The organism is Pseudoalteromonas maris, from assembly GCF_049257235.1.
Classification (GTDB): Bacteria; Pseudomonadota; Gammaproteobacteria; order Enterobacterales; family Alteromonadaceae; genus Pseudoalteromonas.
In genome coordinates, this window is sequence record NZ_JBMMUF010000010.1 from 1 (window position 1) to 115,343 (window position 115,343).

At 45.4% G+C, this 115,343-nt stretch carries 100 protein-coding genes and 1 riboswitch (1 of these 101 running past the window's edge); of the genes, 58 read left to right on the plus strand and 42 right to left on the minus strand.

The window, feature by feature from the left end; all coding sequences use genetic code 11:
- Positions 1-113 precede the first annotated feature (113 nt).
- The 3 genes from AAEU32_RS13055 to AAEU32_RS13065 form a co-directional block, all read right to left on the minus strand.
- Complete coding sequence (locus AAEU32_RS13055) at positions 114-431, minus strand: hypothetical protein (protein ID WP_421970975.1); 318 nt, start codon at positions 429-431, stop codon at positions 114-116.
- 86 nt (positions 432-517) lie between these two features.
- Positions 518-1,444, minus strand: coding sequence for an electron transfer flavoprotein subunit alpha/FixB family protein (locus tag AAEU32_RS13060; protein WP_421970976.1), 927 nt, complete (start codon positions 1,442-1,444; stop codon positions 518-520).
- Positions 1,441-2,193 (minus strand): electron transfer flavoprotein subunit beta/FixA family protein, encoded by a 753-nt coding sequence (locus AAEU32_RS13065; protein ID WP_421970977.1) that lies wholly within the window; start codon positions 2,191-2,193, stop codon positions 1,441-1,443. Before AAEU32_RS13065 ends, AAEU32_RS13060 begins: the two co-directional genes overlap by 4 nt.
- A gap of 231 nt (positions 2,194-2,424) precedes the next feature.
- Here AAEU32_RS13065 and AAEU32_RS13070 point away from each other — a divergent pair, with 231 nt between their 5' ends.
- From AAEU32_RS13070 to AAEU32_RS13085, 4 genes are all read left to right on the plus strand, one after another.
- A complete protein-coding gene (locus tag AAEU32_RS13070) occupies positions 2,425-4,071 on the plus strand; it encodes an electron transfer flavoprotein-ubiquinone oxidoreductase (protein WP_421970978.1) in 1,647 nt (548 codons plus the stop codon).
- Positions 4,072-4,186: 115 nt separating this feature from the next.
- The gene (locus tag AAEU32_RS13075) at positions 4,187-4,663 is read left to right on the plus strand and encodes an acyl-CoA thioesterase (protein ID WP_421970979.1); all 477 of its coding nucleotides are present in this window, start codon (positions 4,187-4,189) and stop codon (positions 4,661-4,663) included.
- Positions 4,664-4,760: 97 nt separating this feature from the next.
- The gene (tsaA, locus tag AAEU32_RS13080; protein ID WP_421970980.1) at positions 4,761-5,468 is read left to right on the plus strand and encodes a tRNA (N6-threonylcarbamoyladenosine(37)-N6)-methyltransferase TrmO; all 708 of its coding nucleotides are present in this window, start codon (positions 4,761-4,763) and stop codon (positions 5,466-5,468) included.
- Between the two features lie 76 nt (positions 5,469-5,544).
- Positions 5,545-7,272: a proline--tRNA ligase gene (locus tag AAEU32_RS13085; protein WP_421970981.1), complete on the plus strand. Its 1,728-nt coding sequence runs from the start codon at positions 5,545-5,547 to the stop codon at positions 7,270-7,272.
- A gap of 151 nt (positions 7,273-7,423) precedes the next feature.
- Here the strand turns inward: AAEU32_RS13085 and AAEU32_RS13090 are convergent, their stop codons facing one another.
- Positions 7,424-7,654, minus strand: a complete 231-nt coding sequence (locus AAEU32_RS13090; protein ID WP_421970982.1) for a putative hemolysin — start codon at positions 7,652-7,654, stop codon at positions 7,424-7,426.
- Between the two features lie 85 nt (positions 7,655-7,739).
- A complete protein-coding gene (locus tag AAEU32_RS13095) occupies positions 7,740-8,150 on the minus strand; it encodes a hypothetical protein (protein WP_421970983.1) in 411 nt (136 codons plus the stop codon).
- A 521-nt stretch (positions 8,151-8,671) separates the two neighbouring features.
- Here AAEU32_RS13095 and AAEU32_RS13100 point away from each other — a divergent pair.
- Complete coding sequence (locus tag AAEU32_RS13100; protein WP_421970984.1) at positions 8,672-10,255, plus strand: peptide MFS transporter; 1,584 nt, start codon at positions 8,672-8,674, stop codon at positions 10,253-10,255.
- Between the two features lie 94 nt (positions 10,256-10,349).
- Here AAEU32_RS13100 and AAEU32_RS13105 read toward each other — a convergent pair whose 3' ends face one another.
- Genes AAEU32_RS13105 through AAEU32_RS13115 form a run of 3 tightly spaced genes read right to left on the minus strand, consistent with a single transcriptional unit; the run spans position 10,350 to position 13,162 of the window.
- Complete coding sequence (locus tag AAEU32_RS13105) at positions 10,350-11,558, minus strand: ABC transporter permease (protein ID WP_421970985.1); 1,209 nt, start codon at positions 11,556-11,558, stop codon at positions 10,350-10,352.
- On the minus strand, positions 11,551-12,387 hold the full coding sequence (locus AAEU32_RS13110; protein ID WP_421970986.1) for an ABC transporter ATP-binding protein: 837 nt from the start codon (positions 12,385-12,387) through the stop codon (positions 11,551-11,553). Before AAEU32_RS13110 ends, AAEU32_RS13105 begins: the two co-directional genes overlap by 8 nt.
- On the minus strand, positions 12,320-13,162 hold the full coding sequence (locus tag AAEU32_RS13115; RefSeq protein WP_421970987.1) for a DUF3025 domain-containing protein: 843 nt from the start codon (positions 13,160-13,162) through the stop codon (positions 12,320-12,322). Before AAEU32_RS13115 ends, AAEU32_RS13110 begins: the two co-directional genes overlap by 68 nt.
- Positions 13,163-13,271: 109 nt before the next feature.
- Here AAEU32_RS13115 and AAEU32_RS13120 point away from each other — a divergent pair, with 109 nt between their 5' ends.
- Positions 13,272-14,897 (plus strand): M28 family metallopeptidase, encoded by a 1,626-nt coding sequence (locus AAEU32_RS13120; RefSeq protein ID WP_421970988.1) that lies wholly within the window; start codon positions 13,272-13,274, stop codon positions 14,895-14,897.
- 52 nt (positions 14,898-14,949) lie between these two features.
- Here the strand turns inward: AAEU32_RS13120 and AAEU32_RS13125 are convergent, their stop codons facing one another.
- The 7 genes from AAEU32_RS13125 to seqA all read right to left on the minus strand — a co-directional run bounded on the left by AAEU32_RS13125 (position 14,950) and on the right by seqA (position 22,863).
- Positions 14,950-15,318 carry a DUF805 domain-containing protein gene (locus AAEU32_RS13125; protein ID WP_421970989.1) on the minus strand — a complete coding sequence of 123 codons (369 nt, stop codon included), beginning with the start codon at positions 15,316-15,318 and terminating at the stop codon, positions 14,950-14,952.
- Between the two features lie 156 nt (positions 15,319-15,474).
- Entirely contained in the window at positions 15,475-17,034 is a 1,560-nt protein-coding gene (locus AAEU32_RS13130; protein WP_421970990.1) for a dihydrolipoyllysine-residue acetyltransferase, read from the minus strand.
- 11 nt (positions 17,035-17,045) lie between these two features.
- Entirely contained in the window at positions 17,046-18,023 is a 978-nt protein-coding gene (locus AAEU32_RS13135) for an alpha-ketoacid dehydrogenase subunit beta (protein WP_421970991.1), read from the minus strand.
- A complete protein-coding gene (locus AAEU32_RS13140; protein ID WP_421970992.1) occupies positions 18,023-19,240 on the minus strand; it encodes a thiamine pyrophosphate-dependent dehydrogenase E1 component subunit alpha in 1,218 nt (405 codons plus the stop codon). Before AAEU32_RS13140 ends, AAEU32_RS13135 begins: the two co-directional genes overlap by 1 nt.
- A 290-nt stretch (positions 19,241-19,530) precedes the next feature.
- The gene (gene astE / locus AAEU32_RS13145; protein ID WP_421970993.1) at positions 19,531-20,565 is read right to left on the minus strand and encodes a succinylglutamate desuccinylase; all 1,035 of its coding nucleotides are present in this window, start codon (positions 20,563-20,565) and stop codon (positions 19,531-19,533) included.
- Between the two features lie 94 nt (positions 20,566-20,659).
- Complete coding sequence (gene pgm, locus AAEU32_RS13150; protein ID WP_421970994.1) at positions 20,660-22,297, minus strand: phosphoglucomutase (alpha-D-glucose-1,6-bisphosphate-dependent); 1,638 nt, start codon at positions 22,295-22,297, stop codon at positions 20,660-20,662.
- A gap of 17 nt (positions 22,298-22,314) precedes the next feature.
- Positions 22,315-22,863, minus strand: coding sequence for a replication initiation negative regulator SeqA (gene seqA / locus AAEU32_RS13155; protein ID WP_421970995.1), 549 nt, complete (start codon positions 22,861-22,863; stop codon positions 22,315-22,317).
- Between the two features lie 454 nt (positions 22,864-23,317).
- Between seqA and AAEU32_RS13160 the strand changes: the two genes are divergently transcribed.
- From AAEU32_RS13160 to AAEU32_RS13185, 6 genes are all read left to right on the plus strand, one after another.
- Entirely contained in the window at positions 23,318-24,094 is a 777-nt protein-coding gene (locus AAEU32_RS13160; protein ID WP_421970996.1) for an alpha/beta fold hydrolase, read from the plus strand.
- Between the two features lie 125 nt (positions 24,095-24,219).
- Positions 24,220-24,441, plus strand: a complete 222-nt coding sequence (locus AAEU32_RS13165) for a DUF2788 domain-containing protein (protein ID WP_421970997.1) — start codon at positions 24,220-24,222, stop codon at positions 24,439-24,441.
- A gap of 2 nt (positions 24,442-24,443) precedes the next feature.
- Complete coding sequence (gene ybfE, locus AAEU32_RS13170; protein ID WP_022946544.1) at positions 24,444-24,722, plus strand: LexA regulated protein; 279 nt, start codon at positions 24,444-24,446, stop codon at positions 24,720-24,722.
- A gap of 14 nt (positions 24,723-24,736) precedes the next feature.
- Positions 24,737-25,264, plus strand: a complete 528-nt coding sequence (gene fldA / locus AAEU32_RS13175) for a flavodoxin FldA (protein ID WP_421970998.1) — start codon at positions 24,737-24,739, stop codon at positions 25,262-25,264.
- Positions 25,265-25,398: 134 nt separating this feature from the next.
- Positions 25,399-25,842, plus strand: coding sequence for a ferric iron uptake transcriptional regulator (gene fur / locus AAEU32_RS13180; protein WP_421970999.1), 444 nt, complete (start codon positions 25,399-25,401; stop codon positions 25,840-25,842).
- 168 nt (positions 25,843-26,010) lie between these two features.
- Positions 26,011-27,048 (plus strand): GGDEF domain-containing protein, encoded by a 1,038-nt coding sequence (locus AAEU32_RS13185; RefSeq protein ID WP_421971000.1) that lies wholly within the window; start codon positions 26,011-26,013, stop codon positions 27,046-27,048.
- Positions 27,049-27,054: 6 nt separating this feature from the next.
- Here the strand turns inward: AAEU32_RS13185 and AAEU32_RS13190 are convergent, their stop codons facing one another.
- From AAEU32_RS13190 to AAEU32_RS13220, 7 genes are read right to left on the minus strand one after another with little or no spacing between them, the layout of a single operon-like run.
- On the minus strand, positions 27,055-28,593 hold the full coding sequence (locus AAEU32_RS13190) for a glycogen synthase (RefSeq protein WP_421971001.1): 1,539 nt from the start codon (positions 28,591-28,593) through the stop codon (positions 27,055-27,057).
- Positions 28,594-28,623: 30 nt separating this feature from the next.
- Complete coding sequence (gene glgC / locus AAEU32_RS13195; protein WP_421971002.1) at positions 28,624-29,910, minus strand: glucose-1-phosphate adenylyltransferase; 1,287 nt, start codon at positions 29,908-29,910, stop codon at positions 28,624-28,626.
- Between the two features lies 1 nt (position 29,911).
- Complete coding sequence (locus AAEU32_RS13200; protein ID WP_421971003.1) at positions 29,912-32,401, minus strand: glycogen/starch/alpha-glucan phosphorylase; 2,490 nt, start codon at positions 32,399-32,401, stop codon at positions 29,912-29,914.
- A 5-nt stretch (positions 32,402-32,406) separates the two neighbouring features.
- On the minus strand, positions 32,407-34,482 hold the full coding sequence (glgX, locus tag AAEU32_RS13205; RefSeq protein WP_421971004.1) for a glycogen debranching protein GlgX: 2,076 nt from the start codon (positions 34,480-34,482) through the stop codon (positions 32,407-32,409).
- Entirely contained in the window at positions 34,475-36,694 is a 2,220-nt protein-coding gene (glgB, locus tag AAEU32_RS13210; protein ID WP_421971005.1) for a 1,4-alpha-glucan branching protein GlgB, read from the minus strand. Before glgB ends, glgX begins: the two co-directional genes overlap by 8 nt.
- The gene (gene malQ / locus AAEU32_RS13215; RefSeq protein ID WP_421971006.1) at positions 36,687-38,678 is read right to left on the minus strand and encodes a 4-alpha-glucanotransferase; all 1,992 of its coding nucleotides are present in this window, start codon (positions 38,676-38,678) and stop codon (positions 36,687-36,689) included. Before malQ ends, glgB begins: the two co-directional genes overlap by 8 nt.
- Positions 38,679-38,686: 8 nt before the next feature.
- Entirely contained in the window at positions 38,687-38,986 is a 300-nt protein-coding gene (locus AAEU32_RS13220; RefSeq protein WP_421971007.1) for an isoamylase early set domain-containing protein, read from the minus strand.
- A 664-nt stretch (positions 38,987-39,650) separates the two neighbouring features.
- Here AAEU32_RS13220 and astB point away from each other — a divergent pair.
- The 3 genes from astB to AAEU32_RS13235 all read left to right on the plus strand — a co-directional run bounded on the left by astB (position 39,651) and on the right by AAEU32_RS13235 (position 42,375).
- Positions 39,651-41,000, plus strand: a complete 1,350-nt coding sequence (astB, locus tag AAEU32_RS13225; protein ID WP_421971008.1) for an N-succinylarginine dihydrolase — start codon at positions 39,651-39,653, stop codon at positions 40,998-41,000.
- Positions 41,001-41,119: 119 nt separating this feature from the next.
- Positions 41,120-41,818: a lytic transglycosylase domain-containing protein gene (locus tag AAEU32_RS13230; RefSeq protein ID WP_421971009.1), complete on the plus strand. Its 699-nt coding sequence runs from the start codon at positions 41,120-41,122 to the stop codon at positions 41,816-41,818.
- 8 nt (positions 41,819-41,826) lie between these two features.
- Positions 41,827-42,375 (plus strand): DUF2937 family protein, encoded by a 549-nt coding sequence (locus tag AAEU32_RS13235; protein ID WP_421971010.1) that lies wholly within the window; start codon positions 41,827-41,829, stop codon positions 42,373-42,375.
- A gap of 5 nt (positions 42,376-42,380) precedes the next feature.
- Here the strand turns inward: AAEU32_RS13235 and AAEU32_RS13240 are convergent, their stop codons facing one another.
- Positions 42,381-42,941, minus strand: coding sequence for a DUF922 domain-containing protein (locus AAEU32_RS13240; RefSeq protein ID WP_421971011.1), 561 nt, complete (start codon positions 42,939-42,941; stop codon positions 42,381-42,383).
- A gap of 248 nt (positions 42,942-43,189) precedes the next feature.
- Between AAEU32_RS13240 and sbcB the strand changes: the two genes are divergently transcribed.
- Positions 43,190-44,635, plus strand: coding sequence for an exodeoxyribonuclease I (gene sbcB, locus AAEU32_RS13245; RefSeq protein ID WP_421971012.1), 1,446 nt, complete (start codon positions 43,190-43,192; stop codon positions 44,633-44,635).
- A gap of 38 nt (positions 44,636-44,673) precedes the next feature.
- On the opposite strand, the gene AAEU32_RS13250 is transcribed toward sbcB, so the two are convergent.
- Positions 44,674-45,558, minus strand: a complete 885-nt coding sequence (locus AAEU32_RS13250) for an NAD(P)-dependent oxidoreductase (protein WP_421971013.1) — start codon at positions 45,556-45,558, stop codon at positions 44,674-44,676.
- 306 nt (positions 45,559-45,864) lie between these two features.
- On the opposite strand from AAEU32_RS13250, the gene AAEU32_RS13255 reads away from it, so the two are divergent.
- Positions 45,865-46,842, plus strand: a complete 978-nt coding sequence (locus tag AAEU32_RS13255; protein WP_421971014.1) for a 2-hydroxyacid dehydrogenase — start codon at positions 45,865-45,867, stop codon at positions 46,840-46,842.
- A 113-nt stretch (positions 46,843-46,955) separates the two neighbouring features.
- The gene (locus AAEU32_RS13260) at positions 46,956-47,783 is read left to right on the plus strand and encodes a MipA/OmpV family protein (protein ID WP_421971015.1); all 828 of its coding nucleotides are present in this window, start codon (positions 46,956-46,958) and stop codon (positions 47,781-47,783) included.
- A gap of 70 nt (positions 47,784-47,853) precedes the next feature.
- Here AAEU32_RS13260 and AAEU32_RS13265 read toward each other — a convergent pair whose 3' ends face one another.
- A complete protein-coding gene (locus tag AAEU32_RS13265) occupies positions 47,854-49,176 on the minus strand; it encodes a sodium-dependent transporter (protein ID WP_421971016.1) in 1,323 nt (440 codons plus the stop codon).
- A gap of 92 nt (positions 49,177-49,268) precedes the next feature.
- On the opposite strand from AAEU32_RS13265, the gene AAEU32_RS13270 reads away from it, so the two are divergent.
- Positions 49,269-49,976 carry a 4'-phosphopantetheinyl transferase family protein gene (locus tag AAEU32_RS13270; protein ID WP_421971017.1) on the plus strand — a complete coding sequence of 236 codons (708 nt, stop codon included), beginning with the start codon at positions 49,269-49,271 and terminating at the stop codon, positions 49,974-49,976.
- Here AAEU32_RS13270 and lysC read toward each other — a convergent pair.
- The 3 genes from lysC to nhaD all read right to left on the minus strand — a co-directional run bounded on the left by lysC (position 49,936) and on the right by nhaD (position 54,045).
- Entirely contained in the window at positions 49,936-51,291 is a 1,356-nt protein-coding gene (gene lysC / locus AAEU32_RS13275; RefSeq protein ID WP_421971018.1) for a lysine-sensitive aspartokinase 3, read from the minus strand. The genes AAEU32_RS13270 and lysC overlap by 41 nt on opposite strands.
- Positions 51,292-51,370: 79 nt before the next feature.
- Positions 51,371-51,543: riboswitch (Lysine riboswitch) on the minus strand.
- Positions 51,544-51,629: 86 nt separating this feature from the next.
- The gene (locus tag AAEU32_RS13280; RefSeq protein ID WP_421971019.1) at positions 51,630-52,631 is read right to left on the minus strand and encodes a 2-dehydropantoate 2-reductase; all 1,002 of its coding nucleotides are present in this window, start codon (positions 52,629-52,631) and stop codon (positions 51,630-51,632) included.
- Positions 52,632-52,797: 166 nt separating this feature from the next.
- The gene (gene nhaD / locus AAEU32_RS13285) at positions 52,798-54,045 is read right to left on the minus strand and encodes a sodium:proton antiporter NhaD (protein WP_421971020.1); all 1,248 of its coding nucleotides are present in this window, start codon (positions 54,043-54,045) and stop codon (positions 52,798-52,800) included.
- Between the two features lie 304 nt (positions 54,046-54,349).
- Here nhaD and AAEU32_RS13290 point away from each other — a divergent pair, with 304 nt between their 5' ends.
- The 4 genes from AAEU32_RS13290 to AAEU32_RS13305 all read left to right on the plus strand — a co-directional run bounded on the left by AAEU32_RS13290 (position 54,350) and on the right by AAEU32_RS13305 (position 60,463).
- On the plus strand, positions 54,350-55,630 hold the full coding sequence (locus AAEU32_RS13290) for an MksB family condensin complex protein (protein WP_421971021.1): 1,281 nt from the start codon (positions 54,350-54,352) through the stop codon (positions 55,628-55,630).
- Complete coding sequence (locus tag AAEU32_RS13295) at positions 55,627-56,181, plus strand: condensin complex protein MksE (RefSeq protein WP_421971022.1); 555 nt, start codon at positions 55,627-55,629, stop codon at positions 56,179-56,181. The genes AAEU32_RS13290 and AAEU32_RS13295 overlap by 4 nt, the downstream gene beginning before the upstream one ends.
- Complete coding sequence (locus AAEU32_RS13300; RefSeq protein ID WP_421971023.1) at positions 56,182-58,968, plus strand: Mks condensin complex protein MksF; 2,787 nt, start codon at positions 56,182-56,184, stop codon at positions 58,966-58,968.
- A 208-nt stretch (positions 58,969-59,176) separates the two neighbouring features.
- A complete protein-coding gene (locus tag AAEU32_RS13305) occupies positions 59,177-60,463 on the plus strand; it encodes a Glu/Leu/Phe/Val family dehydrogenase (RefSeq protein ID WP_421971024.1) in 1,287 nt (428 codons plus the stop codon).
- Here AAEU32_RS13305 and AAEU32_RS13310 read toward each other — a convergent pair.
- Positions 60,445-61,035: a TetR/AcrR family transcriptional regulator gene (locus tag AAEU32_RS13310; RefSeq protein ID WP_421971025.1), complete on the minus strand. Its 591-nt coding sequence runs from the start codon at positions 61,033-61,035 to the stop codon at positions 60,445-60,447. The two genes, AAEU32_RS13305 and AAEU32_RS13310, sit on opposite strands and share 19 nt — an antisense overlap.
- A gap of 258 nt (positions 61,036-61,293) precedes the next feature.
- On the opposite strand from AAEU32_RS13310, the gene AAEU32_RS13315 reads away from it, so the two are divergent.
- The 8 genes from AAEU32_RS13315 to bamE all read left to right on the plus strand — a co-directional run bounded on the left by AAEU32_RS13315 (position 61,294) and on the right by bamE (position 73,067).
- Entirely contained in the window at positions 61,294-62,481 is a 1,188-nt protein-coding gene (locus AAEU32_RS13315) for an efflux RND transporter periplasmic adaptor subunit (protein ID WP_421971026.1), read from the plus strand.
- 7 nt (positions 62,482-62,488) lie between these two features.
- Positions 62,489-65,662, plus strand: a complete 3,174-nt coding sequence (locus AAEU32_RS13320; RefSeq protein WP_421971027.1) for an efflux RND transporter permease subunit — start codon at positions 62,489-62,491, stop codon at positions 65,660-65,662.
- Between the two features lie 131 nt (positions 65,663-65,793).
- Positions 65,794-66,402, plus strand: coding sequence for a PilZ domain-containing protein (locus AAEU32_RS13325; RefSeq protein WP_421971028.1), 609 nt, complete (start codon positions 65,794-65,796; stop codon positions 66,400-66,402).
- 135 nt (positions 66,403-66,537) lie between these two features.
- Positions 66,538-67,578: an agmatine deiminase family protein gene (locus tag AAEU32_RS13330; RefSeq protein WP_421971029.1), complete on the plus strand. Its 1,041-nt coding sequence runs from the start codon at positions 66,538-66,540 to the stop codon at positions 67,576-67,578.
- Positions 67,578-68,474 carry a carbon-nitrogen hydrolase gene (locus AAEU32_RS13335; RefSeq protein WP_421971030.1) on the plus strand — a complete coding sequence of 299 codons (897 nt, stop codon included), beginning with the start codon at positions 67,578-67,580 and terminating at the stop codon, positions 68,472-68,474. Before AAEU32_RS13330 ends, AAEU32_RS13335 begins: the two co-directional genes overlap by 1 nt.
- 13 nt (positions 68,475-68,487) lie before the next feature.
- Positions 68,488-71,961 (plus strand): transcription-repair coupling factor, encoded by a 3,474-nt coding sequence (gene mfd / locus AAEU32_RS13340; RefSeq protein ID WP_421971031.1) that lies wholly within the window; start codon positions 68,488-68,490, stop codon positions 71,959-71,961.
- A gap of 5 nt (positions 71,962-71,966) precedes the next feature.
- Positions 71,967-72,794 (plus strand): CsiV family protein, encoded by an 828-nt coding sequence (locus AAEU32_RS13345; RefSeq protein ID WP_421971032.1) that lies wholly within the window; start codon positions 71,967-71,969, stop codon positions 72,792-72,794.
- Between the two features lie 21 nt (positions 72,795-72,815).
- A complete protein-coding gene (bamE, locus tag AAEU32_RS13350) occupies positions 72,816-73,067 on the plus strand; it encodes an outer membrane protein assembly factor BamE domain-containing protein (protein WP_421971033.1) in 252 nt (83 codons plus the stop codon).
- 37 nt (positions 73,068-73,104) lie between these two features.
- On the opposite strand, the gene AAEU32_RS13355 is transcribed toward bamE, so the two are convergent.
- From AAEU32_RS13355 to AAEU32_RS13365, 3 genes are all read right to left on the minus strand, one after another.
- Positions 73,105-74,472 (minus strand): hypothetical protein, encoded by a 1,368-nt coding sequence (locus AAEU32_RS13355; RefSeq protein WP_421971034.1) that lies wholly within the window; start codon positions 74,470-74,472, stop codon positions 73,105-73,107.
- Between the two features lie 114 nt (positions 74,473-74,586).
- Positions 74,587-77,280, minus strand: coding sequence for a TonB-dependent receptor (locus AAEU32_RS13360; RefSeq protein ID WP_421971035.1), 2,694 nt, complete (start codon positions 77,278-77,280; stop codon positions 74,587-74,589).
- Between the two features lie 539 nt (positions 77,281-77,819).
- The gene (locus AAEU32_RS13365; RefSeq protein WP_421971036.1) at positions 77,820-78,173 is read right to left on the minus strand and encodes a hypothetical protein; all 354 of its coding nucleotides are present in this window, start codon (positions 78,171-78,173) and stop codon (positions 77,820-77,822) included.
- A gap of 405 nt (positions 78,174-78,578) precedes the next feature.
- Between AAEU32_RS13365 and ccoN the strand changes: the two genes are divergently transcribed.
- The 11 genes from ccoN to ttcA all read left to right on the plus strand — a co-directional run bounded on the left by ccoN (position 78,579) and on the right by ttcA (position 88,456).
- Positions 78,579-80,012 carry a cytochrome-c oxidase, cbb3-type subunit I gene (gene ccoN / locus AAEU32_RS13370; protein WP_421971037.1) on the plus strand — a complete coding sequence of 478 codons (1,434 nt, stop codon included), beginning with the start codon at positions 78,579-78,581 and terminating at the stop codon, positions 80,010-80,012.
- An 11-nt stretch (positions 80,013-80,023) separates the two neighbouring features.
- Entirely contained in the window at positions 80,024-80,644 is a 621-nt protein-coding gene (gene ccoO / locus AAEU32_RS13375; RefSeq protein WP_421971038.1) for a cytochrome-c oxidase, cbb3-type subunit II, read from the plus strand.
- A gap of 5 nt (positions 80,645-80,649) precedes the next feature.
- Complete coding sequence (locus tag AAEU32_RS13380; RefSeq protein WP_421971039.1) at positions 80,650-80,835, plus strand: cbb3-type cytochrome oxidase subunit 3; 186 nt, start codon at positions 80,650-80,652, stop codon at positions 80,833-80,835.
- On the plus strand, positions 80,832-81,800 hold the full coding sequence (ccoP, locus tag AAEU32_RS13385) for a cytochrome-c oxidase, cbb3-type subunit III (protein WP_421971040.1): 969 nt from the start codon (positions 80,832-80,834) through the stop codon (positions 81,798-81,800). The genes AAEU32_RS13380 and ccoP overlap by 4 nt, the downstream gene beginning before the upstream one ends.
- Before the next feature lie 113 nt (positions 81,801-81,913).
- The gene (locus AAEU32_RS13390; RefSeq protein ID WP_421971041.1) at positions 81,914-82,408 is read left to right on the plus strand and encodes a FixH family protein; all 495 of its coding nucleotides are present in this window, start codon (positions 81,914-81,916) and stop codon (positions 82,406-82,408) included.
- Positions 82,409-84,787 (plus strand): heavy metal translocating P-type ATPase, encoded by a 2,379-nt coding sequence (locus tag AAEU32_RS13395; protein WP_421971042.1) that lies wholly within the window; start codon positions 82,409-82,411, stop codon positions 84,785-84,787. It abuts the gene before it with no gap.
- Complete coding sequence (gene ccoS / locus AAEU32_RS13400) at positions 84,784-84,957, plus strand: cbb3-type cytochrome oxidase assembly protein CcoS (protein WP_421971043.1); 174 nt, start codon at positions 84,784-84,786, stop codon at positions 84,955-84,957. The genes AAEU32_RS13395 and ccoS overlap by 4 nt, the downstream gene beginning before the upstream one ends.
- Entirely contained in the window at positions 84,944-85,615 is a 672-nt protein-coding gene (locus AAEU32_RS13405; protein ID WP_421971044.1) for a sulfite exporter TauE/SafE family protein, read from the plus strand. The genes ccoS and AAEU32_RS13405 overlap by 14 nt, the downstream gene beginning before the upstream one ends.
- Positions 85,616-85,649: 34 nt before the next feature.
- Positions 85,650-86,405, plus strand: coding sequence for an FNR family transcription factor (locus AAEU32_RS13410; RefSeq protein ID WP_421971045.1), 756 nt, complete (start codon positions 85,650-85,652; stop codon positions 86,403-86,405).
- Positions 86,406-86,510: 105 nt separating this feature from the next.
- Complete coding sequence (gene uspE / locus AAEU32_RS13415; RefSeq protein WP_421971046.1) at positions 86,511-87,434, plus strand: universal stress protein UspE; 924 nt, start codon at positions 86,511-86,513, stop codon at positions 87,432-87,434.
- Between the two features lie 110 nt (positions 87,435-87,544).
- Positions 87,545-88,456, plus strand: a complete 912-nt coding sequence (gene ttcA, locus AAEU32_RS13420) for a tRNA 2-thiocytidine(32) synthetase TtcA (protein WP_421971047.1) — start codon at positions 87,545-87,547, stop codon at positions 88,454-88,456.
- Between the two features lie 54 nt (positions 88,457-88,510).
- Here ttcA and AAEU32_RS13425 read toward each other — a convergent pair whose 3' ends face one another.
- Positions 88,511-89,155 carry a DUF2987 domain-containing protein gene (locus tag AAEU32_RS13425; RefSeq protein ID WP_421971048.1) on the minus strand — a complete coding sequence of 215 codons (645 nt, stop codon included), beginning with the start codon at positions 89,153-89,155 and terminating at the stop codon, positions 88,511-88,513.
- Positions 89,148-89,963, minus strand: coding sequence for a glucosaminidase domain-containing protein (locus tag AAEU32_RS13430; RefSeq protein ID WP_421971049.1), 816 nt, complete (start codon positions 89,961-89,963; stop codon positions 89,148-89,150). The genes AAEU32_RS13425 and AAEU32_RS13430 overlap by 8 nt, the downstream gene beginning before the upstream one ends.
- Positions 89,964-90,227: 264 nt before the next feature.
- On the opposite strand from AAEU32_RS13430, the gene AAEU32_RS13435 reads away from it, so the two are divergent.
- Positions 90,228-91,520 (plus strand): anti-phage deoxyguanosine triphosphatase, encoded by a 1,293-nt coding sequence (locus AAEU32_RS13435; protein ID WP_421971050.1) that lies wholly within the window; start codon positions 90,228-90,230, stop codon positions 91,518-91,520.
- 86 nt (positions 91,521-91,606) lie between these two features.
- On the opposite strand, the gene AAEU32_RS13440 is transcribed toward AAEU32_RS13435, so the two are convergent.
- Positions 91,607-92,044, minus strand: coding sequence for a hypothetical protein (locus AAEU32_RS13440; protein ID WP_421971051.1), 438 nt, complete (start codon positions 92,042-92,044; stop codon positions 91,607-91,609).
- A 327-nt stretch (positions 92,045-92,371) separates the two neighbouring features.
- On the opposite strand from AAEU32_RS13440, the gene xthA reads away from it, so the two are divergent.
- From xthA to rlmA, 3 genes are read left to right on the plus strand one after another with little or no spacing between them, the layout of a single operon-like run.
- A complete protein-coding gene (gene xthA, locus AAEU32_RS13445) occupies positions 92,372-93,181 on the plus strand; it encodes an exodeoxyribonuclease III (protein WP_421971052.1) in 810 nt (269 codons plus the stop codon).
- Positions 93,160-93,816, plus strand: coding sequence for an energy-coupling factor ABC transporter permease (locus tag AAEU32_RS13450; RefSeq protein WP_421971053.1), 657 nt, complete (start codon positions 93,160-93,162; stop codon positions 93,814-93,816). The genes xthA and AAEU32_RS13450 overlap by 22 nt, the downstream gene beginning before the upstream one ends.
- Positions 93,813-94,622 (plus strand): 23S rRNA (guanine(745)-N(1))-methyltransferase, encoded by an 810-nt coding sequence (gene rlmA / locus AAEU32_RS13455; protein ID WP_421971054.1) that lies wholly within the window; start codon positions 93,813-93,815, stop codon positions 94,620-94,622. The genes AAEU32_RS13450 and rlmA overlap by 4 nt, the downstream gene beginning before the upstream one ends.
- Here rlmA and yfbV read toward each other — a convergent pair.
- Positions 94,607-95,053: a terminus macrodomain insulation protein YfbV gene (gene yfbV / locus AAEU32_RS13460; protein WP_421971055.1), complete on the minus strand. Its 447-nt coding sequence runs from the start codon at positions 95,051-95,053 to the stop codon at positions 94,607-94,609. The two genes, rlmA and yfbV, sit on opposite strands and share 16 nt — an antisense overlap.
- A 179-nt stretch (positions 95,054-95,232) precedes the next feature.
- Here yfbV and AAEU32_RS13465 point away from each other — a divergent pair, with 179 nt between their 5' ends.
- The 7 genes from AAEU32_RS13465 (at position 95,233) to AAEU32_RS13495 (ending at position 101,844) form a co-directional block, all read left to right on the plus strand.
- Positions 95,233-96,429: an acetate kinase gene (locus AAEU32_RS13465; protein WP_421971056.1), complete on the plus strand. Its 1,197-nt coding sequence runs from the start codon at positions 95,233-95,235 to the stop codon at positions 96,427-96,429.
- Position 96,430: 1 nt separating this feature from the next.
- Positions 96,431-98,584, plus strand: a complete 2,154-nt coding sequence (gene pta, locus AAEU32_RS13470; protein ID WP_421971057.1) for a phosphate acetyltransferase — start codon at positions 96,431-96,433, stop codon at positions 98,582-98,584.
- A 228-nt stretch (positions 98,585-98,812) separates the two neighbouring features.
- Positions 98,813-99,196: an ACT domain-containing protein gene (locus tag AAEU32_RS13475; protein WP_421971058.1), complete on the plus strand. Its 384-nt coding sequence runs from the start codon at positions 98,813-98,815 to the stop codon at positions 99,194-99,196.
- The gene (locus AAEU32_RS13480; RefSeq protein WP_421971059.1) at positions 99,193-99,672 is read left to right on the plus strand and encodes a PTS glucose transporter subunit IIA; all 480 of its coding nucleotides are present in this window, start codon (positions 99,193-99,195) and stop codon (positions 99,670-99,672) included. Before AAEU32_RS13475 ends, AAEU32_RS13480 begins: the two co-directional genes overlap by 4 nt.
- Positions 99,673-99,689: 17 nt before the next feature.
- Positions 99,690-100,037 carry an ArsC family reductase gene (locus AAEU32_RS13485; RefSeq protein ID WP_421971060.1) on the plus strand — a complete coding sequence of 116 codons (348 nt, stop codon included), beginning with the start codon at positions 99,690-99,692 and terminating at the stop codon, positions 100,035-100,037.
- A gap of 8 nt (positions 100,038-100,045) precedes the next feature.
- Entirely contained in the window at positions 100,046-101,173 is a 1,128-nt protein-coding gene (gene dapE / locus AAEU32_RS13490) for a succinyl-diaminopimelate desuccinylase (RefSeq protein WP_421971061.1), read from the plus strand.
- Positions 101,170-101,844 carry a M15 family metallopeptidase gene (locus AAEU32_RS13495; protein WP_421971062.1) on the plus strand — a complete coding sequence of 225 codons (675 nt, stop codon included), beginning with the start codon at positions 101,170-101,172 and terminating at the stop codon, positions 101,842-101,844. Before dapE ends, AAEU32_RS13495 begins: the two co-directional genes overlap by 4 nt.
- Here AAEU32_RS13495 and AAEU32_RS13500 read toward each other — a convergent pair.
- The 3 genes from AAEU32_RS13500 to AAEU32_RS13510 all read right to left on the minus strand — a co-directional run bounded on the left by AAEU32_RS13500 (position 101,841) and on the right by AAEU32_RS13510 (position 104,379).
- On the minus strand, positions 101,841-102,710 hold the full coding sequence (locus tag AAEU32_RS13500; RefSeq protein ID WP_421971063.1) for a DMT family transporter: 870 nt from the start codon (positions 102,708-102,710) through the stop codon (positions 101,841-101,843). The two genes, AAEU32_RS13495 and AAEU32_RS13500, sit on opposite strands and share 4 nt — an antisense overlap.
- 23 nt (positions 102,711-102,733) lie before the next feature.
- Positions 102,734-103,951, minus strand: a complete 1,218-nt coding sequence (locus AAEU32_RS13505; protein ID WP_421971064.1) for a pyridoxal phosphate-dependent aminotransferase — start codon at positions 103,949-103,951, stop codon at positions 102,734-102,736.
- A gap of 89 nt (positions 103,952-104,040) precedes the next feature.
- The gene (locus AAEU32_RS13510) at positions 104,041-104,379 is read right to left on the minus strand and encodes an Hpt domain-containing protein (protein ID WP_421971065.1); all 339 of its coding nucleotides are present in this window, start codon (positions 104,377-104,379) and stop codon (positions 104,041-104,043) included.
- Positions 104,380-104,501: 122 nt separating this feature from the next.
- Between AAEU32_RS13510 and AAEU32_RS13515 the strand changes: the two genes are divergently transcribed.
- A complete protein-coding gene (locus AAEU32_RS13515; protein ID WP_421971066.1) occupies positions 104,502-105,095 on the plus strand; it encodes a tRNA-uridine aminocarboxypropyltransferase in 594 nt (197 codons plus the stop codon).
- The gene (locus AAEU32_RS13520; RefSeq protein WP_421971067.1) at positions 105,092-105,880 is read left to right on the plus strand and encodes a CLCA_X family protein; all 789 of its coding nucleotides are present in this window, start codon (positions 105,092-105,094) and stop codon (positions 105,878-105,880) included. Before AAEU32_RS13515 ends, AAEU32_RS13520 begins: the two co-directional genes overlap by 4 nt.
- 20 nt (positions 105,881-105,900) lie before the next feature.
- On the opposite strand, the gene dcd is transcribed toward AAEU32_RS13520, so the two are convergent.
- Both dcd and apbC read right to left on the minus strand, forming a co-directional pair.
- The gene (gene dcd, locus AAEU32_RS13525; protein ID WP_421971068.1) at positions 105,901-106,491 is read right to left on the minus strand and encodes a dCTP deaminase; all 591 of its coding nucleotides are present in this window, start codon (positions 106,489-106,491) and stop codon (positions 105,901-105,903) included.
- Between the two features lie 2 nt (positions 106,492-106,493).
- A complete protein-coding gene (gene apbC / locus AAEU32_RS13530) occupies positions 106,494-107,579 on the minus strand; it encodes an iron-sulfur cluster carrier protein ApbC (protein ID WP_421971069.1) in 1,086 nt (361 codons plus the stop codon).
- A 171-nt stretch (positions 107,580-107,750) separates the two neighbouring features.
- On the opposite strand from apbC, the gene metG reads away from it, so the two are divergent.
- On the plus strand, positions 107,751-109,784 hold the full coding sequence (gene metG / locus AAEU32_RS13535; protein WP_421971070.1) for a methionine--tRNA ligase: 2,034 nt from the start codon (positions 107,751-107,753) through the stop codon (positions 109,782-109,784).
- Between the two features lie 68 nt (positions 109,785-109,852).
- Here metG and AAEU32_RS13540 read toward each other — a convergent pair whose 3' ends face one another.
- Positions 109,853-110,821 carry an NAD(P)H-quinone oxidoreductase gene (locus AAEU32_RS13540; RefSeq protein ID WP_421971071.1) on the minus strand — a complete coding sequence of 323 codons (969 nt, stop codon included), beginning with the start codon at positions 110,819-110,821 and terminating at the stop codon, positions 109,853-109,855.
- A 174-nt stretch (positions 110,822-110,995) separates the two neighbouring features.
- On the opposite strand from AAEU32_RS13540, the gene AAEU32_RS13545 reads away from it, so the two are divergent.
- Positions 110,996-114,835 (plus strand): coiled-coil domain-containing protein, encoded by a 3,840-nt coding sequence (locus AAEU32_RS13545; protein WP_421971072.1) that lies wholly within the window; start codon positions 110,996-110,998, stop codon positions 114,833-114,835.
- A 339-nt stretch (positions 114,836-115,174) separates the two neighbouring features.
- Positions 115,175-115,343 carry the 5' portion of a GNAT family N-acetyltransferase gene (locus tag AAEU32_RS13550; RefSeq protein ID WP_421971073.1) on the plus strand. Its footprint extends 314 nt past the window's final position, so only the first 169 of its 483 coding nucleotides appear in the window; it begins with the start codon at positions 115,175-115,177; its stop codon lies off the right edge, out of view.

The window sequence follows — 115,343 nt, forward strand, 5'->3', positions numbered from 1 at the left end:
AGAGTCAGTAGCAACCTATAATAAGAGGAGGCCACACATGGCCCTAAAATACAAAACGCCCGATGAAGTACATCAGGCGTTTTAATCAAAATAAGTGTCAACTTATTTCAGGACTAGTCATATCTATTTCTTTGAATCGAGTTGATGCTTGTAGCTTTATCGCCTTTGAAAGTGACCGTTACGAGATATTCACCACCAATTGAACCATCTAAACGGTATGACCACGACTCAACCTTCTTGCCCTTGAGCCCTTCTCCTTGGTCAACACCGACAGTTTCTACATCCATAATCAATGGTTGTCCCAACTTATCAAGGACTTCAATTTTTGTCATACCTGTATGAACCAAATCACCATCTAACAAACGAAAACTTTGCCCAGCGTTTACTACGGAAGAGCTCAGAAGCCCCGCCAACAAAATCACTTTTTTCATACCCTATCCTTGCTGTGATTTCATAAAAAAAGCTTGCGTCAAAATGAATTAACGCAAGCTTAATGTTTGTTTGAGTTACCGAGGTTTTACAGAGCAGCTTCGAGCTCAGGCAACACTTCAAATAAATCAGCTACCAAGCCGTAATCAGCGACTTGGAAGATAGGTGCATCAGGGTCTTTGTTGATAGCAACGATGACTTTAGAATCTTTCATACCAGCTAAGTGTTGAATTGCACCGCTGATACCAACAGCGATGTACAAATTTGGCGCGACGATTTTACCTGTTTGACCTACCTGCATGTCGTTTGGTACAAAGCCCGCATCAACAGCTGCACGTGATGCACCAATGGCAGCACCTAGCTTATCTGCAATACCTTCAAGCAGTTTAAAGTTTTCGCCGTTTTGCATACCACGACCACCAGAAATAATCACATCTGCAGCGGTTAGCTCTGGACGCTCTGATTCTGTTTGCTCATTGGCTACAAATGAGCTGATCTGTGAAGCAACAACATGGTCAACCGTCTCGATAGGTGCACTGTTGCCCTGCTGTGCAACATCAAACGCACTTGAGCGAACAGTCACAACGTGCACTGATTCAAGTGATTTTACAGTCGCGATTGCGTTACCTGCGTAGATAGGACGTTTGAATGTATCCGCGTCTACTACATCGATAATGTCGGAGATTTGTGCTTTATCCAACAGCGCTGCCACACGTGGCATCATATTTTTACCCGTGGTCGTCGCACTGGCGAAAATGTGAGTGTAACCTTCGCTCATTGCCACAACTAAATCAGCACAATTTTCAGCAAGCTGGTGAGCGTATACCGCATTGTCGGCAACAAGCACGCGGCTAACGCCATCAATGCTGCTTGCAGCATTAGCGGCATCACTAAGGTTTTCACCCATGATTAAAACATCAATATCACCGCCAACTTTTGTTGCAGCGGTAATCGTTTTAGCTGTTTCTGGCTTTAATTGACCGTATTCGTGCTCAGCAATAACTAATGTTTTCATGACACCACCTTCGCTTCAGTTTTTAGCTTGTTAACAAGCGTTGCTACATCTTCAACAATCTCACCTGCTTGACGTTGGCTTGGCTCTTCAACTGTTACCAATTGAACGCGCGCTGCCAGGTCAACACCCATATCAGCCGCTGCTTTCACATCTAGAGGCTTACGCTTCGCTTTCATGATGTTTGGCAATGACGCATAGCGCGGCTCGTTAAGGCGCAAGTCTGTTGTCACGATTGCAGGAAGATTTAGAGCGACCGTTTGTAAACCACCATCTACTTCACGAGTGACATTTACTTTGCCATCGTTTAGCTCAACTTTTGATGCGAATGTACCTTGTGGCCAACCACGCAATGCGCCTAGCATTTGCCCTGTTTGGTTGTTGTCTGAATCGATACTTTGTTTACCTAGGATCACTAAGTCAGGTTGTTGCTCATCGATGAGCTTGTCTAGAAGCTTAGCAACATGAAGAGAATCAAGCTTTTCGTCTGTTTCAATATGGATAGCACTATCAGCGCCCAGCGCTAATGCAGTGCGAAGTTGCTCTTGTGACGATTTATCACCAATAGTTACCGCAACTACTTCAGTTGCTTTACCCGCTTCTTTAAGACGAATCGCTTCTTCAATGGCGATTTCACAAAATGGATTCATCGCCATTTTAACATTTGCGAGATCAACATCTGTTTTATCTGCCTTTACGCGCACCTTTACGTTGTAATCGATAACGCGCTTAATGGGCACTAATACTTTCATATTTGCTCCTACTAGAGTCTCAGGAAATCGTGGCAAATTGGCCTAAGCCTGCGTAATCACTCTGCTACGGCCACAACCTGACGTAAACGTAAACTTAATTATTTTGATGAAATCAGCGTACTTCCTGTTGACGTAAACGTCAACCTAAAATAACCTTGTCACACTATCTTTTGTGTAACGATTAATTTGCATTTCGTAACACTTTACCGTCATCAATAGCAGGGGATTATTATGGTAGAACGTGAGACCATGGAATTTGACGTGGTGATCGTAGGTGCAGGACCTAGCGGTCTTGCCAGCGCCATTAAACTTGCGCAGCTTGCACAAGAAGAACAAAAAGAACTAATGATATGTGTGGTAGAAAAAGGCTCAGAAGTGGGCGCACATATCTTGTCAGGTGCTGTATTTGAGACCAAAGCACTCGATGAACTACTACCGAACTGGAAGGAATTAGGTGCTCCAGTAACAACAGCGGTAACAGAAGACCAAATATTATGGTTCGGTGATGAAAAAAGCGCCAAGACCATTCCACACGTAATGGCGCCTAAAACCTTTAGAAACGATGGTAACTATATTGTTTCTATGGGAAATGTATGTCGCTTTCTAGCAGAACAAGCTGAACAGCTTGGTGTGGAAATTTTCCCAGGCTTTAGCGCTCATTCTGTGATTATCGAAGATGATGTGGTTAAAGGCGTAGTAACAGGTGATATGGGCCTCGATAAAGATGGCAACGAAAAACCTGGTTATATGCCCGGCATGGAATTGCGAGCCAAGTACACAGTATTTGCTGAAGGCTGTCGCGGACACTTGGGTAAACAGTTGATCAACCAGTTTGCACTAGACAAAGACAGCTCTGTACAACATTACGGGATTGGCTTTAAAGAAATTTGGGAAGTCGAGGGAAACAAACATCAACAAGGCAAAGTCGTTCATGGTACCGGTTGGCCTCTAAGTGGTGACACTACAGGTGGTGCATTTATGTATCACAGTGAAAATAACCAAGTCGTTGTCGGACTCATTGTCGATTTGAACTACTCTAACCCGCATTTAAGTCCGTTTGATGAATTCCAGCGCATGAAACATCACCCAGTGTTTGCAGATGTTCTCAATGGCGGCAAACGCTTAGCCTATGGCGCACGCGCTATTGCAAAAGGTGGCCTGCACTCTTTACCTAAGATGCACTTCCCTGGGGGCCTGTTGGTTGGCTGTGATGCTGGAACGTTAAACTTTGCCAAGATTAAAGGTAACCACACTGCCATGAAATCTGGCATGTTAGCCGCCGAGAGTATTTTTGAAGCACTTAAAGACAGTCAAGCAAACACTGATTTAGTCGAGTTTGCAACGCGCTTTAAAGCTTCTTGGGTATACGACGAGTTACATAGCTCACGTAATTTCGGCCCAGCAATGCACAAGTTAGGTAAGTTCCTAGGTGGGGCTTATAACACCTTAGATCAGAATATTTTCGGTGGTAAACTGCCGTTCACTTTTGAAGATAACACGCCAGATTACGCTACCTTGTTACCAGCTGATCAAGCGGCAAAAATTGACTACCCTAAGCCAGATGGAACGCTGAGCTTTGACAAGCTTTCATCGGTATTTTTATCAAACACTAACCACGAAGAATCGCAACCTTGTCATTTACAGTTAAAAGACTCGTCTATTCCGATCGCGGTTAATTTAGCGCGCTTCGATGAACCTGCTCAACGTTACTGTCCAGCGGGTGTCTATGAGGTTGATAACACTGAAGGTGAGCCGAAGTTTGTCATCAACGCGCAGAACTGCGTGCACTGTAAGACCTGTGATATCAAAGACCCCAGCCAGAATATCACGTGGGTTACACCTGAAGGTGCTGGTGGACCAAATTATCCAAACATGTAATGTGCTAACAAGCACATCCTAAATTGCAACTGGGGCGTAAGCCCCTTTTTTGTGCGTAAATTCAGCTGTTTACTATACTCATGTTAGGAATCAATAATGTAAGCAGGAAACGCATATGCCACAAGAAACGGTCACTTTTAGATTTTTAGCCGAACCAACAGATGTCAATTTTGGCGGTAAGGTGCACGGCGGTGTGGTAATGAAATGGATAGACCAAGCAGGCTACGCCTGTGCTGCTGGTTGGAGTGGTCACTATTGTGTCACTGTCTCAGTAGCTGGGGTCAAGTTTCGCCGTCCGGTATTAGTTGGGCAACTCGTTGAAGTACAGGCATCCATTGCGCATACAGGACGCACCAGTATGCAGATTTTTATTCAAGTGCGCTGTGGTGACCCAAAAACCCAGCATATGGTCGAAACAAATCACTGTGTGATCAGCTTTGTGGCCATGGACCAAGCGGGCTACCCAATCGACGTCCCGCCGTTTAAAGCAAAAACAGATGAACAAAAGCGGCTAGAAAAATATGCGATAAGAATGAAGGAAATCGCCATCGAAACAGAAAACTTGCTGCAAGAAACCGCAGACAAAACCTAAGCTCCACTTGTGGCTCCCGTCAATAAAGGCGCTTGTATTTGCCCATAAGCGCCGATACACTTTCGCGCAATTGCAACGTACATCGGCATACAGCACCTTGAATAATCCTATTGAAATAACACCCATTGGTCATATCCGCTCACCTTATAAGCAAAAGTTCGCTATACCGCGTCAACCTCGATTGGTAGATAGTGCTAAAGCGCAATTAATCCTCGATGAGCCGTTCAACAACGAGGAGTTTGTACGCGGCATTGAAGAATTTTCTCATATTTGGGTTTTGTTTAGGTTTCATGAAACCGCCGATAAAGGATATTCAGCGCTGGTGCGCCCACCTCGATTAGGCGGTAATGCTCGCAAAGGGGTTTTCGCCACAAGAGCAACATTTAGACCTAATGCCATTGGTATGAGTGCGGTCGAACTGTTAAAAGTCGAATGTAAAGGCGCCAAGGTGGTATTGCACTTGGGCGGTGTGGACTTGTTAGATGGCACACCAGTTATCGACATTAAGCCGTATTTGCCTTATTCCGATGCCATGCTTGATGCCAGTGCTGGCTTTGCTGATACACGCCCACACACGCAAATGACCGTAGATTTTTCTGAGCAGGCGCTGCAGTTTATTGCTGCCACAGATGCACAGTTAGAGCTTAAAAAGTTTATCACTCAGGTATTACAGCAAGACCCCCGCCCAGCCTATAAAAAGAACAAAGCTGGAATGCAGTCGTATGGCATGACCCTGTACAACTATAATATTCGTTGGCATGTAGACGGCCAGCATAACCATGTTGAGCAAATTACTGCGCTTTAGCGCTTTGCCCTTGCCTTTTGCGCTGCTAAACTAGCAGCCCATATTTATATTTAAACTAATAACAAACGGAACCTTCATGCGTACCAGTCAGTATTTACTTGCGACCCTGAAAGAAACCCCTTCAGATGCCGAGGTAGTGAGCCACCAGCTTATGCTGCGTGCCGGTATGATCCGCAAATTGGCTTCAGGCCTATACACCTGGCTTCCAACCGGTGTAAAAGTACTTAAAAAAGTAGAAAATATTGTTCGCGAAGAGATGAACAAAGCCGGTGCGATTGAAATGTTGATGCCCATCATTCAGCCCGCGGAGCTTTGGCAAGAATCTGGTCGTTGGGAACAATACGGCCCTGAACTTCTGCGCATCGAAGACAGACACAAGCGTCCGTTTGCACTAGGCCCTACTCATGAGGAAGTAATCACAGATTGCATTCGTCGTGAGATCAGCAGTTACAAACAGCTACCGATCACGCTATACCAAATCCAAACCAAGGTGCGTGATGAGATCCGCCCTCGCTTTGGTATCATGCGCTCACGTGAGTTCATGATGAAAGATGCGTATTCATTCCACTTAAACGATGAGTGCTTAGCGCAGACCTATGAAAAGTTGCATCAAGCGTATTGCAATATCTTCGACCGACTCGGCCTAGACTACCGCCCTGTTTTAGCAGACACAGGGTCAATTGGTGGTAGTTTCTCGCACGAATTCCACGTACTTGCTGAATCAGGTGAAGATGCTATTGCATTTAGCGACGGCAGTGACTACGCCGCGAACATTGAAAAAGCTGAAGCTTTAGCCCCCACTGAAGCGCGCCCTGCTCCGAGCAAAGAGCTACAAAAATTCGATACACCGAACGCGAAGACCATTGCTGAGCTAAAAGAGCATTACGGTGTTAAAGCGCACCGCGGTGTTAAAACGCTATTTGTTTATGGCCAAGAGAATGAACAAGGTGAGCGTGGCCTTGTAGCACTCGTTGTGCGCGGAGATCATGAGCTAAATGAACTAAAAGCAGAAAAGCTTGAAGGCGTATTTTCACCACTGGAAATGGCCAAAGAAGAAGACATCGTGGCCACTGTTGGTGCGCGTCCGGGCTCACTAGGTCCTGTTGGACTCAATGTACCAATTATCGTTGATAGAAGCGCAGCGGTGATGGCTGACTTTGTAGCTGGAGCGAATACTGATGATGTTCACTACAGCGGTATTAACTGGGATCGCGACGTAACTAACTATCGTGTTGAAGATATCCGTAACGTTGTAGAAGGTGATCCTAGCCCATGTGGTAAAGGCACTCTAAGCATCAAGCGTGGTATCGAAGTTGGTCATATTTTCCAACTGGGTACCAAGTACTCACAAGCAATGAATGCGGGTGTACTCGGTGAAGATGGTAAAAACCAAACCATGACTATGGGCTGTTACGGTATCGGTGTATCACGCGTTGTTGCTGCCGCTATTGAGCAAAACAATGATAAATACGGCATTATCTGGCCTAAAAACATTGCCCCATTTGAGTTAGCGATTGTGCCTATGAACATGCACAAGTCACATCGTATTCCTGACATCGCTGAGCGCTTTTATAGCGAGTTACAGCAAGCAGGCGTAGATGTGCTCTTTGATGACCGTAAAGAGCGCCCAGGTGTCATGTTTAACGATATGGAACTACTAGGTGTGCCGTTTACGCTGGTCATTGGTGAGCGTAACCTCGATAACAACCAAGTTGAACTTAAAAACCGCCGTACTGGCGAGAAATTTATGCTTGATATTGACCAAGCAGTCAGCTTCATTGTCGAGCAACTCAGTGCAGCGTAATTGCCGCTAACCGATAAAAGCAAAAAGCCAGTCAAAAACGACTGGCTTTTTAGTATCTGTAAATCGTTGTATTGTAACAATTAAATTAAATAAATAACCTTCCTCGCGGGCTAGATAGCATGCTCACTTTGTCTAATACACTTGCTACTAGTTATTGATAATCACGATAGAATTCCCATGCTTCCACTTTGGAACCATTATCAAGTTTGCAAAAGTACATATCCTGCATTTGTTCGTCGACTAACACCTGACCACCTTGATTCACACAAAATGCTAAGGCAGGGTTGGTCATATCAATATCCGATTTAAGTAACACACTTTCATCTTGCTCTTGGCATGCGCTTAACCCAAGTACACACACCAATATAATAATCATACGCATATGCACCTCCTACATATTATTTCGATTACCACTACAAACGGTGACCTGAGGTGTATGCTCGTCACTGCTGTATGCGAAAATGATGCTAATGAGCATTATGTTTCACCACCGATACATCGGGCTTATTATCAGTTATACGAATATAAACCCGATATGGGTGCGTTGTCGATACAGGCGCATCAACATGAAACTCATGAGTCACAAATTGATGGCCGTACTTATAACTTAATTGTATGGGTTGACCATGATAATCGTGGCTGGGAAAGAGCGTTCCGCACGCTGTGTTGGCCTCGATGTGTGTACAACTCACCTGTCCTCCCGACTCCACATCGCGCAGTTTAACATCTTCAACTGCTTGTTCTGTCACGTTTAATAACTCAACACCAACAAAATGATGTGCAGATCCTTGTGTACTTTTGCAAGCGCAAAGAAAATACAACATCGCCATCATGCTTAGCGTCTTCGTCACTTCTATAAACCGCGTTGTTAATATCACTATCACTCCTTCGTTTGGCAAAACACGTTAGGCATCATTTATTAGCGCGTTACTCGCATCTGTTCCCTTTAGCTGCCCACTTTTAAATTTGATATCCAAGTCAGATACAAAGAATGTAACACACCCAAATATTTAGACTCCTAAAACGGCACAAAGTGCAACACGCTAATTTTTAAGGTGGCATTACTTATGAGCACACAGTGACATAGCGCTTCGATGCTTATCGACTGGTGTTTTAATAGTCTTGAACAAATTAAGTCAGCACTCATCACGGTACATACAAAAATATCATTAATCTATAGAGTGAGAAGTCGTAATAAATAAGAGGCAAGCTAAATAATGTGCCGATTGCTAGGTGTACTTAGACATGTATTACGCGCGCACTCAAAGCACCACGGACAGCATGAATACTTCTGTCGGCCATCGACAAATATGCACACTTTACCCCGCAGCGGTTGCAACTAAACAGTAAATCACGTACTAATAATTGTTCACTATAACGACAATAATGGAAGTGAACTATGTCTGACGAGCAAACGTCTTCCAACGCGCAGCCTAGCGCGGCTGGAAAATCTAATTTGGATACCGCATTTTTTGGTCATCCCAAGGGACTATCTACCCTATTCTTTACGGAAATGTGGGAACGTATGAGCTACTATGGCATGCGTGCCATGTTAGTGTTGTTTATGACCGCATCGCTACAAGAGCAAGGTCTCGCTTTCACCGTAGTCTCAGCGGCAGCGATCTATGGCTTATATACGGGTGCCGTATATTTCCTAGGCCTTCCTGGTGGCTGGCTATCAGATCGCCTCTTTGGTGGGCAAAAAACGGTATGGTACGGCGGTATCATTATCATGTGTGGTCACATCATTCTGGCCATTCCTCATCCTAGTTCCTTTTTTATAGGCCTAATTTTTGTAGCTACCGGTACTGGCTTACTCAAGCCAAATATCAGTGCTCTGGTTGGCCAACTATACAGCTCTGAAGATGAGCGCCGTGACAGTGGCTATGCCATTTACTACATGGGCATTAATATCGGCTCTGTAATAGGCTACATGGTGTGTGGCTATTTCATGGAAAATGTGGGTTGGCATTGGGCTTTTGGTGCTGCTGCAGTCGGTATGGCCATAGGTTTGGTGCAATACCGTATGACCCAAAGCAACATCGCGGGCATTAACGACGCACCAGCAAATCCTCTATCAGCAAAAGGTAAGTCAATTACCTGGACGCTCATTGCTGCGTTCATTGCGGGTGTTACCTTAACCGTTATTGGTGCATATCAAGGCTGGTTTGTGATTAACCCAGTGGCACTGGCAGGTTCTGTTGCAGTGGTATTTACCATTACCTTCTTTGTTTATTTTGGCTACATCTATTTCATGGGTGAGCTAAATGATGCAGAGAAAAAACGTATGTGGGCACTATTTTTAGTCTGTGTTGCTTCTGCATGTTTTTGGTCTGGTTTTGAACAAGCAGGCTCATCATTAAACCTATTTGCCCGTGATTATACGGACCGCCTCATTGGAACGTTTGAGATACCCACTGCTTGGTTCCAATCAGCTAACGCATTTTTCATTATCATCCTGTCACCATTTTTTGCGGCGCTGTGGATTAACCTCGCAAAACGTATGATCACGCCATCGTATAGCGTTAAGTGTGCCGTTGGCTTGATCATCATGGCAACAGGCTTTTTGGTCATGTTCTTTGCCGCACAATACGCTGCTGACGGTCTAAAAGTTGCGCCTTACTGGCTCATCACTACCTACTTCTTACATACTGTTGGTGAGCTCTGCCTAAGCCCAGTTGCATTGAGCGCAGTCAGTCGCTTATCGCCAGCACGTTACGTGGGACAAATGATGGGTGTATTCGTATTGACCTACTCTATCGGCAACATCATCTCTGGTTTACTTGCTGGTAGCTTTGATCCTGAGAACGTTCAAGAAATCCCAGGTCTATACATGCAAATTGCCCTATTTAGCATTGGTGTAGGTATTGTGTTGGTGTTGTTTAACTTCAAAGCGAAGTATTGGGAGCGCGAAGGTCGTAAAGACGAAGGCACCGATCATGAAGCAACGCTAAGCGAACAACCAGCAGAACAAAAAGTGTAAGTGTTAATCGCACATAAAAAGGCCGCACATCTGTGCGGCCTTTTTTAGTCCCAAATAGCGTTAGCAGCCATTTCAGGACTAGTTATTACAGTGTTTAACGGAACAATACATCCTCACGATTAAACCAGTAAGTACAAAATGCCAGTAATGCGCCCGCAAGAACCGCTGTGGCAACAAAAATCAACCCAACAAGTCCCAAGTCAACCGTACCCTTGATGATCTCTTTAATCGCCAAACATATGTTCGTGATTGGGATTAACGCCGTTCTCGCGTTCAGTTCCATGTTAGGCATAATCGCCACAATGATAGGAATAAACATCAAAAAGGATAGCGGCGACATGTAGTTCTGCGCTTCTTTAAAGCTACGTGCGTAAATTGAGATGGTCAGTGCAAGCGAGCCAAAAATCGCCGCGACTGGAATAAGTAACAACAGAATTAAGAGTAAATCCGTCGCCATCACAGACCCAAACGCTTCTTTGAGCATATCCAGCTCGATAAACGTGCCGGCTAGGGTTATCCATAAGCCAAAACTCAATACAGTGACCAGCGCACTGGTGATACCACTGCAAAATACCGTTAAAAATTTACCTAACACCACTTGCGTACGTGATAACGGCGTTAACAACAAGGTCTCAAGTGTACCTCGCTCTTTCTCGCCCGCCCCTAAGTCAATCGCAGGATACATAGCACCCGTGAGTACTAGCGGCAGTAACAAATACGGAATATACGCACCGATTTTCTCACCTATATTCTCGCGCTGATCAGCGGTGTTGACCTTCTCAAGGACAATAGGTTGCAACAGCGCCTTTTGCGCCTCAGCGCTCACCCCGAGTTCTACTAACTTTGCGCTTTGGAGCTTTTTAGCATACTTGTCAGCCACTTCCTTTAAGTTAGTGAACAAGAAGTTGATAGCTTGCGCGTCGTTAAAGATGATTTGCCATTGGCTCTGTTCACCTTGATACAGAGCGGATTGTGCGTCACTGGGAATATAGATACCTACATCAATGTCGCCCGCTTCCACAGCCGCTTTTAGATCGTCAACACTTGTGTAGTTATGTTCTTTATCTAACGCCTTGAAACTTTTGTGATAAAACACTTCATCACTAAAAGGCTGTGCATAGTGCGCATTAACGATGGCATAAGTATGCACCTCTTGCTCTGCCTCAATCGCCGCTTTAGATGCTAAAAAGCCAACTAACGCGAAAATGACAGGAAAGATTAACAACGGCAATGCGACGACAAACATCAATGTCTTTCTGTCACGAAGTAGCTCTTTAATTTCCTTTAAAAAAACCTCAAACATTACGATGTCCCTCAAGAATATTCATAAACGCGCGATTTAACTCATCGCTTTGTCCTGTTGCCTTAAACGCATCTAAAGTGCCATCAAAACAGGTGATCCCCTGATCGATAACCGAGACTCGGTCACACAGCAGTGCAACTTCATCTAAATGGTGAGTCGAAAACACCACGGGTGTGCCCTGCTCTTTAAGGCTTTTTATAAAGTTAATTACTGTCTGAGTGGTCATGATGTCCAAACCTGTGGTCGGTTCATCGAGGATCACCACTTTAGGTTGATGTACGACCGCGCGCGCGATATTTGTTTTTTGCTTCATCCCTGTAGACAGATTATCAGCACGCTTATCTAAGAAACTATGCATATCTAGCATGGTAAACAGTTCGTCACAACGCGCCTTTAATGCTGCGCCCTTTAAGCCATGGAGTTTGGCAAAGTATTCAACATTTTCTTTTGCGGTTAAACGGCCATACAGCCCAGTTGAGCCAGATAAAAAGCCAATGGCTTTGCGACCAGCAAGCGGCTTTTTAACAAGGTCTACGCCACCGACTTCAATGCTGCCCTCGTCGGGTTTTAAAGCTGTCGAAAGCATTCGTAACGTGGTCGTTTTACCTGCGCCATTCGGTCCTAATAGCCCGAGCACTTCACCTTGTTCGCAGTGGAAGTGCACATCGCGCACCGAGTGAAAATATTCCTTGTCTTCGCGGGGATCTTGCTGGGCTTGTGACACCTCTTTTTTATGATCCTTAGTGAGCTTGAACTTCTTCTTAAGCCCGTTCACCTTTATCATTATTCTTGTTCCTTCGTTTTGGTCTAAAGTAGTCCGTGTTTGCATAAAACGTTGGGTCTATGTTGGCTTGGTGCCAATATGGCACACCAAGTAATGGTAGCGGTGATAAAGCACGGTTATCAGCTAACACATTATCGGTCGCTATCATCTCATACAGGCGTTCATCTAGGTAGGCATATTGGGCACTTAAATCTTTACAAAATATATCTGCGGCTACCTTAACAAACAACGCTTTACCCGTGAGACCGATAAATGGCTGCGTGAGCATTTCATAATTAGCGTGGCCAAAGGTATAAGCTCGTATTGAACCTTGGGTACCGTCATACCAATCACCACGGCGCTCAACGAACACCTCCTGCCATTGATGATTACGAAATGCATCAGCCCAACTATCATCTGTGACAGCCAGTATTACCGCGCACTCATCGAACAGTGTTAAGGCGTTACGCTTTTTACTGCGCTGAGCACACGGTTGCACTGCCATTTCTTCGATGTGCAGCCTATTAAGTAAGGCTTTCGTCTTTGGAAACAGCCGCCAAATATACGCACCAAATAGGTCGTGCCAGTTTTGCAAGCGCGTCGGAACCTTGCCTGTTTCGTAAATAAAAGTTTCGTAGTAGCGACCATCTTGTTCAAACTCTTCATTAGCAATGAATTCAAGAGGCTTGCCTTGGCTATTCTTTACACTGTGTTGGTTGAGTGACACCAAGGATGGCCACTGTGGGTGCTCACACAAAGCAAACATCACATTCAAATCTGCAAACGCTCCAGATCGTAAACAATCAGTCTGCCAGTGTTCGAAAGGGGTAAAACGTTTCATTATTGTCTGTACTAACCGTAAATTTTGCGTAGTTTAGCGCAAAAACTGGTGAATTTTCATCGCTATCCTTATACTGGGTCACTTCTTTTGAGCAATAAAATGTAGAACTATGAAGCGCTATTTCCCTCTTACGCTTCTCAGCGCAGGCATTCTTGCCGGCTGTGCGAGCACACAAATAACAAATGACGACGTAATGGCAGGATGGAACAGCATCAACGCTGAACAACTTGCAGAGCATGTTAAGACACTTGCATCGGACGAATTCGGTGGCCGTGCTCCTTCAACTAAAGGCGAAGAGCTTACTCTGGCGTACCTTACTGAGCAATTTACCGCACTTGGCTATCAGCCTGGAAATGGTGATAGCTTCCTACAAGAAGTCCCTCTGGTCTCTATCGAAGCAAATCCAGACATGACATTGGACATCGGTGGCAAGCAATACAAGTACAAAACTGACATGGTTATGGGCACAAGCCGCATCAGTGCACATGAGTCTATTAAAGAGTCAGAGCTTGTATTCGTTGGCTACGGTGTCAATGCGCCGGAATACAACTGGAACGACTACGAAGGCTTAGATGTAAAAGGTAAAACAGTGGTTATGCTGGTAAACGATCCGGGTTTTGCAACGAAAAACCCTGATTTATTTACTGGTGATGCCATGACCTATTACGGTCGTTGGACTTACAAGTATGAAGAAGCTAGCCGCCAAGGCGCTGCCGGTGCAATTATCGTTCATGAGACGGCACCTGCTTCTTACCCTTGGTCTGTTGTTGAAAACTCGTGGAGCGGACCTCAGTTTGGTTTCCAAAAAGAAAATAACAACATGGACCGTGTTGCTGTTGAGGGTTGGGTAACCGTTGATGTTGCCAAAGAGCTTTTTGCCAAAGCAGGTTTAGATTTTGATGCAGCCAAAGAGCGTGCGGCGCAAGGCGCATACAACGTTGATATGGGTGATTTAACTGCGAGTGTTGAAGTGCACAGTGAAATCAAAAAGTCTGTGTCTTATAACTTTATCGCAACACTTCCGGGCAGCGAGAAGCCACAAGAACATGTGATTTACTCTGCGCATTGGGATCACTTAGGCACGGATAAAACCCGTAAAGGCGACCAAATATATAATGGTGCCCACGATAATGCGACCGGCACAGGCGGCATGATCGAAGTGGCTGAAGCATTTACTAAATTGCCACGTAACCCTAACCGTTCAATGACCTTCCTTGCGGTAACTGCTGAGGAGCAAGGCCTACTAGGTGCGAAATACTATGCGGCGAACCCAATTATCCCGCAAGACAAAACGGTTGCTAATATCAACATGGATAGCCTGAACTTACTCGGTAAAGTAAAAGACATCAGCGTCGTTGGTATGGGTAAATCTGAGCTAGATAACATGCTAGGTGAAGCTGCCAAACTACAAGACCGCGTAGTATCTGGCGACCCTAAACCAAGCTCTGGCGGTTACTATCGCTCGGATCACTTCGCCTTTGCGAACATGGGTGTGCCAGCAATGTATGCCGGCGGCGGCAGCGAAGCTCGTGACGAAGAAACAGAGCAATACCGTAAGCGTATGAGCTTAGTGTTACGTGGCTGTTATCACCAACCGTGTGATCGCTATCGCGATGAATGGGATTTGTCAGGTGCAGTACAAGACTTACAACTGTTCTACAAAGTAGGTTTTGACGTATCACAACAAGAGCAGTGGCCAGCGTGGTACAGCAGCTCTGAATTCCAGCGTAAATAAGCGCACAAAAAAGCCGGCATTGCCGGCTTTTTTATTCTATATCAAATACACATTAAGCCGCTGCTTCACTCGCTGCTTCTTTTGGGTTTGCACCAAAATCGTTGTCACCAGCTTGAGAGTCTTGCACGAAGAAAATAATCAATACGATAGCACCGATGATAGGCAACAAATACAGTAGCTGCCACCAACCAGAACGGCCAGTGTCGTGCAGACGACGCGCACCAATTGCAAAACTTGGGATAAGTAGAGCCAGTGAATAGACGTTAGTTAATAGCATTGTTTCAAAGCCCAGAACAGCATCTAACACTCCCGCTACAATAGCAAAAATCAGATAGAACAAGATGAACATCCAATAACCTTTGCGGCGTGTACGACCAGAAAAATCAGCATACTGCTTCAGCGCATCCATAAAATATTTCATAGTTTTTCCTAATTTGTTTTTGTTACTTCCGACTCGCACAGAACGCATTGTTCACGCCGAGACCTCATTAACATAAGGCTTACAAATAATATTCTATATTTCCCATAAAAAAAACCAGCCGAAGCTGGTTTTTTTAACAACAAGACTGTGAGTTAATTAACTCATTGCCATCAACATTTTTGTTGGTTGCTCTAGGTATTCCTTCCATAAGTTGTTGAAGCGGGCAATTGTGCCACCGTCAATCACACGGTGGTCGCCTGACCAACTCACTTGCATGATTGAACGCGCCTCTACTTCCCCTTTGGCATTAAAGCGCGGAAGTTGTTGCACCTTGCCTAAAGCAACAATTGCTACTTCTGGTTTGTTGATAATAGGCGTTGCAGTCGTACCACCTATAGCACCAATATTTGAAATTGAGATAGTGCCTGATTTCAAGTCTGCTGGTGACACACGACCTTCACGTGCACTGTCAGTAAGACGAGTCACTTCATTGGCTACATCAACAATTGATTTGTTTTGTACTTGCTTCACATTAGGCACAAGTAAACCTAACTTAGAATCTACCGCCATCCCAATGTTATGGTCATCAAAGTAAGTTAGCTCAGTACATTCTTCGTTTACCTGAGAATTGAGCACTGGGAACTCTTTGATTGCCAATGATAGCGCCTTAATGAAAAACGGCATCATGGTCAACTTAACGCCTTGTTGCTTATACTGCTCTTTTAGCGAGCCTCGCAGAGCAATCAAGTCAGTTAAGTCAATCTCATCGCTATACGTAAAGTGTGGAATAGTAGAAACAGACGCAACCATTTGTTTGGCCATTGCCGCTTTCATGCCTTTAATTGGCTCCACACGCGTTCCACCAGATACCACTGTAGCTGGTGCTGCAGATACATTGGCCGCACCGGTGTCGGTTGTAGCGCCTTTATTAGCAATAAATTTATCGATATCTTCTTTGAACACACGACCATTTTTGCCACTACCTGGCACGGTACTGATATCAATGTCTAATTCACGTGCGCGACGGCGAACAGCAGGAGAAGCTAACGCTTTACCCTGTGCGACAGGCTCACTCGATGGCTTGTTTTCATTAGCCACAACTGGGGTTGAAGCACTGTGCTGTGGCGCACTGTTTTGCGTTGGTGCAGCACCGGAGCCTGAAATTTCCATTTGAAACAGTGGGCTATGCACCTTGGCAATATCCCCTTTTTGATAGTAGAGCTTCATTACTTTACCATCATATTTTGCGGGGATTTGTACGAGTGCCTTGTCGGTCATAACATCACAGACCGGCTGATCTTCTTTGATATCATCGCCTTCACTAACCAGCCACTCGACAATCTCACATTCCACAATACCTTCACCGATATCTGGAAGAATGAAATCTTCAAGAGCTGAGCCACTTTGCGCTGGTTGCACCTGCTGTGGCGCTGATTGCGTTGGCTCAGCGGCCGCAACATCAGCAGTAGATGCTTCACCAGCAACATCCATGGCAAATAAAGGTGCGTGAACTTTCGCTATGTCGCCTTTGGCGTAATAAAGCTCGGTGATAACACCATTGTGCACTGCTGGAATTTGTACTAACGCTTTGTCGGTCATTACATCGCAGATTGGCTGATCTTCTTTCACTTCGTCACCTACAGCAACGAGCCATTCAACCACTTCACACTCAACGATACCTTCACCGATATCGGGTAGAATAAAATCTTTAGCCATGTCAGTGCCCCTTAAAACTCAACTGCGTTCTTGATGGCTTCAAATACTTTCAAAGCATCAGGGATATATTCTTTCTCCAGTGCCAGTGGGTATGGCGTATCAAGACCACACACACGCGCGATTGGCGACTCAAGGTGTAAGAAACACTCTTGTTGAATAGTCGCAACAATCTCAGCACCAAAGCCATTAGTGATAGGTGCTTCGTGACTGACCACTAAACGACCTGTCTTTTTCACTGAATTGGCAACGGTCTCAACGTCCCAAGGTAAAATACTACGCAAGTCAATTACTTCAACACTGATACCATGCTCTTTGGCTTTTTCAGCCGCGGCACTGATGATCTCCATCTGCGCACCCCAAGCAAGTACAGTGACGTCTTTACCTTCTTGTACAACCTCAGCTTTACCCAGTTCAATGGTGTAATCCTCTTCAGGCACTTCACCCACTGATGCACGATATAAACGCTTAGGTTCGAAGAAAATAACCGGGTTATCATCTTTAATCGCTGCACGTAACAGACCTTTTGCTTGATAAGGGTCACGTGGTACTACAATCTTCAAACCTGGCGTGTGCGCAAAGTAGGCTTCCGGTGACTGCGAGTGATACAAACCACCAGCAATACCACCACCATAAGGAGTACGAATCGTTAAGTTGCCTACGTTGAACTCGTTACCACTACGATAACGGAATTTAGCAGACTCGTTCACAATTTGGTCGAACGCAGGGAAGATATAATCAGCAAATTGAATTTCTGCAATTGCCGGCGCGCCAAACGCAGCAAGACCATTGGCAAAACCAGCGATCCCCTGCTCAGTCAGCGGCGTGTTGAATACACGGTGCTTACCATATTTTTCTTGTAAACCCGAGGTAGCACGGAATACACCACCGAAATATCCCACGTCTTCACCGAAGATACACGCGTGATCGTTCTCTGCCATTGTGATGTCAAGGGCAGAGTTAATGGCATGGAGCATGTTCATTGTTTTCATTATTTGATTCTCCCTGCTGTCGTTGGATACGCTTCTGGGTATTTCTTAATGTGCTCTTTAAGTTGCTCGTATTGTGCTTGAAGACTTGGGATTGGCGTGTCGTACACATCACTCACTAATTCTTCAAGTGCTGGCTTAGCTACTTTTTCAGCGACTTTTAGTGCATCAAGAATCTCTTCGCGAATTTTCTCTTTGACTTGCTCGTCTTCTTTTTCATCTAACCAGCCTTTAGCCAACAACCACGTACGAAAACGCTGTACAGGACAGTTTTCACGGAAACTGGCTTCTTCGTCTTTTGAACGATAGCCACTTGGATCATCTGACGTAGAGTGCGCACCTAGGCGATAGGCGATTGATTCAATTAACACAGGCTCGCCGGTCGTTGTTGCATGCTCTCGGGCAGCCTTTGTCGCGGCGTAAACTGCCAGCGCATCCGCACCATCAACACGGATGGTTTTGATACCATAACCAACACCGCGAGAGGCAATACCGTCACCGGCAAATTGCTCTTCGGCAGGTGTTGAAATGGCGTAACCATTGTTTCGAGCAAAGAAAATAACGGGTGATTTATGCACCGCGGCCATGTTCATGCCCGCATGGAAGTCACCTTCAGACGCTGCACCTTCACCAAAATAGCAGATAGTCACATTATCAATCGTGCTTTCTAACTCTTGGGTTTCTTTGTTGATGTGCTTAATCTTCTGACCATACGCATAACCCGTTGCTTGCGGAATTTGCGTACCTAGTGGCGATGAGATGGTCATATAGTTAAGCTCATTAGAGCCATAGTGGATTGGCATTTGACGGCCTTTACCCAGATCCTTTTCGTTTGAGAACATTTGGTTCATAAACTGTTCGAGGGTGAAACCGCGGTAACGCAATGCTGCTTGCTCTCGGTATTGGGCCATGATCATATCTTTATCATCAAGCGCGGCAGCACTGGCTGTCACCGCGGCCTCTTCACCAAGACATTGCATGTAGAAACTTACTCGGCCCTGACGTTGTGCAGCTTGCATACGTTCATCCAAAGCGCGAATAAAACGCATGGTGTCGTAAATTCTCAGTGCAGTTTCTTTGTCAATATCTGGGACTTGAGCACCCTGTGCAACTACGCCTTGTTCATTGAGAACTTGATAAGTTGGAATGCTCAGTGCGTGCGTATCGATAAACGCAAATTCGTGACTAATGTTCAACGAAACGTTATTGGGGTTAGTCATAACCTTCCCTTCTTTTGTTGTCATGTCGCCGGGCGAGTGGTTTTTATTGTTACTGTAGATTCTACCCTAAATAGGTAATAAACAATTCAAGGGTGAATCATATGTAGAATAATATTTCTACACATTTCGCCTAGCGTAAATTATGCTGCCGCCACTTTACGTCAACGTCAACGTATATTCAACTAATGATAGTTGAATAATTGCATCATTGATAAATAGCCTGTGGCAAGTTCAGTGTACGCTCTGTAAGCTACTGAAAATAATAGCAATTACAGAGCGCAGTGGTCAGATCAGATAAAATCTTCAGACAGTTCGGTAGGGATTACTGTAAGTAGCGCACGCTGCCCTAGCGCAACTTTCGCGTTGGGGAAAATAATTGCTTCACCGTCGACTTCGGCGCGTATTTCTTGTTCACCATCAATGCCCAGCAATTCCCCTTTGGCAAAACCAGTGAAATTAGGCACGTTATCGTCAAAAGTAAATGAAAACGTTTCGTGAGTACGATTGATGGTGCGATACACTGCAAACAATTCCACATCTTCCGCTTTAAGGTCAGGATATTGCACAGACTCCTGAGTAATTAATGCTTCGAGTGTACTTTTTGCCTGCTCAAAACGGCTCATGTCATTTTCACCGAATGGGCGTACTTTACCTAATTCGATGGTGAAGGCATCAGCCCCAAAGGTCTTCGATGAAAAGTAACTAAACGTTGATGCCGGCTCAGCCATCAACAATACCGTTTGGACGCCACAGCTAACGAGGAACTGCAATTGTTCACGCTTGTGTGGTTTACCGTGTAAAAATGGATACACAGCAAACTTTTCATTCTTTGAGTCGCGGATCGCCGTGTGCAAATCATAGTGCGCACGATATCGACCTTCACCATGACTCATAAAGAACTGTTCGACGTATTGTTCGAGCTTCTTTGCCCGTTCGCGCTCGGGATTGCTAACCTCACCCACGCTGTGTTTGCCGCAAAACAAGCGATTGAGGTTCTCATCAACAAAGCGCTCACCTATGTTTATTGACTTTGGATTACCAAAGATGAACATAACGCGATGCGCTAGTGTAATTGTGCCGCTGATAATAGCTTTGATCAGTTCATCGCAAATTTCGATAGGCGCAGTTTCGTTGCCATGCACTGCACTGGAGAATACGAAATCTTTATTGCCTGGGTTTTGCGGAGTAAATTCTATAACCCCTGTGTCAAGGACCTTTACAACGGTGCCATCACCAAGCGTGAACTGCTCTGGCGACAAGTTAAATTCATTTTCACGGGTAATTGAGAGAAAATCTCCAGTGTCTTTAAGACGTTGTAAATACATAAAAATCCTTAGTGAGAGTCTGAATTCAGAGTGTGATAATTATGACATATTAAAAAGCCAGTCATGAGACTGGCTTTATCAATAGCTATTGTATTTAAGCAATGGCGTTGTTAACAAGAGCAACAGCTGCCTTCTCAAGTTCATTTAAGTGAGCTTCACCCTTGAACGATTCAAAGTATATTTTATAGATATCTTCGGTCCCTGATGGGCGAGCTGCAAACCAGCCACTCTCTGTTACTACCTTTAAACCACCAATAGCCGCGCCGTTACCCGGAGCATGTGTGAGCTTAGCAATAATAGCGTCACCCGCTAATTCTGTTTCTGTAATATCGTCAGCACTTAAATCTTTTAGCTTCGCTTTTTGTTGTGCATTTGCTGGTGCATCAATACGTTTGTACAGAGGCGATCCAAATTTAGCGACAAGTTCTTGGTAATACTGTGATGGCGATTTACCGGTCACCGCTAAAATTTCTGCTGCTAACAGACCCATGATGAAACCATCTTTGTCTGTGCACCAGGTTGTACCATCTTTACGTAAGAAGGTTGCCCCTGCACTTTCCTCACCACCAAAGCAGATACTGTTATCGGCAAGGCCATCAACAAACCACTTCATACCAACAGGCACTTCCACCAGTTCCTTGTTATGGCTTGCCACAACCTTGTCGATGATGGCACTCGATACAAGCGTTTTGCCAACTTTAACATCACTACCCCAGTTGCGGTGTGTTGTTAAGTAATCAATCGCCACAGCGAGGAAATGGTTAGGATTCATTAATCCATCTTTAGTTACAATGCCATGACGGTCGAAGTCAGGGTCGTTACCAATACCAATATCATAATCATCTTTTAAGCCAATTAAGTTAGTCATGGCAAATGGTGACGAACAATCCATACGGATTTTGCCGTCTTTATCTTGCGGCATGAACGCAAAACGTGGATCGACTATGTCGTTTACAACAGTCAGGTTCAAACCATAATGCTGCGCAATTTGTGGCCAGAAATTAATACCCGAGCCACCAAGTGGATCAATCCCCAAACTGAGGCCAGATTGAGCAATTGCCTGCATATCAACAACATTTTCTAAATCATTGATATAAGGCGTTTTCATATCTACATACTTGATAAAGCCACTGCGCTTTGCTTTCACATATGGAAATAGTTCAACTTCTACCAAGTCTTCAGCAAGTAGCTGGTTTGCTCTATCTTCAATCCACTTTGTAACGTCAGTGTCCGCAGGGCCACCATTAGGTGGATTATATTTAAAACCACCGTCTTCTGGCGGATTGTGTGAAGGCGTCACGACAATCCCGTCTGCAAGCTCATTTGGGTTCGCTAGATTATGGCTTACAACGGCATGACTGATCACAGGTGTTGGCGTGAAATCGCCACCTTCTTGGGTGATCACTTGCACTTCATTCGCTACCAGCACTTCGATTGCTGAATTAAATGCAGCTTCTGATAATGCATGAGTGTCTTTACCCAAGAATAACGGGCCAAAGATATTATTTTGCTTGCGGTAATCACAGATTGCTTGGGTAATCGCAAGTATATGTGATTCATTAAACTGTGTATTTAAGGAGCACCCACGGTGGCCAGATGTACCAAATGCAACACGATGCTCTGGATATTGTTCAACATCAGGCTCGTGTAAATAATATGCACTCATCAACTGGGGAATATTGACTAGTTGTGATTGCGGCGCAGGTTTTCCAGCGTTTGGGTGAACTGCCATGCATGGCTCCTTTTTACTTATAGATAATCGCGAATAATTTCTGCTTGTTCTTTTGAATAGCCCAATTCCAGTGCCACCTCATGCAACATCATTTTCTTGCGTGTTGTATTTGAGTTGGTCATCACCCAGTACGGACTGTCTTCAATGTTCTTTGGATTCAAGCTGCTGCCACTTGCCTGTAGCTCTTCTTTACTCGTGGCAAAGTAACGACGATCACGGCCTTTAATAGATAAGACGCGATCAAAAGTCGCTTTATGGCTACGGTGAAACGCAGCAAGGATAAACAAAAATCGTCCTACCACCCCTTTTTGCATCGCTAATTCTTCTTTATTAAGAATATCGAACACTGAGCGCTGAGATTGGCTCTGCTGTACAGGGGGTTGTTCTTGGGTAATAGCTTCAGTTTCTTGTTTTTGTTCTTCTACTACTGGTTTGTCGGTAGGTTGTGCATCGATAGATTGCAGATTTAATAAACGACGCAATATCGTCGAAGCGCTTTCACCTATACTTTGCGTATTGCTTGCGATGTACTGATAAAGCTCGTCGTCTATCTCTATTTTCTTCATGATTTTCCTGTCACTACTGCCATGTCATTCATACAATGCAGAATTATACCCAACTTACCTTAATAAGCTAGGGCATACAATTATTAGGTACAGATTTTCAAGTATCACAGCGCTTACGTCAATGCCTTGGTTATCAATCACTTTGTCGCTACGGTGCGTTTTAATGTCGCCTAACACGCGCGTACAAAATCCGCCTCCTTAATGCCTTCAACTTACGAGCGTGAAAACAGTGTAATTAGCGCAATTGACGCGCTTTGTGTACACACACAAACACAGGTTGATAATTGCAAAGCGTAATGTCATCGCCCAGAAAATGCATCATGAAGATATTTCAATAAAGCCAATGCATTTGCTAAAGACAGTGCCACAACAAACTTTGTGACGCTAAAGAGTTGCAAAATGAGGGCGCGCTCTGCACAATTTGGGCTTTGACAATCAATCGCTGCTATTTCACATGCTTCTTAATTACCAACGAACAGGACTATCGCCAGAAACTGCCCCAACCGTGATAGTGATTCATGGCTTATTTGGCTCATTAGATAATCTTAAAGTGGTTGCTCGCGCTTTAGCTGAACACTTTGATGTAATTAATGTTGATGTGCGCAATCATGGCTCGTCGTTTCATAGCGATACGATGGACTACAGCGCCATGAGTAGCGACATCGTGGCGCTAATGGATGAGCTCAACGTTTCTCACGCACACCTTGTTGGGCACTCAATGGGTGGGAAAGTTGCAATGCAAGTAGCTCTCAATTGCGCCCAACGCGTCAATAAACTCGTGGTACTGGACATTGCTCCGGTTTCCTATCATCCACGTCATGATGCAATCATTGAGGCGCTCCACGCGGTGGCTAAATCGTCAATCACCTCACGCGCCCAAGCAGACACCATTATGACAGAGTATGTCGACGAAGCTGGCGTACGCCAGTTTTTGGCAAAAAGCTTAACAAAGGTGGATGATGGCACTTTAGCTTGGCAATTTAACTTGCCTGTCATCGCAGCACAATATCCAAATATACTGGCACAACCAGACAGTGAGAGCACATGTTCATGTGATACACTTTTCATCAAAGGTGCTGATTCTGATTACATCCTTAGCGAGCATCGCGAACAAATAATGACGCTTTTCCCCAATGCAAAAGCAAAGGTAATCCAAGGTGCTGGGCATTGGCTGCATGCGCAAAAACCCGCTGCAGTGAATAAATCCATTGTCGATTTTTTAACACGTTAATCTGTATCAAGATTTATATGTTGAATAAAGCCTATAATTAGGCCCGATAAATGCGTAATTATGGCCTAAATTATTCAATTTTTATGTGCTACAATGCGCGCCGTTTTATAGATAGGTAGCAGTAGATGGTCGACCAATTTATCACTGGACTGGATACCCTTGGGTTGTACTTTGGCCTTGCTGGCATCTTTTTTTTCATCGGCATGGCGATTCAAGACGTACTAAAAAAAGGCAACGTGCCTAAATTTGGTCGTTATGTTGTGTGGTTGGTGTTGTTTCTTGGCTGTTCAGGCTTTATTGCTAAAGGCCTTATTCAAGTATTTTGGCAAGGCGCAGGTGTGGGATAACCATGGCGAAGTCGGAGTTAGATAGAACAACACTCGATTTATTCGAGTATGAGCGACGCCCTGGTCGCCCTAAGACCAACCCTCTGCCACGAGAGTTGCAGTTAAAGGTTAATAAGCGTAATCAGCTCAAGCGTGATAAAGCACGTGGGTTGAAACGCGTAGAGTTTAAAGTTTCGTCAGAGCTGTATCAGGCGTTAAATGATATGGCAGATGCGCAAAATATTAGCCGCAGTGCGTTGATTGAAACAATTTTGCAAGAACGATTGGCTATAGATACTTAAAAGGTTATTTATTCATGGCAAGTGTAGGTATATTTTTTGGCAGCGACACAGGCAACACTGAGCACGTCGCAAAGATGATCCAAAAAGAGCTAGGTAAGAATTTAGTTGCTGTACACGACATCGCTAAAAGCTCTAAGGAAGAGATTGCAGAATTCGATTTACTGCTATTCGGTATTCCTACTTGGTACTATGGCGAGGCACAATGCGACTGGGATGACTTTTTCCCTGAGTTAGAAGAAATCGACTTCGACGGTAAATTGTGCGCTATTTTCGGCTGTGGTGACCAAGAAGACTACGCCGAGTACTTCCTAGATGCGATGGGGATGGTCAACGACATCATCACTGAGCGTGGCGCAATTGTAGTGGGCCATTGGTCAACTGAGGGCTATGACTTTGAAGCATCTAAAGGCATGGCTGATGACAATCACTTTGTTGGTCTTGGTATCGACGAAGACAGACAACCAGAGCTAACAGAGCAGCGCGTGAAACAATGGTGCGCACAAATCTTTGAAGAAATGTGCCTCAGTGAGCTTGCTGACTAATATCTCAACGCTTGGGTGTAACTAACCTTTACACCCAAGTGCTAAGCACGTTATTCTTACTCTCTAAATACGCGTCGAAAAGCACAGCTAAATCAGCGAAAAGTGCATAAAAATTAAAATTGAGAACAAGTTGAATGACTGATCATAATTTAGAGCTTAAAAAAGCAGGCCTGAAGGTCACCCTTCCCCGAGTAAAAATTCTCGAAATACTGCAATCACCTGATAATCAACACATCAGTGCTGAAGATGTATACAAAATCCTGCTTGATAACAGTGAAGAGATCGGTCTTGCCACGGTCTACCGTGTACTGAACCAATTTGACGATGCAGGTATTGTTACTCGCCACCACTTCGAAGGTGGAAAGTCGGTTTTTGAACTTGCTGGTTCGACACACCACGATCACCTTGTGTGCTTAAAGTGTGGACGTGTAGTTGAATTTGAAGATGATTTGATTGAGCAACGCCAACTAGAAATTGCACAAACAAATGGTATCAAGTTAACTAACCACTCCTTGTATCTGTACGGCGAGTGCCAAGACACAGAATCATGCAAACAATATGCAATAGAAAATAGCTAAATACCAATTTGCTCTTTTAAAAGCCTGCACCAAGCAGGCTTTTTTGTTTTACAGCACACGCTCTTCCCGCTTCAAACCACAGCGCATTATTTTTACTATACTTAAGGTACAAAAGTTAACTCCAGTCTAAACGTCACGTTCAGCGATGTGGTAATAAGGTCACGATGCATGCAAGAAAATGTGCTCAATTCGGTCATTAATCTTACAAAAACACGAGACGTCAATTCGCTCGAATACTCGCTGGTGACAACGTTACACGAGTTTGTGCAATGCAATGAAGTCGCTGTTTATAAAGACCTGCAAAACTCGGAACAAAGGATCATCGAACGCAGTTTGTCACTCAATTGCTCTACTGATAAAAAATATCACTGGGAAGATAATGTCATAGAGACCGATCCAGACGATGAATTAATTTCCTGTTTGAAATCGGCGTGCATTATCACCGTACAAAATAACCAAGGCATTGAATCACGCTGGTTGCCAATTTCGCTGTTTGATAAGCCGGTTGTGGCGATAAAAATCGTCGGCAAGCCACTGACGTCCAATCAGCAGGTGCTACTCAATGCTTTTTGTCGAATATACGAGAACTACCTCACTATCTTAAATGAAAACGAACGCGATAAGCTCACGGGCCTGCTGAATCGTCAAACTTTCGAAAACAAGTTTAAAAAGCTTTTAGAGAAACAGATAGTTAATCGCAAATTAGCGCGTAAAAGCAAAGATTTAAGCAAGACTCATCCAGAGAGTACTGCGTGGTTGGCTATGGTTGATATAGATCATTTTAAAGATGTAAATGATACCTACGGACATGTATGTGGCGACGAAGTATTGCTTATATTAGCGCAACAAATGCGCGGATTTTTCAGGGCAACCGACCTCATGTTTAGATTTGGCGGTGAAGAATTCGTGATGTTGTTCGAGCCAAGTTTAAAAGAAGATATTCGCACTAAGCTTGAACTGTTTATTGAACACATTCGTACCACCACGTTCCCTTTTATTACCAAACTTACCTTAAGCATAGGCGTTACTAAGGTCAGCCCTTATGACTATCCTATTAACGTTTTAGAAAATGCTGATAAAGCCCTTTATTTTGCTAAGGAGAACGGCAGAGACCAAATGCATTTTTTTGAGGAACTGATGAGCGAAGGGCGTTTAGGACAGCAAGGAATGAAAGAGGCCAACCAAGGTGACATCGACCTCTTTTAACACGGTTTAACTGTTAAGCATATACAGCTGTTTTAAGTATGAACTTGCTGCATCATCCCACGTAAAGCGACTTGCTTTTGCACTTTTACACACGTGTGCCCATTGCTTTGGCTTGCTTTCAAACATCGTGAGCGACTGCTCCAGAGTTGCTAACATCGCCGCAATTTGACCTTCAACAGAGTCACCAGTAAATACAAAGCCGTTATCGTTGAGCTTTACAGTATCTTTCAATCCCCCCACACCATGCACCAAACACGGCGTACCACTGCGCATCGCCAACATTTGACTGATCCCACAGGGCTCAAAAGAGCTCGGCATAAAGAATAACTCGCCGAGTTGATAAATCGCATCACCTAATTGCAGTGCAAAGCCATTAAAGAAGATCAGGTTCGTGTGACGTCCCATGGCCTCATTAAAAACCTTTTCATAATAACCATCGCCCGATCCCAAAATCATGCAGGTTTTACCATGCTTTGCCAGTATGCTCAGAACATGATCAATCACCAACTTGCCCTGATATGTCTGCGCTAACAATGCCACTTTTTGGTCAGTGATCCGCCCAACAGACGTTAACCAAGGGGTGATGCCGTCTCGCTGCCATTGTTGAGCACGTACATGCGCAATGTAATGATTACTCGGCAACAGTGCGTGCTTTGACATCCAGCTTAACAAAGCATTCTCACTCAAAGACCACATATCCTCGGGGGTATATCGAGGCTGTTTCGTCTCGTAATCACAGCCATTAAGAATACCTATCAAACGACCTTGCGTATGCGCTTGTTGGAGGTCATGTTCCAACCCTTCACCACCGATGAAACCGCGACTAGGGTCGCTTGCTTGCATCACTTCATCAACATACGTCGGCGACACCACATGTACGGTATCGCTAAGCTGTAAACCAGCGCGCATCGGGTTATAACAATGCATAAAACGACGGTCGCATATACGTTCGCCATCATAGCCTAACCACGAATACCAATGCTGCAACGAAGAATGATCACCTGAGAATGGACGCGTCCCCTGCAATGCCAAATTATGGACTGTGTAAACAGTGCGAAGTGATTTCAGTTTTTGATATTGAGGCGCGTAAGCACGCAAAACAGCTAAAGATGCCGCATGCCAGTCGTGTAGGTGTAGCACATCTAAATGACCAAACGCATCGTGATTAATCGCCTCAGCCACCGCCAATGAAAATAACGCAAATTTACTTGCATCAGCGGCAAAAGGACGGCCATCTGCATCGTCATGATAGATGTGCTCGCTATTTAGCCAAGGGTGACTCACTACATAATGGGTCACCCCATCGCGTTGTGCGACGCGATATAAGTTTATTTGTAAATACTCTGAGGCAAAATTAACGGTAAACTCCATACAGTGTTCACGTTGCTCAAGCTCTAAGCATTGATACTCGGGTAACACTACATGTACCGTCAGTCCCTGATTTGCTAAGGCTTTTGATACATCGCCTACGACATCGGCAACGCCACCAACCTTACCACCTTTAAGACTACTACTCTCGGCACTAACAAATAATACTGCACTCATTGGCTTCTTACGCTCTTGATTATATTGGAATTACTTTTGCGCTAATGCGTTTAGCATATCACGCGTTACCAAAACGATGCCATTTTTCGACACTCTAAATCCATTGTGCACATCTTGCTCATGGTCGATACCGATTTGCATACCTTCTGGGATTTCGCAGCTGCGGTCGATGATCGCGCGCTTAATTTGACAGTTTCGGTGAATAACCGCACCTGGCAAAATAACAGATTCCTCAATTTCACAGAATGAATGTACGTAAACATTTGAGAACAATAAGGATTTGCGCACTGTTGAACCGGAGATGATACACCCACCAGAAACCGTTGAGTCCACAGCCATACCACGACGGTCATCGTCATCGAAAATGAATTTCGCAGGTGGAAGTTGTTCTTGGTATGTCCAAATTGGCCACGTTGGGTCGTATAAATCCAATTTAGGCTCAGGAGAGACCAATTCCATATTTGCCTCCCAGAATGAATCGAGCGTACCTACATCACGCCAGTAAGGCTGTTCAGATTCATCTGATGGCGCGCCAGCATGACCTGGCTCGCTAAATGGAAACGCAAACACCTGATGCTTATCGATAATTGCTGGGATAATATCGTGACCAAAATCACGGCCCGACCCATCAGTTTGTGCATCACGGCGCAATTGCTCGAACAAGAACTCAGTATTGAATACATAGTTACCCATTGACGCCAAACAACGTCCAGGCTTGCCCGGAATTTCATTTGGTTCAGCGGGTTTCTCATCAAAACGACGTACACGGTTTTGTTCATCAACCGTCATGACCCCAAACGCACCTGCTGCTACATCGGTATCCACTTCGATGCAACACACTGTCATGTCAGCGCCATTTTCAACGTGTTTCGCAAGTAATTGGCCATAGTCCATACGATATACGTGATCTCCTGATAGGATCATCACGTAGCTTGGCAACTCGTGGCGGATAATATCCATATTTTGAAATACCGCATCGGCTGTACCGTTATACCAATCATCACCATAACGTTGTGATGCTGGCAGGATCTCAACTGACTCACCCAATTCTTTCTTAAAGTGACCCCACGCACGGTTAACGTGACGAATTAACGAGTGCGACTTGTATTGTGTTGCCACACCAACACGGCGGATCCCTGAATTGATGCAGTTTGATAGCGGGAAGTCGATGATTCGGTGTTTTCCGCCAAAATAAACAGCTGGCTTCGCTCGCCAATCCGTCAGTTCATGTAATCGTGAGCCACGGCCACCGGCGAGAATTAGCGCATACGTATCTCGCGTTAGTGTACTGATGTAGCGGCTTCTAGAACTAGACATATTATTCTCCTTCGCTGTTGCTAGTGTGTTGTAACTGCCATATTTCTTGGCTGTATTGGGCGATGGTTCTATCGCTTGAGAACGTGCCAGATGCGGCGGTGTTTAATACACTCATTTGCGTCCAACGCGCTTTGTTTTGATATGCTGCACTTACTTGTTCTTGTGCCTGCACATACGAAGCAAAGTCGTAACAGGTTAACCAAGGATCTGAGTCTGATTTCAATACATACAAAATTGAATTGAAGATACCCGGTTCGCATAAATTAAAATGACCACTCTCAAGTAGCGCAATGACTGCGCTTAAGTTTTTGTCATTATTAATAATTTCTTGGGCATTGTAGTTCGCACGAATGGCGTCAACTTCTTCAACTTGTGCACCAAACACAAAGAAGTCTTCACCACCTAGTGCTTCTAGCATTTCCACATTCGCGCCATCAAGCGTGCCTATGGTTAGTGCACCATTCATCATGAACTTCATGTTACCTGTGCCTGATGCTTCTTTACCTGCTGTAGAGATTTGCTCTGACAAATCTGCCGCTGGGCAAATCGTTTCCATTGCCGTGACGTTGTAATTAGGTAAAAACGCGACTCTGAGCCATGGCTGCGCGCGAGGGTCATCATTAACCGTTTTAGCCACGTTACAAATAAGCTTAATTATTTGCTTCGCCATGTCATAACCCGGTGCCGCTTTACCACCGATGAGCACACAGCGCGGTACCATCCCCTGCGTATCACCATCACAAATGCGACGATAGAGATGGATAACGTGGAGAATGTTCAACAACTGACGTTTGTATTCATGAATTCGTTTTACTTGCACATCAAACATCATGTCGGCGTCAAACTCGACACCACAGTGCTTTTGTACCAGTTCACATAACTTTAATTTGTTATCACGCTTAACCTTTGCCCACTGCGCCGTGAACTTACTGTCATTAACGTAATCTTTAATTTTGCTGATCTGTGAAAAGTCTTTAACCCATGTTTGACCAATATTCTCTGTCAATAACTGGGCCAGCTGCGGGTTACAATGGGCCAACCAACGACGAGGCGTAACACCGTTCGTTTTATTGTTGAACTTATGTGGCCACAGCTCATAAAAATCTTTAAATAGCCGCTCCACCAGCAGTTTACTGTGCAGTGCTGCAACCCCATTGACGGAGAAGCTGCCGACAATCGCTAAATAAGCCATACGCACTTGTGGGTATGGGCCTTCTTCAATCAAAGAAAGTGCGCGCTGTTTATCACTGCAACCGGGCCACTTCTTCGCAACTTCTGTCAAGAATCGCGCGTTGATTTCATAAATAATTTCCATCAAACGCGGCAGCAAACGTTGGAATAACGCCACAGACCACTTTTCCAACGCTTCAGGAAGCAAGGTATGGTTAGTGTATGCCATCGTTTTAGTGGTGATGTCCCACGCTTGTTGCCAATCTAATTTGTGCTCATCAATAAGCAAACGCATTAGTTCAGCTACCGCAATACTCGGGTGAGTGTCGTTAAGCTGGAATACGTGATAATCAGCGAACTCAGTGAAATCCTCGCCATTAAGCTCAATCCAACGATTAATACGGTCTTGTAGTGATGCACTGCATAAGAAATATTGCTGGCGAAGACGCAGCTCTTTGCCGTTTTCAGACGCGTCATTTGGATACAACACCATAGAAATTTGCTCGGCGAGGTTCTTTTTCGCCACGGCTTCTGCGTAGCCACCCGCATTGAACTCACTTAAATCGAATTCATCCGTCGCTTCACTTTTCCACAGGCGCAAAGTGTTAACCACATCATTACCACACCCTGGTACGGGTACGTCATAAGGCACAGCATACACATCATGAGTATCCACCCACTCGCGGTGCAAACGCCCCTGCTCGTCTTTGTGCACAGCAACATGACCAAAGAACTTCACGCGCACGGTTTTATCTGGTGCAGGTAATTCCCAAGGATGGCCTTCACGTAACCAGTGATCGGGCTGCTCTATCTGATAGCCGTTATCGATACGCTGATTAAACATGCCGTATTCATAACGAATACCATAGCCTGTAACCGGTAACGCCATGGCTGCACAGCTATCTAAGAAACATGCAGCTAGCCGTCCAAGGCCACCATTACCTAAGCCTGCGTCATGCTCTGCTTCGCCAACACGCTCTAGTTCTGCGCAATAATTTGCCAGTGCTTGTTTTACCTCTTGTTCCATTTCAAGATTCAAAATAGCGTTGTTAAGACTGCGACCAATTAAGAATTCGAGAGATAAGTACGCGACCGAACGTTTCTTACTGTTGTCCTCACGAGTTTGACGCATTCGCGATACCAAGCGGTCACGAATCGTCAATGCCAGCGCTTGGTATAAATAATGTTGCGACTCCCCGACTTTGTCGCGGCCCAAGGTATAGTGAAAATGGCGCGCTAAATCGTCAGCTAACGTCTCGGTGTCCAGTGTTGGCGCATCTTGCCAATCTACTGGATGGCATACATTGCCTGATGTTGTCATTGTGTTTACCCTGTCATTTCGTGCCATTGAACATTACTAAATACCCAACTACTGCAAGGGGTCAGTAATAATTCAGATGTGCTACTGTGTTGTAACTGCGCACTGAGTTCTTGTATCTGAGCTTTGTCTTCACTACTACACAGCAAGTGCCAAGGTTGGCCTTCTTGCTCAGGTAGTATAGGTAAAGCCATGGACAATGGTGATTGACCACGATGCATAACTAAACAGATTCTATCCGAGGTCAACGTATCGATGACTGTATGAACCAATGTGTGTAGTTGCTTATCATGCCAATCAGCACTTTGCATTAACGTCCCGTCTGGTCGATACCAACCTAATTCAAATCGCGTATCAGTGTCATGAACGTATTCATCGTGCTTGAAAAACGCGAAGGTATTGCGAACTCGCTGTAAATCACTGATAAACAAAGAAAGAGGATGGTACTTACTGAGATGATTCCACGATAACCAACTGATGTTATTGTCCTGACAATAGGCATTGTTATTACCACCTTGCGAGTGGCCCATCTCGCAGCCTGCGCTGAGCATGGGAACGCCTTTTGAAAGCAACAAACTCAACAGCAAGTTCTTTTGTGCTTTAAGTCGTAATGCTTTTATTTTTGGGTCTTGACTCATTCCCTCAACACCATAATTACGGCTGTAATTGGCGTTGTGGCCATCACGGTTGTGTTCACCGTTCGCCTCGTTGTGCTTTTGTTCGTAGCTGACTAAATCAGCTAAGGTATAGCCATCGTGACTTACAATGAAGTTAACCGAGCTGCTTGGGGCACGATTAGCGAAAATGTCTGCCGACCCGTGCAGACGTCGCGCTAATTCTCCAAGCATGTCGTTATCGCCTCGCCAAAAACGGCGTACAACATCGCGATATTGATCATTCCATTGGCGCCAAGGCGGCGCAAATCCACCCAATTGATAGCCACCGGGGCCAATATCCCACGGTTCTGCAATCAATTTGGCGTTTCGTAAAATAGGATCTTGTTCTATTGCCTGAAAGAAGGCGTGACGGGCATTAAAGCCGTGCTCATCGCGACCCAAGATGGTCCCCAAGTCGAAGCGAAAGCCATCAACACCTAACACCTGATACCAGTAGCGCAAACTATCCATGATAAGTCGCAGTACCTGCGGATGCTCAGAAGCAACCGTATTGCCACAGCCCGTATCATTGATGTAATGACCCTGTGCATCAAGACGATAATAGCTGGCATTATCAATGGCGCGCAGGTGACAACAAGGCCCCTGCAAGCCACCTTCACTGGTGTGGTTGTAAACCACATCAACAATGACTTCCAAGTCATGTTGGTGCAACACACTCACCATGTGTTTAAATTCTGAAATGGGGTCACTGAGGGCGTAACCATTGTGAACAGCGAAATAACTCAGGGTGTTATAGCCCCAGTAGTTACTCAATTCTAATGGCTCAAGAAACGGCTCACTGATAAATTGCTGCACCGGCATGAGTTCTACCGCCGTTACCCCAAGAGACTTTACGTGGTCAATAAATGTGGGGGTTGCGAGTGCACCATAGGTACCACGCAAATGTGGGGCAATTTCTTCATTACGAGCCGACCATCCTTTTGGGTGACACTCATAAATCACCGTGTCTGCCCATGCTCGCTTAGGGCGCGGTGCATCAAAGAGTGAACTTTGCACAACCACACTCTTGGGCATTAAATGGGCGTTATCAAAGCTACATAGCTTGCCCATTTCATCCATGACTTGATGACGAGCGCTTTGTGTAAACTCCCCGTGTATCGCATAGCTATATGGGTCTAACACGAGTTTATTGCTGTTATGCAAATGCCCTTGTGCTGGAGCAAAAGGACCGGCAACACGGTAACCATATAACTGCCCTTGCGTGATTCCGTCTATTTGCACATGCCAAAGCCCGGCTTCTGCCTTCGTTAAGCCAATGCGAGCCACTTCCGTATGACCAGATTCGTCAAACAAACATACATAAACAGCATCAGCGTGTTGCGCGAACAAGCAAAAATTGACACCTTGCTCATTCACTGTGGCGCCCATGACGTCTGTATGTCCTTTGCGAAAGGTCAAACTAGTCACATTCTCTCTCCCACAGCAAATACACAGTAGATAGCGGTGGAATGCTCAACGTTATCGAATATTCTTGACCGTGCCATGGCTGTGCAACAGCCTCAATTGGTGTGCTTTCATCGGCAATCACGTGCACATCACTGCCACCAAATTGAGCATGATCACTGTTCAGTAGCACCCGATACTTGCCAGCATCGGGCACTCCCAAACGGTATTCATGGCGTACTTGAGGGGTGAAGTTAACAACTGTGATGACTTTTTGCGTGGCCTCTTTAGCCACTCTGACAAAACTATAAATACTGTGCGCGCTATTATCACCGTCAAGCCACATGAAACCGCTGTGATCATTGTCATTATCATGCAGTGCACGGTGCGCAGTGTATACGTGATTGAGAGCTTTAACCCATTGCTGTACACCTTGGTGATTGTCTTGCTCAAGTAAATGCCAATCCAAAGATTGGTCGTGGTTCCACTCTTTGACTTGTGCAAATTCGCCGCCCATAAACAGCAGTTTCTTCCCCGGATGCGCCCACATGAAGCCAAAATAAGCGCGCAAATTTGCGCATTTTTGCCACATGTCGCCCGGCATTTTATTCACCAACGAGCCTTTACCATGCACAACCTCGTCATGACTCAATGGCAATACATAATTCTCGCTAAACGCATACACGATAGAAAAGGTCATTTCATGGTGATGATGTTGACGATAAATCGGGTCTAACGCCATATAGCGCAGGCTGTCATTCATCCAGCCCATGTTCCATTTATAACCGAAGCCTAAACCGCCTGTATCTACTGGGCGGGTAACCCCCGGCCAGGCAGTAGACTCTTCAGCCACCATCATCACGCCTTGATTGCGTGCATAACACACACTGTTTGCTTGCTGTAGACAGGCAATGGCTCCGAGGTTTTCTCGACCACCATGTTCGTTGGGCAACCACTCACCAGCTTGGCGGCTGTAATCGAGATATAACATGGACGCCACCGCATCAACTCGAAGACCATCCACGGCATATTGTTCTAACCAGTAGTTTGCGTTAGACACTAAAAAACTGCGCACTTCTTGGCGGTCATAGTTGTAAATATAGGTATGCCAATCAGGATGATATCCTTGACGTTTATCAGCGTGCTCATACAAATGCGTGCCATCGAAACGAGCTAAACCATGTGCGTCACTTGGAAAGTGCCCCGGCACCCAATCGATCAGTAAACCTAAATCATTTTCCCGACATTGGGCACAAAAGTAGGCAAAATCGTCAGGGTCGCCAAAGCGCGAAGTGGGTGCGAATAAGCCTACACACTGATATCCCCATGAGCCATCAAATGGAAACTCACTTATTGGCATCACTTGAATATGGGTAAAGCCCATCTCTTTGACATAGGGGATCAATTGCTCTGCTAAATCGCGATAGCTTAAGTATTCGTTCTCTAACGTGCGACGCCACGAACCTAGATGCACCTCGTAAATGCTAATCGGTGCATCCACGGCATTACGACGCTCTCTGGCTTGATAAAACTCGGCGTCAAGCTCAATGCTATGCTCAGGTGCACAGACAATTGAGGCTGTTGCCGGTGGTTTTTCCATGGCGCGCGCATATGGGTCTGATTTTTCTAAACGCTCACCAGTGGCACTGTGAATATGGTATTTGTAATGGGCTCCAACTTGCACATGAGGAATAAAAATAGCCCACACACCGCTGTCTTCAACACGGGCCATTGGGTACTGTCGCGCATCCCACTCATTAAAATCACCAATAACGCTCAGTGCTTTGGCATTGGGTGCCCATACGCTAAAGCGCACACCTGTGACCCCATCAATGTCCATAACATGCGCGCCAAAGTGACGCTGAGCCTGCTGTTCTTGCCCTTGGCGATAGTAAAATAAATCCGCAGCACTGATGCCCAGTGGCAGCGAGAAGGGATCTTTACTCTGTTCTTTAGTGCCGGGGTACGTAATACACAACTCATAGGGTTTAAATACTTCTGTCGTCGCAGCCAGGAACAATGCCGTGTCTTTGTAGCGCTGTGCACTGACACTTTGGTCGTCAAACACCACCTCAAGCTCCAGCGCTCCTGGTTTGAACGCAACGATATACCAGTTACCATCAATACATTGGTGACCTAAAACACTTCTTGGCTCACCCACTTCTGCACGCTCAAGTGCATCAACAGCAGCATTTAAGTCGAGTAACGATATTTCACAAATTCTAGATTCAGCCATTTCTTTGCCTATTTAATTCTTTTAATAATGCGTCATTGTTGGCCAGTATTTGCCACCCATGTTTACTCAACAAACGGCGCCAATTAGGGTATTGCGTGTCTGTACCTGGTACATTCAACGCTATATTTTGTCCATCTAAATCATCAAGTTGTAGCGTTAGTAATTGGCAGTTTGATTTTGCCAGCACAGTGCAAAGCGCATTGTATATCGCAATTGGCTCACTGCCTAAAGACACTGCATAATCTCGACTTTGCAACAGCTTCAACATACGCTGACGCACAATTTCGCGCTCATTTTGCAGCCGTTGTGCCAGCTCATCATTGATTAAGGCAAGTTTTTGAGCTTGCTCAATATCACCACCTCGCCACCAACTGGCAAATGGCGGTAAGTCGTGATTGCTGATCATCAATAAGGTTAGTTGTTTTAATTGCTCCGGCGGGATAAACGCATCGTGCTCTTGTTCAAAGTAATACACGGTGTTTGAAGCTATTTTCGCGTTTGCTAGTGCCTCACCCACCTCTTGAGGCACAACCCCAAGATCTTCACCGATGACACTGCACTGATATTGGTGACTTAATATTTTGACCGCTGATAACAAGTGCTCAAACGGGTAATACACATAACAGCCACTTTGCTGCGATAAACACCACCACACCCGTCGAAGCGCCATAACATGATCGATACGCAGTGCGCCAACATCTTTCATATTGGCCGCAAGCAAGCTTCTAAAATAATTAAATTGATTGTCTGCCATGCGCTTTGGATGCAGTGCTGGCATACCCCAATTTTGACCATGACGAGCAAACGCATCCGGTGGTGCACCAATTTCAGCACCTTGGGTAAATTGTTCAGCGAAATTGTCGTATTCACCGCTACTTTTAGTGACGCCTACCGCTAAGTCATTCACCAACCCAATTTGCATGCCATAGTGCTTGGCCACGTTCTGGCACTGCTGACGTTGCGTCCACGCTTGCCATTGCAAATAGTGTTCAAACTCACCGCTGCCTTTGGGTAGTGTTGCTAGTGCAACCTGATTCGTTTTTTTGAATTGCGTGAACTGCGCCCGTCTCTCGGTACTGGCGTGTGCTTTGAAATGACAAAATAACTGCTCAAGTAGTGGCCACTTGAGTTCATACACTCTTTTGTAGTTCAACCATTGTGTATCTGAGTCACGCAGGTAATCCGCGTGCGCCTTTGCCACTTTTGTTGCCAATTGCGCGTCGCAATCTTCGCTGCGCACAATGCTGATATATAAAGGATGAAGTAATAATCGGCTCAACGGACTATAAGGACTAGCCGCATCTGGCTTTTGGGTATCGAGTAGATGCAGCGGGTTTAATAGCACGTAATCTATGCCCACTGTCGCTGCACTTACTAATAACTTTTCTAAGTCATCAAAATCACCAATACCAACGCCTGTTTGTGTAGGTAAAGTGTACAGGCCACACGACAGACCAACTTGACGCTTGGTACTAAGGGATTGGTTGTACGCGTGCTCGGGCGTTAACCAAACTTGGGTATGCTCTAATTGGTCGGCGCAGCGCACCACCGCATCATAAAAGCCACAGGTAATGTCGATATGTGGTAGTGAAAAACTCAGCTTTACGTAGCGGCTATCAGCAATCACATAATCACCAATAACTCGCCCGTCGCTGATATTAAATTGCCAGCGCGTTTGTTGGTCGTTTTTGAGTAACACACTGACCATGGCAATGCCCTGGTGATACTGCGCCTCACTCACATTAATTGTAAAACTCGGGGTGTTGAGCTCAACCAAAGTAATGGGTTCGACCAAACGCGTCCACGGCTTTGCATCAAGTTCAAAATTAAGTGCGTGCAACGCCTCAGTGTTGTCAGCTTCAACGCCCATAGCCGTTAAAGCACTTTTGCGTACAGCATCGTCAAAGCGCGTTAATTGGCCGTCAAAACTGATAAATTCATAGCCCACCCCCATGAGGTAGCAGGCTTGAGAAAATGCATCCATAAATGCCTTTACACCGCGTGAGTTGAAACAACGCTGTTATCACTACCAAAGCCATTTGCCACATAGGCATCGGCTTCATAGTCGTTGTCCCAAGTTTGCTCATTTACGCGATAACGAAAATGAAACTCACTGTTTTTGGGTAGACGTAATTTTGCTCTAAACACTTGGTATTTTTTCGAAAACGTCATGGTGACAGGTTGCCACTGAGTAAAATCAGCTACAAGTTCCACTTCTTTTGCATCTGGGTGCATGTATTCAAATGTAACTTCGGCTTCTTCTTTCGTTTTGAAAAATTTCTTTTTTAACATAGCTGGGCTCCAAACAAAGTTGTGTATTTGATCGCCACATCAAAATGCTTCTGATACTGCTTTTAGCAAATCGGTGTGTAATGAGAGGCTAACAACAGTTTGTGGATGCAATATTACAGTGCAACCACGCACCACAAAGGTGCAATCAATAAAGAAAATGCTTAGTTTTCAATATCAATTTTAGACTCTCAATCTAACAGAGCACGAACAATGCCAACTCTGTACCTAATTCGAAGAAATATATTAGAAAGTTGATCTCTTCTCAACCTATTAAGACACGATAATTTTTCAATTGCAATCGTTTGCAACTCATGCACAAAAATGTTTAAAATTAACGCTTGAGTTCACCAACTTGGTGCTTGGTGTAAACCTCTCATAGTCATAAAATCATTTAACAAGCTGATTTATATACACATATCACTGTTGGCATAGTTTTTCCTTGGCATAACCCATATCAGCTAGGGGAACGAACTATGAAAACCATTTTCGAAACTGTTTATCTACTTTGGCACATTGACGTAAGCGTGTGGGACGTCGATGGCAGACAATAGCCTGCCACAACAACTTAACAAAAGACACCTTCTATTAACACCATTGCAGTGAAATAGGCTTTGCGTCCGCGTTTGGAGTTTTAGTACCCAATACAACCACTAAAAGGATTAGCATGAATTATCAGGAAGTTAATTTCGATGGCCTTGTAGGCCCAACGCACAACTATGCAGGCTTGTCTTTTGGCAATGTTGCCTCTGCAAAATCAGCGAGTCAGCCTTCAAACCCTAAACAAGCTGCGTTGCAAGGCCTCGCTAAGATGAAGATGCTCAGTGATATGGGGCTATCCCAAGGTGTACTAGCACCACACAACCGCCCTGCACTGACCCACCTTAAACAGCTCGGCTTTACGGGTAGTGACGCGCAAATCGTCGAAAAAGCCTATCAATATAATCCGATTTTACTTGCTAGCTGTTACTCATCTTCTGCTATGTGGACAGCGAATGCAGCAACCGTTAGCCCCTCTTCAGATACGTCAGACGCCAAAGTACATTTCACTGCGGCAAACCTGAGCAACAAGTTGCATCGGTCGATTGAAGCTGTGCTTACCCACAAAATACTGCAACGAACCTTTGCTAATGACCAGTACTTTGCGCACCATCAGGCACTACCAATGCATGACCATTTTGGCGATGAAGGAGCGGCTAATCACACCCGTCTAGCGCAAACCCATGGTGATGTGGGTTTGCACATGTTTGTATATGGCAAAGAAGCGTTTAATGCCCATGCGCCAGCTCCCACAAAATTCCCTGCGCGTCAGACTAAAGAGGCATTTGAGGCAATTGCGAGACTGCATAACTTGCCAACCGAACAAGTCATTTATATCCAACAAAACCCGGATGTTATTAACCAAGGTGTGTTTCATAATGATGTCATCGCGGTGGGCAACGAGAACATGCTGTTATGCCATGAGCAAGCCTATCTTGACCAAGGTAAAGCGCTTGATACTTTACAAACACAGTATTCGCAATTAAATGACGGTGCGATGTTAAACATTGTGGAAGTACCTACAAGCCGAGTGCCCATTGACGATGCAGTATCGAGTTATTTATTTAATAGCCAGCTGATCACCTTGCCAAATCAAGAAACGCTCTTGCTGGCACCATGTGAGTGTGAGCGAAATCCGCGTGTACGGGCTTATCTAGAGTCATTACTGGCAAACAACACCTTGCACAATGTGTACTTTGCCGAGCTTAAACAAAGTATGCAAAACGGTGGTGGTCCGGCGTGTTTACGTTTACGTGTTCCCCTTAGTGATGAAGAGATACAACATGTAAACCCAAAAACAGTCATGAACGATAACTTATACACGCAATTGTGTACGTGGGTTAATAAGCATTACCGTGATTCTTTGACACAAAACGACTTGCGTGATCCCTCGCTGATAACGCAAAGTCATCAGGCATTAGATGAATTAACACAAATTATGAATTTAGGATCGCTTTACGACTTCCAAATTGATTAACTGCGCTGCTTTGTAAAGCAAATAGACACGATAAAACCACGGCTGATTTTTATAATTTCTCATCCTAAGTAATGAGCATGTGCTAGGCTTTACTGTACTTATGCGAAAGAGTATTCGCCATGGATAGAGCAACAAAAATAAGCATTAGACCACTGATCTTTATAGTGTTTATTTGCAACATCGCAGTATTTTCACAGGTTAACGCGCAAACCACTGTCTATCATTATTACAATGATAAAGGCGTTGCCGTGTTCACCGACGCTAAGCCCAAAGTGAGTGGTTTTGAAGTTGTTCACCTTAAGTGTGAGCGCTGTGAAAATAAGCTGGAGCAATGGCATCACACGCCTCTGTACACCAGTAAATACCATGAATATTTAGATGCCGCGGCAAAGCAAAGCAATGTTGAACTTGCCTTACTCAAAGCCATTGTCCACGCCGAATCTTCGTTCAACCCCAAAGCACAATCGGATAAAGGGGCCAAAGGGCTTATGCAATTGATGCCGCTATTGGTGAAGCAATTTGCTATTGATGATCCCTTCGATCCAAAACAAAACATTAACGCCGGCAGCGCCTATTTTGCGACCTTGCTTAAGCGCTTTGGTGGTAATAGCAAACTTGCCGCAGCAGCGTACAATGCGGGCCCGAGTAATGTTGTACACTACGGTGGCGTTCCTCCCTTTGCGCAAACCCAAGCATTTGTGCAACGTGTTGATATATTGCGTAAACGTTATCGTCAATATGAAGCTGAGCAGATTCTCAAGCGCTCGCAATTTGCGTCCAACAATGACAAACTGAGCGAACAACAAACGGGTCGATAAGCCAATTTATGATGTTCAATTTTGTGCGCTGGTGTCGTAATTATCTGCGTCTGAGTGTGTTTTTTATTGCCGCATTAGTCGGGCTACAAGTGCCCGGCTTCAAAGATGATTATGGTCATGCACTGCGAAGTGGCGCGCATGAAATCAGCAGTGCAATGCAGCCCTTCGTAGATGACGCTAACCGCTTTTTTTCTGGTTCCCTGCAACAACTATTAGCGCATTATAAAAAAAGTGACGACCCTGTGTATGCCAAAGGCGGAGATAATCTTGAGTCACTCATAGCGCATGAGCAATTTTTGATGCAGGCACTCAAAGACTTTGAAGAACATCCATACTTACATTTACTCACAGCCCCAGTGGTAAACATAGGTGAGCAAGTATGGCGCAATTACACACCGCAAATACAACTAAGTACCGAAGCGCTAGCCAGTTCTTTAGTTTTTGCATTGTTAGTGAGTTGGACGGTAGAGGCCAGTTTTTTACTTGTGTTATTGCTCATTACAAGGCTTTTTAGGCGCTTTGTACCTAGAAGAACTAGCGATAATACAAGCGCCTAACACCATTATAAATACTGCTGTAAGTCGGTTTTACTTACCTTGTTAAAAGTTGATTTACGGTGTAGTCGTGCCAGTTCTTTATTAATCTCATCAATTGCATTAGCGCCCAATTGCTCTGCTTGTTGCTCGAGTTTTTTACAATTTGGGTGCCCTGCGATGGCTTCCAAACGCGCATCGAGCTGTTTAGCCCCTGCAATAATAATGTCTGATTGAAGACGCTGATACTCTGCCAATGTTGGATACCACTGTGACCACACACTTTTAACCTGCTCATCATCACTCTCAAGCTTAGGTAAGGTATAGGTCAAGGCCAATTCTGTTGTCATACGTTTCACTTCACACACACGAGAACGCGCATTAAATCTAAAATCCCAATCCAATGTGTATTGGGTGTCTGAATAAGCTGGCTCTGCATCGCGGCGCAGTGGCGTAGCCGAATCTAATTCATGCTGCAACGTTTCAATGCTCTGTACATTGACCGCGTAGTTAGCAGTAGAGTGTGAAATAGAAAGCTCAGCCAGAGCGTGACTAGAACATAACGACAACATCAGTAGTGTAAAACGCATGGGCATTCCTCCCTTAATGAACCCTTATGGGGTATTTTATTATTTGACACTTTCTTGCACCAGTAACAAACCTGTTTTTGTACAAATAGTTACAGTGAATACTTATTTCTTGTTTTTACTTTCAATCATTAATAATAGTCACTTTTATATAAACTACCGCCCTTTGCACCGCAGCGCTTTGTCAGTGCTTTTAGCTGTGTAATAATGCCTGTGATAATAATAAATCGAGTTAGGCGAAAGGATAAACAATGGCGCATAACGGTGATGACCAGCCCACAATCTACTGGCACGACTATGAAACGTGGGGAGCTAATCCACAAAAAGATCGACCCAGTCAGTTTGCTGGCATTCGTACGGATCTAGATTTAAACATCATCGGTGAACCGCTGATTGAATACTGTCGCCCTGCACCGGATTATCTGCCACATCCGCAAGCCTGCTTAGTCACAGGCATCACCCCGCAGCATGCGCTACGACATGGTTTGTGTGAAGCGGAATTTATGGCCAAAATTCATGAGCAGTTTAGCCAACCCAATACCTGCGTGGCAGGTTACAACAGCATTCGTTTTGATGACGAAGTCAGCCGCTATAGTTTCTATCGTAATTTTTACGACCCTTATGCCCGAGAGTGGCAAAACGGCAACAGTCGTTGGGACATTATTGACCTTGTACGCGCCTGTTATGCGCTGCGTCCTGAAGGCATTAATTGGCCACAAAAAGAAGATGGCAGTGTCAGCTTTCGTTTAGAGGATTTAACCAAAGCCAATGGCATTGCACACGAAGATGCACACGATGCATTGAGCGATGTTAAAGCAACCATTGCCCTTGCGAAAATAATCAAAGAGCGCCAGCCTAAGCTGTACCAGTTCTTTTTTGGCCTAAGAAACAAAAAAGCACTGTTAGATTTAGTTGATGTGTTCAACATGACACCATTGGTGCATACCTCATCGCGTATCCCTGCAACTCAAGGGTGCACAACCTGGATTGCCCCCATGAGCTTCCACCCAAGCAATAAAAATGCAGTGGTGTGTTTTAACCTCACTCATGATCCCAAGCCTTTGTTGTCTCTTTCTGTAGCGCAGATCAGAGAATATTTGTACACCCGTCGCGATGAATTACCCGAAGGGCAACAACCTATTGGCTTAAAATTGGTACACGTAAACAAGTGCCCTATTCTTGCGCCAGCAAAAACCTTGTTGCCTGAAAATGCCGAACGCTTGGGTATAGACAGAGCACAGTGTTTGGAACATTTGAAGTTCTTACAAGCACACCCTGAATTGAGGGAAAAAGTGGCGCAGGTGTTTAACGGTGAACGAGAATTTGCACCTATTACTAATCCAGATTATATGCTCTACAGTGGCTTCACCAGTAACAGTGACAAAGCCAAGTTTGACATTATCCGCAGTGCATCACCGCTGGAATTGAGTGCGTTAGAACTTGATTTTGAAGACCCAAAGTTTACCAGCATGTTATTTCGTTATCGCGCTCGTAACTGGCCTGAAACACTTAGCCCTAATGAACTTGATTCATGGCGTAAATACTGTCAAAACAAGCTTATGCATGGTGAAGATAGCCCATCTATCAATGCGCAAGACTTCATGCTGAACCTAGAGAACCTAGTACATGAAAATGAAGGTAATGAGCGCAATATGGGTATTCTAAAAGCGCTCTATCATTACGCCCAAAGCCTATAACTTTGGGCGCAATGAGCTGTATTAGTTAAAGGCTTAGCCTATTTACTAGGGTTAAGCTTTTCTAACCGCGCGAGTAAGCTCGAGGTATCGTAACGATTACCGCCTATTGCTTGAACATCCGCATAATACTGATCAACCAACGCCGTTAACGCCAAGGTAGCACCGTTGTTGCGACCTTCATGTAAAGCAATACCCAAGTCTTTACGCATCCAGTCTACCGCGAAACCAAACTCATACTCACCTTGCCACATTGTTTTATAGCGATTTTCCATTTGCCACGAGCCAGCAGCACCTTTGGAGATGGTTTCAATGACCTTCTCACCGTCTAACCCTGCCTTTTTGGCAAAATGTAACCCCTCAGCTAGGCCTTGGACCACACCCGCAATACAAATTTGGTTCACCATTTTGCATAATTGACCACTTCCAATTGGCCCTAGTAATTCACTAAAACGGCTAAATGCATCCATTACTGGCTGCACTGTTGCAAATGCGTGCTCATCACCACCACACATAACCGTTAGTACGCCATTTTCAGCACCCGCTTGACCACCCGATACCGGCGCATCAATAAATGCGATGCCCTTATCAGATGCTACGCTACCGAGTTCACGCGCAAGATCTGCTGAGGTGGTTGTATGATCGACCAAATAAGTACCTGCGCTCATACCCGCTAACGCACCATCATCACCGTAAATAACGCTGCGCACATCATCATCGTTGCCCACGCACACAAAAACAAATTCTGCGTCTTTGGCTGCCAATGCTGGTGTCGCTGCACTGCGACCCCCATACTGTTCCACCCACTGCTGGGCTTTGGCTTGTGTGCGGTTATAAACACACACGTCAAAGCCCGCATTTTGTAAGTGCCCTGCCATTGGGTAACCCATCACACCTAATCCGATAAAGGTACATTTCTTTGTCATTGTTCGACCTATTCGTTAGCTAACCTCAAAAAAGGACTCAAAATATACCACACTCACCGCTCATATTTATGTTGAATTTTAGTTTTGCCTGAACACGTACTAAGCGAACTATGATTATGGGCAGAGCGCGTTACACAACTTTTTAAAGTGCTATTTTGCTGCTATTTTTTCTATAAATAACAACCATTTTAATGCGCTGCATCAAGCCAGACAAAGACCTTACTTGCTATCATTGGTAATAGCATAGGCAAGTAATACAACAAGTGTAACGCTGAGCATAAATAACAACCATCATGAGCCCAAAAGATGAAACTAGCCCTATACAGTGCCCAAAAATATGAACGCGCCGCTTTTAGCGCCCACTGCCCAAGCAATGTTCACATTAGTTACTTTGAAGCGCCGTTAAACGCCCACTCTGCGCCATCTTGCCAAGGTTTTGATGCGGTGTGTGTATTTGTGAATGACTGCCTCGATACACACACTATCGACACATTGGCACAACAAGGCATTGGGCTTATCTTGCTGCGCTGCGCAGGGTTTAACAATGTCGATTTAGCCGCGGCGAAATTACATGGAGTCAAAGTTGCTCGGGTTCCTGCTTACAGTCCCGAAGCCGTTGCCGAGCACTGCATTGCCCTGATGCTGACACTGTCGCGAAAAACCCACAAGGCATACAATCGCGTGCGCGAAGATAACTTTGATCTCAATGGATTGCTTGGCTTCAACTTACACCAAAAAACCGTCGGACTTATTGGGTGTGGCAAAATTGGTTCTGCCCTTGTGCGTATTCTCAATGGTTTTGGCGCCAAGGTGTTAGTATGCGACCCTGCGTCACCGCATGGTAATTTTGAGTTGGTAGACCAGCAAACACTCCTAGCCCGAAGTGACATTATTTCTTTGCACTGTCCACTTAACGATCAAACCTATCACATCATAGATGAGGCGGCTCTGTGTGCAATGAAACCTGGCGTGATGATAATCAACACCGGTCGAGGCGCGTTACTTGATAGCAAAGCCTGTATTAATGCTCTAAAAACAGGACACCTAGGTTACCTGGGGTTAGACGTGTACGAGCAAGAATCGGAATTGTTCTTTAAAGACAGATCAGAAGAAATCTTACAAGATGACGTTTTTGCTCGCCTACTGACGTTCAAAAATGTACTCATTACCGGACATCAGGGGTTCTTTACTCAAGAAGCGCTCTCTCAAATTGTGCAAACAACCTATCTCAATCTCGAGCAATTCGCCAAAGGCGAAGCACTAGAGAATGAAGTTAAGGCATAAACTTCGTGTGTGAATAGCCGTTTTTGAACACCGCACTAGCGTGTTAGATAAACTACACTTGAAGCACATTAAAATACAACGTTGTGCTTAGTATCGGTTTAGTGAGGGATTCAATGCGACATGCTATCGGTTTTTTCATTATTATATTTTTACACTCTCTATTGCCATATCAAGCACTGGCCAAAGGCTCTCAATCAGCCTTAGTTCCTTTACCTTCAATTGATGACTTTAGCAAAGGGGATGATGGCTGGGGCTTCGGATTAGGGCTGGGTGTTGAGTACGAGTCAGCCTATGAGGGTTCCGATGAGTATGGTTTTGAAGCTGACCCTGCAGGTGGCGTGCAATGGCGCAGCGGTGAAAACGTCTTTTTTTGGGCTGGTGAAACACTTGGCTGGCGAGGCCTTCGCTCAGAACACTGGCTGTTTGAGGTCGCGGTGGGTTTTGATGAAGGCCGAGAGCAAGGTGATTCCGATGAAGGTCATTTAAATGGCCTCGGCGATAATGACGAAAGCACAGAGTTAATATTGCAAGTGCGCCGTGATTTGAGCGCACATTGGCGCTATTGGTTAGACGGACGGCTAGTCGCTACGGATGAGGGGAGCCTTGCGCTTTTTGGTGTTGGACACCGATTCGGCGAGCAAAACGATGGCAGCGGCCATGAACTTTCCGCAGCCTTGGTATGGCACGACGGCGACTATGCCAACAAAGAGTTTGGTATAAACCAACAACAATCAGTAGCATCTGGCCTAGAGCCAACCAATTTGAGTGGCGGGTTTCGCTCTGTTGGATTTAACTACCACTATCGAATGTTTATGAACGAAGATTGGCAGATTTTTGCAGAAGCCCTGTATGAGCAATACTTCGGTGATATTAAAGACAGTCCAATCGCGCGTAACAGTTATGAAGCCGAAGTGGGCATTGGGTTTATTTATGTATTTTAACGCGCAAAAAAAAAGCTTCGATGTTTCGAAGCTTTTGACACCTGTTAGTTATCAATAATCACAATTGAGATTACTTAATCGCAACGTTTACAAACACCGCGGTCATCAGTACAGGGCAAACAAGACGGATATACCACAGTAATGCCCTAACGCCTTTGTGTGATGATTCCGCGAGTGCATTACCTCGATGCCATACCCATCCCAAAGTAAGGAAGTAGAACAGCCCCATCAATGGCAACTGATACTGAGTAAACACTTGAATAACCAAAGAGAATAACCATTCAAAATTGGCAATAATAGTCATTGACGCCACAGCAACCACCAAGGTCACTAACCAGGTTGATAGGCTTCTACTCAAACCGTGGTTTTCAACTAAAAACGCCACCGGAATTTCCGTTGAAGAAATAGTTGAAGTGACTGACGCAATCGACATGAGCACAAAAAACGCCAGCGCAACTACGAGTCCTATGGTGCCCATAGCTTCAAACAGTTGTGGTAATACGGCAAATATTAACTGTCCTTCACCAATCAATTTACCATTGGCAAATACTTGTACACCGTTATGATTGGCCACAAAAATCGCAGGAACAATGAGTAAACCAGCGAGAAATGCCACAGAGGTATCGAGTGCTGCGACACTTAAGGTCAACTTACCAAGATTGGCACCGGGTTTTAGGTATGAGCCGTAAATCATCATGCAGCCAACACCAAGCGACAACGAGAAGAATGCTTGCCCCATTGCTGCAATGATTAAATCAGCATCCCACACCTTTGAAAAATCGGGTTTTAAATAATGGCTAAAGCCCTCACTTGCCCCATCTAACGTGCCAATATAAAAAATGAGCGCAATCAATAGCACCAATAACAGAGGCATCAAACGGCGCGACCACGTTTCGATACCCGATTTGACGCCCTTGAGAATAATACTGGCAGTCAATAACAGCATTAGCGGTGTAAATACGAGATTTCGTGCTAATGAATCATTACTTAAAAACTGCTCAACCTCGGACAGCCCAATGAGCTTTGCTAACGGCGCTAATGCATGAGAGAGCATCCAGCCAGCAACAATAGAGTAAAAACTGAGCATAACAACCGCGCCAGCAAGGCCAACATAACCGGCACCGGCACCGAGTTTTGGAGACTTGTCTTGCCACGCACGTTGCAGAGCTTGCACCGGGTTGGCTTGCGCACTGTAGCCAATGTACAACTCAGTGAATAGCGCGGGTAACGCCAAGGCAAAGATCACAATAAAGTAAACAAGAAGAAAGGCACCACCACCGTGGTTCGCCGCTTGTGTAGGAAAACCCCAGATATTACCAAGGCCTACTGCTGCGCCGGCAGCAGCCAGCACAAAACCAATACGACTTTGAAAGCCGTCACGTGTATTCGTCATTCGAAGGGATTTCTGTTATTGTTTTGCAACTATTAAACCATACTTAGTTGCAACAGAGTAGTCGCCTCGGGCGATATCGGATTTCTTCACGCATGTCCCATCCTGATTATTGTTTTAAATCCCTTACACACACACCGCGTGGTAATGTGCAAAGTGCGACACTGGTGACTTTATGCTCTGCGCATACACTGGCGCACACACACCTTCATCACAGTGAACGTGTCATTCTTGCAAGAAGAAAGCAGCCTAAGGCCAAAGCAGAGTACCTCACTAGCCGTTGGTGCATAAAGCAACTGATCAAACAGGCGCACCCTGAGTTAATTGATATACCAATGGCGCGTTTTAACACAGTATTTAACGAAGTGAGCAAATCGCTAGATGTATATGTTGATGAGCAACTACTTGATGTGAATGTGGTTATTAGTCACTCCCATGGCCATGTTGCTGTCGCTCTGGTGATGGGAAAAAACACACTTCTTGGGCTCGATATTGAGAAAATAGATGCCAAGCGGCCTTTCATGAAGCTTGCGGCACACTACTATCCTGATGATGAAGTACACGTAATTGGCGACAATGTAGAGAATTTTTTTAGAGTTTGGACGCTTAAAGAGGCGTATGCAAAAGCAGCTAAGCAAAATATCTCTACCCTGCTTAGCCAAGCTATTTTGCCGCTAATCGCGCAATTAGATGGGCATATCTACACCACGCAGTGGCAAGCGTTTGATGTCTCGCTTATCACTGCAGTGCAGGATGTCGCGATTATTGACCTTGCTCCAGCAGTTGCTGGTGAATCGCTTTAACCACCTCATCTGATTGCGATTGGTCAACCAAGAAACACAGATTGTGCTTAGATGCACCATGGCAAATAAGGCGGATATCAAAATTAGATAATACCTGCATCAGGTTTAACTCACTTTGACGTAGTTGAATTTCAGAGCCAATCAGTGCAACGAGCGCTAAGTTGTTTTCCACAGTAACGTGACAAAACTCACCTAGCCTATCCAGTGCCTCTTGATCTAGTTCAGGACGACTCGCATTCGGAGCGTTATCCAAAGTAACCGCCACTGAAATTTCCGAAGTTGTCACCAAATCAACAGATATCTTGTATTCACTCAAAATGGTAAATACACGAGCCAAGAAGCCACTTGCCAATAGCATTTCTGGGCTTTTGAGCGTTAATAAAATCTGATTTTTACGCTGAGTAACAGCACGAACACCGGCAATAAGCTCACCGCTTGGTACCTTCTCAATCCAAGTACCGCCGCCTTGAGGGTCTTTACTCGAGCCAACAAATACACCGATGCTACTGCGCGCAGCAGGCAATATGGTCGCAGGGTGTAACACTTTAGCGCCAAACGTTGCCATTTCTGCTGCTTCATCAAATGTGAGATGTGCAATGGGTGCCGCTTTTTCACATACCCGAGGATCGGTGCTGAAAATGCCAACAACATCAGTCCATATATACACACTCTTGGCGCCAATCGCTTCCGCAATTAACGCTGCACTATAATCTGAACCACCACGACCCAGTGTGGTTGTGTCACCGTATTCATCGCTACCAATAAAGCCCTGAGTCACAACCACTTGGTCACTTAGCAAGGGCACCAGTTCAGCTTGGGCACGTGTGCGTGTTTGCGCGATGTCAGGCTGTGCTTTTGAGAATTGACTGTCTGTTTTTAGCACTGAGCGCACATCAAAACGCGCTGTGCTAACCCCTTGGTCACGCATAACTTGAGTAAAAAGATAAGAAGACAAACGCTCGCCAAAACTCAACAGTTCATCTCGTTGTGCGTTCGTTTGCACGGCCTTGAGTGCCGCTGCACGAAATTCATTGAGGGTATTTTCAAAGCCAATGGCCAAATCGGCATCTAAGCTTAAATATTCTAGGATATTCAGTTGGATAGCAATAACACCATCAACATGTTGTTGACGTGTTTCATCGTCTAAAGATGACTGACAAAGCGCCACTAGATGGTTTGTTACACCTGCGCTGGCGCTGACGACAACAACGCGTACCTGAGGATCGTTTGCGATAATGTGCGCGCAGCGTGTCATTGCTTGATGATCTGCAACTGAAGTGCCGCCAAACTTAGCGACGGAAAATTCCTGATTCATTGTCTCTCCGAGATGAAAAATGTTTTATTTTTCAAATACAATCAGGAGAACTTGGCAAGACTAAAAAAGAAGTGTGTCCATTGCCAGAAGCCCTCCACCCAAACAGGTGACAGTTCCGAGGATTCAGCCTCAAGAACCGAGAGCCACGTTGACGATACATGGACTCCCTCGGCGATAGTCTCCCTCATAGATGATCATGAGCGTTCGTCCGCTTCACATCTACTACCTAGCTATCGCACCTCTTCTGCTATCACTCCAACAAGCATGTGTTAGAGCGAGGTTGCAATGTAACGTTTGGATGGCTGGATGTCAATTGCCATTAACCCTATATTGACACTTTATTTTCCCTTTCCAGCGCCAAGGTGATGGCTAAATACGTTCTCAATATCGACCTTCTTCCCTTGCTCTAATTCAGCGATTGCCTGCACGATTGCATCATTAACGGGGGTTGGGACACCCACCTGCCGAGCGAGACTGCTGACGGCACCATTGAGGTACTCGATTTCGGTTTTACGTCCTGCTTGAATGTCTTCCCACATGGACGAACGGGCTTTGGGGTCAATATCCAGCATCGCCGAAGCTAGCCGTGTAAAAAGCCAGTTTGGTAGATTCAAAATAAGCGGCAACCATTTGGGTTTAACCTTAGTAAATTGCGCAACATCACACTGGGTCTTGTTGCATACACTCAGCCACTCACTCATGGTACTTGCCAACACTTTGCGAAATACGCGCTGGCTTAATTGCTCTTTTATGGGCAAATCAGCAATTGCATTGACGGCATTGTTTAGGTTAAGCAACAACTTACCGTAAATAATAGGCTGCATGTCTTTATGTAACTGGCAAGGCATAGACACATTACCTAGCGCCGTTGCGATATGTTCGGTACGCGCAGTGTGCGCCAATATAAACTCCCCCTCTGTACCTTTGTGAAAGTGCGCACCATTTTGTAACACGTTAAACGCAGTAATACCTGCCAAGCACTTGCGCTCATGTAACTGCGCTTTAACAGCATCAAAACTACCGAGACCATTTTGCATAAACAGTAATTCCGACTCGCTGTTGGTCATCTTTAACAAATCATCAATGGCTGCGCTCAGCTGATGGCATTTGAGCGTGACAAACACCACATCAAACACGTCATCATTGATTTGTGTGAGCATAGCGTTTGGCATAACGGTAGTATTCATACCTTGGTAGTCGGTAATATGAATACCACCATTGTCTTGTATCACCTTTTTGATTCTTGGGCGGCAAATGATAGTCGTGTCTAACCCTGCTAAACACAGCAAAGCGCTAAGGTAACATCCAGTTGAACCAGCACCAAAAACAGCAACTCGCATAGCAATACACCGTATTATTTTCAATACCTTAGATAATGTATCAGCGGGTTATCAAGTGCAAATATTGGCGTTAATTAGGTGGGAATCTAATTGGGTATCAGGTGATATCATCGGCCAAGAAGATGCGAGTGAAAGCCTGTTTCACTCGCATTGACGTCTTGGAGGGTTAAATAAAGGTACCCATGAAAAAGGCACCTACGTAGCCGACTGAGTACGCAATTAACAGGTAAAAGGTGTTGCGTAAATAGCTACCAAATGTCAAATCGTGAACTTTACTCATGGCAATAATACCCGCCGCAGAGCCAATCACTAACATCGAGCCGCCCACCCCAGTGGCATAAGTAAAGGCCAGCCAATTTTGCGTATCCATATGAATATCTGCTTTGAGTAGCGCAGCGGTCAATGGCACGTTATCAATCGCGGCTGAGAGTAACCCCATGAGGTAGTTGGCTTCACGCGGTGATAACACTTCATATAAATGGGAAACTTGTGCAAGTACCCCCACCTCTTTGAGTGCACCCACCAGCATTAGCACACCAACAAAGAATAATAACGTGTCGTACTCAATCTCACGTATGTAATCGATTATTTGCTTATTCACATCTTTCTTACGCATTAGGAACTGTGCAGTGAGAAACATCAAAGACAAACCGAACAAGAAAGTAAGTAACGGCGGGATTTCATAGAGCACGCTCAGCGTTAACGTCGCGACTACGGTAGATAAGAAGATGACCGAAATAGTGATATCTGTTTTTTCTATTTTCTTGCGCTCACCTAAATCAAAGGTGACACGTCCTCTCATCTTCATCGATAACAAGGTCGCCAACACAATCACGCTTATTGCAGCAGGCGCAATTAACAGCAACAAATTACCAATTGTTACCTTATCTGCAAGAAAGATCATCAGGGTCGTGACGTCCCCGGTGATCAGCGATACACCACCGGAGTTTACGGCAAAGATAATTAAGGTCGCGTATTTAACCAGCTTTCTGCCATCGAGGTTTAATGACATTACTACCGCAAGGGATACCAAGGTCGCGGTGATATTGTCGGAAATCGATGAGAATAAAAACGCAAATCCAGCAACTAGGAACATCAACTTACGTTCACTGATGGATTTTGGCAAAACCCGCTGCACCAAATTTTGAATAAATCCCTTTGAGTTAAGGTATGCAACGAACGTCATCGCTGCCATTAGGAATAGCCACAAGGTCGCAATTTCTAATATATTTTCATTCAATTCATGTTTGATGTGGTCAACAGAATGACCGTGTAGCGGAGAGATAAAGAGGATTATCCAGCACAATGTACCGAAAAACAGCGTGGTTTTAGCTTTATTAACGTGAATGACATCTTCCACGACAATAAGCACAAAGGCCACGGCAATGAGCGTCAATATGAGCGCACCGACCATTTTAGGTAATATTCCTTGCTAATAACGACAAAAAAGCACAACCAAGTAAAGGGGTCAAAATCACGACCAATTTGTTAAAAATAACAAACTTAGCAATACCATGAGTTTTTAACAGACCGTTAAAGCCTGCAAGCGGCGCGAATTCTATCACTAGATGGTCGTTGGGGCTATCAGCGAAACAGATTTAATGACAATTTTTTTACATTTTCTTTGTAAACCTCAAGCAACAACTGAAAAGCTATTTTACCACCCCCCTGCATTGGTTATAATCTTCATCTATTGCCAAGCACTTAGAACTAACATAATGATAATTGCCAAACGTGTACTCAATACCCTGAACGAGTTATGGCCAGTGCTAGAAACCCTAATGAAACGTTTCAAAATGGGAGATTTCAGCGTAAAGGAAGTGCAAAGCGTTATAAAGCAGCATTTTCCCCATTATTCTGGCGCGCAAATTTATAAAGAAACGAACCGGCTACTTAGCCAAGACATATTAGTACCTCTTGCAAAATCATCACAACTTGAGATCAATCGCGCTGTTAGTGATTTTGCAGCGTATTTGCTACAAGATGAGAGTTTAGGGCTGGCGGGCGAAATCCACGTTTTGGTCGAAGACCTAGAACGGGTGAGTAACAAGCTCGAACAAGCGGTTAATGACAATGATTACGGCGACATTAGCCGTTACACCCGCATAATGGATGAACGGGTACGTAAAATAATTAAGCTGTACCAACACAATGAAAACGCCATATATAACTTGGTAGAGCAAGCCAAATCCAATAGTTCAACCTTGTCTTTAGCGAAACGCTATAAAGCGGTGATTGAAGCATTTGATGAATACATTGAGCCCATGCTTGAAATGCTCGATATCAATGGTGCGTTTCAAGTGTGCTTTGACGCTATCGAGCACAACCTTACCGAGCACCTATTGATACTCAAACAAACTGGCCGCAGCAGTGTCACCATACGCATGTTAGAGCAGCTGCGTACCCGCATTCTAGATATGCATTCAATCGGTCGCCAAAGCCTAACCCAAAGCGCAGATATGCTGATGCCGCTTCGCGAAGAGTTACGCCAAAACACCTTGATCACGCGCCAAGCGGCGAAGGTGCTTAGTCTCATTCGTAAGCGCGGATTGGACAATGTCATGAGCGCCCACCAGCCGTTTTTCGCCTCAGAGACACAACATCATCAACTCGGTAGCAATGCACAGCTGGTGTCGTATATGGCCGGACTGACTGAGTTTGAAGAACACGAATATGAAATGCCTGATGCAAGTACCGTTTCAGCCTATCAGCCACCACACATTCCAAGCTTTAAGGATGTACGCGCGCTATTTAAACCGGCTAAGCGTTCAAGCTCCAAGGGCAAACAACAAGTCATTGATGTGTTAAACCAGCACTACCCTGAACTCGAATCAGATGAGCTGTTATATCTCTATCAAAAGCTTATCAATGACCCAACAATGACCTTGTCACAAAGTGACACACCACAATACAAAACACTGGCTGGACAACGCTTCTCCTTGTACCCCTTCGTTGATGCCAGTGAACAAGAACAATCAAAGAGTAAAACCACCCTATGAGCACCTTAGATTTAAGCCAGCTTACCCAGCTGCAATACATTAATAAAAAGCTTGTGAGCGGCTATCACATTAGCGAACAAGATAACCTTGCTTGGCAAGAGTTAGACCAGCATCAACAGCAATATGATGCGCTGTTCACAGCCTTAGGACACAACCTAGTGCATGATGCCAGGGGCTTTTTCTATTTCGCCAGCGACGAAGGCACCGCGAATATGGGGAAGATCTCACGCGCTATTGCATTGTTTATTTATACCCTTATTGAACAATACGCCAACAAGGGCCAAGACCCGATGCGGGCTTTGTTCGACAAAGATGTCGACTTGGAAGTATGCCAAGAATTGGTGTTAAACAACAAAGCCTTATTTGATCAGCTGGAGATTTTCTCTGGCACAGATTTACGCAAAGATGTGTTGATGCGCATGGTGCGCCTGGGCATGGCCAAAGCAAAAGACAAAGAAACCCTATTTCGTATATTAGCTCCTATTCATCGCTACCTAGATGCATTATTGGAAGTCAATGACGATGCGTTTGAAAGTGCGGAGGAAGTATAAATGCAGCAATTACACGGACTAAGTAAACTCGCCCTTTTAAACACTGCGGGCTACGCAAAATGTGTTATCCCATTGGACAAAAGTAGCTCGATTTGCGCGCCCAACAATACCGGCAAGAGCTCGGTTATTAATGCCCTACAGTTCCCGTTAATAAACGATTTACGCCTAACCGAGTGGGATGGCCACGATTTAGAGGAAACGCGTAAGTTTTATTTCAATTCGGATCAATCCTACATTTTACTTGAGGCGGACTTGCCGCACGGCAAAGTGGTCATTGGCGTAGCAGGGCTTGGGAAAATAGCGGGCTTTGGGCATCAGTATTTTTGCTACAACGGCGCACTTAATCTTGACGATTACATGGACAACAAACGCATCGTGAAATACACACGTTTGTTTAACCATTTAAAAGATAAGGGGTTGGGCCCTATTGAACTAAAAGCGCAGGAGCTAAATGCCCTACTCATTGGCGGTGCTACGCCATTTGATGGCGATATTAATTTGCGCATGATCCCTCTGAACAACGTCAGCGATGCCCCGACCTATAAAGAAATCTTTCGTCGCATGCTCAATTTACACAAACTCGGTGCAAGCGATGTAAAACGCTTTATGTTACGTGTGTTTGAGCGCCACATGTCAAACGCCAATGTCGACTTTTATGAAGTATGGCAACGCGCTTTTGACAAAGTTAATCGCGCCCGCCGTGAGCTTAACGCGCTTGAAACCATGCAAGAGCCCATTAGTGCGCTTGAAAGTATGTTGGAGCATCAAAGTGCACTCAAAGGTAAACTGGGTGCCTTCGCGCCCAAAATTGATCTCGCCCTTGCTGAATTTGACGCCTACTACGACGACCAAAATGCCACGTTGAACGAACAGCTAGAAGAAATCGTGAGCGAGAAGGACGAGTTTGAGCAAAAGCAACGCTTGTACGTGCAACAATCTCGTGACATTGAACGCAAACTCACTGAGCTCAATGCGTGGTTTAATGACTATGACGCACTGCATCATGAGTTTGAATTGGCTGACAGCGCCACCTTACAAAGTGAGCTTAAAGCACTCAAGCAAGAGTATGAAACACTCTCACACTCGCTCAAAAGTGCCGAGGGCCAAAGCCTGCATACACTTGATTTTCGTATTAAAGAAACGCAAAAGCAGATCAAAAGCCTCAAACTGCAGCTTAAAAACCTTGAGTACAACTTGTTTACTCGCATGCGTGAAGACCTTTCACTCAAAGAAGTGGAAGAGATTTCGCGAATTCTCAACCCGGATTTATTGTCTTTTGCGACCACCAGCGGTGGCGAGATCACGATTGAAGATGAAGACGCGTTTGGCGATTTCCTCACGTTACTGAGTCAAGCGGTTCGCGGCGCTGAATTAGTGCTACCGGGAGCAACAATCTCATTAAAGAAACTGCCTGTTGTGCAAATGCAAAGTGGTGCGGATAAAGCGCAACTCACAGAGCAATTGCAATCACTTGAGCGCTCACTAAGCGATTTAAAAGCACAACGCGACGTGGCGGCCGATGTGGCGGGTAAGCAAGCAGAACGCGATGCGCTTTATGAGCAGTTGATGAGCCAAGAAGCGGCGTTGAAACGCTTCGAACAATACCAAGTGATGTTGCGCTCCATTGATGCGCAACAAGCATTGCAAGAAAGCATGTGTGCAGAGCAAGAAGAGGTGGATGCGCACCTAAGCGAAGTACAACAAAATGCTGCTGGCATCGCCGATAGACGGGCAATCATTAACGCTAAAAAAGAGGCTTTGGAGCGTCAAAAAGCGCGCTTGCAGCAAGTGAAGAGCGAACGATTAGACCACACCTTGGATTTTATCTCAGGGAAAGTCACGCCTTATCTTATCGACGTCAATGTCGATTTAGATGCACTGGCCGATACCATTCACAGCTTTAACAAAGATTGCCAAGAACTACGTAACTTTGACATTAACGTACGCAATACTTACTTGCATATCTACAATGCCGGTATCACAAAATTTGATAACGAAAGTGATGAATTGAGTAAATACCAAAAGCTCATCAGCGCCTATCACAATATCGATAACGAACGTGAAGCGGTTGAGCGCCAAGCACGTGTGGCACTCACCGATGTGGCGGCGACTATCAAGGGGCTGCGTCAGGACTTGAATCGCTTAACATCTGAAATGCGGCTATTTAACAAGGGCATCGGTGAGCATAAGATCTCAAACCTTCAGGGCTTCAAAATAGAAGTTATGCCACGCGCCATGTTGGTAAAGAGCATCGACACTATTTTGGCAACGTCTGACTTGTACGAGCAAGGCGATAGTCTTGACTTACTTAGCGACCAAGATGTGCGAGAAAGTGAAGTGAACGACGCCAAAGATCAGCTCATCAAGCTTGCCTCTGAAAAAGCGGGCCTCACGCTGAGCGACTTGTTTGATATTCGCTTTGAGGTAATTAACCGCGCCGGCGAGACTGAGTACTTCGATAAAATTGATTCTGCAGGCTCCAATGGCACGCGTATAACCATCAAACTACTGTGTGGCATGTTGTTTATCCGCCACCTGTTGTCTGATAAAGAAAAGAGCCAATACCGCGTGCCGCTTTATATCGATGAGGCCGCAGACATCGACCCTCAGAACCAGCAGGCAATCATTGAAACCGCATTGAGTTTCGGTTTTGTGCCCATTTTCGCCTCAGTTAAACCGCAAATTAGCTGTGATTATATTGTTCCCATCCGCACCTTGGGCGATGGCAAACAAAACTGGGTGGATGAAAAAGACTGGATCCGCGTGGAAAAAGAAGACGTGGCGTAACAGTCTCATCATTATTAAAAAGGAGCCAATGGCTCCTTTTTTAACGCGCATACACATTTCAAAGACCTAAATTCACCGTAACGTCAATTAACAGCCTATCCTTTAGCAATACAACAACCCTTTCATTGCGTTAAACAAAAATAGCAACAAAGTGAACCGTTCTTTGGGTCATTTCGTTAGCTTGAATAACATTAAACAAGGAGGACTGATGAGCGACTCAGTATTTGACGACGCAGTAGCACGACTAACGAGAATAGGCGAGATGACTGGCTGCTCCTCGCAGGTAATTAATGCCCTAAGCCACCCTAACGCCATGATGCATGTGAACGTAGAAGTACGTATGGATGATGGCCACATCCATTATTTCCCAGGTTATCGCTGTCAACACAACCATGTGCTTGGCCCAACCAAAGGCGGTATTCGCTTTCACCCTGACGTTGATGCCGCTGAGGTTCAAGCTTTGGCGCTGTGGATGACACTCAAGTGTGCCGTAGTCAATTTACCTTTTGGCGGTGCCAAAGGTGGCGTCAGTGTCGACCCCAAAGCCCTTTCTCCTATGGAACTCGAGAGACTATCCCGCGCATATGTGCGTGCCATGGCAGATTTCATAGGGCCCGAGCGCGATATACCCGCTCCAGATGTATACACCAACGCCCTGATCATGGGGTGGATGATGGATGAATATGAAAAAATCACCCGCGTTAAAAACCCTGCGGTGATCACAGGCAAGCCCATTGCACTCGGTGGTAGTCTTGGCCGTGATGACGCAACTGGTCGAGGGGCCTATCTGTGTATCAAAGAATTGCAAAAGCGCGACTGCCTAACACCTGAAGAAACGACTGTGGCGGTTCAAGGGTTTGGTAATGGCGGCTATCATGTTGCACGATTACTCGCAGAAGATGGCTATAAAGTGGTGGCCGTAAGCGACTCCCAAGGTGGGATCTATCGCTCTGAAGGCTTGGATATAAAAAGCGTCTACCAGCAAAAGCAAGAACATAAAGAGCTAAAAGCTATCTATTGTGATGGCTCAGTATGTGAGACCCGTGAACACGACACCCTGAGTAACGACGAGCTGCTGACCCTTGATGTCGACATTCTAATCCCCGCCGCACTGGACAGTGTGATCACCACTGACAATGCCAATGGCATCAAGGCGCGTTATCTCGTTGAGATTGCCAATGGCCCGGTCACCAGTGATGCAGACGCAATACTCAAAGACAAAGGCATCATCGTCATACCCGATATTCTCGCCAATGCCGGTGGCGTGACGGTAAGCTACTTTGAGTGGGTGCAAAATCGCACAGGCTACCGGTGGGATAAAGATAAAGTTCGTGATGAGCTACATACGGTGATGAGTAACGCATTCAACCAAGCCAATGAGCTGGTGCAAAATAAGGGGCTCGATTTTCGCGATGCTGTCTATGCTGTCGCCCTCACCCGCTTGAGCGAAGGCATTGAAGCTCATGGCACCCCTGACTATTTTAACGGTGGTTGAGTAAATAAACGACTGGTTGCGGCAACGACTTCATCCAATTTTTCTTTTTCAATGGGTTGTTGCCACTTAATTAGCTGGTCCCAATACGCCACTTTTTTCAAGCTGCCCAAAAACACGGTCATAGCCACATCAGCAGAGATTCCGTTTAACACCCCTTCGCTGTGTGCTTGGTCAAACCAAGTGCACGCGCCTTGCTCACAACTTTTTAATCGCTCTTCGAGCTTGGCTGCACGTTTTTTTGAGCGCAAAGATTCAATGATAATGATGCGAGACAGTGTGAGGTAATCCTTGTCCTGTGTGAGACTAAAAAACAGTTCAGCAACAGCCTGTAACTGCTCTTGCACTGGGGTATGTGGGCAATAAGGGCGCTGCTGCAAAGGCCTGATACGCTCAACCAGTAAGTCAACAACACCATCGAATAACTGCTCTTTACCGCCGTAATATTTATACAGGGTACGTTTTGACACTTTCGCCTTAGTCGCGACAGCTTCCATTGTGGTGCCGGCAAGACCTCGCTGTGCAAATAGTGCAATAGCGGCTGCCATAACGGCTTGTTGTTTGGAACTACTCATTGATTGCCTCTTCGTTAACAAACCGAAGTATAACGAATCCAGAAGAAAATGACACAAGGTAAACGCAAAAGTATACCTTGACGAAAAAAAGGTATACACTAGCGTTTACTCATTGGCCGTGTTTTGCACTCTTTTCTCTCACCACACACGCGAATGAGACCTGTACTCTATACTCGATGAAATAGTGTTAGTTGTGTGGCAAATACAACCAACATGAATGCTATTAATGACACACTTAGCAAAGGAAACGCTGATATTATGCGCCGTAATTTTTTTACACATACTGTTCGTCCAACATTACTGACCCTTGTCAGTGCAATGGCAATCAGTGCATGTTCCGAACAGGCACCACAACAAGGTGGCGGTTCAATGCCTCCTGCACAAGTACAAACGCTTAGTGCGCAACCGCTTGATGCACCATTTATTATTACTGTTCCTGCCACGGTATCAGGCTCAAAAGAAGTTGAAATTCGTGCCCGCGTAAGCGGTGTTTTAGAATCACGAAACTTTTCAGAGGGTCAAAAGGTCACAGCCGGAGAATCGCTGTTTACCATTGACTTAGGGCCGTATCAACTTGCCTACGAACAAGCACAAGCTGCGGTTGAAGCTGCCAAAGCGCGATTAGAGCAAGCTCAACGTGAAAGTAAACGTCTAGCAAAGCTTCGCGAAGATAAGTCAGTATCCCAACGCGATTACGACAACGCACTATCAAGCGTTGAAATTGCTAAAGCCGATCTCAGTGCTACTGAGTCACATTTGCGCGAAGCGAAATTAAACCTCGATTATGCGCAAGTGAAAGCGCCTGTAAGTGGCATTATGGGGCGTGAACAGGTGTCTGAAGGAACCTACGTGTCAGGCCCAGAAGTTCTGCTTACACAAATGACCGCCATGGACCCTGTACGTGTAAGATTTGGGCTCTCAGAGCGCGAGCAATTGACGATGCGTCAAGAACAAAAACGCGGCCAACTGAGCCTGCCGCAAGACGGTCGCTGGACTACGAAATTACGCCTGCAAGATGGTTCATCCTATGAGCATATCGGCGAGGTTAACTTTACCGATGTGCGCATTAATGCCAACACGGGCACCTCTGAGTTCCAAGCGATCGTGCCAAACCCGGATTTTAGCCTTCGTCCGGGGCAATTTGTGCAAGTTGAATTAATCGGCGCGGTGCGTAAAGGTACATTTGCAGTACCTCAGCGTGCTGTTTTAGACAACGGCACAGGTAAATTTGTGTATGTTGTGGGCCAAAATGAGCAAGGTATGACGATTGCCCGTCCAGCTCCAGTAGAGGTTGGCGAATGGTATCGTAAACAAGACGGCGACAATGTTGAAAATCTCTGGATTATTCGCAGCGGTCTAAAACAAGGTGACGAAGTCATTGTCGAAGGTATGGCGCGAATTTTCTTCCCAGGCATGCCTGTTTCTGTAAACAACGACAAAGGATAAGGTCTGTATGTTTTCGCGTTATTTTATAGATAGGCCCATATTCGCCTTCGTTATTTCGATAGTTATTGTGCTTGCAGGTCTGGCCGCCATGCGCGCCCTCCCCATTGCTCAATATCCAGAAATTGCGCCGCCAGTGGTGCAAGTAACTGCTACTTACCCAGGTGCCTCCGCAGAAGTGCTTGAACAAACCGTGGCTGCGCCACTAGAAAATGCCATCACGGGTGTTGAAGGCATGATGTATATGTCATCAACCTCAAGCAGTGCAGGTGCAACAACCATTGAAGTAACCTTTGAAATAGGCACCGATGCCGATCAAGCTGCGGTAAACGTAAACAACCGCGTGAAACAGGTTGAAGCGCGTTTACCTGAAGAAACTCGCCGCCAAGGTGTGGTGGTACAAAAAGGTTCATCAAGCTTTTTACAGGTTCATGCCTTCTATTCACCTGATGGCACCCGTTCATCGCTTTGGACTTCAAACTACGTCACCTTGAATATTCTCGACCGCATCAAGCGTATTCCGGGCACCACTAACGTACAAATCTTTGGTGCCAAAGACTATGCGATGCGCATTTGGCTACGTCCCGATGTAATGAGCCAACTGGGTGTGACAGTTAATGAAATCACCAATGCCATACGTGAGCAAAACTCACAGTATGCAGCCGGTAAAATTGGCGCATCGCCAACAACAATGTCACCGCAATCACTGGTATACAGTGTCACTGCTCGTGGTCGTATGTCCGAACCCCAAGAGTTTGAAAATATTATTATCCGTGCCAACGCCGATGGCAGCTCGTTACGTTTGAAAGATGTTGCGCGCGTAGAGCTGGGTTCACAAAACCATGATTTTGATGGCAGCTTTAATGGTAATGAGGCTGTGCTTCTGGGTATTTTCTTACAACCGGGTGCCAATGCTTTGGAAGTAGCTGAGCAAGTTGCTGTTGTTGTTGATGAGCTAAAGCCGCAATTCCCTTCAGGACTTGAACATGTTGTCTCCTACGACACAACGCGTTTTGTTAAAGTCTCGATTCGTGAAGTGCTTATCACCCTTGGCGAAGCCATGGTATTGGTGTTTCTTGTTGTTTACCTGTTTTTGCAAAACTGGCGCGCAACACTTATTCCAACACTTGCTGTTCCAGTATCCTTACTAGGCACCTTCGCGGGCATGTACATGCTTGGCTACTCAATCAATACGCTTACTTTATTTGGTATGGTGTTGTCCATCGGGATTGTGGTTGATGACGCCATCGTTGTCCTAGAAAACGTTGAGCGCATCATGCATGAAGAGCATGTCAGTGCAAGAGATGCGGCTATCAAGGCCATGCAAGAGGTATCCGGCCCCGTAGTCGCTATTGTACTGGTATTGTGCTCAGTATTTGTGCCAATTGCCTTTTTAGGTGGCCTAACGGGCGAGTTATTCCGCCAATTTGCCATCACTATCTCTATTGCTGTGAGCTTATCAGGTGTTGTTGCACTGACGATGACACCTGCCTTGTGTGTGTTAATCCTAAAACAAGAGCACAAGCAAACTGCACGCTTCTTTGTGTGGTTTAACAACTTCTTCGCAAAGATCACCAACAAATATGTCGGTGCTGTAGGTTTTATGGTTCGCCGCGGCGCTCTAGGATTAGTCTTAATGATTGCCATGGTCAGTGCCACCGTTGGCATTTGGCAAAAAACACCAAGCTCTTTGGTGCCAGATGAAGACCAAGGCTTTTATATTTCAGCGATTTTCTTACCCGATGGCGCGTCATTGGAGCGCACTGCCGAGGTTGTTGATGAAGTGGTAGCGGCGGTAAAATCAAACCCTGCGAACGAAGCGGTCGCTGCATTCACTGGCTTTGACTTTATTGGCGGCGGCTTTAAAAACAATGCAGCCACGTTGTTTGTAACCCAAAAACACTGGGATGAGCGTGAGGTAGATACGCAGTCACTTGTCGGTGAGTTATTTGCAAAAACAGCGCACATTAACGAAGCCTTGGTTCTTGCCTTCAACCCCCCTGCTATCTTCGGTCTAGGCACCACTGGCGGATTTGAGTTTTACATTCAGAACAAAGGCGCTGGTGGGCCAGAAAAACTGCAACAAGCCATGCAGCTGTTTATGGCCGAAGCACAAAAGAGCCCAATTATCGGCAGTGTACAAACGCTGTGGCGTCCAGATGCACCGCAATTAAAAGTCGATATAGACCGTGAACAGGCGCGTGCTATGGGTGTGAATATCAATGACGCATTCAATACCCTAGCTGGCACACTTGGAACTTATTATGTGAATGATTTCAATAAGTTTGGTCGTGCTTGGCAGGTACTTATGTCGGCAGATGCACAGTATCGTATGCAACCACAAGACATTGGCCGTATTTACGTAAAAAGTAACACTGGCGAAATGGTACCCATGTCAGCGTTTACCTCTATCGAATTCACTCGTGGCCCAGATAGTATGTCGCGCTACAACAACTTACCCGCCGTTAAGTTGCTAGGTTCAGCAGCACCTGGTTACAGCTCTGGACAAGCCATTGCTGAAGTGGAGCGTATTGCAAAACAAGTACTGCCCGCAGATATGACTTACGACTGGACGGGATCGGCATTCCAAGAAAAACGCAGCTCTGGTACTACAGGCTTAGCATTAGGACTTGCTGTGATTATGGTGTTCTTGATCCTCGCAGCCTTGTATGAGCGCTGGTCATTACCACTATCAGTCATGTTAGCACTGCCGTTTGGCACCTTTGGCGCGCTTATCTCGATTTGGATTGCGGGGCTCACCAATGATGTGTATTTCCAAATAGGTCTAGTGACCCTTCTGGGACTCGCTGGTAAAAACGCAATATTGATTGTTGAGTATGCGCTGATGAAGCACCAGCAAGGTTGGAGCGCTGCTACTGCGGCATTGGAAGCGGCAAGGCTACGTTTTCGCCCAATCATTATGACCTCATTGGCCTTTATCCTAGGTGTCGTGCCATTAGTGCTTAGTTCTGGCGCTGGAGCCGGTGCTCGCCACAGTGTTGGTACAGGGGTGATGGGCGGTATGATGGCTGCCACCTTCTTGGCGGTATTCTTTGTGCCTCTGTTCTTTTTCTGGTTAACACAACGCCGTTTAGGCGAGAAGCGTTCGCGCAAAGAGTTAGCCGATGAAATTGCAGAGCATCACAAAAAAGAAAACGTTGATTGCCCAGAAGGCATTGTGTAACGCTCAACGTAGACTAAGTAGTTCAAAAGGGGCGCATTTTGCGCCTCTTTTGTGTTGTGCACAGTCCCCACCCCTTTTAAATTTAGCTAATGACAGCTAGTATTGAAAAATCAGCAGCTTAAGAGATATGTATGGCACGCACTAAGGGCGAGTTATTCGCCGAGTTTTTTCAAATTCAAGAACCCGTTAGTATCGTCGTAGAACCTGTTCGCGAAGATGAAGTTCCCGGTACAGTCGCACTATTAGAGCGCGATATTCCGCCTTTGTTTAAGCTTGCTAATGAAGTCAATACACTAGAGCAAAGCGCCCTTCGCCCATTACGATTACTTGGTGAAACTGCTAATGAGCTTGCTCATTATTTGCAGCTACAATCGCGCAAAATAGATCTCATTCTCAGCCACATACTGATGCAACAAAACACCGAAAAGCCCACTGAAAAAGCAAAAAGCTATGGCGGCTCTGGGTTTGTGGTAGTTAGAGACACCGCTTTGGATCAAGGCCAATTTGCCCGCTGCAAGTTGTTTTTAGACCATGAAGCTGCAGCTATCTATTGCTATGGTGAGGTGATTGAAGTGTCCCAGTGCAAGGATGGTTTTGAGCACAAGTTGCTGTTTTGCACCATCCGAGAACAAGACCAAGAATTATTGGTGCGAGCCAGCTTGCACGCGCAAACGCGTCAACTCAAAAAGCGCCATGAAGAGAAACAAGATTCTGAACAACAGGACGAAGAGCAAGACTAACGGTTTGCTCGCGTTAAAACGAGCAACCTATACTGATCACAATTTCCTATCTTGAGCACATTTAAGCACCTTATTTAGCTGACAATTAGGCCATTAATGCTAAACTAGCGGCTTGTTTTTCTGTGATTGATTGCAATGACTTTTAGATTACTTCCTGAGTGGCATCGTCAAGATGCCGTAATGCTGACGTGGCCTCATGAAAACACCGATTGGGCGCCTAATTTATCTGCTGTTGAGCATGTCTATTTCGAACTAAGTAAGCATATTAGCCAACGCCAAAAGTTGCTGCTTGTGATGGACAACAGTGAACTAAAAGAGTCGGTTAAAAACCAGCTTCCCGAGCACGGGGTGAACATGGACCATGTTATTTTTGTTGATGCACCGTGCAATGACACATGGGCACGCGATCACGGCCCTCTTACTTTAAGCGACGGCAAGCAACTCAAAGTGCTCGATTGTCAATTTACTGCCTGGGGTGGTAAGTACGAAGCTGACAAAGACAACGCCATCAATGCACACGTATTCACTCAAGCATTGAATAAAAACGCGACCACTGAGCAATCAAACTTCATCCTTGAAGGCGGCGCAATTGAAATCAATGAACATGGTGTGCTGTTGAGCACACGCGCGTGTGTACACAACAAAAACCGTAATGCGCAAATGACCAGTGAGCAAATCGACAACAGTCTCAAATCACTACTTGGTGCTGAGCATATCCTGTGGCTCAATCATGGTTACCTTGCTGGCGATGATACAGACTCGCACATAGACACTCTGGTGCGTTTTGCGCCAAATAACACCCTTGTTTATGTCCGCTGTGATGATCCACAAGATGAGCACTATCAAGAACTTGGCAAAATGGCAGACGAGCTTGTAGCACTGCGTGGCCTTCAAGGCGAAGCGTACGAGCTCATCGCGCTGCCATGGCCAAAAGCCGCGTTTAATGAAGACGGCGAGCGCCTTCCAGCTACCTACGCCAATTACCTTATTATCAACAACGCAGTTTTAGTGCCAACCTACAATGACCCTCACGACGAGGTCGCGCTGAGTCAAATAGGCAAAGCCTATCCTGATCGCGATATTATTGGCGTAGATTGCCGCGCACTGATTGAACAATTTGGCAGCCTGCATTGTGTCACTATGCAGCTCCCATATGGTTTTTTGGAGAACAAATAATGACTGCTGTTAACAACACACTGGCTGTTGCTCTTGTGCAACAGAAAAACACTGATGACAGAGAGTTTAACCTTAACAATTCCATAGAAGGTATTCGTGAAGCGGCCGCTAATGGGGCCAAATTAGTTGTGCTTCAAGAACTACACACAGGTTTGTACTTTTGCCAAAGTGAAGATGTTAATCAGTTTGATTTAGCAGAGACGATTCCAGGCCCAAGCACGGACACCCTTGGTGCCCTTGCCAAAGAACTGAATATTGTGATCGTGGCATCATTATTCGAGCGTCGTGCAGCTGGGCTCTATCACAACACCGCTGTAGTACTAGAAAGTGATGGTACGATTGCTGGAAAATACCGCAAGATGCACATCCCAGATGACCCTGGTTTCTACGAAAAGTTTTACTTTACTCCGGGCGATCTCGGTTTCGAGCCTATTAAAACATCTGTTGGTACATTGGGTGTATTGGTGTGCTGGGACCAATGGTTCCCTGAAGCAGCGCGCTTGATGGCAACCAAAGGTGCTGAAATATTAATTTATCCAACAGCGATCGGTTGGGATCCTAACGATGATGCCGAGGAACAAGCACGTCAACAAGATGCATGGGTGATCTCTCAGCGCGCGCACGCCGTAGCTAATGGGGTTTATGTTATCAGTGCCAACCGCACCGGTTTTGAAGCCGATCCGACAGGTCACAGTGCCGGTATCGAATTTTGGGGGCATTCGTTTATCGCAGGTCCTCAGGGTGAGTTCCTTGCCACTGCAAGTAACGATCAAGCACAAGTATTGAGCGCCACACTTGATCTTGCTCGCGGTGAAAGTGTACGCCGAATTTGGCCTTACCTAAGAGACCGCCGTATCGATCACTACGGTGACCTCACTAAACTCTATCGCGACTAAAACGGAGATTTCCATGCAGTTAGCGCAGTTCCTTGAATTGCCTTGGGTAAAAACGCAACAAGATAAAATCAAATGGGGTCAACTTAGCGGCAGTGCTTTAACACTCGCTGTTGGCGAGGCAGTGAACCAACATCAGCAACTCGTTGTGTTGGTTACGCCAGACACCCCAAGCGCTCTCAAGTTAGAACATGAACTTCATGCGCTACTGCCACGCGATAATGTGATGGTGTTTCCTGACTGGGAAACACTTCCTTACGATCATTTTTCGCCGCACCAAGACATTATATCGACACGCTTAAGTACGCTTAGTCGTTTAAAAGACGCCAGCCATGGTGTGCTTATCGTGCCTGTATCTACCTTGATGTTACGCGCCGCTCCCAAACAGTTTATTTATGGCAATGCCATTGTTTACAAAGTCGGTGATACGCTCAATATAGATAAACTGCGCAAACAGTTGTCAGACGCAGGATATATTCACACTCAACAAGTCATGGCGCATGGTGAATACGCAGTGCGTGGCTCTGTTGTCGACCTGTTTGCGATGGGGCAAAATGCGCCCGTACGATTTGATTTATTTGACGATGAAATCGAGGGCATGAGCCTGTTTGACGTTGACACTCAGCGTTCAAGCGAACAAATCACATCGATTAATTTACTACCTGCGCATGAGTTCGGTACCACAGACTCAGACATAGAGCGATTTCGTATTCAATACCGAGAAGCATTTGGTGCCTCAAGCGAAAAAGATTCTGTATATATGCAGGTCAGCAAAGGCTCCTTACCGCCGGGTATCGAGTACTATTTACCACTGTTTTTTGATGGCCTAGACACACTGTTTGATTACTTGCCACAAAACGCAGTGATCATGCACATGGGCGATATACAACACGGTGCACAGCGCTTTTTGGACGACGTTCATGCTCGCTATGAAAATCGTAAAGTAGATCCCCTGCGCCCGTTACTTGAACCCAGTAAGTTATATTTACCAATCGAAGAGCTCAATAGTTGTTTTAAAGACTATCCTCGCATTGAACTATCACAAGCAACCTTGCCGTTAAAAGCGGGGCATCACAACCTAGGCTGCGAGCCGCTCCCTGACGTGCGCATTGATCATGCCAAGCAACCTCCTTTTGATAAGTTTCTCGCCTATGCGCTGGAACAAAAACAGCAACACAATCGCATTGTGTTAAGCGTTGAGTCTGATGGTCGTCGTGAAGCTTTATTAACCTTGCTTAAGCCAAGTGGCTTGAAAATTACCTTATTTGATTCGTTGGCTCATGCGCTTGAAGGCGATGCCGATATTGCCCTCATCGTAGCGCCCTTTGAGCAAAGTGTGGTGCTTACTCACAATGGCAGAGTGAGCCTCATTACCGAGCAAGAACTACTTGGTATTCGGGTATCACAACGCAGGCGCAGAAAGCATAAACACCAAGCCAGCAGCGATGCCCTCATTCGCAATTTGGCAGAACTCAAAGAAGGCCAGCCTATTGTCCACCTTGATCATGGTGTGGGTCGTTACATTGGTTTGGAAACACTGGACGCTGCGGGTATTGCCACTGAATTTGTGACCATCATGTATGCCAATGATGCCAAACTCTATGTTCCTGTCGCCGCGTTGCATATGCTTAGTCGCTACTCTGGCGGTGAAGAAGCCAGTGCCCCGTTGCACAAGCTTGGCTCAGATGCATGGGAGAAAGCCAAAAAACGTGCGGCTGAAAAGGTGCGCGATGTCGCTGCTGAATTGCTCGATATTTATGCTAAGCGCCAAGCGAAACCGGGGTATAAATTCGCACTCGATGAAGCCGGTTATCGTCAGTTTAGCGATCACTTCGTATTCGAAGAAACAGACGATCAACAAAACGCCATCAACGCGGTGCTTCACGATATGCAAAGCAAAAACGCCATGGACCGTTTAGTGTGTGGTGACGTTGGCTTTGGGAAAACGGAAGTGGCAATGCGCGCAGCATATATTGCCGTAGCAGACGGTAAACAGGTAGCGGTGCTTGTACCAACCACCCTTTTGGCGCAACAGCACTTCGAGAATTTCCGCGACCGTTTTGCTGATTTCCCAGTGACAGTTGATGTGTTATCGCGATTTAAGTCAACAAAAGAGCAAAACCACACCCTCGCGCAAATTAAAGAAGGTAAAGTTGATATCGTTATTGGCACCCATAAGTTGCTACAAGAGAATATCGAGTTTGCTGATTTAGGCTTGTTAGTTGTTGATGAAGAGCACCGCTTTGGCGTGCGCCAAAAAGAAAAGATAAAAGCACTGCGTGCCGATGTAGATATTTTGACTCTCACAGCAACACCTATTCCGCGCACGTTGAATATGGCGATGAGTGGTATGCGCGATTTATCCATTATTGCTACCCCTCCGGCTAAGCGATTAGCGGTTAAAACCTTTGTACGTCAACGTGATGACGACATGATCCGTGAAGCAGTGCTGCGTGAAATTAAGCGCGGTGGTCAGGTTTATTTCTTGCACAATAACGTTGAAACCATCGAGCGTACTGCCGAAGAGATCCGCACCATTGTGCCAGAAGCAACGGTGGCCGTTGCCCACGGACAAATGCGTGAACGAGAACTCGAAAGCCTGATGAGCGACTTTTACCATCAACGCTTTAACGTGTTGGTGTGTACGACCATCATTGAAACCGGAATCGATATCCCCAGTGCTAACACCATCATTATGGACAGAGCTGATAGATTAGGACTGGCGCAGTTGCACCAATTACGTGGCCGCGTTGGCCGCAGTCATCACCAAGCCTATGCCTATTTGTTAACTCCACCACCAAAAGCGATGTCCAAAGACGCGCTAAAACGTCTTGAAGCGATTGAGTCTTTAGAAGATTTAGGCGCGGGCTTTAACCTTGCAACCCATGACTTAGAAATTCGTGGCGCGGGCGAGTTACTCGGGGATGAGCAAAGCGGGCAAATTCAAACAATCGGTTTTAGTATGTATATGGACATGCTAGAACAAGCGGTTGATGCGTTAAAAAATGGCCAAGAGCCAACCCTTGATAAGCTGATAAAGTCACACACCGAAGTAGACTTGAAACTCCCAGCGCTATTGCCTAACGATTATATCGGTGATGTAAACCTGCGCTTAGGCTTGTACAAGCGTATTGCCAGTGCCAATGATTTTGACACGCTTGATGAGCTGCAAGTGGAGTTAATTGACCGATTTGGTTTACTACCTGACGCGACAAAAAATTTATTTGCACTGCAGCAGCTGAAAATCAGAGCCGGTTCATTAGAGATCACTAAAATCGAAGCAAATCCAAAAGGTGGTTACTTTGAATTTAGTGAACATACCAAGGTGAGCCCTACGTTTATCATTGGATTAATTCAAGCAGACTCAAAACACTATAGAATGGAAGGCGCGAATCGGTTACGCTTTATGATCAGTGAGGCTAACAACAAAGAACGCCTAAAACTCATTACAGCCATGATTGCTGAGTTCGAAAACAAGGTAGGAAGTTGAAGTTAATGACAAGAATAATAGCTGTTTTGTTGGCGTCAGTGCTAAGCACTGCAAGTTATGCCCAAGATGGACGCTGGTTTGAAATTGAGGTGATGATTTTCACCCAGCCAAATGGCCAAATTACAGAAACACTGCGCAATGAAGACATTGACGTAAGCAAATACGCATTCGATCAAGATTTACTCACGAGTGCCTACCAGCGAACACTGTCGCAACTGTGCTTGGAGGGTAAAATATCCCCCCCTGTTACACCAACCCCTACAGTTGATTTTTTTGCGCAGGAACAGCCACATTCAGCCATATGTGATTACAGCCAAGCAGACTTCGGTGGTCAACAGCAGCTACCAACTGTACTGCGCTTACCAGAATTTGAACACACCGACGCACCATACCTGTTGGCCACAAGCCAACTGCAATTTAGCGACAAAATTGCTGAGTTAAAACGCCAAGGCCGCCACACGATTCTCCATACAGGTTGGCGCTTCCCTGGCCAATCAAAACGTAAGGCACCCCGCTATCGCTTGTTTGCAGGCGATGCGGTTGTTATTAAACCGCAGAATGTTAATACGCCATTGGCGGGCGCCCTGCCTCTACCAAGCACTGCGCATGCTGATGCCGCCGTGCCACTGTGGCAATTAGATGGCTTTTTAAAAGTTCATCTAAATCATTATTTGTACATCACTTCGAATTTATTGGTACGAGAGTCTGTTGATACAGACACAGACGTCAGCGCTGAATTTTCACAATTTCGACGCGTAATTTCAGGTGAGATCCATTACTTCGACCACCCGCATATTGGTATGTTGGTGCAAATTAGACGCTTTAATCACTAACACGTGACAAGGAAAACAACGATGAAAAAATCACTTTTTATTGCTATGGCAGCTGCGCTAACACTGACTGCATGTTCAAAAGTAACGCTTGAAAACTATGAACAAATCAAAGTAGGCATGGACCGCGCTGAGGTAGAAGCATTGCTTGGTAGCCCATCAGCATGTGAAGAAAAAACACTGCACACTAACTGTGTGTGGGGCTCTGACAGCAAGAACATTCAAGTAACCTTGGTATCAGACAAGGTTACTCTGTTCTCTGAAAAAGGCCTTTAAGACCCGCACTAGCAGTGCTGGATAGCCCTAGCACTGCTTACTTATCTTCAATCGCTTCAAGCGCGACGATTTTAGAACGATTGACCGTAACTTTGTAACGTTGTAAATGGCGCTCTGAGCTGTTTTTAATCGATACCAAAACCAGATTCACTTGATAACGACGCTCGACACTGTGCTTACGTATATTCTTGCCTGTAAACTCGTAGAGCTTCCCTGCACCTTTTTTCAAATACCGCACCATAGGAGCAAAGCTGATACTCATGGTATGGTTCAGTGCGTCATATCCAGGCAGGAAACCATCAACCAGCACATCCGAATCAAATTTTAGATGCAACCAATGCGCCGCCTGCTTATTTTGTTGTCGACGCTTCGAAAATATTGCATCAACATCTTCGGGAATGTCTTTTACATTGATGTATTCTAACCACACTTTTTCTTTCACTATGCGTTTTTGCGTAGTGGTGTTTAAGTAGGAATGTAACCATTTAGCCCGCCCTCGGATAATGCGCCGCCAGACAAAGTGTGTCACATCCTCTTTGAATATTTCCCGTAACCCATAAATCACGGCAAGCATGGTCACTAGACTCACGGTGATCTGGGTGAAATTAGTGCGGGCATTGAGAACAATAACCATAACCACTGACATGATAGCGGCGGTAACAAGGCCTTTAACCATGCGCTTTAGCACCGTGTTCAAATGCGTCGTTTCGCGCTTTAACACGACCCCATATTCAATGAGCCTTTGCAGCAATAACATCTTGTTAGATAGGCGATTAGGGTCATCTAACGTTGTTGTCGCATTGTAGTTTTCATTGTTACGGTGTTCGCTCTCTTCTTGGCAAAATTGCAACAGCTCGCTGCGTTGCTCTGTGTACGCGGAAGACTTTGTCATGCTGTCTAACAGCTTTAGGATCCCTTGCTCAATATGCCAACTCAGGAAGTTGTCTGCGTTGGCGTAAAAAGACATCAACTTATTGTCTTTTGGCTGGTAGCGTCGCAAACGCTTGAGTAAACGTTTCGCTTCGTCTTTGAGGGCTAACGCCCGCTCGTAAAATTGCGCCTCATCATCAATTAACACCACTTCAGCTAGATCAGTTTCCATCGCTAAACGCACTTGGTAACAATACAAGTTCAGATTCTGGCGATATTCTTGCTCATCCCCCCTCACCTTGCTCACATAACGACTGCGCACTAAGGGTAAATGGATGCCACTGGCGTTATACGCTAAACGGCTGCGAATGTGGTTATAGTAAAAATGCTCTTCAGTGAGGGTATTGGGATTGATCCCCATCTCATTAGGGATACAAAAATACAATTCGGTGCGGGTCTTGGATTTGGGTAACAAAGACTGGCTTATGAGTAAGCGCAGACCTTCGTCTAGTTTGAGCGAGGCGGTATCGTGCAAGCAGCAAGTCCCTTATTTTATTGATAAATTAAGTATAACCTAAATTTTAGAATAAAAAAAAAGCCTACCACATAGTGGTAGGCTTTTTACTCAATGTGCTAAAGCAAACAATGATTAGAACTTAACATTTACAGTCGCGAAGAAGCGACGACCTAGTACATCGTACGTGTACGGGTCAGTGTTAGAGTCATTGTTACCTGTGTAGTATGGAGGCTGCTTGTCAAACAAGTTGTTCACACCACCAGAAAGCGTTACTGCATCGCTAACGATGTAAGAGCCGCTTAGGTCATGGTACACAACGCTTGGCGTTGTAGGAGCAAGGCAGCTTGTTTTACCGATACAGTTGTAGCTATCCATACCTGCGATGTAGCGCGCCTTGTACTGCGCATCCCAGCTATCGCCAGCAACACTTAGCGTGAAGTTTGACTTAATGTCAGCATAACCACCGATACCTGCAGTAATAAGGCCTGCGTAATCAGTTGTATCGTCAAGTACAGTTACTACGTACTCGTCTAGGTAAGTTGTATCAAGAGCCGCTTTCCAGTTAAGGTCAGCTGCTTCAAATGTGTAAACTAGGTTGATGTCTACACCTGAAGTCTTCTCAGCACCAATGTTTTGTAGTTGGTTGTTGAACTTGATACGACCTGTTGTGTCCATGCTGATGTTAGCTGATTGACACAAAACGGTGTTCGCGTTTGCAGAAGTAGCAAGACACTGATCAACAATGTATTGCTCGTTTACAGACGCAATAGCATTTTCAATTTCGATATCGTAGTAGTCAACAGTCATGCTGAAGCCTTCGAACCATTGTGGCTCATATACGATACCAGCAGTGAACGTATCAGCTTGCTCAGGAGTTAGAAGCTGGTTACCACCTACAGTTACTTCTGCTTGGTCTTGTGCACCAGGGAAAGTAACTTGTTCGAATGAAGGTGAGTTACCTGAGTAAAGCTCATCAACAGTTGGCGCACGGAACGCAGTTGATACTACGCTACGCATCATCAGCTCGCTGTTTACTTTCCAAGTAAGACCTAGCTTCCACGTTTCGTCTGAACCGAATGTGCTGTAGTCAAACGCACGAATAGCAGCGCTTAAATCTACCATTTCTGCAAATGGTGCATCCGCGATTAGTGGCAATGCAAATTCAACGTATGCTTCGTTTACATCGAAGCCACCTGACGTTGGCTCAACTTTAGGATCGTTAGCAAGACCCTGAGCAGTCAGTGAATCAGGGATGTACCATGCTTTTTCTTGACGACGCTCGATACCTGCTGCGAATGCTGCATAACCTGCTGGCATTTCGAACATTTCACCTGAAAGTGACGCCGCGATTAGGAATAACTGGCTACCACCTGAGTTTTGCTCAGTGTATAGGAACTCTTGCATGTTATCGTACTGCCAAGAGCTTTGTGCGATTGGGTCGAATGTACCCGCTGTAATAGCGTCTTGGATTGAACCCATGTTGTGTAGGTTCTCAAGGCGGTCTACTGAGTCGTTACGACCAAAGTTTGCAGAGAAGTCCCATGCGTAATCACCGATGATACCTTCAGCACCGATAACTGCACGCACTGTATCTACAGTTTGTGAGAAGTTACGCGTACCTGTGTCTGTCATACGACGACCGTAGAAGATGTCGTCGCCGTATTGGTAGTTAACAACTTCTGTTTGCACGAAATCACCGTCAGCGTCTAGGTCATAGTAACCGTCGCCATCGATGTCTACACCGCGCTCATAAGTTTGGCTAAGTAGAGACTCGTCCATACCTTCAGCATAAGTGAAACCAAACCATACTGGTTGTGGTGCCATTTGTTGCTCTGACCAACGCTTAGTGTAAGTGAATTCAGAGAACAACATTGTGTCGTCGTTTAACTCGAAGTTCGCAACACCTGTTAGGTTCAGACGCTCCATCGGCGTGTACAGGTAACTTGTCGCTGAGTAGTTGTAACGGTCAGCGTTAGTGAACGGGTGGTACTCGCCACCACGACCTGAAATGCCAGAATCTACAGCTAGACCTGTTGTCGACTCTTCGCCGTCTACAAGCACAGTACCTGTATTGTCATTCCAGATGTGGCCGCCTGCAGAGTATACAGAACCTGCACAGTAAAGACCGTTTGCACCTTCTGCTAGTGGGCATTTAGAAAATGCACGATCAGCTTGTGATGCGTCGCCACGGTCAGTGTACTGAAGACCGATTACTACGTTACCGCGGTCAAAAGAACCACCTAATGTGATATCGAATGAGCTCTCTTCAGCATCACCTTCGCCAGACATAGCCGTGTTAACGTTCATGTCTAGACCTTCGAAATCATCTTTAAGGATGATGTTCACAACACCAGCAACAGCGTCAGTACCGTATACTGCAGATGCGCCGTCTTTAAGTACTTCTACCTGCTTGATCATAGAAACAGGGATAGTGTTAAGGTCAACAGTTGCAGCAGCACCTGTGCCTGAGTTGATCATACGACGACCGTTCACAAGAACAAGCGTACGCTGAGCACCAAGACCACGAAGGTCGATACGTGCGTTACCGCCTGAACCGTTGTTGATGCCTGGGTTGGTCATCGCACCGCCAGTAGCGGTCATTTTTTGAAGAACGCTATCGATGCTTGTTGCGCCCATCGCTTTGATGTCGTCTGCACCGATAAGTGTAACTGGGCTAGCGGTTTCCATATCTGAACGCTTAATGCGAGAACCCGTTACTTGAATTTTCTCAATCGCTTCAGCTGAAGAATCTGCTGCGATTGCTTGAACACTTGAGAACATAGGCAGTGCTGCTAATACAGCTAGCCCTAGTTGTGTCTTTTTCATAATAAACCCTACTTGTTGAAGTTTTACCTAATTTAGGTAGGTATGCAGTTCATTTTTATATGAATCTCCTGCATAGCGGGCAGCAACTTAGGCGGATTTAACTGAACAATAACTGAATGAACGAACACCATACAACCAAACCAATGAAACTCAAATTTTTGTGATGGCGCATGTAAAGAAATGTAATAAATGTATCCGCTAAGCCGTGTTGTTTTTAAGGCTTTTAGCATTTCTAAGTTATCGTAAATTTGATACTTGAAACTGAAGTGTCGATCTTTGTAATCAAATGTAATCATCCATGATTACAACTACTCGGACGAATATTTACAACTTGTACACAAGCGGTTATTCATACGTTTAAAATAAGGGATGGAAATTAATAGCTTAACGATCAGCTTATATATGGTCGGATGTGCAACATCGATGAGGATAAGAACAAAACTAAACTCTTACAGACGATAACAGCGCCCTGCTGTACGTAATTATTACAGGTCTAAGCATCAAATGACGGTAATAAAGTGGCTGAACCCTTATGCTCGTTAAAATTGAGAGACGGTAATGGGATAAAAAACAGAGCGCGCTTGCCCTTGGTACTGAATATCGACGTTGAGATGCCACACCATGCGAGGCTCTGAGCAGCTACCTACCATGATCCTTGCTACCCATTTGTGCGTATCGACTTGAGTAAACTGAACTGGAATGGTGCCCATATACATTGTCACCCCTGTCATGGCTGCGCTTTTTACAGCGCCCTGTTTATTTAGAGTCAGTGACACCTCAAATGGTGTCTCTGGTGACACGGAGTCTTCGCTAATAGCAAAGGTGCCGATTTCAGTAGTGTGCGGGTGGAATGTACAACATTCAGACGTACGCTCATTATCGTCTATACTCATGGCTGCGTCGTCACAACCACTTAGCATAAAAACCAATGTTAAACATGCGATGAAATTAATGACTACGGATGTAGGTTGAGTGGGCCACATGATTGATTATTGAGCGTTTAGTTACTGCCGATTTTATCGGATGACAAGATAGCTGGCTAGGCATTAGTTAAAAAATCCACAACTTCGGGTGATTATTTGATTGAAGTCATTATTTTAGCCATTTACGCTATCTTTTTAAGATCAAAAAATTTATCATTTCGACCGCAAATAATAAGAGTGTACCGAGTTTGCTTTCTGAAACGCTTAGCTTAATGAGAGTTTTAGGTAGCCGGCTTGTACACCATTCGTAGGCCCTATTCGAGAGAATAGGTATTTCATTTCTAATCGCATAAATAATGCAGCGGAAACCTGACAATGAGCCAAACAGTAGCATCACAAACTGAGTACAACTATAAAGTTGTTCGCCAATTCGCTATTATGACAGTGATTTGGGGCATCGTTGGCATGAGTGTTGGTGTACTTATTGCTGCCCAGCTAGCCTGGCCAGCATTAAACTTCGACACCCCATGGCTAACTTACTCTCGACTACGTCCGTTACACACGAACGCAGTTATCTTCGCATTCGGTACTAGTGCCCTATTTGCAACATCTTACTATGTTGTACAGCGCACCTGCCAAACGCGCCTTTTCTCCGACAAACTTGCAGCATTCACCTTCTGGGGCTGGCAACTTGTTATCGTATTAGCAGCTATCACTCTGCCTATGGGTATCACTACCTCTAAAGAATATGCAGAGCTTGAGTGGCCAATCGATATCTTAATCGCCGTCGTATGGGTTTCTTACGCTGTTGTCTTCTTTGGCACACTGATCAAGCGTAAAGTGTCACATATCTACGTAGCCAACTGGTTCTACGCAGGCTTCATTATTACCGTTGCTATCTTACACATCGTAAACAGCATGGCAGTACCTGTGTCTATGACTAAGTCATACTCAATCTATGCTGGTGCAGTTGATGCGATGGTACAGTGGTGGTACGGCCACAACGCGGTAGGTTTCCTACTGACTGCTGGTTTCCTTGGTATGATGTACTACTTCGTACCTAAGCAAGCAGGTCGCCCTGTTTATTCATACCGTCTATCGGTTGTTCACTTCTGGGCACTTGTATCTCTATACATCTGGGCTGGTCCACACCACCTACACTATACTGCCCTACCTGACTGGACTCAGTCGCTAGGTATGGTGATGTCAGTGATTCTATTCGTTCCTTCTTGGGGTGGTATGATCAACGGTATCATGACGCTTTCTGGCGCATGGCATAAACTACGTACGGATCCTGTACTACGTTTCCTTGTTGTTTCACTGTCTTTCTACGGTATGTCTACGTTTGAAGGTCCGATGATGGCAATTAAGTCAGTAAACGCACTTTCTCACTACACTGACTGGACTGTAGGTCACGTACACTCAGGTGCCCTAGGTTGGGTTGCAATGATTTCAATCGGTGCAACATATCACCTGATCCCTGCATTGTTCGGCCACAGCCGTATGTACAGTGTGAAACTCGTTAACACGCACTTCTGGCTACACACTGTTGGTGTTGTTCTATACATCGTAGCAATGTGGATTTCAGGTGTAATGCAAGGTCTTATGTGGCGTGCAGTAAACGAAGACGGCACATTGATGTACAGCTTCGTACAATCTCTTGAAGCCTCTTACCCGTTCTACATCATGCGTTTCCTAGGCGGTGTATTCATCGTGGCAGGTATGCTTGTGATGGCTTACAACAGCTACCGTACAATTGCAGCTAAAAAAGGCTCAATTGCAGACGATACGCAAGCACAAGTAGCTTAAGGGGTAAGGTAATGAGCAACAAAAACTCTAACAACAAACACGAAATTGTTGAAAAGAACGTTGGCCTAATGGCTATCCTAACAGTGTTCGCTATTAGCTTCGGTGCACTTGTGGAAATCACACCGTTGATGTTCCAAAAAGACACCACTGAGCCTGTAGACGGCTTACGCCCTCTTACAGCGCTAGAGCTTGAAGGCCGCGACATCTATGTGCGTGAAGGTTGTTACAACTGTCACTCACAAATGATCCGTCCTTTCCGCGACGAAGTTGAGCGTTATGGTCACTACTCAGTAGCGGGTGAAAGCGTTTGGGACCACCCATTCCAGTGGGGCTCTAAGCGTACCGGTCCAGATTTGGCTCGTGTTGGTGAACGTTATTCTGACGATTGGCACTACGCGCACTTAATGGATCCACGTGCAGTGGTTCCAGAGTCAAACATGCCAGCTTTTCCTTGGTTGGATGAAAACGTACTTGATGGCGAGTTAACTGCTAAGAAAATGGAAGTCTTCCGCGACTTCGGCGTACCTTACACGGATGAGCAAATCCAAGGTGCCCAAGAGTCGGTTAAAGGCAAGACTGAAATGGAAGCGCTTATCGCTTACTTGCAGCAACTTGGTACACACTTGAAGTAATTATTATGGATTACGGCACATTCAGAGGCATTTTAACTCTGGTAATAATGGTACTTTTTATCGTGATTGTGATTTGGGCGTTTAGCAAACGAAGCAAAAAACGTTTTGACGACGCCGCTAACGCAGTGTTTGAAGACGAAAATAAACACCAAAGCACAATCACTAATGAGGAAAAGGAGTCTGAGAAATGACTAGCTTTTGGAGTATTTGGGTCATCGTCTTAACTTTGGCCTGTCTCGTTCTTATCTTCGGCCTACTTATTTGGAACTTGAAGAACTACGTAGGTGTTGAAGAAGGCGAGAGCTGCGGCCATGAATTTGATGGCATTGAAGAAGTAAACAACCCATTGCCAAAGTGGTGGACATACATGTTCCTAGCGACCTTCGTTTGGGCAGTATACTACCTAGCAATGTACCCTGGTCTGGGTAACTTTGAGGGTTTCTTGAAGTGGAAGAGCTCTAACCAAGGTGTTACATCGATTGAAGAGTCTAAAAAGGCTGTTGAAGAGATGCACGCTAACGGTTACCGCATCCAGTTAGACGGCGAATACCGTGCAGCAGAAGAAAGATTCGGCCCAATTTTTGAGTCGTTCGCAAAGCGTGACGTGCTAGACCTAGCCTCTGATGAGCAAGCTCTAGAGATTGGTCAGCGCCTATTCTTACAAAACTGTGCACAGTGTCACGGCTCTGATGCGCGCGGTGGTGACGGCTTCCCTAACCTAACTGACAAAGATTGGTTATATGGTGGCACACCAGACAAGATCAAAGAGACCTTACTACAAGGCCGCATCGCAGCGATGCCTAGCTGGGAAGCTGCACTTGGCGACCAAGGTATCAAAGAAATGACAGCGTACGTGCTGAGCTTGTCAGGTCGTACAGTTAACCAACGTGACGCAGAAGCAGGTAAAGCGAAATTCGCAATGTGTGCTGCGTGTCACGGTGCTGATGGTAAAGGTTCACTGGCTCACAACCTACCATTTGGTGCTCCTAACTTAACTGACAACGTATGGCTATACGGCGGCGGCTCTGCTCGCTCTGTTGAAGAAACGTTACGTAACGGCCGTGCAGGTGTGATGCCAGCATGGAAAGACATTCTAGGTGAAGACAAAGTTCACCTTCTGACTGCGTACGTTTACAGTCTTTCTCAGGATAAGTAATCGCTCGATATTAATCGAAATCAAAAAAGCCTCCTATTTGGAGGCTTTTTTTTAGGTTTTTACCCGCTTATGCCGTAAAATATGCGCCACTTAATGGCAAGAATTTCAGTATTATGAACACAACTCCCTGGTATAAGCAGTTTTGGCCTTGGTTCCTTCTTTTCTTCCCTCTGGTGACCATCATCGCCTGTGTAGGCTTAATCACTCTAGCCGTTGGCAATGGCCCTGACATGGTCGTTGATGACTACTACAAAAAAGGCAAAGCCATTAATTTAGAACTGACTAAGTTTAACAAAGCTAAAGCGCTGTACTTACATGGCGATTTAGATATCTCAGACGAGCGTATTACTTTCACCTTTACCAAAGGCGATGCCTCAGCGGTAGCTGCGCTCAATGTAGGCTTGTACCACCGCACCATCAGTGACAAAGACGTTACTTTCAAATTAACGAAGAATGCACTGGGTCAATATACAACACTCCTTGACTCCCCTATTGCTCAAGGTGCTTATACGGTCTTTTTGACACCTTTTGATGATTCTTGGAAATTAAAAGAAAACGTTCAACTGCCTCTAAAATCTATCGTTAAAGTGAGTCCTGAGTACAAATAAATGAGTCACAAACAGTGCTTTCATTGTTTGGAGCCTGTGCCAGCAGGCTTCGACGCAACGGTAGAAATTAACGCCAATCATCAACCTGTATGCTGTATTGGCTGTCAGGCTGTTGCCGAAACGATTATTGCTCAGGGAATGAGTGATTATTATAAGTATCGTACCGTCTCAGCAGGCAAGGTGCAGCAGCTTGTTCCAGAGCAACTCGCGCTTATTAAAAGTTACGACAATGAGAGCATCCAACAAGAGTTCATTTCTACCCATGGTGATGATAAAGAAGTGTTGCTCAGTGTTGAGGGGATCAGCTGCGCTGCATGCGCATGGCTCATAGAGAAACAGTTACTCGCACACCAAGGCGTAAAGCGCGTTGATGTAAACACTTCCACGCACCGCGCGATGATTGTCTGGGACGACACTCTTGTGAAACTCAGTGCGCTAATCAAAAGCCTTGCCGAAATAGGCTACAAAAGTTATCCATTCCAAGCCGACAACGAAGCCGCGCAGAAACAGGCCCAAGCACAAAGCTTTGTTCGCCGTTTAGGTGTAGCAGGCTTGATGACCATGCAGGTAATGATGTTTGCCTTTGCCATGTACTTTGGCATGTTCTCGGGCATGGAAGAAGGATTCGAGCAATATTTCCGTTGGATCAGTCTCACCCTTGCGACCCCTGTCATTTTTTACTCTGCACTGCCGTTTTTAACTAATGCCATAACGGGACTCAAAGCCAAGCAGCTGAACATGGATGTCCCCGTGTCTTTAGCCATTTTCGGCGCCTATTTTGCAAGTTGTTATGCGACATTAACAGGCACCGGAGAGGTATATTTTGAGTCTATCTGCATGTTTACCTTCTTACTGCTACTAGGTAAATATCTTGAATTCAGAGCGCGACTCAAAGCCAGTGAATTCACTGCAAATTTACAACAACTGCTGCCATTAACCGCACGAGTTGTCACTGACTCACAAGAGCAATTGATCAGTGCCAAACTATTAAAGCTTGGCGATATCGTGCGCATCAAAGCCGGAGAAACAATTGCTGCTGATGGTGAAGTTGTTGATGGGCGCTCAAGTGTTGATGAGTCGATGATGACAGGTGAACACCACCCTGTGAGTAAACGTGTTGGTTCACAAGTTCATGCAGGCACAGTCAATCATGATGGCGTACTCACTATCAAAGTGAATAAAGTGGGTCAAAACACGCTGGTAAATCAAATAATTCGCCTACAACACAACGCCTTGAGTAAGCGCCCTCGCATTGCGCAAATCACCGACAAGGTGGCGCAATGGTTTGTCGCCTGTCTGTTAGTTTTTGCCTCAATAACGGCCTTTTCGTGGTACCAAATTGACCCAGAGCATGCGTTTTGGATAACCATCGCCGTTTTAGTAGCTACTTGCCCGTGTGCGTTGAGCTTGGCAATCCCCACCGCCCTTACCTGTGCAGTCGCGAATCTCACTAAGCGTGGTGTATTAATCAAAGAGGCTCACGTTTTGGAGACGGCCACCAAACTCACCACTGTGGGCTTTGACAAAACAGGCACGCTAACGCTCGGGCGTTTCGCCATAACGCGTACGCACATGCTTAGCGACGAATACGAGCAAGCTCAGATGATGTCACTCGCTGCCAGTTTAGAGTCGTATTCAGAGCACCCTATTGCCAAGGCATTTATAGATATAACCCCTATTCACCCGTTACCTGAACAAGTAGAAATTGTTACTGGGTTTGGTATCAGTGGGCGCTGGCAGAACAGACATGTTCATTTGGGTAAAGCCTCGTGGTTTAACACTGATCACAGTATTAATGCACAGGTCGTATTATTTATCGAGCAACAACCTGTGTGCGCCTTTTACTTGCAAGATCAGGTTCGTGACCACGCTCACGCGCTACAAACAGCGCTGCAAAGCCAAGGCATTAAGCGCATTATGCTCACTGGCGACTCATCGGATGAAGGTGAGAAACTCGCTAAACAACTGGACATGGACGCATACCACTGCGCACTTTTACCACAAGACAAACTTGCGCTAATGCAACAGTGGCACAACAAAGGTGAAATTTGTGCCATGATTGGAGATGGTGTCAATGATAGCCCAGTCTTCAACGCCGCTCATTTGTCTATTGCTATGGACAGTGGTGCAGATATATCTAAAAACACTGCAGACGTGGTGCTGTTAAATAGCGATTTGCGCTCGGTATCGCAACTCGTGCGCGTAGCTAAACAAACGCGTCGTATCATTCGACAAAACTTAGCGTTATCATTGTGTTATAACGGTGCAATTCTTCCATTGGCGGCAATGGGCTGGGTTGCGCCTTGGATGGCGGTGATTGGTATGTCAGCCAGTTCGATCATCGTGATAACAAACTCTCTAAGGTTACTGCGTCTATGAGCATCATCTTTGTCCTGATCCCCATTGCAATATTGTTTGTGCTTATCGCCATTGGCATATTTTTTTGGGCTGTGCGCAGTGAACAATTCTCCGATTTAGAGAAACAAGGCCACAGCATCCTCTTTGAAGATGACAAAGAGGAGCACGAAAAGAGTAATGAACGAGATTAATTTTGTAGCCGCCCTACTTATGGGCCTCGCTGGCAGTGGCCATTGTGTTGCCATGTGTGGGGGCATCGCGGGCAGCTTTCAAATGGCAGCTAAAGGCTTGCCCGCTATAGGCAGTGCGATTGCTTATAATCTTGGCAGGTTACTCAGTTACACGCTTGCTGGAGCCCTAGTCGGTGGTTTTAGCGCTATATTCGCTAAACAAAGTACGATTTTCAGCCAATTTCTAAGTATCTTAAGTGCCGTGTTTATGATGCTCGTGGGTATTTATGTAATGCGCTTATTCAATACCCTAGCTGTCGTTGAGAAATTCGGTAATTGGGCGATTTGGCGCCACCTCGTTAAGCTTAATAAACATTTGATGCCCGTCGACACATACCCTAAAGCGCTACTATACGGGGCATTATGGGGCTGGTTACCTTGTGGGTTGGTGTACAGCGCACTTACTTGGGCAATTTTTAGTCAAAGCACTGCCCATGGCGCCTTATTTATGGCATTATTTGCACTTGGCACCTTACCTGCTTTACTAGCACTAGGACTGGGTGTTCACGCCGTTAAGCGCGTTCTGAACACGCCTTGGGTAAGACTCGTGTTAGGCAATCTATTACTTTGGTATGGGTTGTATAGTTTGTTTGTTGCAAGTTTTGCACTTAACACGTAGATTTTAGTTTCACTCTTGATCTCTGGAATGAAAAATGGATGTAAAAACAAAACTTTCTGGCAAATTAGCCGGAAAATCAAATTGTACTATCAGCTGTAATAACTGCTCTATCTCACAGTTATGCTTGCCGTACAGTTTAAATGGTGAAGAGATGGAACGTCTTGATGAGATCATTGAACGCAAGAAACCTTTGCACAAAGGCGATTACTTGTTTGAGTCTGGGAATAAACTCAAATCAATTTTTGCGGTGCGCAGCGGTTCGTTTAAATCATTCACCTTATCAGAGCAAGGCGAAGAGCAGATCACTGGCTTTCATTTAGCTGGCGACTTAGTGGGTTTTGACGGTATTCAGAATTTTCAGCATCAAAGTTTCTCACAAGCGTTAGAAACCTCAATGGTGTGTGAAATCCCATTTGAAACCTTGGATGAACTAGCCGGAAAACTCCCTAAATTACGTCAACAAATCATGCGTTTGATGAGTAATGAGATCAACTACGATCAAGAAATGCTGCTGTTGCTGAATAAAAAAACCGCAGAGCAACGCCTAGCCTCTTTCCTGTTTTCGTTATCTCGACGCTTTAGTGAGCGCGGTTTTTCTGCACGAGAGTTTCGATTGACCATGACTCGAGGTGAGATTGGTAACTATTTGGGTCTTACTGTTGAAACAATCAGTCGTCTATTGAGTCGCTTTCAAAAAGCGGGCTTTATCAGCGTAGACGGTAAGTTCATCACCATCAATGACCGTGATGAGCTAGCTAAAGCGGCGGCAATGTCTATTCCAAGCTCTTGATCTAAAACAAAACTTAACCGAATGCGCCTTTAAATACCAAAGATATAGGTTACACTCAAATGAGTAATCTATACTCATATACTACAGGTATCACGGAGGCGCATCATGGACAAAATAAAACGCATTCTCGCAGTCATCGACCCTACATCAGACGAGCAACAAAGTTTATCGCGAGCTGTTGAAATAGCTGATCGAACAGGTGCACAGATCACCGCGTTTATGTCGATTTACGATTTTTCCTACGAAATGACCACTATGCTCAGCGCAGACGAGCGTGAAGTCATGCGCAAAGCGGTCATTACAGATAAAGAGCAATGGTTGTCATCGCTGGCCTCTAAACATGAAGGCAATCAGTTCGACACCAAAGTTGTGTGGCATAACCGTCCATTTGAGGCAATTATCCGTGAAGTGCTCAATGAAAACTACGATATTGTCATCAAAGGCACGCACCAGCACGACACCCTTAAATCAGTTATTTTTACCCCCACCGATTGGCACCTTATTCGCAAATGTCCAACGCCCGTTTTATTAGTTAAAGACCACAAATGGCAAGTTAACGGTGCCATTATCGCGGCAGTAAACGCATCCACAGACGATGATCAGCACCAAGCGCTCAGCGAGCGGATCATTAAAGACGCGCAATTTATTGCCAAAATGGCACAAGGCGATTTACACATCGTCAATGCCTACCCTGCAACGCCAGTCAACATTGCTATTGAGATACCTGAGTTTAATCCAACCCAGTACAATGAAACCGTAAAAAATCATCATGAAGAGTCCACACTCGCGTTAGGCAATAAATTTGATATTGCCCCAGATCATCAACATGTTGAGGAAGGCTTGCCCGAGGATGTGCTGCCACGCATTGCCAAAAAACTTGATAGCGAATTGGTAGTCATTGGTACAGTCGGGCGCACAGGCTTTAGCGCAGCGCTCATCGGCAACACTGCAGAGCACGTGATTGACAGGCTTGATTGTGACGTACTCGCTTTAAAACCCGATGGTTATAAAAGCCCACTCGAAGGCTAATTCTCTTTAACCCATTACATAAAGGCAGCCTCGCTGCCTTTTTCTTGATGCTAGGCCCATGTAAGCCTATAATACGCGCCTTTGTTTTTAGCCATCATGAGGGTGCATAGGTGTCGCATTCAGTTCAAGCCAAAGCACAATATAACTTCAACAAATTGCAGAAGCGTTTACGCCGCAATACTGGTCAAGCCATCGCCGACTTTAATATGATTGAAGAAGGTGATCGCATTATGGTGTGCCTCTCAGGTGGTAAAGACAGCTACACCCTGCTCGATATTTTGCAAAACCTACAGCGCTCTGCGCCAGTGAACTTTGAATTGTTTGCGGTTAACCTTGACCAAAAACAACCTGGATTCCCTGAGCACATTTTGCCTGAGTATTTAGATTCATTAGGGATTGAATACAAAATTGTAGAGGAAGATACCTACTCTATTGTTAAAGACAAAATCCCTGAAGGGAAAACAACCTGCTCTTTGTGTTCACGCCTGCGTCGCGGTATTTTATATCGCACTGCAAAAGAAATGGGTGCAACAAAAATTGCGCTGGGTCATCACCGAGATGACATGATTGAAACCATGTTTTTAAACATGTTTCACGGTGGAAAGCTCAAAGGCATGCCTGCAAAATTAATGAGCGATGACGGTCAACATATGGTTATTCGTCCTTTGGCATACTGTAAAGAAGTCGATATTGCCGCCTATGCTGAGCAAAAAGAATTCCCAATCATCCCATGTAACTTATGTGGCTCTCAGGAGAATTTGCAGCGTCAGAACGTCAAAGCTATGTTGCAGCAATGGCACAAACAACATCCTGGTCGTATTGAGAGCATATTCACCGCGATGCAAAATGTGGTGCCATCACACTTAGCCGATACGCAATTGTTCAATTTTGCTGACCTCGAAACGGGCGATGTGATTGATGGTGGCGACATTGCCATGGATAAGCCCGAGTTCAATGACGCCCAGCAAAACGACACGCCAAGTGACAATGTAGTGAGTATTCAGCCAATAGAACTGAATTAAACGAATAAGACATTAAAAAAGCCGCTCACCAGCGGCTTTTTTATCATTTGGCGCTTACTTAGCTATCCAAGGCGTGATACGTTGCAGTTTTGCACCCTCTACCAACACTTTCCTGGTGTCATCCTGCCAGCTCTCATCTGTTTTCACCTTGCAGCGCATTTGCGTGCACTGCCAATTAGAAGGTATATCCAAAGGCACAGCATCTTTGAAGTGCAATTGAATGCCTTGTTGTTCTGGCAACAAAAAAGACATCAGGGTACCAACAAAGAACCCAGATAAATCAACAAGCAATTCCTCAAACTCTTCATGTACTTGATACAGCTGCGCTGCAGTGATCCCTTGCTGCGGCATTTTTGCTTCGATTTGCATACTTAATTGACACCCACCAGCATCTTTTGGCGTTGCAACGACAACCGCCTTGTGCGTGTCTAGCTGCTTGTCATAAGGCAAAAATAGCTGTCCATGCTCGTTGTAAGTGAGTGGATAAGTCTGTTTTTCGGTCATGATTTTGCCTTCGCTCAGGGCACATTCCTTGGCACCTTCAAAGGTCTTCAAATAGAAACCAACGCGCGCGTATTGGTACTCTCCCTCGCTCACCACTTCCATGCGGTCGTAGAATCCATCGTAAGACATAACAACTGGTTTAGCTACGGCGGTTAATGGTAGTGCCAGTAGCAAACCAATAAGTCCTTTATTCATCAAAGTAAGCCTCATTGTGGTCAATCATCGCATGTAATTCTTCGATATATTCCTCACCACGCTCAGAGTACGACATAAGACCATAGGCAAGATCTTTTGCTGCCAAGGGTTTTTGTTGCTCTCTCAGTGACGCACGAATATCACGAAGTTCACGATATGCATTATGGGTATTTATATTGTAAAAATACGCATCAACCGCTTCTTGAACCGATTGATACACTGCAACTTCATGTTTAGCGCCATCGTTTCGGCGCTTAGGCACCATGCCACATCCTTCACTAAAGCACCATTGGCCGAAAAAGTTCAGACCGATTCGGGCAAAGCGCGACGTGCCCCAAGCGGACTCATTTGCTGCTTGCATCATCACTAACTCTTTAGGAATGAGATCGACTCGGCGCAGTGCTTGAGCGACTGATAATGCGCTGACTTCTTCATCTTCCATACGATACAGCGAGAAAATTTCGGTAATATCTTCAAGCTGAGACTCGCTCAAAGCTTGTTCTTCATCAAGCATCATCGCGGCTATTTCTAATGTCGCTCGCTGCGCTTTAACACGCTTGTTAGCGCGCTCCACTGGCACTCTAATAAAATCGAAAAATGCTGATTTCTTCTGTTTCACATCCGCTATGTTAGCAAAATCAGGTAACGTCACATTGTGCAGAGGCTTTTCTACAACAATCGCTTTTTTCTTAATTTTAGGCACATCTTGTGTGCTCACCACCGGTTGCTTGTCACCCCAAATAAACGGGTAAACCAGTGCAGTTAACGATAAACAGATAAGTATAAGCAGCGTTAACTTCTTAATCATAACTTCTCCTAAATACATCAATTCGGTTCCATCAGCCGCGTATTATATCGCGATCAATATCAAATAATAAGCAGGTGCCTCTTATTTCGGTCCAGTTCACCTGTAACATCGACTGTAACGCGGCTTTGATAGCAAGAATCTGTAGCGTATTTCTACGTAGCACGGCGACTTCACGCTCACTTTAAAACAACCGCTATGTGGACAAGACAATGATTTATTTATTGTTTACACTGATGAGTAGCACCCACAGATAACGAGCGATTTATGTCTGATATTTGGCAACAACGACGCATTAGTGAAGATAAATATAGACCCAACGACAATCGCTCAGCATGGCAAATTGATCGTTCTCGTATCATACATGCTGCGGCATTTAGACGTTTACAAGCGAAGACCCAAATTATGGGAATTGGTCTCAATGACTTTCACCGCACTCGCCTCACCCATTCATTAGAAGTATCTCAAATAGGCAGCGGTTTATTGCGTCACCTCTCGCGCCAACACCCTGAAGTTAATTGTTTGCCAGATGACTCATTACTCGAGACATTGTGCTTAGCCCACGATATTGGTCATCCTCCTTTTGGACATGGTGGCGAAATTGCGCTCAATTATATGATGCGCGAACACGGTGGCTTTGAAGGAAATGCACAAACTTTACGAATTGTTGCCAAACTTGAGCCTTATACCGAGGGGTTCGGCATGAACCTCACTCGCCGTACCCTACTTGGCTTTATTAAGTATCCCGCATTGATTGATACCCTGTGGCTCGATAAACCCCAAATAATGAGTGAATCGCGCTACATCAAAGCCAATGATTGGCGTCCTGCAAAGGGCCTCTACAGCGATGATAGCGATCTTGTTGATTGGATATTTACACCATTAAGTGAGCATGACCGTACTGCATTTCAACGCTATAAGCGCTACGACGAATATCGCGCAAAGACCCAATTTAAATCTCTCGATGCGTCAATTATGGAGCTTGCCGATGACATTGCCTATGCTGTTCATGATCTTGAAGATGCCATTGCCACTGAGCAAATCACCATCCACGACTGGCAATCTCATGCCGAGCCTATGCTAAGTGAACTCGACTGTGATTGGCTGAAAAGTGCAAATATGGCCCAGCGCTTATTCTTTCAAAGTGAAGCTGAACGTAAAGACATCATAGGTGAGTTAGTAAATCTCTTTATAACGCAATCAACCCTCATACAAAGTGATGGTCAATTTGAGTGTGACATTTTGAAGTATGCGGTCGAACTCCCACCAGCCTACCAAGCGCTACTCGATTCTCTTAAACACTTTATCTATGCACGATTGATTCGCTCCCCACACATGCAACAGATCGAGTTTAACGGTCAAAAGTTGATTATTGAGCTATTCGAAGCATTTGCCAGCGATCCATTACGACTGCTACCAGAGACCACCGCAGAAGCATATAAACAGGCACACAATAACGGCTTGAGTACCTATCGTGTCTTGTGTGATTACCTCAGTGGTATGACCGATGAATATGCATATAAAACACATCAGCGCTTATTTAGCAGCAGTGCATATTAGAGATTTTGGGATATAAAAAGAAGGTGCAAGGATAAGACATGGAAGGAAGTGCAGCTCACAACAGTGTGTGAGCTGCTGGTAATTACTTATTTTGCAGTTTGGCCAAACTGTTCAACAAATTTTTCTACCGGCTGACCATTACAAGTAAGGCCGTTGATGCGCTTGCCTTTGAATTCCATAGTCGCAAGACCTTTCTCAGCCGCTTCAATGCATAGCTTAGTTGCGCTTTCATTGTTTTTTGCATAAAGATTCAAAGCTGGCGCTTTCTTTGCTGGAGCAACTACTTCTACTTTCTTTGCGATATCACGGATGTCCTGACCATTACAGTAAAGGCTCGACGCGATACGAGTGATACGAATACCGTGCTTAGCACCTTGCTCTTTTGCAGCAACTAGACCTTGGTTAGCAGCGACGGCACATAGTTGTGACTCAACTGTGTCGTTTTTAGCAAAGTATTGCGCAGTACCTGCAACAGTAGATGATGCAAATACGCAAGATAGCAAAGTAAGTGTAAGTTTAGTCATAGTTGTGACTCCAAAGTTGAACGGATGCTTAAAATTTGAACTGCATTCTATATGCGTTTTGGCCGGAGTCAATTAAATTTTTTATGCATTACAAAATAAATATTTGATTTAACAATTCAAAAAACAGCACATTCACAAATTTACACTCGATTAATTTTTTTACCCAAATGTACACCATTTAACCAGTGATAGATGGCGCATCGTTTTTGCTCAACGATACACACGAGTGTCCAAGTTTAAATGATACCCTCAGCGCTTTTACTTTAGCGCTGTGTTGATATACTTGCGCTTCTAACTTTGTGGTGACGAGAAGTCGGGACTTTAGTAATGAAAATCATCTCTTTTAATATCAATGGCATTCGTGCCCGTTTGCATCAACTTCAGGCTCTTATCGATAAACATCAACCTGATGTCATCGGCCTTCAAGAAATTAAAGTCCACGACGAAATGTTTCCTATTGCTGACGTAGAGGCGATGGGCTATCACGTCTACTTCCATGGCCAAAAAGCACATTATGGTGTCGCTATGCTCACCAAAAAAGCAGCCAAAAGCGTTAAGAAAGGTTTCAGCACAGACACGGACGAGCATCAAAAGCGCATGATTGCCGTTACTGTTGAAAACGACAACGGCGAAGATGTTACTGTGCTAAATGGTTATTTCCCGCAAGGAGATAACATTAACCACGAAACCAAATTCCCTTATAAGCGTCAATTCTATGCTGATTTGATGACAGAGCTTAACGCTCACTACGACGCCAACAGTAAACTTGTTGTTATGGGTGATATTAATATCTCTCCACTAGATGCAGATATCGGTATTGGCGAAGCGAATATGAAGCGCTGGCTTAAAACAGGTAAATGCTCGTTTCAGCCCGAAGAGCGTCAATGGTTAGCTACTTTGTTAGATTGGGGCTTCGTGGACACCTTCAGACAGGCTCACCCTGACACCGACGACCAGTATTCATGGTTTGATTATCGCTCAAAAGGCTTTGATGATAATCGTGGCCTGCGCATTGATGTTATTTTAGCGACAGACTCTTTGGCGCAAACACTCAGTGATAGCGGTATTGATTACGAACTCAGAGGCATAGACAAACCTTCTGATCATGCACCTGTATGGAGCGCGTTCGAAAGCTAACAGCCATGGTACTTAGCTATGCATTACTTGTTGGCCTATTGATAGTAAGCGTCAACAAAGAAACCCTCATTGGTTTGTGGTCTCGACCCGCAAGACAAACTGGTTTATTTGCGTGCACTGTCGTTTTAGCCATTCTTTGGCGCATTAAGGCCGGTATCCTGCCCGGCCTTGATATCCATATTCTCGCAGTGACTGCTGTCACCTTGATTTTAGGTTGGCGCTTGGCATCAATGGCAAGCGTATTAGCAACAGCTTTGCTGGCATGTTTTAACGTCGTAAATTTCACTGATGCGGCAACTTACGTCATTATCAGCGCTCTTATCCCCATCTATTTCAGCTATGCTGTGTTCGTGCTGGTGTATCACCTATTACCTCGGCACTTATTTATTTATCTGTTCATATGCAGCTTCTTGTGTGCTGGCTTTGCAGGATGCTTAAAAATCATCACAGGTGCGTTGTACTTTTGGGCAATGGGTTCATTCGATTGGTCTACTTTGGTAGATAATTACGTTATCATGTGTGCGCTAATTTGGTTCCCTGAAGCCATGCTCAGTGGCATGGCGATGACCATTTTAGTGATTTATAAACCCCATTGGGTGCGCACCTTTTACGATAAGGAATACCTTGCACAATGAGTGCTTATATTTGTCCTCTTTGCCAAAAAACACTTCACAAACAAAACCACAGCTTACACTGTGAGGATGGCCACCAATTTGACTATGCCAAAGAAGGTTATATCAACCTCTTACCGGTGCAGTATAAAAAATCAAAACAACCTGGCGATAATCAGGAGATGGTGCAAGCGAGGCGACGTTTCTTAGGCACACAGAGCTACCGTTTTATGCGTGACGCGCTCGCTCAAAAAGTCGCATCCTTACATCATGCCAACACAGCGGTAGTAGATATGGGCTGTGGTGAAGGCTATTACACCAGTGAACTTAGCAATCAACTTAATGATGCAGGCACTGTGTATGGTATCGATATTGCAAAACCGGCCATTCGCTACGCAGCCAAACGATACCCTGATTGTCAGTTTGCTGTTGCCTCTAGTAAGCAAATCCCACTAGCACCGGCAAGTGCATCTGTTGTTACTTCGGTCTTTGCACCTATATTTGCTCAAGAAAGTGCGCGCTTATTACACGATGAAGGCTTCCTTGTTGTTGTTTCTCCGGGCCCTAAGCACCTATTGCAACTTAAAGAAATCATCTATCAAGATGTGCGTGAACATGAAAAAGTTGAAACACCCGAGGGGTTTGAACGTGTCGCTGATGAGCTATTAGAGCAACAACTGGTACTCAGTGGCAGTGACGCCAAAGATCTCAGTTTGATGACGCCATTTGCGTGGAAGTTTAGCGAGAAGCAACTCATTGACCTTGAACAACAAGCGGCATTTGAAGTGCAGGCGCAATTCTACATTTCTGTGTTTCAGAAGAATTCTTGACGAAACGCTTTATCCATTTTCTCAAACATGTCTTTAAGCAACTGGGCAAGCTCAACATATCTGGGCTTGGCTTTTGCTGGCGCGCCATCGTACCCTTTGGCCACCATTTTACTGTAGAGCTCTTTGTACCACACTGCCATTGAAGGAGGTAATGGTGAAGTCGCACGCTTTCCAAGCCACAGTAAGCCTTGTGCTGGCAAAGACAAAATCAATAACGCAAATGCCAAAGCGGGACCCGCGTAATCAGGGCCGAGCAACTGCAGCTGCACAACTAAACTGGTGATCGCTGCGGCCGGCATCACCTTAGCTGCAAACAGCGTCGCACTGGTAACGCGGTTTTCTGGAAATATTGGAGCGAGCTCTCGTCTGGCAGGCCAAAGCTTCGCATAGCTATACCCTTGCTGCATTTGTAAGATAAGACTTTTAAGCATTTACGCCCCTTACAACTAACGTTATGTCGAAATTTGAGGTAAAATATACAGTCCCACTGTTAATTTAACCTTAGTCTATTTTCGTATGTCGTTCAGCTCTTTAGTACACTTTAAAACGACGCTTCGATACAGGTAAACGTGGGGCCATTATTGTCGATAATCAACCGCAGGTCTACCAAATGTCTGAACAACACGTCCTTGTTTTAAATTGTGGCAGCTCAAGCCTAAAATTTGCCGTTATTGATGCCAATAACGCACAAGAGCTATTGAGCGGCCTTGCTGAGCGACTTCATAATGATGACGCTGTCATTAAGTATAAAATCGCAGGCTCGAAACATCAAAACGCATTGACAGCAAAAGCCGATCACAAAGTTGCTATCGACACGCTAGTAAGCCTTATTCGAGAGCACAAACTAGCAGATAGTCTGATTGCCGTAGGGCATCGCGTTGTTCATGGCGGAGAACAATTTACAGGCTCTCAAGTCATCACTGATGACGTCATCGCGGCGATTATGAAAACCGCACAATTAGCGCCTTTGCATAACCCCGCCAACCTAACGGGTATAAAAGCCGCACAGCAGGCATTCCCTGCTTTGACCCAAGTCGCTGTATTCGATACCGCATTCCACCAGAGCATGCCAAAACATGCGTACTTATACGCTCTTCCTTACGCGTTGTACAAAGAACAAGGTGTCCGTCGCTACGGTTTCCATGGCACAAGTCATAATTATGTATCGGCCAAGGCCGTTGAAGTATTAGGACTGGCGAACTCGCATCGCATTATCACTGCTCATTTGGGTAATGGCTGCTCGGTGTGTGCGATTAAAGATGGCAATAGCGTCGATACCAGCATGGGACTGACTCCTCTAGAAGGTGTGGTCATGGGCACTCGCAGTGGTGACATCGATCCGGGGTTATTTGATTTCCTCACTGTGCAACTTGGTTACAGTAGCCAAGAAGTCAGCAGCATGCTCAACAAAGACAGTGGCCTTTTGGGGATCAGTGAGTTATCCAATGACTGCCGCACTATCGAAGAAGCTCATCTTGAGGGGAATACTCAAGCTACATTGGCGCTGGACATTTTTTGTTATCGTCTGGCCAAACAAATCGCCGCTTACCTCGTGCCACTATCAGGTTTAGATGTATTGGTATTCACCGGTGGAATTGGCGAAAACTCTGACATCATTCGTGCCAAAGTACTGACACATTTGAGTTTCCTTGGCTGGCAATTAGACCCACAGAAAAATACCGAAGCCCGCTTTGGCAATATGGGTGTGATCACCACAGCCGACAGCAACATCAAAGCCATGGTTATCCCAACCAATGAAGAATGGATGATTTGCCAGGACGCAGCACGATTAGCGAAGGAGCTTTAAAATGTCTCGTCGCATCATGCTTATCCCCGTTTCCACTGGTGTTGGCTTAACATCGGTATCAGTTGGACTTGTGCGCGCGTTGGAAGAAAAAGCGCTGAAAGTTAATTTTTTTAAACCCATTGCGCAGCCGCGCCGCGGCGAGACAGGTCCTGAAAAATCCACGGCGATTGTAAAAACGGGTTCAGGTATCAACCCACCAGAGCCATTTTCGTTACATTATGCTGAGAATATGATTGGCAATGGCCATGGCAATACCCTACTCGAAGAAATCGTTGAACGCTTCGAAAGTGGCATCAAAGAAGATGAAATTGCCATCATCGAAGGACTCGTACCAACGCGTAACCAACCCTATGCAGGTCGAGTTAATAGGGAGATAGCGCAAACTCTTGGCGCCGATATTGTCTTTGTCATTACGCCAAGTAACGACACTATTGAAGAGCTTGAAGACAAACTGGAAATTGCGGCGGGATATTTTGGCGGCATAGGCCACCAGCGTGTACTCGGTTGTATTTTTAACAAAGTGAATGCGCCCTTAGATGAACAAGGCCGTGCACGCGCTGATCTTGTCGAGCAGTTCAACCCGGACATGCTTGAAAATGAGATCAATCGCTTAGCTTCAATGCCCCTATTTAGAAAGCACCCGTTTCTACTTTTAGGGACTATCCCATGGGACTTTGAATTGGTCGCCCCACGGGGCATCGATCTTGCTAAATACCTTGATGCCAGAGTCATTCACCAAGGTGATTTGATGCACCGCCGTCTGCGCCGCGTTACATTTTGTGCCCGTACCGTATCAAACTTACTAAATCACATCTCTCCGGGGGTATTACTGGTTACACCTGGCGATCGTTCTGATGTACTTGTAGCCGGTTGCTTATCCGCTATGAATGGGACAAAGATAGGCGCGATACTGTTAACCGGCGGTATCGAGCCTGAGCCACGCATAATGGAGCTATGCCATCAAGCAATGGAACAAACTGGCTTACCAATTTTGGCAACCAAACACGATACGTGGCGCACCTCGTTGCTGTTACACAACTTCAACCTAGAAGTACCTTGCGATGATGAGCAGCGTATCGATAAGGTTAAGGCGCACAACGCTACCTACATTGATTCGGATTGGCTTGATAGCCTCGCCCAGCAATCACAGAAAACCCGTAAACTGTCGCCACCAGCATTTCGTTATTTGTTGACGGACAAGGCCCGTAAAGCAAAGAAAACGGTCGTTTTACCTGAAGGTGAAGAGCCTCGCACCATTAAAGCGGCGGCGATATGTGGCGAGCGCGGCATTGCGGATACTGTACTTATTGGCGACCCCAACGAAATCAAACGCATTGCTGAACAACAAGGGGTCGAACTCAATAAACACATGCGTTTAGTTGACCCAAATGAGATCCGACTCAACTATGTAGAACCTATGGTCGAGTTGCGCAAAAACAAAGGTTTAACCGCCGTAGTTGCAGAAGAAATGCTCCAAGATAACGTGGTGCTAGGCACCATGATGCTGGCTCAAAATGAGGTTCATGGTTTGGTTTCTGGTGCGGTTAATACTACTGCGAATACCATTCGCCCCCCGTTGCAATTAATTAAAACGGCACCTGGTTCATCGTTGGTATCTTCAGTATTCTTTATGCTGTTACCAGATCAAGTGTTGGTGTATGGCGACTGTGCGATTAACCCAGACCCAACTGCAGAGCAATTAGCGGACATCGCCATTCAATCGGCCGATTCGGCGCAGGCTTTTGGTATTGAGCCTCGTGTTGCCATGATCAGTTACAGCACAGGGAGTTCTGGCGCCGGTGCCGATGTTGAAAAAGTGCGCAAAGCAACTGAGCTTGCCAAGGAAAAACGCCCTGATTTGGTCATTGATGGTCCACTTCAGTACGACGCTGCAATCATGGAAAACGTGGCGCGCAAAAAGGCGCCAAATAGCCCTGTCGCTGGTCAAGCAACGGTGTTTATCTTCCCTGACCTTAATACTGGGAATACAACGTATAAGGCGGTACAGCGAAGTGCTGAACTTGTGAGTATAGGCCCTATGCTGCAAGGGATGCGCAAGCCCGTTAACGATCTCAGTCGTGGTGCATTAGTGGACGATATCGTCTATACCATTGCATTAACTGCGATACAGGCGGAGCAAGCCTCACAAATATAAGCCTGTCGATAAACTCTTTGAGGCACGTCTGATGACGTGCCTCTTTAGTCTGCAAATTAAAAGCACCTTGCACATTTATCACCCAGAAATGATTAGTATCTATATATCAATATCTTAGAAAGAAAATAGCAGCATAACCCCAACTTTATCCACAGCAATTGTGGGCAACTTAAAGTGGATCATTAAGCGCATCTTAGGTATAAATTAAGAACAAGAAAGGGGAACTTCATGGCTAAACAAACGCTGCAATTACTCCCGCATGATTTTACTATTCATAGTTTTGATAGTTCGTCGGACATTCCACCCGTCATTTTCAAAAGTGAAGTGTATTTTGTGGGTAAAACTGCTGATGAGCTATCTATTGTCTGCAATAGTGACATCGAACTCGACAGCTTAGAGCAAGAACCAGGATGGGTGGCATTTGAAGTCCTTGGTCCGCTAGGGTTTTCACTCACTGGGATTTTATCCAACATCTCTGGCGTACTAGCCAGCGCAAACATTCCGATTTTCGCGATTTCTACATTCGACACTGACTATATTTTGGTAAAACGCAAAGAAGCTAAAAACGCTATGAACTCCCTGAAAAAAGAAGGATATTCGGTGCGTTCATGAATACCAGCGCTCAGTTTTGTATCGCCAGCGATGTACCTCTCAGTGAGGTGATTTATGCCCCTGCCTCTGGTGCAATTCATCCCTTAGCGTCGTGTAAAGCGCAACTAATCGCCCTTGGATTGTTAGGCCCGGGCATCTGTATCGATATGCGTAGCCACAAACTATTAGCGCCTGTTGATGGTTACTTGATTGAAGTGAACTGCGCGATGAAGCAATGGCGATTTAAAGCAAACAATGGTTCGGAGATCCTGGTCCACATTAGTCACGAGCAAGAATCTATCTGCAACAAAGCTAAATTCACCCACATAAATAGAACGCGTGTTACCAAAGGTGAAGAGCTCGCGTATTTTGACTTGCGACAGTTTCAATCTATGCCTATGGTCGCTATCATTGTTGCCAATTGTCCAACATCCAAAAATGTATTATTTAGTCATCAGCAGGTTGAAGCCGGTGACAGTCTTCTATTTATCAGCTAACGAAAACGAATTTCATTATGACAACAACTATGTACGGTATTAGTAACTGCGATACCATCAAAAAAGCTAAAAAACACCTCGAAAGTACTCATCACGCTTTTACGTTCCATGACTACCGCAAAGACGGCCTTGATGAACAACTATTGTGTCAGTTAGAAGCGCTTTTCGGTTGGGAAGCTATGGTCAACAAACGTGGCACAACCTATCGTCAACTCACTGATGAGCAAAAGCAGTCGCTGAATAAAGAATCCGCTATCGCACTCATGCTCGAGTCACCCGCTATTATTAAACGCCCTATCTTGCTCAGCGGCAATACTGCATTAATTGGCTACAAAGCCGCCGACTATGACGCACTGGGCGCCTAAGGCAAATTATGAGTGATGTGTTAGATCTTGCAAAAGAACTCATTCGCCGCGAGTCGGTAACCCCAAAAGACGCAGGCTGCCAACATGTCATCGCTGAGCGCCTCGCCAAAGTTGGCTTTAAGAATGAGCCTATGTTCTTCGTTGATACGTTGAACACCTGGTCACGCAGAGGTGAGCAAAAGCCAAACGTATGCTTTGCAGGACACACCGATGTTGTGCCAACAGGTGATGAGTCAAAGTGGCGCTTCCCTCCCTTCGCTGGCATAGAAGATAATGGCTACCTCCACGGTCGGGGTGCTGCTGATATGAAAGGTTCTTTAGCTGCCATGGTCGTTGCTACAGAACGATTTGTTGCCAAATATCCACAGCATAAAGGGTCCATCTCATTTTTAATCACCTCTGATGAGGAAGGCCCGTTTATCAACGGCACAACACGTGTTATTGACACCCTTGAAGCACGTAACGAGAAAATCGACATGTGCATTGTTGGTGAGCCTTCATCAACTGACAAACTTGCAGACGTAGTAAAAAATGGCCGCAGAGGCTCCCTCACTGCGTTTTTAACAGTCAAAGGAAAACAAGGCCATGTTGCCTACCCTCACTTGGCTAATAATCCTGTGCACCAATCCAGCGGCTTTTTACAGGCCCTGTGTTCAGAGCAATGGGACCAAGGCAACGAATTCTTTCCCGCAACGAGTATGCAGATTTCCAATATTCATGCTGGGACGGGGGCAGGCAATGTGATCCCCGGAGATCTCGAAGTGCAGTTTAACTTTCGCTACAGTACCGAGTTAACCGCGCAACAGATTCAAGAACGTGTCGTTGCAATGCTAGAGCAACACAAGATCACCTATGACTTATCTTGGATTCATAACGGCCAGCCCTTTATCACCGAACCTGGCGAGCTCATTGACGCGGTTCAAAACGCAATTCATGAACAACTCGGTTACAGCGCTGAGCTACAGACCAGTGGGGGCACTTCCGATGGTCGCTTCATTGCTCCTACAGGCGCAAAGGTCATTGAACTTGGTCCTCGTAATGCCACCATTCACCAAGTCGATGAATGTGTTAGTTGTGAAGACCTAGAAAACTTAGCGCTCATTTATGAAGGCATTTTAAGGCAGCTATTAACATGAATTTGGCACTATGCGCCACGGGCCGAAGTGAAGAGCATTTAACTGCATTTGGTCAACTACTTGTCCATAAAGAGGTTACAAATGACCTCGCACGCATGCAACGCCATGCCAAGGCTGATGGCATTGCCTTGGCAATTGCCTCTTCATTTCGTTCATTTGAGCGTCAACGGATGATTTGGAACAACAAGTTTTTTGGCCTACGCCCAGTGTTTGATGGCAATAATGAACGCGTTGATCTCACCCGATTATCCGAACAACAGTGCATTGAAGCGATTATGCTCTACTCGGCACTGCCGGGCGCTAGTCGCCATCATTTTGGAACAGATATGGATGTTTGGGATACCAATGCAGTGGCAGCTGACTACGAATTGCAATTAAGTAGCGATGAGTATGGTGAAACAGGCCCTTTTGCACGACTCAATGCTTGGCTCGATGAGTATTTAAATGACTATGGCTTTTTTAGACCGTATCGAGAATACAGAGGTGGGGTTGCTGCTGAACCTTGGCATATCAGCCATATTGAAATGGCTACAATGATGCAGAAGTCGCAAAACATAGACGCTATCGCTGATGCCATCAACAATGCCGAACTTGGTGGCAAAGCGCATATTCTTTCACATTTAGATGCCTTATATCAGCGCTATGTTGATAATATTTGTAACGTTTCTTAATATCGCTGTCGCGCTATAGTAAAGCCAAGTATCGCGCCTAGCAGTACCGTGCTGATAATAATCGCATCGATACTTAGGCGCTCTGCCAACAGCAAGGATCCCAGCACCAAAGCGATTGGCGGCACACTCAATTGCATGATAGCTGCTTGACTTGTAGCGATTTTCTTTACTACCGCATACCACAGGCTGTAGCCAAAAGCAGATGTGACAACACCTGATATAATCGCCAGCACAACTCCATGATGTGTAACGACTACAGAGCCGCTAATAAACCACATTAAACACGCAAGTGGTATCAGCACAAAGGTACCTCGGACAAAATGAATAAGCGTCGATTTTTGTGGATCACCCTGTTTGCCGACAATGCTATAGACACCCCAAGCAATGCCAGCAACAATCATCAATAACGACCCGACGACGCTAGTGCCCGTTGTTTGTGGATTAACCAGCAAAGTAAACGCCGCAAACGCAATCACCAACATACACCATTGCCAGTATGTGAAGCGCTCTTTGGCCACTGCCACAGCAAATAAAATCATAGTGAATTGCACGGCACTAAATAACAGTAATGCCCCCATGCCTGCGTCGAGTTGAACATACGCAAACGAAAACCCCAGCATGTAGGTCACAAGGGCGACAGCCCCCCACCAAGACACACCGTGTTGTGCATCAGGCATCTGTTCCCTGTTCGAGGCGCGCTTGAAATAAAAAAGATGCAACAGCACTAAGGCCAACGCACCACTGGCTAGGCGAATAAACGCAAAACTAGATGGATCTATGTGCTGGCCCGCAAGCGCTTCTCGATTTAGCAGTGAGTTGCCAGCAAAAGCAATCATTGCTGAAGCACCAAGGAGCCAATGAGTCATAGTTCCCCTAGTTTGATGCTCGTTCACGCTTGTTTATATCTATCAAAAAAACGTCCAATACGCTGCATCGCAGGCTCTAACTCGTCTTTGTGGGGGAGGAACACGATGCGGAAATGATCTGGCTCAGGCCAATTGAAACCTCGACCATGGACCAGCAAGATTTTCTCCTGTGTTAGTAAGTCATACACCATGGTTTCATCATTGGTAATGTTGAAACGCTTGGTATCGACCTTGGCAAAGCCGTATAAGGCTCCTTTGGGCTTAACACAGCTTATGCCTTCAATGTCATTCAAGCCTTGCCACGCGATATTGCGTTGCTCGTATAACCGCCCACCGGGTTGAATTAACGCATCAATGGACTGGACTCCCCCAAGCGCCTGCTGCACCGCGTACTGCGAAGGCACGTTGGCACACAAACGCATTGATGCCAGCATATCTAAACCTTGGATCAAATCGGTCATACGATTAGTTGGTCCGCTCAAGACCATCCAACCAATGCGCAAGCCCGCTGCGCGATAGGTTTTTGCTAAGCCGTTAAAGGTAATAATCGGCACATCATCACACAAAGACGCAATTGAGCAATGTTGCACATCGTCGTACAGAATTTTTTCATAAATTTCGTCACTCAACAGCAACAGATTGTGCTCTCTGGCAATGGCGATAAGTTCCAACAACAAGGCATTGCTGTATACGGCACCCGTTGGATTGTTTGGATTAATTAATACCAGCGCTTTAGTTCTTGAGGTAATTTTACTGCGAATATCTGCAATATCGGGAAACCAGTCCTGCTCTTCGTCACAGCGATAATGCACGGCTTTACCGCCGGCGAGGGTCACGCAGGCACTCCAAAGTGGATAATCTGGTGCGGGGATCAAAATCTCATCATCATTATTGATAAGACCTTGGGTCACCATTTGGATAAGTTCACTGACGCCATTACCAATGAAGATGTTGTCAATGCTGAGGTTATGTAAGCCGCGTTGCTGGTAATGTTGATAGACAGCAACACGGGCAGAATAAAGACCCTTTGAGTCGCAATACCCTTGCGCTGCACTGAGATTGCGAATGATGTCTTTGTGCATGTCTTCGGGCATTTCAAAGCCAAAGGCCGCTGGGTTACCAATATTCAATTTAAGTACTTTTTGGCCTTCGTCTTCCATCGCCTTTGCAGCACGCAAAACTGGACCGCGAATATCGTAACAAACCCCGTGTAGCTTTCGACTTTTTAATATATCAGACATGCTTTACCCCTTGTGCATCGTGTTCAGCTAGATTATCGGGCAAAGAGGTAAATTGCTATATAAGTTAACCGGTTATCTATGAATTAATTTCAACTTTGATGCCATTGTTTCATGTGCACAATACTTTGCTCGATAGCATTGGGGAGCGCGTCAATATACGGCTGTAATTGCTGTGACTCTCCTTTAGTAAGGCCATGCTCTATTTCGCGTGCAGTTTCTGCCAACGTGATTGCACCAAATTGCGCTGCATTTGACTTCAAACTATGAATATTGCGGATCGCTTCATTCTGATCCGTATTTAGACTTTGCTCAAACTCACCGTGGAGTCGCGTGAATTCACTGAAGCAAAATTCCAGCGTATCGGCAAATTGATCACCCAACAAACCTTGCATCGCAATCAGTGCAGAGTCGTCTATTTTTATTTCCATGCAGCTTACTTCCTTCAGTTATTAATATGTTGTCTATCTATGAGAATAGCAAATGGATACCTTGGAGCAAATAGCTAAAGCTATTACAATGCACTACACAGACTCTGACTTAGGTGTCCACTATGGCTCGCACGGTGTGCTCAACATGCAATTATCCAACAACCTCCTGTGTGTGTGAACATGTGCAGCATGTTGCTAATCAGACCTGCGTATGGGTCTTACAGCATCCTCATGAAACCAGTCAAGCCAAAAGCACAGTGCCTCTATTAGGCTTATCACTCAATAAGTTACGCATTTGTGTCGGCGAATTCCCTGACGATTTCACAGACGTTCAAGCGCTCTTACCACAGCACTGTGCACTGCTATACCCTTGCGATAATGCGCTCCCCCTCGAGCACCTCGATAATGCAGCTAAAACACAAATAAAACACCTTATTGTCATAGACGGCACGTGGGGCAAAGTGCATCGAATTTGGCAGCAAAACCCGTGGTTACATAGCCTCAATGCACTGAGTTTTGCTCAGGTGCCAGCATCTCGTTACGCCATTCGCAAAGCCAATCGCGAACACAGTCTCTCTACTTTGGAAGCGACTGCTTATTGTTTGGAATACTTGGAGCGACTTGATGCGCAACCTTTGCGCGTACTTCTTGATGGCTTTGTGAAGGTGCAAACGCAACACATGCCAGCTGATGTAAAAACACGATATCAACTATGACGCAGTTGATGGCTTATAAATACCGCAATGGGCCAGATTATCGGTTCTCTGTGGATGTCGACTTTACTGAGGTGCGCAGCACATTTGGCCTTAAAGCAATCTCAGTAGGTCGGTGGGTAACAAAAGAAGAGCGTCAGCATGGCGCTAACCTCATCTATGACGCGCTGGCAGATTTAACACAGATACTGTGCATTCCGCCTCAGGTAATAGGACTTCGCGAAACACTCACGTTAGCATTTGGTCAAGGTGGGCAATTAGGCGTACAAGCCCATTATCACGGCGCAACGCGCACCCTTGCTTTGGCTAAACATGCAGGTAGTGGCGCTTTGGCGCATGAGTGGTGGCACGCATTTGACCACTACATCTGTCCTTTTTTATTTCAACACAAAGTCAGTGCAAAATCATTTGCAAGCAAATTGTGGTTAACCCGCCAAGATTACCGTGAGCATCCGCTCAATGAGCCGCTTCTAGTACTATTTCGGCACCTGTTTTTAGACTCATCAGCAAAGCAAAGTTCTGATTACGTGCAAAGGAGCGCAGCGGTGGATAGCGCTGCAAAACAACTGTACTTTGCAATGCCTGAAGAGCTCGCCGCAAGAGCCTTCGAACATTATATTCAAGCCAATGCACTGAAAAACCACTATCTCGTCAGTGGCACGAAGCGCAGTAAGCTAGCCAAGCTTGGCGTGTTCCCAACAGCCAACGAGGCAAAATTACTTGCCCCGTGTTTTAGCCAGTATTTTACCCAACTTGGACATTCGTTAAGCCAGCAAAGAAACGCCTAGCGATACGCGCTATCGGATTTTTATTGCTGTCCCTCATCACCAATGCGACTGGCGAGGGCACTATTTTGCCCTTTGTATTTTGCATCTTCACGGGCGTTGTAAGGCTTCTCAGCTGGACTTGAAAGCGTTTCAAAACTCATTGCTCCAATTTTCATATTCGGGCGCAGTGCTAGTGGAAGTTTTCCAGAGTTATAAAACTCTAATACGATGTTACCCGACCAACCTGGATCGATGCGATGCGCAGTCACGTGCACCATCAAACCCAATCGTGCCAGTGATGAACGGCCATCTAACCAACCCACGATATCAGCAGGCAAAGTGACTGACTCATAGGTCATCGCTAACGCCAATTCCCCTGGGTGCAAGAAAAAGGCATCACCCTCTCCTATTGTGATTTCATCACTCATGATGGACTCCATCGCAGCATTGAGCTGTTCTTTGGGGCCACTCAAATCAACATAGGGTGCGCGGTGATCTTGGAACACTCTGAATTTGTTACCTAAACGCAAATCTACACTCACGCCTGAAATCATTTGCTCGCTTGGCTCGGGTGTAATAACAATACGCTCATCGCGTAGGTATTCTTTTATATGGGTGTCTGATAAACGCATGGTTAGTCGTCCGTTATAATTATTTCAACGCTGCTTTGAGCGCCTTCTTGATAATATAATTGGCTTGCGCATACGCGCGCTGCCATAGAAAAATGCTCTGCTAAAGAAGTGTGTTGTTGTGCTAAATCACCACCTTGCTCGGAACACTCACGAATAGCGATAGCGAGCGGCAATTCGGCCAGTATTGGTACCCCATAACGCTGCGCTAGTTTCGCCGCGCCATCAGCACCAAAAATTGAGCTCGACTCATGGCAGTGCGGACACTCAAATTGGCTCATGTTTTCTACTAAACCGATAATCGGCACGTTCACCTTATTAAACATCGCCACCCCTTTTTGGGCGTCTGCCAGGGCTAAGTCTTGTGGCGTGGTAATAATCAATGCTCCTGAAGCTGGTACCTTTTGCGACATGGTCAATTGAATATCGCCAGTCCCAGGTGGCATGTCTACAATCAAATAATCAAGCTCACCCCATTGTGTCTCATTAAGCAATTGCATCAGGGCTTGCGACGCCATCGGGCCGCGCCATACTGTGGCGTCGTCTGGATCTACTAAAAAGCCTATTGATTGGGCCTTGATGCCGTGTTGCTCCATAGGCAACAAGCTTCTATCATCTGCTGCGTGTGGTTTTTGTTGTTGTAATCCAAGCAACAAAGGTATGGAAGGGCCATAAATATCGGCATCTAAAATGCCAACTTTGGCACCTTCATGTTTAAGTGCCAACGCCAAGTTAACCGCACATGTCGACTTTCCTACCCCCCCTTTACCAGAGGCAACCAGAATAATGTGCTTAATGTGCGCGAATTTGGCTGCGCCGGTGAGCTTGACGCTAATTGAAACCGCAACGTCTCGTTGCAAACATGCACTAAGGAACTGCGATAAAGCAGGCGCTTCTTGCGCACATGCAAAAGGCATCACCAACTCACAGGTGTGCTCATTACTTGTGCGTTGAACCGCTTCTTTGGGCACGCCAACAGGTAAAGCAGTGCTGCGATAGCCAGCCAAATGTTGTTGATACTGAGACTGCCATTGTTGGCTTGATGATTTTGAAAACAACGACGGCTTTTTGCCAGAACCAAATCCAAACATAATTAACTGCGTAAATATTTAAAGAAGCGTAATGAAATATGCCGCCAAATTATGTAACATTCGGGGCATTAACACCAGTCTATTCACCCAAGTGGACAATCTTATTGCTCGCTGCTGCGACAAAAGCGTGGTTTGCTTGGGAAATCGTATTTGAGATGGAATGAGCATCCTATGACTAAGAGAAAAATTCTCATCACTAGCGCCCTACCTTATGCTAATGGGCCAACACACTTAGGTCATTTATTAGAGTATATTCAAACTGATATCTGGGCACGCTTTCAAAAATCGCAAGGCCATGAAGCATACTATGTATGTGCTGACGATGCTCACGGCACGCCAATCATGCTCAATGCCCAAAAGCAAGGGATCACACCTGAGCAAATGGTGGCAAATGTAAGCGTCGAGCGCCAACGTGACTTTGCTGACTTCAATATTGAATTCGACAACTACCATAGTACCCACTCAGATGAAAACAAAGCACTCAGTGAGCTTATCTATAACCGTCTTAACGAAGGTGGTTACATCAAAAAGCGTACTATTTCGCAACTTTTTGACCCAGAAAAAGAAATTTTCTTACCGGATCGCTTTGTAACAGGTACATGTCCAAGCTGTGACGCCGAAGACCAAAATGGCGATAGCTGCGATGTATGTGGTGCAACCTATGCGCCTACCGAATTGAAGTCGCCACGTTCTGCCATGTCTGGAGCAACGCCAGTACTGCGTGACTCGGAGCACTACTTCTTCGACTTACCGGCGTTTGAAGGCATGTTAAAAGAGTGGTTACGCTCGGGTTCTATTCAAGATGAAATGGCTAACAAGCTTGACGAATGGTTTGCAGACGGTCTGCAGCAATGGGATATCAGTCGTGATGCTCCATACTTTGGCTTCGAAATACCAGGTGCTCCGGGCAAATACTTCTACGTTTGGCTAGATGCGCCAATTGGTTACATGGCCAGCTTTAAAAACCTATGTGACAAATCTGGTATTGATTTCGATGCATTTTGGTCAAAAGATTCAGATGCTGAGCTGTACCATTTCATCGGTAAAGATATTATTTATTTCCACAGTCTTTTCTGGCCTGCAATGTTAGAAGGTGCTGATTTTAGAAAACCAACTAACGTCTTTGCCCATGGTTTCGTTACCGTCAATGGCGCCAAGATGTCTAAGTCTAAAGGCACATTCATCAAAGCGCGCACCTATCTTGAGCACCTAAACCCTGAATATCTGCGCTACTACTTTGCAGCGAAACTAGGAAGCGGTATCACTGACCTTGACTTAAACTTGGAAGATTTCGCACAACGTGTGAATTCAGACTTAGTAGGTAAGGTTGTTAACATCGCCAGTCGTTGTGCCGGTTTCATCACTAAGAAATTCGATGGCAAACTTAGCGCGACAAACGCCGAGCCAGAGCTGGTTGCACAATTTGCAGCCGCGCGCCAGAGCATCGCTGCACATTATGAAAATCGTGAGTACTCACGCGCTGTTCGCGAAATCATGGCCCTAGCCGATAAAGCAAACCAATACATTGATGCCAAAGCGCCGTGGGTACTTGCTAAAGATGAGAACACACTTGAGCAAGCGCACGAAGTGTGCAGTGTTGGCTTAAACCTATTTAAGATCCTAATGACCTACTTGCGTCCTATTTTGCCAGCCATGGCGGCAAACGTAAGCGAGTTCTTAAATGACGAACTAGCATGGGACAAAGTAGATGCGCCGCTTGTTGACCACTCTATCAATAAATTTAAAGCGCTAATGCAACGTGTAGAAATGGACAAAGTGAACGCCATGCTTGAAGAATCAAAAGAAAGCCTTGCACCACAAACTCAAGGGGGGGCTGCAATGGAGTCAAACGGTGAAGTAGAAAAAGATCCGATTGCAGATGAAATCGAGTTTGATGATTTCGCCAAAGTAGACCTTCGTGTAGCGAAAATTGTTAATGCTGAACACGTTGAAAAAGCAGACAAATTGCTTAAATTGACGCTTGATTTAGGTGGGCAACAACGCCAAGTATTTGCAGGTATTAAGTCAGCTTATAGCCCTGAGCAGTTGATTGGCAAATTAACGGTTATGGTGGCTAACTTGAAGCCGCGTAAGATGCGTTTTGGTATGTCAGAAGGTATGGTGCTTGCTGCAGGTCCTGGCAAAGACGAAATTTACATCCTCGAACCACATGACGGTGCTAAACCGGGCATGCGTGTGATGTAAAAGCCCCGAACAATACAAAAGGCCAGCATTGCTGGCCTTTTTGCTTTATGTATAACTGATACTACCAACTAATCGTGCTGTAAAATCACTTTGCCTATATTTTCATTATTCTCTAATCGTTGGTGCGCTTGCTCAACATCTCGCCATGAGTAAATAGAATCAATAACGGGTTTTATAAGCCCCTGCTGTATCTCAGGGCCAAATTGACTCGTTAAGTCTTGGACCAATTTAGATTTATAAGAGATAGAGCGATTTCGTAAAGTGGAGCCAATTACTCGCACACGTTTCGCTAGCACTTTAGCCATATCCAGCTTTTCGCAATAACGCCCACCTAACATTGCAAGAATAACAATAGTGCCATCCATCGCCATAACCTCGATATCCTGACGTATATACTCACCTGCTATAGGGTCAATAACCAGATCAATCTTAATGTCTTGCGCTTTTAAATAGTCGCACCAATTGTGTTCTTTATAGTTAATCACCACATCAGCGCCCAAAGCTTCACATGCCTCACGCTTTGCTTGATTGCCTACAGTCGCCACCACGCGTGCTCCAAGGCGCTTTGCTAATATGATTGCTGCGGTGCCTACACCACTGGCTCCTGCGTGTACGAGTAAAGTATGAGGGCGGCCAAACTCAGGGGACTGGCGAAGTGCGTCAAAAGCGGTGAAAAACACTTCACAAAAACCCGCTCCCATTTCATATGAATAGGACGGTGGCAAGTCAATGCAATGCTCGTAGTGCACGCACACATATTCGCCATATCCACCACCAGCGCACAACGCCATAACCCGCTTACCTAGTAACTTTGAGCTCACTCCATCGCCCACAGCAACTATCTCCCCCGCTGCTTCTAAGCCCAAAATATCGCTGTCTCCTACGGGTGGCGGGTAGAGCCCTTTTCGCTGTAAAAGATCGGCGCGATTAACCGCGCTAGCATGCACTTTAATCAACACTTGTTGATCTTTTGGAGTAAGATCATACTTTTCTATGATAACTAGCTGTTTATTTTCATTTAAATCAATTGTTAGCATTGTGTAATACCAATTTCTCGTAGTATGATTAAACCTGTATCTTTAGGGACAAATCTACAACTAAAATAGTAATTATTATCTGCCACCGCATTCTTGGCTCGAATTTTTTTATTAGATACGCTGCCTAGTGGCTGTTTTAATGCTATCCTAAATATCTGTTGGGAGGATAGGTTGATGACTCAATATAGCGAAATCAAGGCTGTTTGTGACGAACTACATCGTCAAGGGAAGCCTATTACGTTAGAGGTACTGTTGCGACATGTAGACGGTGACCGCCAAGCTATATTAGAACATTACCGATTATGGCGCAGTGAAGACCGTTCGGCGCGCCCGCAAGAAACAGCTCAGCAACCCATGCAGATGCAACAAATGCATATGCAGTCCCCCGCGTCATTCATGCCGTCTATGCCCACAGGAGCGCCAAACCCATCAGGTAATGGCGATATGCAATTTTCTGATCAGTTCATGGAAGCATTCAGAGCGCAAAGCGAAGCATACGCGCGCGCTCAAGTCGCCCCTGTTCAAGCGCACCTTCAACAAGTTATCCAGTCCGAGCATGCTGTAAAACAAAGCCTAGAACAGCTGCAGCAAAAATATGAAGAAGTGCTACAAAAAAATGAAGAGCTCAGTGAACGTATCAATGCACGTCAACAGCAGATTGATACTCAAGCAAACCAACTAGCACAACAAGAGCAGCAACTATCAAGCTCACAAGACCTTGTTGAGCAGGCAAAGGCGCAAAGCGAACAACAAATTACCGAGCTGCAAAGTCAATGTGAACAGCTCAGTGAGCACAATAAGACCTTGGCGGACGAAGTCGCACAGTCGCAACAAAAACTTGAATCACAAACACAGCAGCTTGAGCAACAACAAGAACAACTTGCCACTACCACACAAGAGCTTGAAAAAGCACTCGCTGAGGGTGACGAAAAAGCGTCTTCCCTGCAACAAGAGTGTATTGCGCTAAAAGAGCAAAACCAGACGCTTAGCTCTGAAGTTGAAACCTCAGGGCAACAACTCAAAGAACAAGCTCAGCAGTTAGAGCAACAACAGCAACAGTTAACCCAAGCGCAAACGCAACTTGAGCAAGCACAGGCGGAAGCTCAAAGTACAACAGCACAACTGCAACAACAATGCGACGAGCTTAGCGAACAAAATACTCAGTTGAGCGCTCAAATTGAACAAGCGCAACAACAGGTAGCGGATCAAACGCAGCAACTTGCCGAGCAACAACAAGCTCTAGCTGATGCCAAGGCACAGTTGGAACAGGCTCTAGCAGATAGTGGTGAGCAAACCTCGGCTTTACAGCAACAGTGCAGCGAACTGAGTGACCAAAACCGCAGTCTGAGTGAGCAAATTGATGAAGCGACGCAGCAACTGACGGCTCAAGCACAGCAACTGCAAAGCCAAAGCCAAGAGTTAACTGACACTCAGGAGCAGCTAAGTAAAGCGCTTGAACAAGGCGATGAACGCGCCGCGTCATTGCAACAACAATGTGATGAACTGAGCGCCAAAAACCAGGCCCTCAGTGAGCAATTAGCACAAGCCGAGCAGAAAATTTCTGCGCAAACAGAAGAATTTGAACGCCAACAGCAACAGTTAGCCCAGGCTCAACAACAGCTCAATGACGCGCTAGCTAATGGTGATGCTCAAGCGGCTGCACTACAGCAACAATGTGAAGAGTTAAGTGCTAAGAATTCAGCATTAACTGAGCAAGTAACAACTGCTGAGCAACAAATTAATGAGCAAGCTGAGCAACTTGAACAATATCAGCAACAATTAGCGCAAGCCCAAACTCAAAGCCAGGGGCAAATTGCGTCACTGCAACAACAAAGCGAAGAGTTACAACAACAAAATTCACAGCTTGCAGCCAAAGTAGAGGCATCTCAAAACCAAATCCAATCGCAAGAGCAACAGCTTGAGTCATATCAACAACAGCTTAGCGATGCACAACAGGCTCAAGCACAAAGTAATGAGAAAACCTCTGAGCTACAACAACGTTGTGATCAATTAGTTGAGCAAAGCGAAGGCCTGAGCCAAAAAGTGACCGCATCCGAACAACAGATGCAGGAACAAGCGCAACAATTAGAAGCCTATCAGCAGCAAATTGCTGACGCACAACAGCAGCTTCAACATGTACAAACTCAAAGTAACGAACAAACTGCGGCTCTTCAGGCCCAGTGTGAACAGTTAACGGAGCAAGAAGCTCAGGTTCAACAACAACTAGACTCAGCGCAAAAGCAAGTTGAAACGCTCACTAACCAGTTGCAGCAAGAGCAACAAAAACTCTCTCAAAGCCAAGAGCTACATAGCAAAGCGCAAGAGGAAGCGAGTGCACAACTAGCAGCACTCAAAGGGGAAAATGACCAGCTTAGCGAGCAAAATGATAGCCTCAGTGACAAAGTTACAGCCACCGAGCAGCAGTTAGCGTTACAAACTCAAAAAGTAGCTCAAGTACAACAGCAACTTGAAACAGCTCAAGAGCACCTTGAATTAGCCCGCTCTGGTGCTGACGAACAACTTGCAGCTCTGCAGAGCGAAAATAAAACGCTGGGCGAGCAAAACTCGTCATTGAATGAGCAAGTCACCGTTGCACAACAGCAAATTGAGCAACAAACTAAGCAAATCGATAAACAAACAAGGTTACTTGATACCGCTAAGGAACAATTAGCGTTAGCGCAAAGCGGCGCACAAGAGCAAGTATCAGCCCTGCAAAAAGAGATTACTCAGCTCGATGAACAGAACATTTCGCTTAGTGAGCAAGTAACCAATGCTCAACAGCAAATTGAACAACAAAGCGCTGAAATAACGAAACAACAACGCATTGTAGAAAAGGCCAAAGAGCAACTCGCATTAGCCCAATCTGGCGCTGATGAGCAGCTGAGTACGTTACAGCAGGAGAATGCGCAACTTGATGAACAAAAGCAAGCGCTTGCACAACAATTTGACGCAGCTCAAAAACAAATTGAAACCCAAGCCCAACAGCTTGAGAAGCAACAAGAGCAGCTTGCCAAAGCCCAAGAGCAGCTCACCCAAGCGCAATCGGGTGCTGATGAACAAGTAGTCGCCCTGCAGCAAGCTCAGCAACAGTTAAGTGAAGAGAATGCTAAGTTATTAGCCGATATTAGTGCTAAACAACAAGCTATTGATACGCAGAATCAAGAACTTGAAACGACTAAAGCAGCGTTAGCAAAAGCACAGCAAGAAATTCAAACGCTCAGCGCAGGTGGCGATGAGCAAATTACCGCATTGCAAAAACGTATTGATGAATTTGATAGTGAGTTTGCGACAGTTAGCAAGCAGCGTGATGAGTTCGAACAAAAACATGACGATTTAGTTACTAAAATTGCCGTGTTACAGCAAAGCAAGGCTGAACTTGAGGCACAAATTGATGCTGCGCAAGGTCAACAAACAGAGCAGCAGCCGCAACTAGAGAAACTGCGTAAAGAAAATAGCCTACTTAAAGAGCAAACCGCACTCGCTGCGCGACACCAAGAAACACAGCGCGAAGAAATGCGTCAGTTGCGTGAAGCTAATAAGGCACAGCAAGAGCAGATTGTCGCTGCTCAGGCCGAAGTTGCACAGGCACAAGAAACTAGCACTAAACTGCATGATCAGGTGCGTTTCTTGAAGAACAACTCTGCCTCAACTATTGAGCGTTTGACCTCAAGCAACGATCAATTGCAGCAAAAGGTGCGTGAGTTGCAAGAGCAACTCAATGCCGGTGCTCCTCCAGCGCCAGTAGCTGAACAAACCGTAGATGACAGTCAAAACCAAGAGTTAATTGATGAAAACAAACGCTTACGCGAGCAAATTACATTCTTGAAGCAAAACTCTAATGCTACACTTGAGCGCCTGTCTAAAAGTGCGACATCAGCACAGAGTCGTCTAAGTGAATTGGAGAACAGCCTGGCTGAGACCACAGCTGAGCTTGAACGTTTACGCGGGCAATCAGGTGGGACCCAAGCAAAGAAGCCCGAAGAGGATGACGACTACGGCGTTCAGTCCGCATAACGTCATCCATAGCTATTCATTCAGGGGAAGCCTAATTTGCTTCCCCTTTTTCATGCCCTGCATTTAAACTCGCTGTGAATATGCTACCTAGCGTGCTAAATACCGTGTTCACAGCGTTAAAATCTTTCTTTGTACAGTAACTGCATAAGTGAAATCTTGCCTTGTTAGCAGATCATTTTCCCAACTCGTATGTGATCACCTAGTTATACCCATTAGTCTTACCGGGAAATGTGTATCAATACCGCTTCCCTTGATGTACCTTTATCGTTATAGCTGCTGGACGTTCGTTAACAAACGCATTGAGCACATGCTCACGCCGTACCTAAACCTGAGAGCATTATGATAAAAGCAATCACTGAATCAAACTTTCATGACTTTTGGCCTACTTTTTCGAGCATTATTGATGCACAGCAAAGCTATGCTTTGGAGCCAGACATGGATATTAACCAAGCCTATGAACTGTGGTGCAAAATCCCTCACAAGTCCTATGCACTAATAGAAGATGGGC

What these genes read in the sequence shown, in the direction of transcription:
- AAEU32_RS13055 (WP_421970975.1), bottom strand. Translation starts at nt 431, where the DNA reads ATGAAAAAAGTGATTTTGTTGGCGGGGCTTCTGAGCTCTTCCGTAGTA.
- AAEU32_RS13060 (WP_421970976.1), bottom strand. Translation starts at nt 1,444, where the DNA reads ATGAAAACATTAGTTATTGCTGAGCACGAATACGGTCAATTAAAGCCA.
- AAEU32_RS13065 (WP_421970977.1), bottom strand. Translation starts at nt 2,193, where the DNA reads ATGAAAGTATTAGTGCCCATTAAGCGCGTTATCGATTACAACGTAAAG.
- AAEU32_RS13070 (WP_421970978.1), top strand. Translation starts at nt 2,425, where the DNA reads ATGGTAGAACGTGAGACCATGGAATTTGACGTGGTGATCGTAGGTGCA.
- AAEU32_RS13075 (WP_421970979.1), top strand. Translation starts at nt 4,187, where the DNA reads ATGCCACAAGAAACGGTCACTTTTAGATTTTTAGCCGAACCAACAGAT.
- AAEU32_RS13085 (WP_421970981.1), top strand. Translation starts at nt 5,545, where the DNA reads ATGCGTACCAGTCAGTATTTACTTGCGACCCTGAAAGAAACCCCTTCA.
- AAEU32_RS13090 (WP_421970982.1), bottom strand. Translation starts at nt 7,654, where the DNA reads ATGCGTATGATTATTATATTGGTGTGTGTACTTGGGTTAAGCGCATGC.
- AAEU32_RS13100 (WP_421970984.1), top strand. Translation starts at nt 8,672, where the DNA reads ATGTCTGACGAGCAAACGTCTTCCAACGCGCAGCCTAGCGCGGCTGGA.
- AAEU32_RS13105 (WP_421970985.1), bottom strand. Translation starts at nt 11,558, where the DNA reads ATGTTTGAGGTTTTTTTAAAGGAAATTAAAGAGCTACTTCGTGACAGA.
- AAEU32_RS13110 (WP_421970986.1), bottom strand. Translation starts at nt 12,387, where the DNA reads ATGCAAACACGGACTACTTTAGACCAAAACGAAGGAACAAGAATAATG.
- AAEU32_RS13115 (WP_421970987.1), bottom strand. Translation starts at nt 13,162, where the DNA reads ATGAAACGTTTTACCCCTTTCGAACACTGGCAGACTGATTGTTTACGA.
- AAEU32_RS13120 (WP_421970988.1), top strand. Translation starts at nt 13,272, where the DNA reads ATGAAGCGCTATTTCCCTCTTACGCTTCTCAGCGCAGGCATTCTTGCC.
- AAEU32_RS13125 (WP_421970989.1), bottom strand. Translation starts at nt 15,318, where the DNA reads ATGAAATATTTTATGGATGCGCTGAAGCAGTATGCTGATTTTTCTGGT.
- AAEU32_RS13130 (WP_421970990.1), bottom strand. Translation starts at nt 17,034, where the DNA reads ATGGCTAAAGATTTTATTCTACCCGATATCGGTGAAGGTATCGTTGAG.
- AAEU32_RS13135 (WP_421970991.1), bottom strand. Translation starts at nt 18,023, where the DNA reads ATGAAAACAATGAACATGCTCCATGCCATTAACTCTGCCCTTGACATC.
- AAEU32_RS13140 (WP_421970992.1), bottom strand. Translation starts at nt 19,240, where the DNA reads ATGACTAACCCCAATAACGTTTCGTTGAACATTAGTCACGAATTTGCG.
- astE (WP_421970993.1), bottom strand. Translation starts at nt 20,565, where the DNA reads ATGTATTTACAACGTCTTAAAGACACTGGAGATTTTCTCTCAATTACC.
- pgm (WP_421970994.1), bottom strand. Translation starts at nt 22,297, where the DNA reads ATGGCAGTTCACCCAAACGCTGGAAAACCTGCGCCGCAATCACAACTA.
- seqA (WP_421970995.1), bottom strand. Translation starts at nt 22,863, where the DNA reads ATGAAGAAAATAGAGATAGACGACGAGCTTTATCAGTACATCGCAAGC.
- AAEU32_RS13160 (WP_421970996.1), top strand. Translation starts at nt 23,318, where the DNA reads ATGCTTCTTAATTACCAACGAACAGGACTATCGCCAGAAACTGCCCCA.
- AAEU32_RS13165 (WP_421970997.1), top strand. Translation starts at nt 24,220, where the DNA reads ATGGTCGACCAATTTATCACTGGACTGGATACCCTTGGGTTGTACTTT.
- ybfE (WP_022946544.1), top strand. Translation starts at nt 24,444, where the DNA reads ATGGCGAAGTCGGAGTTAGATAGAACAACACTCGATTTATTCGAGTAT.
- fldA (WP_421970998.1), top strand. Translation starts at nt 24,737, where the DNA reads ATGGCAAGTGTAGGTATATTTTTTGGCAGCGACACAGGCAACACTGAG.
- fur (WP_421970999.1), top strand. Translation starts at nt 25,399, where the DNA reads ATGACTGATCATAATTTAGAGCTTAAAAAAGCAGGCCTGAAGGTCACC.
- AAEU32_RS13185 (WP_421971000.1), top strand. Translation starts at nt 26,011, where the DNA reads ATGCAAGAAAATGTGCTCAATTCGGTCATTAATCTTACAAAAACACGA.
- AAEU32_RS13190 (WP_421971001.1), bottom strand. Translation starts at nt 28,593, where the DNA reads ATGAGTGCAGTATTATTTGTTAGTGCCGAGAGTAGTAGTCTTAAAGGT.
- glgC (WP_421971002.1), bottom strand. Translation starts at nt 29,910, where the DNA reads ATGTCTAGTTCTAGAAGCCGCTACATCAGTACACTAACGCGAGATACG.
- AAEU32_RS13200 (WP_421971003.1), bottom strand. Translation starts at nt 32,401, where the DNA reads ATGACAACATCAGGCAATGTATGCCATCCAGTAGATTGGCAAGATGCG.
- glgB (WP_421971005.1), bottom strand. Translation starts at nt 36,694, where the DNA reads ATGGCTGAATCTAGAATTTGTGAAATATCGTTACTCGACTTAAATGCT.
- malQ (WP_421971006.1), bottom strand. Translation starts at nt 38,678, where the DNA reads ATGGATGCATTTTCTCAAGCCTGCTACCTCATGGGGGTGGGCTATGAA.
- AAEU32_RS13220 (WP_421971007.1), bottom strand. Translation starts at nt 38,986, where the DNA reads ATGTTAAAAAAGAAATTTTTCAAAACGAAAGAAGAAGCCGAAGTTACA.
- astB (WP_421971008.1), top strand. Translation starts at nt 39,651, where the DNA reads ATGAATTATCAGGAAGTTAATTTCGATGGCCTTGTAGGCCCAACGCAC.
- AAEU32_RS13230 (WP_421971009.1), top strand. Translation starts at nt 41,120, where the DNA reads ATGGATAGAGCAACAAAAATAAGCATTAGACCACTGATCTTTATAGTG.
- AAEU32_RS13235 (WP_421971010.1), top strand. Translation starts at nt 41,827, where the DNA reads ATGATGTTCAATTTTGTGCGCTGGTGTCGTAATTATCTGCGTCTGAGT.
- AAEU32_RS13240 (WP_421971011.1), bottom strand. Translation starts at nt 42,941, where the DNA reads ATGCGTTTTACACTACTGATGTTGTCGTTATGTTCTAGTCACGCTCTG.
- sbcB (WP_421971012.1), top strand. Translation starts at nt 43,190, where the DNA reads ATGGCGCATAACGGTGATGACCAGCCCACAATCTACTGGCACGACTAT.
- AAEU32_RS13250 (WP_421971013.1), bottom strand. Translation starts at nt 45,558, where the DNA reads ATGACAAAGAAATGTACCTTTATCGGATTAGGTGTGATGGGTTACCCA.
- AAEU32_RS13255 (WP_421971014.1), top strand. Translation starts at nt 45,865, where the DNA reads ATGAAACTAGCCCTATACAGTGCCCAAAAATATGAACGCGCCGCTTTT.
- AAEU32_RS13260 (WP_421971015.1), top strand. Translation starts at nt 46,956, where the DNA reads ATGCGACATGCTATCGGTTTTTTCATTATTATATTTTTACACTCTCTA.
- AAEU32_RS13265 (WP_421971016.1), bottom strand. Translation starts at nt 49,176, where the DNA reads ATGACGAATACACGTGACGGCTTTCAAAGTCGTATTGGTTTTGTGCTG.
- AAEU32_RS13270 (WP_421971017.1), top strand. Translation starts at nt 49,269, where the DNA reads ATGTCCCATCCTGATTATTGTTTTAAATCCCTTACACACACACCGCGT.
- lysC (WP_421971018.1), bottom strand. Translation starts at nt 51,291, where the DNA reads ATGAATCAGGAATTTTCCGTCGCTAAGTTTGGCGGCACTTCAGTTGCA.
- AAEU32_RS13280 (WP_421971019.1), bottom strand. Translation starts at nt 52,631, where the DNA reads ATGCGAGTTGCTGTTTTTGGTGCTGGTTCAACTGGATGTTACCTTAGC.
- nhaD (WP_421971020.1), bottom strand. Translation starts at nt 54,045, where the DNA reads ATGGTCGGTGCGCTCATATTGACGCTCATTGCCGTGGCCTTTGTGCTT.
- AAEU32_RS13290 (WP_421971021.1), top strand. Translation starts at nt 54,350, where the DNA reads ATGATAATTGCCAAACGTGTACTCAATACCCTGAACGAGTTATGGCCA.
- AAEU32_RS13295 (WP_421971022.1), top strand. Translation starts at nt 55,627, where the DNA reads ATGAGCACCTTAGATTTAAGCCAGCTTACCCAGCTGCAATACATTAAT.
- AAEU32_RS13300 (WP_421971023.1), top strand. Translation starts at nt 56,182, where the DNA reads ATGCAGCAATTACACGGACTAAGTAAACTCGCCCTTTTAAACACTGCG.
- AAEU32_RS13305 (WP_421971024.1), top strand. Translation starts at nt 59,177, where the DNA reads ATGAGCGACTCAGTATTTGACGACGCAGTAGCACGACTAACGAGAATA.
- AAEU32_RS13310 (WP_421971025.1), bottom strand. Translation starts at nt 61,035, where the DNA reads ATGAGTAGTTCCAAACAACAAGCCGTTATGGCAGCCGCTATTGCACTA.
- AAEU32_RS13315 (WP_421971026.1), top strand. Translation starts at nt 61,294, where the DNA reads ATGCGCCGTAATTTTTTTACACATACTGTTCGTCCAACATTACTGACC.
- AAEU32_RS13320 (WP_421971027.1), top strand. Translation starts at nt 62,489, where the DNA reads ATGTTTTCGCGTTATTTTATAGATAGGCCCATATTCGCCTTCGTTATT.
- AAEU32_RS13325 (WP_421971028.1), top strand. Translation starts at nt 65,794, where the DNA reads ATGGCACGCACTAAGGGCGAGTTATTCGCCGAGTTTTTTCAAATTCAA.
- AAEU32_RS13330 (WP_421971029.1), top strand. Translation starts at nt 66,538, where the DNA reads ATGACTTTTAGATTACTTCCTGAGTGGCATCGTCAAGATGCCGTAATG.
- AAEU32_RS13335 (WP_421971030.1), top strand. Translation starts at nt 67,578, where the DNA reads ATGACTGCTGTTAACAACACACTGGCTGTTGCTCTTGTGCAACAGAAA.
- mfd (WP_421971031.1), top strand. Translation starts at nt 68,488, where the DNA reads ATGCAGTTAGCGCAGTTCCTTGAATTGCCTTGGGTAAAAACGCAACAA.
- AAEU32_RS13345 (WP_421971032.1), top strand. Translation starts at nt 71,967, where the DNA reads ATGACAAGAATAATAGCTGTTTTGTTGGCGTCAGTGCTAAGCACTGCA.
- bamE (WP_421971033.1), top strand. Translation starts at nt 72,816, where the DNA reads ATGAAAAAATCACTTTTTATTGCTATGGCAGCTGCGCTAACACTGACT.
- AAEU32_RS13360 (WP_421971035.1), bottom strand. Translation starts at nt 77,280, where the DNA reads ATGAAAAAGACACAACTAGGGCTAGCTGTATTAGCAGCACTGCCTATG.
- AAEU32_RS13365 (WP_421971036.1), bottom strand. Translation starts at nt 78,173, where the DNA reads ATGAGTATAGACGATAATGAGCGTACGTCTGAATGTTGTACATTCCAC.
- ccoN (WP_421971037.1), top strand. Translation starts at nt 78,579, where the DNA reads ATGAGCCAAACAGTAGCATCACAAACTGAGTACAACTATAAAGTTGTT.
- ccoO (WP_421971038.1), top strand. Translation starts at nt 80,024, where the DNA reads ATGAGCAACAAAAACTCTAACAACAAACACGAAATTGTTGAAAAGAAC.
- AAEU32_RS13380 (WP_421971039.1), top strand. Translation starts at nt 80,650, where the DNA reads ATGGATTACGGCACATTCAGAGGCATTTTAACTCTGGTAATAATGGTA.
- ccoP (WP_421971040.1), top strand. Translation starts at nt 80,832, where the DNA reads ATGACTAGCTTTTGGAGTATTTGGGTCATCGTCTTAACTTTGGCCTGT.
- AAEU32_RS13390 (WP_421971041.1), top strand. Translation starts at nt 81,914, where the DNA reads ATGAACACAACTCCCTGGTATAAGCAGTTTTGGCCTTGGTTCCTTCTT.
- AAEU32_RS13395 (WP_421971042.1), top strand. Translation starts at nt 82,409, where the DNA reads ATGAGTCACAAACAGTGCTTTCATTGTTTGGAGCCTGTGCCAGCAGGC.
- ccoS (WP_421971043.1), top strand. Translation starts at nt 84,784, where the DNA reads ATGAGCATCATCTTTGTCCTGATCCCCATTGCAATATTGTTTGTGCTT.
- AAEU32_RS13405 (WP_421971044.1), top strand. Translation starts at nt 84,944, where the DNA reads ATGAACGAGATTAATTTTGTAGCCGCCCTACTTATGGGCCTCGCTGGC.
- AAEU32_RS13410 (WP_421971045.1), top strand. Translation starts at nt 85,650, where the DNA reads ATGGATGTAAAAACAAAACTTTCTGGCAAATTAGCCGGAAAATCAAAT.
- uspE (WP_421971046.1), top strand. Translation starts at nt 86,511, where the DNA reads ATGGACAAAATAAAACGCATTCTCGCAGTCATCGACCCTACATCAGAC.
- AAEU32_RS13425 (WP_421971048.1), bottom strand. Translation starts at nt 89,155, where the DNA reads ATGAATAAAGGACTTATTGGTTTGCTACTGGCACTACCATTAACCGCC.
- AAEU32_RS13430 (WP_421971049.1), bottom strand. Translation starts at nt 89,963, where the DNA reads ATGATTAAGAAGTTAACGCTGCTTATACTTATCTGTTTATCGTTAACT.
- AAEU32_RS13435 (WP_421971050.1), top strand. Translation starts at nt 90,228, where the DNA reads ATGTCTGATATTTGGCAACAACGACGCATTAGTGAAGATAAATATAGA.
- AAEU32_RS13440 (WP_421971051.1), bottom strand. Translation starts at nt 92,044, where the DNA reads ATGACTAAACTTACACTTACTTTGCTATCTTGCGTATTTGCATCATCT.
- xthA (WP_421971052.1), top strand. Translation starts at nt 92,372, where the DNA reads ATGAAAATCATCTCTTTTAATATCAATGGCATTCGTGCCCGTTTGCAT.
- AAEU32_RS13450 (WP_421971053.1), top strand. Translation starts at nt 93,160, where the DNA reads ATGGAGCGCGTTCGAAAGCTAACAGCCATGGTACTTAGCTATGCATTA.
- rlmA (WP_421971054.1), top strand. Translation starts at nt 93,813, where the DNA reads ATGAGTGCTTATATTTGTCCTCTTTGCCAAAAAACACTTCACAAACAA.
- yfbV (WP_421971055.1), bottom strand. Translation starts at nt 95,053, where the DNA reads ATGCTTAAAAGTCTTATCTTACAAATGCAGCAAGGGTATAGCTATGCG.
- AAEU32_RS13465 (WP_421971056.1), top strand. Translation starts at nt 95,233, where the DNA reads ATGTCTGAACAACACGTCCTTGTTTTAAATTGTGGCAGCTCAAGCCTA.
- pta (WP_421971057.1), top strand. Translation starts at nt 96,431, where the DNA reads ATGTCTCGTCGCATCATGCTTATCCCCGTTTCCACTGGTGTTGGCTTA.
- AAEU32_RS13475 (WP_421971058.1), top strand. Translation starts at nt 98,813, where the DNA reads ATGGCTAAACAAACGCTGCAATTACTCCCGCATGATTTTACTATTCAT.
- AAEU32_RS13480 (WP_421971059.1), top strand. Translation starts at nt 99,193, where the DNA reads ATGAATACCAGCGCTCAGTTTTGTATCGCCAGCGATGTACCTCTCAGT.
- AAEU32_RS13485 (WP_421971060.1), top strand. Translation starts at nt 99,690, where the DNA reads ATGACAACAACTATGTACGGTATTAGTAACTGCGATACCATCAAAAAA.
- dapE (WP_421971061.1), top strand. Translation starts at nt 100,046, where the DNA reads ATGAGTGATGTGTTAGATCTTGCAAAAGAACTCATTCGCCGCGAGTCG.
- AAEU32_RS13495 (WP_421971062.1), top strand. Translation starts at nt 101,170, where the DNA reads ATGAATTTGGCACTATGCGCCACGGGCCGAAGTGAAGAGCATTTAACT.
- AAEU32_RS13500 (WP_421971063.1), bottom strand. Translation starts at nt 102,710, where the DNA reads ATGACTCATTGGCTCCTTGGTGCTTCAGCAATGATTGCTTTTGCTGGC.
- AAEU32_RS13505 (WP_421971064.1), bottom strand. Translation starts at nt 103,951, where the DNA reads ATGTCTGATATATTAAAAAGTCGAAAGCTACACGGGGTTTGTTACGAT.
- AAEU32_RS13510 (WP_421971065.1), bottom strand. Translation starts at nt 104,379, where the DNA reads ATGGAAATAAAAATAGACGACTCTGCACTGATTGCGATGCAAGGTTTG.
- AAEU32_RS13515 (WP_421971066.1), top strand. Translation starts at nt 104,502, where the DNA reads ATGGCTCGCACGGTGTGCTCAACATGCAATTATCCAACAACCTCCTGT.
- AAEU32_RS13520 (WP_421971067.1), top strand. Translation starts at nt 105,092, where the DNA reads ATGACGCAGTTGATGGCTTATAAATACCGCAATGGGCCAGATTATCGG.
- dcd (WP_421971068.1), bottom strand. Translation starts at nt 106,491, where the DNA reads ATGCGTTTATCAGACACCCATATAAAAGAATACCTACGCGATGAGCGT.
- apbC (WP_421971069.1), bottom strand. Translation starts at nt 107,579, where the DNA reads ATGTTTGGATTTGGTTCTGGCAAAAAGCCGTCGTTGTTTTCAAAATCA.
- metG (WP_421971070.1), top strand. Translation starts at nt 107,751, where the DNA reads ATGACTAAGAGAAAAATTCTCATCACTAGCGCCCTACCTTATGCTAAT.
- AAEU32_RS13540 (WP_421971071.1), bottom strand. Translation starts at nt 110,821, where the DNA reads ATGCTAACAATTGATTTAAATGAAAATAAACAGCTAGTTATCATAGAA.
- AAEU32_RS13545 (WP_421971072.1), top strand. Translation starts at nt 110,996, where the DNA reads ATGACTCAATATAGCGAAATCAAGGCTGTTTGTGACGAACTACATCGT.